Source organism: Aquimarina sp. Aq107 (assembly GCF_943733665.1).
Taxonomy (GTDB): domain Bacteria; phylum Bacteroidota; class Bacteroidia; order Flavobacteriales; family Flavobacteriaceae; genus Aquimarina.
Map to the genome: position 1 here is coordinate 3,113,871 of NZ_OX030782.1, position 115,343 is coordinate 3,229,213.

Consider the following 115,343-nt stretch of genomic DNA (forward strand, 5'->3'; position numbering starts at 1 on the left):
AACACGAATGGATTGGATTAGAAAAAATAAAAGCATCTAAATCTATATAAAAAGCGGTTTATAGCTGTCTCGAAATAACTTATAAACAACATACCACAATAAAGTATAAAACAATGTTTAATCAGAATAGTTCGATTACTAAAATCTACTACTATTTTTAAGCCAATCCGTTGTATAATTAAAGAAAACCAAAAAGTATACGTATTTCGAAATTCCGTATAAGATTCCAACACATCATTGTACTGATCTTTGCTCTATTATTTTAAATAAAAAAAGATCAACATGAGTATCAAAAACCAATTTGGAAAAAAGGGATGGACCCCTGATAGAATCGGATCACTTAAAGATAAGACATTTGTTATCACAGGTACTACAAGTGGTACAGGATATGAAGCAGCAAAAATATTGTTATCCAAAGGAGCAAAAGTAGTAATGCTTAATCGTAATCCAAAAAAATCAGAGGACACTATCGCAACATTAAAACAAGAACTTAGTGATAATATAGATGTATCCAATATACGTATGGATTTGGCAGAACAAGCTTCGGTAAAAAAAGCAGCAGAAGAAGTTCTTAAGACAGTTCCGCGAATCGATGCGTTAATGTGCAACGCGGCCATTGCTCAAGTACCAAAACAAACCTTAACCGTTGATGGTTTTGAAAGTCAGTTAGGTGTAAACCACTATGGTAACTTTTTACTACAAGCGTTACTTTATCCAAGAATTGAAGAATCTAAAGGACGTATTGTGACTGTAGGTAGTATGGGATATAACTTAGGAATTAAAACCATACAATTCGACGATATGAATTGGGATAAAAATTACAGTCCTAATGGAGTATATAGCCAAAGTAAATTGGCGCAAATTATGTGCGTCTACGAATTACAAGATCGATTGAAAAAAGCAGGCAAGACCGATGTTAAAGCGTATGCTTGTCATCCAGGAGCTTCCAGAACATCATTGATCAAAACTAGTGGTAGTCTAGTTACTAGATTCGTGTGGCAAATAATGAAGTTGACTCCAATGGTGCAATCTGCAGAAAAAGGTTCGTATCCCGAATTGATGTGCGCCACAGAAGATGATTTAGATCAAAAAGGATTTTACGGACCTACAGGAAGAGGTTATTTTAAAGGTCCTGTTGGCGAATGTTCGTTAGAACCACACGCAAAAGATAAAACTGTAGCAAAAAAGTTATGGGAAGTGTCTGAAAAAGCGATAGGGTTAAAATGGAATTTATAAACTATATAATTGAAAAAAAATTAAAACATGGATATTCTAAAAGCATCAACAGACTGGGCAAAAGCTGAACTTTTTTCGACACCATTTTTCATTCTTTTCGGAGTGTTATTTATAGCTGCAAGCTTAGGTTTTTGGCAATTGGGAAAAACCGACATAGCAAGAGCTTACATTATTCCAACATTGGTAGCTGGCTCATTATTGGTAATTATTGGGTTAGGGTTATTTTTTACTAATAAATCAAGAATTACAGAATTTAAAAAAGCCTACAATAGCGATACTACAACTTTTGTTACTTCAGAACTCCAACGTACCAAAAGCACTTTAAAAGAATATAAAAACGTTGTTTTTACTGCTGTCCCCATAATTATTACGGCTTGTGCCCTCTTCATTTTATTTATCAATACACCTATTTGGCGTGCTAGTATGATTACCACCATCGCCATGTTAGTTGTTATTTTATTGATTGACGGCACTGCCCATGCGAGAATTGATGTTTACCAAAAACAACTGTTAACGGTAGAAAAAGAATTGAAAAAATAAGATGAAACATTTTAAAACATTATCAGCTTATCTAGAATATCTGGAACTGCCTAGACCAGAACATCCCATGCTAAGCGTTTTTTCTTCTATTAGAAATAATTTTTTGCCGTGCCCTAAGAAGAGTTCTCCTCCTATTACCAATGATTGTTATTCTATTAGTTTAAAAAAAATTATAAAAGGAAGTTTAACATATGGACGTACCAAATATGATTTCAACAATGGTGCTCTATTTTTCATCTCACCAAGACAAGTATTACAATGGGATAACAACATGATTTTTGAACAAAAAGGATTTTCCATCAACTTTCATGAAGATTTTCTGAAAAGAACTGAATTAGCAAATCAGATCAAAAAATATGGATTCTTTTCGTACTCAGTCAATGAAGCACTACACCTATCACCCAAAGAGGAAAAATTGATTGAAGGGATTGTAGAAAGTATTGATATAGAATACCAAAATAATCAAGATAGATTTAGTAAGGACATCATCATTTCCCAACTAAGTACTCTTTTTAAATATACCAATCGCTTTTACGAGCGACAATTTATCAATCGAAAAGATTTTTCTAACGATCTCCTAGAACAATTTAATCAGCAACTGGAAAGCTATTTTGATTCAGAACAATTGCAAAAAATTGGAATCCCTAGCATTTTACAAATTGCTAATAAACTCTCAGTTTCGCAGAGATATCTAAGTGATACGTTAAAAAAAGAAACAGGAAAAACTTCTACCGAACATTTACACTTATACTTAATTAATGAAGCTAAAAATATTTTATTAAACCCTAGCAAAAGTATCTCAGAAGTAGCCTATGAATTGGGGTTCGAATACCCTCCCTATTTTTCACGACTATTCAAAAATAAAGAAGGTATCAGCCCTAGCGAATACAGAAAAAAGTATAAAATGAATTAAATCAGCCAATGCAACTTAAAGTATAGAAATCAATTAGAATTAGTAGACATACCAGAAAAAGTTTAAATTGTACATCAAGTTTTATATACAATTCGTTGTATAACCCAAAACCTTGAAAAGAAATAAATTACTAATTAATCTTTGAGCATATTATGAAATCATCTATTTTGAAAAAAATAATTTTCTCTTTCTCCTGTATAATAATATGTAGTATATCAATTGCACAAGATAATGACTGCAATTACTTTGGTTTATCCAAACCCAAAACAATTCCGCAAGATTTTAATCCTGAAATATTAAATTTAAAAGGAAGCTTTAAATTTAACGTTGAAATTAAAAAATGTGATGAGATCTATTTCACCACTATTGATTCAAAAGAAAACATCTACATATCAAACAAAAATAATGGAAAATGGAGTGAACCAAAAATTGCATCTTTTTCGGATCCAAAGTATAGTGACGCTGATCCTTTTTTGACTAAAAAAGGGGATAGAATATATTTTATTTCTGAAAGACCAACCAGCCAAAATGATGAAAACACGGATTGGAATATCTGGTATGCTAATAATGAAAATGGTATGTGGGGAAAACCCAAGCCACTTCCTGAACCTATAAATTCAAAAGAATTTGATGAATATTTCTTCTCGATTTCAGATAAAGGAAATGCTTTTTTCTCATCTAACAGAGCTGATGGTCAAGGTTCTTTTGATATCTACACTGTAAAAGTATTAGATAATAATACGTTTTCGGAACCAAAGAATGTAGGACGACCATTAAGTACCGAAAAATATGAATTTGACCCTTATATTTCAAACGATGAAAGTTTTATAATTTTCTCAATCAACGAAAATGGTAATAGCAGTCTTTACTATAGTTATAGAAATAAAAAAAATAATTGGACAGAGCCTCAAAATTTGGGAGATCAAATTAACATCACAAATCAGGATTTTGCGCCATCACTTTCTAAAGACGGAAAATTTATTTTTTATTCAAATAATGGAAAATTAAAATGGGTTAGTTCTGAAATAATAAGGATCCCTAACTAGAATATCTCACAATACTACTTACACATCATTATGGTTTTGTGTCATTTTTAAATAAAAGCTTGATTTAATAATATATGAAGATTGTAAAAAAAATATTTAAATGGCTTTTATTTATTTTACTAATTCCAATTTCCTATTTAATAATATCATTGATTCTATCTGCTATAACAATCAACTCAAAAACAAGTAATAACGATTTAAGTAAATCTGTTTACTTAAGTACAAACGGAGTTCATTTAGATATTATATTACCAAAAAAAGATATAGATAGCATGCTCTTATCAGGCATCAAATATGAAAATATCGAAAAATACATATCATTCGGTTGGGGAGATGAAAACTTTTATATTAATACACCAACTTGGGGAGATTTGACTTTTAACAATGCATTCAAAGCAATGTTTTTGAAAAGTTCGACATTAATTCATATAACTCGATATAAACAAAAACATTCAGATTGGGTCGAAATAAAAGTAAATGAGATTGAATTGCGAAAATTGAATATTTATTTATTAAATACTTTTGAGAAAGATGAAAAAGGAATGAAAATTCTATTAAAAAATAAAGGGTATTTTTCTATGGATGATTTTTATAAGTCTAAAGGAAGTTACTCTTGTTTTAAGACTTGTAATAGCTGGGTAAATACTGGATTTAAAGAAAGTGGGTTAAAATCTTCTCTTTGGACGCCATTTGATTTTGGGCTTTTAAATAAATACCAATAAAAACAAGTTAACCCTAAACTCCGAAGATAATACTCTAGAAATTAAGCTAAATGATCAGTATGCTTTTTATTTGATGTATAGTTTGTGAAACTAAAATCAATACTATACAATCATGATAACCATATTATAAGAGACATTGTAAATCAATTAAAAAACGTAGTCATAAATTGTAAGTGAAATGTAAGACAATCTGTTATTAAACGAAAAATAGCGCAACTTATCGAAAACAAGGAATAATATAGAAAAAATAGAGTTAATTAGGTAACAATAATACTCGCAAAAGCACTAATCTATAGAACCTAAAAAGAATAATTGTCTATGGCACTTCAATCAAAATTAGATATCTACATCGGAGATACGCCTATTACTTCATTTAAGAAATTTTCTCTTCGACAAAAAATTACAGAACACCACGATTTTGAATTGATATGTAGGACAGATGTTTTAGAACAACTATCTGGTGAGATGGTATCTCAAACTAAGAACTTTTTAGGAGAATCCTTTGTAGTACAAATAAAACCATTAGGGTTTATAGGTGGTTATAAAGAATTAGCATTTAAAGGTATTGTAACTTCTGTAAATAGCACCAAGGGATTTCAAAACAGTACCGGCGACAGCGTTGTAATTTCTGGTAAAAGTAGTTCTATTATAGCAGATGATGGCCCACATTATGCATCGCATAACGATGTTCCTCTATCTGATATTTTACAGAAAACATTTCAGGGATATGACATTTCTATGTTAGCCCTTTCTTTTGATCCTACTAAAACAGATGCTTTACATTATAGCGTACAGCAAAATGAAAGCTCTTATGAATATGCAACTCGTCTTGCTGCCCAATATAGCGAATGGTTCTATTATAACGGGAATACATTAGTTTTTGGAAAGACTAAGTATGATACCGTTCCTTTATCTTATGGAATTGATTTACAAGAATTTTCTCTTGAATTGGCTCCAAAACCTAATAAGTATAAATACTTTACTAATGATTACTTAACTGATGAACAACACGAGAAATCAACAGCAGAAGTGGATACTGGTGTTAATGGATATAATCAGTTTACTAATGATAAAAGTGAAAGTATATTTTCTAAAGAAACTGCTGTTTATATTAACTCCTACGATGATGCTAAATTAAAGCAACGTCTCGATACACATGTAATACAACAGAAAAAAGCTACCATAGTAAATCAAGTAATCGTAAAGGGAAAAAGTGATAATCCTGGTGTTAACTTAGGAGATGTAGTTACGATACAAGACGATATGACAGGATATGGTTCATTTAGAATCATCAAAGTTACTCATACTGCCTCAGAAAATGGTAAATACTATAATGAATTCGAAGGAATTACAGCAGAGTTAGATGTATATCCCAATACAGATATGATGGCATTTCCTAAAAGTGAAACTCAGGTAGCTACTGTAATGGAAAATGTTGATCCAGATGGATTGAGTAGAATTCGTGTTCAGTTCCCTTGGCAAAAACCCTATGGAGAACTAACACCTTGGCTACGAGTCGTTTCTCCACATGCAGGTGGCGAAAAAGGATTTCATTTTATTCCTGAAAAAGGAGAAGAAGTTCTTATTGGTTTCGAAGGAGGAAATGCAGAACGACCATATGTAATGGGTAGTATGTATACTGGTACCGCACAACCGGGAGCTTTTCAGAGTGATGCAAATGATATCAAAGCAATTCAATCCAGAAGCGGCACGAAATTAGTATTAGATGACAAAGAAGGTTCTACAACCATAACGGATCAAGGAACTGCTGGTATAAAACTAGATGGGAACGGACTTTTAATATCACAAGCTAATGAAAAATTTGAAGTTAATGTTGGTGAGGAGTCTAGTACGCTTGTCATGGATAAAGACGGAAAAATTGACATTGTAGCAAAAGAAATATTCCAAGTCGTTGTTGGTGAAAGTTCTTTGATCTTAAAAAAAGATGGAACAATAGAACTTAAAGGTAAAAATATCACTGTAATCGGAGACACTATAGGATTATCAGGTAACGATAACATAAGTGTAATTTCTAAGAATAGTCAGGTTTATCTGGATGGAAATGCAAAGATTATTGGTTCTAATGTTGATATTAATTAAAAAATAATCTTAAGGAATGTCTAAGAAAAAAAGACTGAGTTTTTTATTGGATGAAGAAGATACAACTTCGGGAAATGTGCAAGTTGATGATGATTCTTTTTTCAATCCGGTAAACAAAACAAATAAAATACGTTATCGTTGCGAACAAACAAATAGTACACACAGTGATAAATCAATAATTTTCCACGCAAACATAAAAAAAGAATATCTAGTAGAGTTTCTGAAAAAAGAAAAAAACATCGTGTTTAATTCTGTTCTAGAAGATTATGTTTATAGTTCAGAACCCAAGCACTTTGAAATTGCAATGGATGCATTTCGAGATTTAGAATATTGGAAAGAAAATATTTCGTTGCAATTAAACGAGAATGGAAAAATAAAACAAATTCTTAATCTAAATAACTTATCAGATTCTTGGATCAAGTTTAAAACCAAAGTATTGCCTGACACCGATTTTTTTCAAGAATTAAAAAAAGCTAATAAAAATGCCGCAAAGGATATTATTGACAATGGAGATATTGAATTTAAAAACGAAAAAAACCTCATAAAAACATTAGATAAAAATGTCTTCTATAACATTTTACTTGATTCTTATCTAATAGACTTAGATCATAAAACAAAAATAACTACTTTGACATTTATATCACAGATATTCCAAAAAGTAAAAGTTAAATTGGAGATCTCAGAGACTACAATTAAAGAGGATAATGATTTTATTTATAAAAGAAAAGTTGGAACATTAATTAGAGATACATTAGACAATGAGGAGCTCATAAGACAGTATAATTTGTTTTACAAACCAATGATACAGTATAACTTTACAGAATATAACTACATATATAGACAATCTTATCGTATAGATAAGAAAACAGGCTATATAACTGAAGGAAAAGCTGTTTTTTCTGAACAAATTAAGAATAACTATGAATTTATAACAGAGTTTAATCTTAAACAGGTAAAGATATGAGTGCAAAATATATTCCTAATAAAACACCCGTTGTTTGTACATATCAAACTAGCCCAGCTCCTAGTGAACTAATAGTAACTAGAAGTGCCGTTACTGTAATGTATAAAAGTAAGAAAGAACCATTATTAACTATAGCGGATAAAAATATACAAGTAGCTTTTGCTTGCAAAATCCCTATGAATTTAGCAGGTTCGCTTTTTGCTTTTGGAGCTGGCTTATTATTGGGAGCTGCTTTGATTTTATCAGGACCAATAGGTTGGGCTGTCATAGCCGTTGGAGCTGCCGTTATGGCTGCTGGTGCAGTAACGTATGTCGTTGCAAAGGTATCACATACTTGTACTCCCAATCTAGAAGCTGGAGCCTGGTCTTTGCAACATAGTACTGTAAAATTAGACCAAAGTCCGGCAGTTACCCAAATGTCCATTATGACTTGTGGAAAATCAGGGATTTTAAAACCAATTCTTGATCCAGGTCTAGCTCAGAAAGCAGCCGAAGAAATTGCCTTTGGAAACTCTGTTGAGGTTGGTGCTAATATGGCAATTTCATTTTTGTTTGGTTTTGGTTTAGTTTCAGCTGGTGCTGCAGGATGGGGTGCAGTAGGTAAAATGTTTTTAACCACTGCTATAGGTACACCATTGATATCACTAGCAACAACAGCAGAAAAAGATATCATTAGATCTAATTCTTTAGAAGATAACAAAAGCTATGAAAATCTAAATGAAGTAGAAGGTCTTAGTTATGTGCCTGAATGGATAAGTGATACAGGAACTATAGATCCTAGTGACCCCGAAAACATTGGGGATGTATTAAGTTTTCAGAATTGGGAAGAGGCAAGAAGAATTTTAACAGAACGTGGAGTTGCAAAAGAGAACCTTCCTGTATATGAAAGATTATATAGAATGCCTCGTTCCCAAAGAAGAGCAGCACTTAGAAGTCTCAAAAAAACAAATCCTGAAATAGCAAGAGCAATAGAAAAACATGGAAGAACAAGCCTTACTAAAGATCAAGTACAAATAGAAAGAGCTAGTAATTCTGAAACAGTAAGAACAGGAAACAGACTAGCCGCAGCAAAAAAAATTGAATCATTTTCGGTAGTCGCTCTTATTCTCCCATTTGTTTCTACCTGGTTTACTGAAAGTGCTAGGAAAGAATTGGCAATTGCTGCTTCTATGGATTTAATAAGCGGACAAGGAACAATATCAGCACAATCACCTATTTAATGTTTAGAAAAAATAATCTAAATTTACTTATAAAGATAGGATACGGTTGTAGTATTCTAATAGGAAGTTTAATATTAATACTTGTGCTTATATCTATCTTTTCTAACAGCCTTAACTTTAGCTTTAAACTGCTTTATCTTATAATACCGATGATATTATATATGATATACCTAAAGGCTATCGTCGAAAAACATTATATCAAATTGGTGAGTAAAGAAATCTCTAGTTGGCAAGAAATCTCCTTAAAAATAGATAAAGTAATAACCTCAGAAGTTCTTAAAAAGGTTTTTAACTATTATGGCATGGGTGCAAATGTTTATGAATACTATATCACTTTTTTCAACGAAGAACTTGCCAAACACATAACAATTAGCTCTATAGGCTACAAACCTACATATGACATCATATCCAATTGGAAAAACAGAATGATTACCGTTTTTATGAACACCGAAAATATACATAAGAAATATAATTATAATGAAAAGAAGAAAATAAGCAATGTAAAAATTTTCAGGTTCGTAAAAGACCGCCATAACTTAGAAACAACATATAAACAAAGTGTTCACGAGTTTGTTGCTAATAAAAGACAATTAGAAGGGCTTTTGATAATTTTTATACCGCTGTTTATAAGTTTTTTTCTGTATTTATTTAATAATTCAATTATGAAAACTACACAATTACTTTTTTTAGGTTTGGCTTTTTTTATTATCAGTTGCTCAGAATCCATTACTACTACCGTAGCTAAGCAAGCCTGTCAATGTATTGAGAATGATACCGCTAAAGACACTAGAGTTTGTACTAATAAAGCTATTATTGATAACAAAGAGGTTTTAGAAAATGAGTATAAAGAACAAGGCATTTCTTTACTAGATGAAAACAATGAGGTAAATCCATTTTATTTTCAATTAATATACATGACAATGTTACAAAGTGAATGTCCTGAATTAACTACTGGTAAATAGATTGGAATGATAAATTAAAAATGTGACTTTGATTCTCATTTATTCTTTATTTGATAGAATTATTAATGATGCTGAATTAACCATTATAGAGGATGTAGAACATAACATTCAGAGTACGTGTAAATATAGTGTAAGAAAGTTGTAGATGAAAAAAGGGATGCTAGTATTAGGTGTTTTATTGATCATATTTTTTATTAGCAAAGATTTATTGTTTATTGTTAAGCCATATAAAAAGTATTCAATTTCGTCACTTTTAAAGGATAAAATAATAAAAGACTCTCTTTCATATGAATTTACAACTGTAACAATTAATTCTGTAAGTGAAATATATGGATTTAAGAGTCAACCAAACAAGGTAGTCTTTGGCGTAAAATACTTCAACACAGATAAGTCCTGTTGGGTTAAAACTTTAGTGGATGCACCTTATCTTTTATTTATAGGAACCACAAAAAAGGAAGGTGAAGTTATTGAAATCCTTTATGATAAAAGTGCGGATTGTAATACTAATAAAAATGCTATTTACTCACCGAGTCAAAAAGATACCAGAGAAGTAAAGTATATTAAATTGATAAAAATAGGTGTATTATCATTATTTATTATTTTTTTAATTCGAGATATTTTTTTAAAGCAAAAATAGAACAGAAAAATAATACTATAACGTATTATGAATAGGTTATTTATCTAAAATATATTGAAAGAAAAAAGGTATTTAAAAAATTAGTAGTAGGGATAAAAATCAGGAAGGTATTTTTAGTGATTTTACCGAATAATATTTATCTTTTTTTGATATAGATTCTAATTCTTTAAGTAAGTAAATAAGGAGATTAATAAATTAATATATAATCATTAGTTTTTCAGAATTCAACTACAATGAGTAGTTATTTACCATAAAAGCAGCTGCAGATTTTGCCGAGGAAGATATTGCCAATGGTAGTTCTATATCTTCAACCACTCATTAGATATGTAAATATTTAATTTGATGCCTATTTAATGTTTAGAAAAAATAATCTAAATTTACTTGTTAAGATAGGATATGGCTGTAGTATTCTAATAGGAAGTTTATTATTAATACTTGTGCTTATATCCATCTTTTCTAACAGCCTTAACTTTAGCTTTAAACTGCTTTATCTTATAATCCTGATCATATTATATACGGTACATCTAAAGGTTATCGTCGAAAAATATTATATCGAATTTTGTAAATAAAGAAATCTCTTTAAAAATAGATAAAGTGATAACTACAGAAATACTTAAAAAAGTTTTTAACTATAATGGTATGGGTGCTAATGTTTATAGAGACTATATCACTTTTTTTAACAAAGAACTTCTACACATAAAACAATTAGCTCTATACTATAGGCTACAAACCTACATATCATATCCAATTGGAAAAACAGAATGATTACTATTTTCAGTTGGTATATATGACAAGACTACAAGACGAGTGCCCTGAACTAACTACTAGTAAATAAAAACTGATCCTAAATATTATAAGATATTAAAGGCTAATAATAAGGATAGTCAGACAAAACCTAGATAAAAATATCTCATATAAAATCTATAAGGAAAAACTTAAACCAATATCTCAGTAAATCAAAAGAATAATTATTCGAAAAACTATAAATAGTCTATTTATAAAACAATACAATAAAGGAACAATAATATAATCTTATAAATTTGTCAAACTAGATTAGATGAATATCGTGTACTACAGTCTAGCTAAAAAACACTCGTAACTATTTATTCTACTTTTATATATTCTTTAATAGATATAGGTTTACCATCATCTGTAAATCCTTCAATACATATTTCAAAATCACCGACAACATCTGAAGTAAAAAACTTCAGAATAGTATTATCTTCTTTTGTGGTATTGTTTGGTTTCCACAATAATTGATTTCTATAATCAGGAATGTGTGCATAAGTAGTATCATTTTGATCATATTGTTGTGTAAAATATTTTTTTGTTGCTTGTGGTCTTGATAAAGTAGTCTGTAATAGATAACCTTTATTTAAACCTTCTACATAATCTCCTTTTAAAGTTTCAAAAATTAATATTCCTTCAAAAATTTTAGTCCCCAAAAAATACCGATCTCTTACAAAACTAATACGCTGAATCTTTCTAGCATCATATTCCAAAATATACTCATGATCTTGTTCTACAATGCCATCTACAATAACAAGTGGTGGAAAATTATAATCCTCTTGAGTGGGATTATTTCCTCTAATAACGAATACCTTTTCTCCCTTTTTATTTGTTCTAGTCCATACATTATTTACAACTTCTATAATCGTTTCTTTTACGGTAGGAAACCTTGTGTATTCATCTAGATTGAATGTTTCGTCAGGACTACCATAGAAAGGAACAGAACTTTCATATTTCTGTATGGTATCTGGTTTTACATTAAAATAACTATTTTCAATCTGATTATAAACACTCTGTTGGATAATATCATCTTCTAGCTCCTCTGTAATCCGAAATTTATAAAAATCAAAGTTAGGATAACTAAATGCAGGGGTTAGACTAAGTTCAATTTTATAATCATTCTTATTCTCTCCTAGAATCTGAATTATAAAGTTATTTTCCTCATAATTTTTATCTAGATTAAAAATAAAGCTTCCGTTTTCGTCAGTAGCTATAATTTTCACATCATCTGTTCTTCCCGGAACTGACAATGCCACATCAATATCTATAATTGGTAAAGTAGGTTCTTGAGGTATAATTCTACCATAAATCAATTCTCCACGCATTTCGGGAAAAAAGACTGAAGACTTTATGGATTTTGACTGATTTTTGACAGATTTAGTATCCAATATCAAAAAGTCATCTGATGAGAGCGGTTCTGAAGAAACAAAATGTTTTTTTTTTCTAACAGAGACAGAATAATTACCTTTTTTCATGCCAGAAAACGCTTCACTTATTGTTAATACAACCAAATTTCTTTTATTCAAAATCTGCTTATCAATATTAACGTTTAGCTTTTTGTTATTTTTCCTTTCAATCCGTTTTAATGGTATTGAAGTTACAATAGAATCATCTGATTCATTTTCTGCAAGAATGGCTTTTTGATTTACTTGATATGGGTTTATTATACTTAGATCTCCCTGAAACAAAAGATTTTTTTTAGCATTTAGCATCCACTGTGTATATCCTATCAATTTATAATTCCCTGAAGGAACAGATACAGGAAGAAAAAAATCTCCTTGTCCTAAGCCATTTTCAAGTTTGACTTTATGCTTAAAAACAGCTTTATTACTTTCGTCAATAAGTTCTACATATGCAACTTTGCTAATATCACTTAAATGATCATTATGAACATTCAAACAATATAAACTATAATACAAATATTCTCCTGCTAATAACACTGTAGCATTGTAATGTATAAAAACCTTTTCCTGAGATACTTTATCATACCCCGCCAAATCTTCTACTGTTTTTAAAATAGATTGGCGTTGTGCCTGAAGACTAGACCAGAATAAAAGCATACTATATAAAAGAAATCTTATATCCACAGAAATAATTTTACATTAAACATTTATTATTTATAACCACTTTAACCAGGTTTAATCTATCCAAAAATCTGGAACAATACTTTGTCCAAATTCAGTACAGTCACCACATCCACGTCTTACAAAGGCAAAGAATCCGTCTATTGGATTAGAATTGCGATATTCTTCAAAAAACCTGAATTCTTCTGCTTGTATAAAACCTAGTAATCGTATATTATAATTTTCAATAGTTTCTTCTTCTCTGAGCACTGGTATTATCCGATCACAGCCTGGAGAAAATTGAGGAAGATCTGATATAAGGTCGCTTCTATCAAAAAAAATACGTTTTGACGATACAGAAGAAACATCAAAAAACCCCAATACATTCTCACCAGTATTACTTTCTGAAATGATGTTTCCTGCAATGAATCCAGATTGAACCTGAGAGAATAAGCTTTCGGATTGAGAAAATCTATTTAATGTTTCATAGAATTGATTCGCTTCTCTTGATTGTACATATTGTCTAACCAGAATACTATAACGATCAGCAACACTTATATCTTCAGCATTTATAAACTTTACAGGAAATTCTGTAACTCGGTCTTCAGTAAATGTGGTAGTATTCGTTATAATAATCTCATTAGATACCCTTGTATTATAACACACTCTTTCTTCTATAGGCCTGGGAGTATATTCTATAGTCTCAATCATTAAAGTTTCACTACCAATCAAAACATCTCTCAAATCTCTGGGAACCCATAACGAAGCTACAATCCTATATGTCTCTTCATACTCGTAACGATAGTAAACTGAATTACCAGTGGGGTCGAAACTATCAATTAATATACCCACACCTTCCACATCATCATCATTAAACATTCGTTTTGGATATAGATTATCAATAACTGATTCTTGTGGTAATGTAGCGACAGCTGAAATATATGATTTTCCATTTTCTGTCTTAATTGATAGTCTATATTCTTTTCCTAATTCTGCATTAAACGCTTCTATAGAAGTATATATTCCGGGAGAAGTTTCATTAAAGAGGTATTCATTATCATGATCATCCAGTATCTTAACTTCTGCATTCTGCTCCTTAAGTGGACCGTCTTCCTCAAATCTATAAGTCCTTGATAATACAAGTTGTTGATTTTTTAATTCATTAGTTATAGTAGCGTTAATAACCAGGATACTCTCAAAATCTTCGGTTTCAAAATCGAAAGGTTCTACACAATTAGATAGTACCATACAAGAAAGAAAGAAAAATAATACGCTCTTCATACGCATACTCATCATTATTTTTTCAAAGAGTTTCATCATCATTAAAATTTAAAATTATAAGTAATAGAAGGTACAGGAACAGAAAATATTGAACTTTTTAATCCTTTAACCTCTCCATTTTCTGTTACAAAGAATACTGAAAATGGATTGTCACGTCCTAATACATTATAAACTGATATCGTCCAGAAACTGTGAGCCAGTTTCTTTCGTTTATGATTTCCTTCAATATTAATTCCAATATCTAATCTATAAAAATCAGGTATTCTAAATTTATTTCTATCGCTAAACACTGGATATTCTGCTCCATTAAAAACAAAGTTGCCTACAGGAAAGGTCACTGGTCTACCTGTCTGGTATACTAAATTAGTTGATAGACTAAATCGCTTCGTTAATTTATAATTAGCAACAAGGCTAAAATCATGTGGTTTATCAAAATTTGATGGAAAGAAATCTCCATTATTAACCTGTTCTTCTCTAAATGGGCTGTCCAATTGAATAAAAGACCTCGAATACGTGTACCCTAACCACCCATTAAATCTTCCACTTTGTTTTTTAAACAAAAACTCAACTCCATAAGCCTTTCCTTTTCCTTGTAAAATAACAGTTTCGATATTTTCATTGAGAAGTACCTCTGCTCCTGTTTTAAAATCTATACTATTATTAGATCTCTTATAGAACCCTTCTAGGCTGATCTCATAAGCAGCATTATCAAAATTTTTATAGACCCCTAATGAGTATTGTTGAGAACTTTGAGGTTTTATATTGAGATCAGAAAGTTTCCAGGTATCAATTGGAGATGCTATCGTATTATTAGATAAAGTATGTATATATTGATATGTTTTATTATATGCAGCTTTTACAGACAAATCTTCGTCTAACAAATACCTCCCTGATATTCTAAATTCTGGTCCTCCATACGTTTCAATCACTTCATTTTTGTCAAAATTTAATGTCTCTATAACTGTACCTTCACCTCTAGGTGCTCCATCCTCATAAACATTTTGACTTCCTTCTCCCAAGGCATTAAACATAGAATATCTAATTCCGGCATCTAAGGTTATTTTATCTGTAAGCGCTATATTTCCTGAAAGAAAAACAGCAGATTCCAGTCCTCTTTCTTTTTGTATTTCCACCGGATCTATTATAGACTCAGGTCCTTTTGGTTTTATACTCCCTGGATTTACAACATATAATTTACCAGACAAACCGTAATCAAACTTGATATGCTTGTTATAAAGATGCTTAAACTGAAACTTTAATTCTGTTTCATCTATACTATATCCAAGGTCAAAGTCATTATTTGTTTCTCCATCAAACTCTATATCAAAATCGTATCGGCTGTTAGTAAAAACGAACTTACCAGTATTCTTATCATTAAATCGATGGTGCCATCGCAATGATAATGCTCTATTACCATATACATACAAAGAATCTGAAGTGATCCTAAAATCATCTCTGCTCCAATATCCCATTGCTTCGATTTTAGAGTTATCATTGATTTGATGATTATATTTAGCAATTACATCATAAAAAGAAGCTTCGCTATCCTTTAGAGATTCTTCATCTAATGACTTCAACACCCAATTTGCATATACACCTCTTCCTCCTAGCATTAGTCCGGATTTTTCTTTAAGAATAGGAGTTTCTATAAGTAGGTTTCCTGTTATGGGTCCAATAGAACCTTCTCCTCTAAATTTATCTACGCTGGCATTTTTTGTGGTTAGATCAAAAACAGAAGATAGCCTTCCTCCATATTCGGCAGGAATACCATTTTTATATATACTTACATCTCCTAATGCAAAAGGATTTAGTGCCGAAAAAATTCCAAAAAAGTGTTGAGGATTATATATCACAGCATCATCTAGCAAAATTAAATTTTGATCTGACTTTCCTCCTCTTACATTGTAACCGGAAGCTCCTTCTCCAGCAGTGGTTATACCTGGAAGTGTAGTAGCAACTTTTAGGACATCACGTTCTCCTAATGCTAAGGGAATATTCTTGGACGTTTGGACATTAATCTCTGTTTTAGTTACTACTTCTTCTACATTTTTGTTCACTTCTGCCTCTAGAATCACTTCATCCAATTGTTCTACACTTTCATTAAGTGAGAAATTTAATCTACCATTGTTATATAGTATTACTCGCTTCTTAACGTTTTCCATTCCCATAGCATTAACTTCTATAAGATTAGATCCTTTAGTCAATTCTACTTCATAAAATCCATTATTATCGGTTTCTACACCTACGTCTTTTCCGTTTACAACAATAATAGAATTCGATATGGGTTTGTTGCTTTGTCTGTTTATAATATGCCCCAATAACTTAAACTTCTTATTAGAATTATTCCTGATAGCTTTCCCAATCCTTACAGTTTCAATTCTTGCTGTCGAAGATTTAGGAACAGCTGTAAAAACCGCAGAGATATTTTCATCATTAGGCATTTCGGAAGAAAAGTTATTTACTCCTTTTTTTCCAAAAAAACCATCTGGCAAAGTATCATGAATTACATTGTTTAAAGTAAGAACAATATCACTTTCATTAATAATATAAAAATTAACAATCGTATTCTTGAAGATATCATTAAGTACTACCTCTACCGGCACATCTTCATAATCCCCCGATATTTTTTTGTATTCTTCAAGCCAAGAATCTTGAAAATAAAAATTATAATTTGTTCGCTCTTCTATTTGAAGTAAAACAGTTTTTAAGTTAGTGTTTTCAAAGGAAATAGTTATCAACGAATCGTTACCCTGAGCTACCACACCTTGAAAATTTAACAAAATAATAAGTAGTAAACATTTCTTCATAACCTTAAAAACCGTGTTTTGATAAAAATGGGGAATGAGCAATTTGTTGGAATAACTTCTTCATGAAGGCATCATAATCCGATTCTTTTAAGACATTATAATCATCGTAAAATGATTTGATTTCTTTTCTATAGAATGGAAAGGATTTAATAACATCTCCTTTTGACTTAATATTTCTACAGCTTGAATCTATACAAAATAAATATTTGGATTTGTCTAAAAACTTATAGTACAATCGTTGTCCTTTTATGTGTTCTCTTCTTCTTTTCTTGTGCTGTTTTAATAATGAAAAAGAAGAATTCTCAAATAATACTTCAACAAAACTTGAGGTAGTTACCCCATCAATTAATAAATCTTCTATTTTTATAAAATGAGAATCTTCAATAGTAAATTCTTCAATTTTATCGTAAATCAATTGTAAGATAGATGCACCTGACCCTGATTTTAGTTCGATTAAAAAGTTCTGAGTTTCTAAATTGTATTTTATTCCAACATTATAATAGGTCTGAGAATCGTATGTAACGGAACCTTTTAATACTTCGTCTGAACTAAAAAAAGCATGTTTGTTGTCTAATATTTTATTTCTATCAAAATCGATATACTGCTTTCCGTTATATAATCCTGTACGCTCATTTCCGATTACTTTATCAAACCACTCATAACTGCGATTTTTATCTTGCATCTGCCCAAAAACAAATACGTTTAGAAACAAAAAAACAATCATACTATTTATTTTATTTACTTTATCCATATTTCTCGTTACTGTATCTTTTGAATACTATCACCTTTTAAGCACTATTCTTGAAATTGACAATAAAATGGTCTTTCGAGATTAACCTATTTAGAAAGCACACTTTTTTAAAATGTAACTGATCGTTTGAACAATTAGCAAAATGTAGTACTGCAATAAATACTCAATGATCTCCAAGAAAAACATTTAACCTGTAGTCAAGTATTTCTTATCGAAATATATCTCTATTCATAAACGACATAGGTAACCCCTATCAAAATTTACCAATGCCGAACAACGCTTACTAGTAATCAGAAAAAGAACCTATAAATAAGATTTTCATAACGAATACTTTAAATATGCAGAATTCATAAATCATAGTATTTCAAATAAAAAGGGTGTAATGAAATAACAGAATAAGATTGATGATATTCGTTCATCTTATAAATTTGTTAAGGAGCAGTAGTCAATGATCCCTTTTACTTAAATTAGGCGATCAAATTAACACAAATGAAGACATTTTTTACTACATCACTCTTTTTATTTTCCATTATTGTAACCGCACAAACCGATCAACGAATATATGATATTATAGATGCTGTTTCTTCGGAAAGAATCGAAACAGACATAAAAAAATTAGCTGGATTTGGTACAAGACATACCTTAAGCGATACGGTATCCGATACAAGAGGAATTGGTGCTGCTAGAAGATGGATCAAATCAGAGTTTGATGATATCTCTAAAAGTTGTAACAATTGCTTAGAGGTATTTTATCAAAAAAATTTGGTGAAAAAAGGAGCTAACCAACGTATTGTTAAAGATGTGATGGTAGTAAATGTTGTTGCCATACAGCGAGGCACAAAATATCCAAATCGATTTATTATGATGAGTGGGGATATAGACTCGCGGATCACTGATCCCACCAATTTTACTGACGATGCTCCTGGTGCTAATGATAATGCAACCGGAATGGCAGGAGCTATAGAAGCGGCCAGAGTTTTATCAAAATATAAATTTGAAAATAGTATTATCTATGTTGGATTGTCTGGCGAAGAGCAAGGACTTTTTGGAGGAAAAGGATTAGCAAACTATGCTAAAACAAAAAATTGGGAAATCATTGGAGTAATGAACAATGATATGATCGGAAATATCAAAGGAGTAGATGGTGTTATCGACAATAGAACATTTAGGATCTTCTCAGAGCCTACAAATCTCACTGATGATCCAAAAACAGTAGAAAGAAGACGTTTTTATGGAGGTGAAGTAGATGGGATATCCCGCCAATTAGCTCGATATATTCATAAAACTACTAAAACATATATGCCAGAGATGAATCCTATGATGGTATATCGCTTAGATCGTTTTGGAAGAGGTGGCCATCATCGTCCATTTAATGATGCAGGGTTTGCTGGAATCCGTATTATGGAAGCGCACGAAAATTATACGCAACAACATCAAGACATTAGAGAAGAAGGTGGTATTAAATATGGAGATGTAGTTGAACACGTCAATTTTGAATATGCCGCAAAACTAACAGCCGTAAATGCAATCAATATGGCGAGTATTGCTTGGGCACCTCCTGCTCCTACTGAAGTTAAAATTGGAGGAATTGTAGAACCATCGGTTAAATTTAAATGGAAGAAATCAAATACTCCTAATATCAAAGGATATAAGATTTACTGGAGAGATACTACTTCTCCAACTTGGGATCATAGTCGATTTGTTGGTAATGTGGACAGCTTTACTCTAAATGGTATTGTTATTGACAATTACTTTTTTGGCATATCTACAGTAGGAAAAAATGGTCATGAGAGTCCAGTAGTGTTTCCTTCTGGAATATTTAGAAAATAAATTATTTCTAAGTATATTAACCATGATAATCTAACCACACAGTTCATGAAAGCCTTAAACATTATAGTTCTTTTTGCACTTCTTTGTATAATTTCTTGCAAACAAAAATCTTTCAAAGAGAAAACAGTCGTATCCAATGATATCGCTTCATTATTCCCTTCAGAAATAAAAGGAAAAGTTGTAATACATGAAAATTTTAAATCAAAACACGTAATCCCAAGAAATGTAGAAGTATTTCTTCCGGATGGATATGATCCTAATTCAAAAAAGAAATACAATGTATTATATATGCATGATGGACAAAATGTTTTTAACTCGAAAACATCATACACAGGCATTGATTGGGGTGTGGATGAAGCTGTTGATAGTTTGATCAAGATTTCAAAGATTAAAAATACGATCGTGGTCGCTCCTTGGAATACTGTAAAAAAACGTTTTTCTGAATATATGCCTAAAGCTCCTGCTGAAGCAACCAGTAGTGCAGAAGTGAAAGCTGCTTTAAAACAAAATACAGGTTTTGATGATTTATATTCTGATCAATATCTGAAATTTCTAGTAGAAGAATTAAAGCCTTTTATCGACAAAACATATAATGTATATACTAAGATGGAAAACACTAGTATAATGGGATCATCTATGGGAGGATTAATTTCATTGTATGCGATATGTAAATATCCCGAAGTCTTTGGCGCAGCAGGATGTGTATCAACGCATTGGCCGGTTCCTGTTTTAGGAGAAGCATATATAAAAACCCTACCTTCTACCCTTCCAGATCCTAAAACTCATAAAATATATTTTGATTTTGGAACAGAAACGTTAGATGCCCAGTATGAACCCTATCAAAAACAGGTAGATCAAATGATGATAGATAAGGGGTATACCAAAGGTAAAAATTGGGTTACTAAAAAATTTGAAGGTGCAGCGCATGATGAAAAGAGTTGGAATAACAGAATACATATTCCACTAGAATTTTTATTACAATAAATTAAACAAAATGAATAAGTTTTTCTGTACGGTCTGTATTGTTTGCGGACTATCACCAATATTTGCACAAACCTCACTTTTTGATGAGCATCAAAAATTCACAAGACAAGATTCTTTAAGAGGTTCTATTACTCCAGAACGTGCTTGGTGGGACCTTACCTATTATCATTTGGACATATCAGTGGATCCTGATAAAAAATTAATAAAAGGAAAAAACACAATTCATTATAAAGTATTAGAAAATCACAATGTACTGCAAGTAGATCTTCAACCACCGTTAGTTATAGAAAAGGTAATACAGGATGGGAAAGAACTAAAGGTAACCTCTGAAGAGAATGCTCATTTCGTTACGCTTACCAAAAAACAAAAAAAAGGAAGTGTCAATTCAATAGAAGTATACTATAGCGGTAATCCAAGAGAAGCTGTTCGAGCACCTTGGGATGGAGGAATTTCATGGAAAAAAGATGGTAACGGAAAACACTTTGTGGCTTCCTCTTGTCAAGGATTAGGAGCAAGTGTCTGGTGGCCTAATAAAGATCACATGTATGATGAAGTTGATAGTATGTTAGTGAGTGTTACCGTTCCAAAAGGTTTAATGAATGTGGGTAATGGAAGGCTTCGTAAAGTAGAAGAACGTACGCCTAGTACTAAAACATTTCATTGGTTTGTGCAGAATCCAATCAATAATTATGGTGTAAATATCAATATTGGTGATTACGTGCATTTTGGAGAACAATATGACGGAGAAAAAGGCAATCTTGATATGGATTACTATGTATTAAGGGACAATCTTGAAGCTGCAAAAAAACAATTTAAAGATGCTCCAAAAATGATGAAATCTTTTGAGCATTGGTTTGGACCATACCCTTTTTATGAAGATAGTTTTAAATTAGTAGAAGCTCCATATTTAGGCATGGAACATCAGAGTTCTGTAACCTACGGAAATAAGTACGTAAATGGCTATTTAGGTAATGATTTATCTGGTACTGGTTGGGGATTAAAATTTGATTTCATTATTATCCACGAATCCGGTCATGAATGGTTTGCTAATAATATTACCTATAAAGATATTGCTGACATGTGGATTCATGAAAGTTTTACTGCGTATTCAGAAAACCTATTTTTGGATTATCACTATGGAAAAGAAGCTTCTTCTGAATATGTAATAGGAACACGTCAAGGAATTAGAAATGACAAACCAATTATTGGACAATATCACGTAAATAACGAAGGATCTAGTGATATGTATTATAAAGGAGCTAATATGTTGCACACCTTACGTCAACTAATAGAAGATGATGAAAAATGGAGAACTATTTTAAGAGGATTAAATAAAGATTTTTATCATCAAACCGTTACTACAAAACAAATTGAAGATTATTTAAGTAAAAAAACCAACATTGACCTAACAGCTTTTTTTAATCAATATTTAAGAGATACAAGAATACCTACTTTAGAGTATAGTTTTGATAATAACGGATTAAAATACCGATATATTGATGTTGTCAAAGATTTTGATATGCCCGTGCGTTTAAAAATAAACGGAAAAGATCAATGGGTACAGCCAAATACAAAGTGGCAAACACTAAAAGTAAAAACGAATGAAATCGTAATCGATCCTAATTTTTATATAAATACCAAGTCTATATAATGAAAATTTATTTTCCTCAATGGCAAGGATCTGGAACAGGTAAAAACATAGAGGATGGTGCTAAAACCATCTTGGACTATCTTAATGATCCGGAATTTGTTCATATCCCATTATCAAAAATAGCAGCTGGAAAAAATGGAGAAAGAAAACATCATATTAATAATTATGATGCAATCACGGATCAATTGACTTATTTAAAAACACGAATTGATCAAACACAACCTAAAACAATCAAAACTATTGGTGGGGATTGTGGGTTAGAAATTGTTCCCGTCTCTTATCTTAATCAAAAATATCCTAATCTGGGTGTTATCTGGTTTGATGCGCATGCTGATATAAATAAACCTTGTGACTCCCCTAGCTGTAATTTTCACGGTATGCCGTTAAGAACATTGTTAGGAGAAGGATCCTATCACATGAATCCTCTTTTATTCTCTACAATTAAAGCTTCGCAAATACATTATGTTGGCTTAAGAGATATTGATGATACTGAACAAAGTAGAATTGATGAAGGAGAAATTTATGCTCCAAAAAATATAAATATTACAAATTTGGTCGAAACTCTGCGATCAAAAAATATTACAAATCTATATCTACACTTTGATTTTGATTGTCTAGAACCAAATGATTATAACAAAACATATTATCGGGTAGCTGATGGTATTACCATTTTAGAATCTGAAACTTGTATAAGAGCATTACAAGAAAACTTCACTATCGTTGGTAGTAGTGTTCTAGAATCAATTACTACAGATATTTCTGAATTACGTCCTATTGAAAAAATTATTAATTTATTAATGAATACCTAAATAAATATTATTAAAAACTATGTCAGGAGGTAATTGGAAAGATATGCTATTAGCATCGCAAACTGGTGATCTAGAATTGGTAAAGTACTACGTCAAAACAGGTATTGATATTAATTACCAACATCCTGAAGCTATGACAACACCACTTATTGAAAGTCTTAGGTTTGGACATCTTGATATTGCTGAGTTTTTATTAGAAAATAACGCAGATGTATTTGCTAAGGAAGGATTTAGCGGAGATACTGCACTGTCAGTGGCAACCGAAAAGCAAAATCAAAAAGCTATAAACTTGTTACAGTCTTATCTAAAATCATAAATTAAAACTTAAAATTTAAAGAACAATAAATGACTGCATATATTATATCATTTATAGCTGCCATTATACTCGGAATGTCTAAATCTGGATTAAAAGGAATGGGAGTTCTCATTGTTACCTTAATGGTATTAGTCCATGGTGCTAAAGCCTCTACAGGTATTGTATTACCCCTCTTAATTTTTGCGGATATACTTGCTGTTATATATTACAACAGACACGCTCAATGGAAATACCTCATCAAATTTCTTCCTTGGATGATCGCAGGAGTATTGGTTGCCGTTTTTGTTGGAAAAGATCTTAGCGAAGATGTTTTTAAAAAGGGAATGGCAATCATCATAATTATAAGTGTAATTATTATGTTTCTTTGGGAACGTTACGAAAAGAAAAATATCCCAACTGCTATTTGGTTTGCTGGATCAACTGGTTTCTTAGCTGGATTTACTACAATGATTGGAAATTTGGCAGGTGCGTTTGCTAACATATTTTTTCTTGCCATGCGTATCCCAAAAAATGAATTTATCGGAACTGCTGCTTGGTTATTCTTTATAATCAATTTAATTAAGTTACCTTTTCATATTTTTAGTTGGAAAACAGTTACCTACCAATCAATAATTACGGATTTATATTTAATCCCAGGGGTCATACTAGGATTTATAATAGGGCTAAAAGTGGTCAAACTTTTTAAAGATCATCAGTATCGAAAGTTTATTTTAATCATGACAGCTATTGGAGGAATCGTAATTTTATTCAGATAATTTAAATCCTATATTCATGTTATTTATGATAACTTTCTCATATGTTTAAAGCCTTATGTATTACCTTTATAAGAAAAGGTTAGCTATGTTTACATTATTTAAGAAAAAATCAGAGAAAGAACAACTTCAAAAAAAGTATCGCTTGTTAATGGAAGAATCCTATAAGCTCTCACATACAAACCGTAAAGCAAGTGATAATAAACAGGCTGAAGCCGAGGAAATTTTAAAACGAATAGAACAACTTTCTGAATAAAGTAAGAGTTTTAAAATAAAATGATCAATCATATAACATCATATATATTTACTCTTTTAATGACATATCCCTTAGTTATTTTTGATTTTAATAAAAATAGCAATTTATCAAATTGGACCATAGTGAATGATGTCGTTATGGGCGGTGTATCTAATAGTAGTCTAGAAATTAATCCTGATGGAAATGCTGTTTTTTCTGGCACTGTTTCTTTAGAAAACAATGGTGGATTCTCATTAGTTCGATATCGTTTTGAAACTTTAAAAGTAAGAGGGTATACTAAGGCTATAATAAAACTAAAAGGAGATCCAACTACCTATCAATTTAGAGCTAAAACTAATTATAATGATCGATATTCTTATATAGCAATTTTTAAGACTACTGGAGAATGGCAAACTATTGAAATCTCATTATCCGAAATGTATCCGGCATTTAGAGGAAGAAAATTAGATCTTCCTAATTATCAAGCTGAACAAATGCAAGAAATTGCATTTCTGATTGGAAACAAAAAAGAAGAAAAATTCGAACTAATAATTGATACAATAGAATTAAAATAAACAACCACTAACACCTCTATTCATTTCACTTTCAACAACTTCATCTGTAATGATATCACTTTTTACACGACTGATTAAGAAAAAAATATGAATAAAGGCTTTGGGATACTTTTTTTGAACATTCTATTTTTTTTTAGCTGTTCTACTGATGACCAAATTCTATATGACCCAAATGCCGAAAGAAATCCTCCAGTAATTGCGCACAATGGTATTTTCGCTGACTCTGATATATGTCAAGAAGCAAAGGATTTATATACTAGATTAATTTCTTCTACACAAAAAGGAATTGCTTTTGGAAGACAAGAAGCTTTCGGGACAGGCAATAACTTTCCCATGCCTGATAAACTTGATAATGATTTTTTTGAAGTTGCTAATGATCATCCAGCGATTGTTGGTTTTGACTTAGAACTTATATCGCTTCAAAACACCTTAGTGATTGACAATTTTATAGAAAAATTTACTAATGCGGTAGTAGAGGCACATGAAAATGGAAGTATTATAACAATGAGTTGGCACGCAGTAAATCCAAGTCATATCCAAGGTTTTGATCGAAGAGATACTGTAGTTCCGGACATGCTAGAAGGTGGAGAATTTAGAGACCTTTTTTTAGAGTCTTTAGGAAAAGTAGCTACTCTTTTTAAAAATTTAAAAGATTCAGAAGGAAAACCAATACCCATCTTATTTAGGCCTTGGCATGAAATGAATGGTGATTTCTTTTATTGGGGCGAAGGCTTTAGAACTACCCAAGAGTATATTCAACTATTTAGAGATACAGTTACCATTCTGTCAGAAGATTTAGATGTTCATAATTTGATTTATATATACTCTCCCAATTGGGTCTCAGATGCTTCAGAATATATGAGAAATTATCCTGGTGATGCCTATGTAGATATGTTTGGTGTTGACGTATATGACTTTATGAATGGGAGATTTTTACAAAATGCACTAAATAATTTACAAATAGTAGAAAGTATTGCAACCGACAAAAATCGTCTTTTTGCACTTACGGAAACCGGATTGACTAATGTAACTCAAAATACTTGGTGGACAGAAAGTCTTTATAAAGCAATTCGCAGTAGTAGTATTTCGTATGCTATGGTATGGCGTAATGATACGCCTTCCTTTTTTCACGTTCCTTTTTTAACGCACCCCTCAGTTAATAATTTTAGAGATTTTGTAGAAAAAGAGTCCATCTTATTAAGTAGTGAAACGCAATAAAAAGATATCATTTTATATTCATTCTAAAAAGTTATGCTTTTAAATCTATTTCTTTTAAACTCTCCATTCTATTTCTTTCCAAGAAAGCATCAATAGTCTCGAAATGTTCAATTACTCTTTTATTTTTAAATTCAAACACCTTATTAGATAATCCTCTTAAAAAATCTCGATCATGCGATACCAATATCAATGTCCCATCAAAATTTAACAGTGCTTCCTTAAGAACATCTTTGGATCGTATATCTAAATGATTAGTTGGCTCATCTAAAATAAGAACATTTACAGGTTCTAAAAGTAATTTAACCATTGCCAATCTAGTTCTTTCTCCTCCAGAGAGTACACTCACCTTTTTATCAATATGATCGCCGCTAAACATAAACTGACCTAATATATTCTTAATTTGTGTCCTTACATCTCCTTTAGCAACTTCATCTACAGTCTGAAAAACGGTAAGATTTGGATCCAATAATGATGCTTGGTTCTGAGCAAAATATCCCACTTTAGCATTATGTCCAAGATCACACTGACCTTCAAAATCAATTTCTCCCATAATTGCTTTTATCATAGTAGACTTTCCTTCGCCATTTCTACCTACAAAAGAAACTTTTTCTCCTCTTGCAATAGACATACTAGCATCTTTAAAAACAACATGATCATCATATTTCTTGGATAATTCTTTAGCTATAACAGGATAGTCCCCAGAGCGTGCTGAAGGCGGAAATCTTAGTTTCAATGAAGAAGTATCTATTTCATCTATTTCTATAATATCAAGTTTCTCTAACATACGTTCTCTAGAATTTACCTGATTTGTTTTAGAATATGTTCCTTTAAACCTTTCTATAAATTGTTTTGTATCGGCTATAAATTTTTGTTGTTCTTGATATGCCTTTAATTGGTGAGAACGTCTTTCTTCTCTTAACTGAAGATAATGCGTATAATTAGCCTTATAATCATAGATTCTTCCCATAGTAACCTCTATTGTTCTATTGGTTATATTATCTATAAATGCCTTATCATGAGAAATCACAATAACTGCCTTCGCCTTATTAAGTAAGAAATCTTCTAACCATATCACAGATTCTATATCCACATGATTCGTAGGCTCATCTAATAATATAAGATCTGGTTTTTGCAATAATATTTTAGCAAGCTCAATTCGCATTCTCCATCCCCCGCTAAATTCACTAGTTGGTCTTGTAAAATCTTCTCTCCTAAAACCTAATCCCTGTAATGCCTTTTCTACTTCCGCATCATAATTTACCTCTTCTATTGCATAAAATTTTTCTCCAAGATCTGTAACCTTTTGGATGATTCCCATATATTCATCCGAATCATAATCTGTACGAGTTTCTAATTCTTTGTTCAATCGATCCATTTCATGTTGCATATCATGAATTTGACCAAAAGCTTTTGACGCCTCTTCAAAAACTGTACAATCATCATCCGTTAACAAATGCTGCGGTAAATAGGCTATCACAGCTTCTTTGGGACAACGTACATTTCCTCTGGTAGCTTTTTGTACACCTGCAATAATCTTCATCATAGTAGATTTACCCGCTCCATTTTTACCCATTAAGGCAATCTTATCATTTTCATTTATCACAAAAGAAACATTACTAAATAATGTCTCACCACTAAACTCTACAGCAATTCCATCAACAGAAATCATATTATCATATTTTAAAGGTGCAAAACTATAAAAAAGCAGATCACTACAAAGGAATTATATGAATATCAATTACTACAACCATCTTTATTATAAATTGAAAAAAAGGATAGAATTATAGAAATCCATATAATCCTAATAGCTAGACATATTAATTAACACTAATGGAAATTTAATTACAAACTACCATCCAATAAGGGAAAATAACCCTAAAAACATCGGTGTAACAACTAATCACAAACCGTCATTTACTCGTTGTATAACAACGACTTACACAGTAAGTTTGCTTTCAGAAAGATAATTCCGGAAGCCTTTCACTAATTAAATACTTTTAAAACCGATAATTATGAAAAAATCAATTTTTAAAACACTTGCCATTGCATGTACCTTTGGTATTGTGTTTGTAGCTTGTGAAAACAAAGAAGATGAGTTACAAGATGAACAATTACAGGAGTTACAGGAAACTCCTACCAAAAATGCTAAATACTTAGATGAATTAAGTCAAACTTCTTATGAAGTAGCAAAAATTCAAAAAGATGGGCACGAATATCATTTTATTGCATTAGGTGATGAAGATGAAATGATTGTAGCAGAGACATTATACGGAAATGCTTCTAAAAATGCTGAAGAAAGTCTTCATAGTATAGAACAATCTCCTTTTAATCTTTTTATTGCATTGACATCTAATTCTGTCTCAGTACCAGAACGCGTAGCAAAAACAGCGAAAGGTTTAGAACTACAACAATCTGGTAGAAATATTGAAAAAAGTGGTGCTTTATTAGAGATCAAAGATCCAAATTACGTAGAAGCTATAGATCAAAAAGCTTGCTATGATATCGGAGCTACAGATTTTAGAAACATTTATTGTGGCGGAGTTCCTGTTGTATCAACACCAACGGATATACGTTTCTGCGATAATGGACTATGGACTTCATTAACACGTAATTCATATTATGGTGGCGATTGGAAAGAACTAGACGATACGTATACGCGAACTAACGTAGTTTGTGGTTTGACCAGATTACAGTTTTATGCTTGGGAAAACACAGCTTCTTGGCCTTTTAGCGATTGGAAATGGGTACTAAAATATCAAGTAGACTTACCGAATGGATACTGGTACTATTATTACTATACTTCTACAAATACTGAAAGACAAGTAAAGAGAACACGACCAACTAGTAGTGGATCTTTTAGAGCCTACACTAGATTCTATTAGAAGAACATATTACACAAAATAATGAGACCCATTATACATTAACATAAATGTATAATGGGTTTTTTATTTAGTGAAAATTAGTAACTTTCCTTGTGAAATATACAACTAAAATAATACCACTTTCATGATTACAAAACCAGAACTATACTTTAAAAATGACAAAGAATGGCGCGGATGGCTTCATGAAAATCATACAAGTTCTGAAGGAATATATTTGATTTTTTATAAAGTAGAAAGCAAACAACCTAGTATGCGTTGGGAAGAAGCTGTAAAAGTAGCTCTTTGCTATGGATGGATTGATTCTACAGTAAAAAAAATTGATAATGAAAAAAGAAGGCAGTATTTCTGCCCTAGAAAACCTAAAAGTGTTTGGAGTAAAGTGAATAAAACATATATCATTGAATTGATCAAAAACAATTTAATGCAGGATAGTGGTCTAAAATCTATAAGTATTGCAAAAGAAAATGGATCTTGGACAGCGTTAGATAATGTAGAAAATGGAATTATCCCAGAGGATTTACAAAAAGCATTTAATACAAATAAAATAGCATACACCAACTATTCAAACTTCGCCCAAAGTTATCGAAAAAGTTACCTGTACTGGCTTAATCAAGCCAAACGTCAAGAAACTAGGGATAGAAGAATTTTAGAAATTATCAAACTTTGCAAAGCTAATATCAAAACAAGAGATGGTGGCAGATAAACCAAATACTAAGAAATACTACTTTTGATCTCATAATCCCCTATATTCCATTAACAACACTTTAAGACATTTTGTTGTCTAATTCATTATTTTCGATTCAGATAAATCAAATACCATGCACAAACACATTATAACTACCCTATTCCTAGGGCTGTTTCTAGTATTTAATACCCAAGCACAAAAAGACAAAAAAGAGGATAAATGGGATGTTTCTAATCCTAATGGTCAGTTTAATTATAAAGATCACAGTTTTACGACTGATGAGGGTACTTGGATGAATCTAGATGTAAGTCCAGATGGAAAAACTATTGTTTTTGATCTTATGGGAGATATTTACAGCATTCCCATAACAGGAGGAAAAGCTAAAACCTTGCGTACCGGTATTCCTTTTGAAGTACAACCCCGTTTTAGTCCAGATGGATCAAAAATATCTTTTACTAGTGATGCAGGTGGTGGAGATAATATTTGGACAATGAATTCGGATGGAAGTAATCCTAAACAAATAACTAAGGAAAAATTCAGATTATTAAACAATGCCTATTGGATGCCAGATGGTAATTATATCGTTGCCAGAAAACACTTTACATCTCAACGATCTTTAGGAGCTGGAGAAATGTGGCAATATCATATTACAGGAGGATCTGGAATACAATTGACCAAAAGAAAGAATGATCAACAAGATGTAAACGAACCATGTATTTCTCCTGATGGAAAATATTTATATTATAGTGAGGATATGTATCCAGGTGGTTTTTTTCAATATAATAAAGATCCTAACAAACAAATTTATGTAATCAAACGTTACGATTTTGAAACAGGAAAAACCACAAGGATAACTGGTGGTCCTGGAGGAGCTGCAAGACCTCAGATTTCAAGAGATGGGAAAAAATTAGCATTTGTAAAACGAGTACGAACCAAGACAGTATTATATATTCATGATTTAGAAACTGGTGAAGAATGGCCCATTTATGATAAATTAAATAAAGATCAACAAGAAGCTTGGGCAATTTTTGGGATATACCCCAATTTTAGTTGGATGCCAAATAACCAAGAGATTATATTTTGGTCAGCAGGAAAAATTCACAAAATAAATGTGGAGAACTCTAACGTAACTAATATCCCTTTTACAGTAGATGCTACTCTAAAAATAGCCGAAACTGTACATTTTAATGCCCCAGTATCTCCGAAAGAATTTACTGCTAAAGTTATTCGTCATGCTGTTACCTCTCCTGATAAAAAAACATTAGTATTTAGTGCTTTGGGACATTTATGGAGTAAAAAATTACCAAAAGGTAAACCTCAACGATTAACAACCCAAAATGCTGATTTTGAATTCGAGCCAAGTTTCTCTCCTGATGGTAAAAACATAGTATTTGTGACCTGGAATGATGAGACATTAGGTTCTATTTGCAAAATTCCAATTACTGGAGGAACTCCTATCAAACTAACATCCGAAAAAGGCATCTACAGAACTCCTTCATATAACCCTTCTGGTAGCTTAATCGCATACAGAAAAGAAGGAGGAAATAATGACCAAGGAAGAAGTTTTAGTAAAAAAACCGGAATCTATACGATGTCTTCTTCAGGAAGCAATCCGAAATTAGTTTTAAAAGAAGGAGAATATCCAACTTTTACTAAAGACGGAAAACGCCTTTTTTATCAAAAAGGAGGAATCTACTTTGGTAGTTTAATAAAAGAATTGAACTCAGTAAACCTAAACGGACAAGATAAAAAATCACATATAAAATCAAAATATGCCAACCGATTAGTTCCGAGTCCCGATAATAAATGGATCGCATTTACACATTTGCATAAAGCCTATATAGCTCCTTTAATTATTAATGGAAAAACAATTGACTTAGACAATAAATCAACTTTAGTACCCGTATCACAAATTTCTAAAGACGCTGGTATCAATTTACATTGGTCTAAAGACAGTAAACAAATATTCTGGACACTTGGGGATGAATATTTTTCAAATAATATTAAGGATAGGTTTATCTTCTTACCAAACTCTCCAGAAAAAGTAGGAGAAATAACTAACAATGGAAGTCCTATTGGTTTAGTTACAAAAACAGATGCTCCAACCGGAAAAATTGTCTTCACTAATGCCCGTATCATCACCATGGAGAATGATACCGTTATTGAACAAGGAACAATTATTATAAACGGAAATATTATTGAAAGGATAGGGCAAAGCAGCGAGGTTACCATACCAGAAAATGCTAAAATATTTGATATTAAAGGAAAAACAATAATGCCTGGTATTGTAGACGCACATGCTCATGTAGGGGCATTTAGATATGGACTAACTACACAAAAACATTGGCAGCTATATGCAAACTTAGCATTTGGAGTTACAACGGCACATGATCCATCTGCCAATACAGAAACTGTATTTAGTATTTCGGAATTAATTAAAAGCGGGAAAATGGTAGGACCTCGTCTCTACTCTACTGGTTTTATATTATATGGTGCTGATGGAGATTTTAAAGCAGTAGTAAATAATTTAGAAGATGCAAGATCTTCGATAAGACGAACAAAAGCCTTTGGGGCCAAATCCGTGAAAAGTTATAATCAACCTCGTAGAGAACAAAGGCAACAAGTAATGCAAGCAGCTCGCGAATTAGGAATCAATGTGGTTCCAGAAGGAGGTTCTACTTTTTATCACAATATGAGCATGATTATGGATGGCCATACAGGTGTGGAACACAATATACCAGTTGCTCCCGTATATAAAGATGTATATGAATTATGGAAAACTAGTGAAACCGGATATACTCCTACTCTAATTGTAAATTATGGAGGAATGAACGGAGAATATTTCTTCTATCAAAAAGATAATGTTTGGGAAAATGAAAAATTACTAAAATATACTCCTAGATCTATTGTAGATGCTAGATCGCGTCATAGAACTATGGTACCAGATGAAGAATATGAAAATGGTCACATCTTGGTTTCTAAAACAGCGACAAAACTAACTAATGAAGGAGTAAAAGTAAATTTAGGTGCACACGGACAATTACAAGGTCTTGGAGCGCATTGGGAGCTCTGGATGCTTCAGCAAGGTGGTATGACCAATATGCAAGCATTACAAGCAGCAACTATAAATGGTGCTAAATATATCGGTGCGGGTAATGATATAGGATCACTTAAAGAAGGTAAACTAGCGGATTTAATCGTTCTGGATAAAAATCCTTTAGAAAATATTCGAAATACAGAAACAGTAAAATATACTATGGTAAATGGCAGGTTGTATGACACCGAAACTATGAATGAAATTGGAAATACTACAAAAGAAAGAACGAAGTTTTGGTGGGAAAATTCCAAATCCAACAAAGCTTTTCCATGGCACGAAGCATCTCAAAGTTTTATGAAACCAGGTTGTGGATGCCATTTGGGACATAATTAGAAAGTGATTATAATATTTAAAAACTAAGATCATGCAATTAGCACAAGTAAACATCGCCGAAATGTTGGCTCCTATCAATGATCCAATTATGGCAGATTTTGTAAATAATTTAGATCGCATAAATGAATTAGCCGAACAAAGTGATGGTTTTGTATGGAGGTTAAAAGGCGAAGAAGGAAACGCAACTGCTTTAACTGTTTTTGATAATCTTTTTTTGATAATTAATATGTCTGTATGGGAAAGCTTGGATGCACTATTCAACTTTACGTATAAATCAGATCATGTGGCAATATTAAAAAGAAAAAAAGAATGGTTTCATAAAATGCCTAGAATGCATATAGCATTTTGGTACATAGAAAATGGTCATGAGCCTTCTCCAGAAGAAGCTAAAGAAAGATTATACTATTTACAAGAGCACGGAGAAACTCCTTACGCATTCTCATTTAAAAGTAAATTCACAAAAGATGAAGCTATCAATTATCAAAAATTATAAAATAGCTATATTTATAATTACGCTTCTCTTCATGTTTAGTTGTGCTAAAAAGGGGAAAAAACAATATGATATTGTAGTTTCTGATGTAAATCTAGTTGAAATCGAGAATGGAAATATAACGACAAAAACAGTATATATCACTGATGGAAAAATAGTAAAAATAGAGTCATTAGATAGTGTTGGCATTTATGAGACAAAAAACAAAATAGACGGAACTAACAAATACCTTCTGCCAGGATTTTGGGATAATCATATACATCTTAGAGGAGGAGATTCTTTGGTACAAGAAAACAGGAACTTACTTCCTTTATTTATAGCTAATGGGATTACTTCTGTCAGAGATGCTGGAGGAGATCTTACTTCGGAGATTTTAACTTGGAGAAAAGAAATTAAAAACAATGAATTAATTGGTCCTACTATCTACACTTCTGGTCCTAAACTAGATGGAGCTAATGCCACTTGGGCAGGTTCGTTGCCTATCGAATCTGTCGAAGATATTACCAAAGCACTAGATTCTTTAGAAAAAATACCATCTGATTTTGTAAAAATATATGATAGTAAAATTTCTAGAGAGAATTATTTAGAAATATTAAAACAAGCTTCAGCTAGAGGTATCATATCTTCAGGTCACATGCCATTTACGGTAGAACTTAATGAAGCTGTAAATTCTGGTATCGGAGCAATTGAACATTTATATTATATTTTAAAAGGATGCTCTTCTCAAGAATCCGAAATCACTCAGGCCATTATTCGTAAAGAGTTAAGTTTTTGGGGTGCTATGGATGATCTAATCAAAAGTTATAATGATTCAATCGCTCAACAAACATTTAAAGATCTAAAGGAAGCGAACACTTATGTTGTTCCGACATTACACATCGGAGACATCCTAAGTTATCTGGATGAAGTAGATCATAGTAATGATCCTTATCTAAAAATTATAGGGAAAGGAATTATTAAAACCTATGAAGGTAGAATCAAACGTGCATTAACAGCATCTAACGAATCTAAAAAATCAAGAAATGAATTAAACACCTTTTTTAAAGGTTTAACTAAATCTCTCCAAGATGCTGATGTAAAACTTTTGGCCGGATCGGATAGTGGCGCTTTTAACTCCTACATCTATTCTGGGATTTCATTACACAAAGAATTAGAAGCAATGGTATCTGCTGGGTTAACTCCATTACAGGCCATACAAACATCAGCATATCATGGGTCTCAATATCTTAAGAAAGATAAAGTTTGTGGAACCATTAAAATAGGAAAAGTTTCTGATTTAGTGATTCTTAATAGTAACCCAATACAAAATATTAAGAATACTCAAGATATTTATAAGGTTATCAAAGGAAAAAAAATCTATGATCCTAAAAACTTGTAACTTGATTAACTCATAATAAAATTATCAGAACTATTTTTTGATCTAAAAAACAATTATTTATGGATGCAATAAAAAAAGTAAAACCATTAGGATTTACCTGGGAAACTCCAGATCCATTTTTGTTCTGTGCCTATCACGAAGATCAATACCCTAAAGGAAATGAAGAATTAGGTCCTGATGCATCTCTTGAAGGAAGAAATATTGGGCAAGATTTCATTCTCAAAGATGGCTGGAGAATGTACCATGGTAATAAAGTACCAGGCTTTCCTGCGCACCCGCATCGCGGATTTGAAACTATAACAATTGTACAAAAAGGACTCGTTGACCACTCTGATTCTTTAGGAGCTGCTGGCCGTTTCGGTAATGGAGATGTACAATGGATGACTGCCGGTAAAGGTGTACAACATTCCGAAATGTTCCCGCTTTTGAATTCAAAAGAAGAGAACCCCTTTTTATTATTTCAGATTTGGCTTAATCTTCCTAAAAGTAAAAAAATGGTCGAACCACATTTTAAAATGCTTTGGAATGAAGAAATACCCATATTAAATATAACTGATGAGTATGAAAGAACAACAGAAATAACCTTAATTTCTGGAAAAATAGAAAATCAAAATGCGGTAGATCCAGCTCCGAATTCTTGGGCATCCAATTCAGAAAACGAAGTTTTAATAGCTACTATAAAAATGGCACCGAATGCCCAATACACATTTAAGAAGGCATCAAAGGGAATAAATCGTTCTATTTTCTTTTTTAAAGGAAGTAAAATTGAAAGTGATGGATATAAAATCCCAGTAAATCATGAACTTGTTACCATAGCTAATAAAGAACTAACAATAAAAAATGGTGATAAAGAATCTCATTTCTTACTTCTTCAAGGAAAACCAATTAACGAAACGGTTGTTAAACAAGGACCTTTCGTAATGAATAGTCAACAAGAAATCAGAGAAGCCATTATAGAATACCAACAAACTCAATTTGGTAAATGGCCCTGGCCTAGCTATGATCACGTGCATAATAGGTCAAAAGGACGTTTTGCCTTGTATCCCGATGGAAGTCAAATTATTAAAGACTCTTAAGTACTCAAAAGCAATACTTTACATATTTATAACTATAGTTTTAAAAGTAGTATCCTTTTAAAACTACTATTAAAATACTATCTTTATTAAAGGGAAGAAAAAAGTTAAGTATTTAAACTGTGAATTCATATGCTAAAAAAAGTACTATATTTCTTCCCGATCTTCCTTTTATTTTTATCTACATTATCATGTTCAAAAGAAATAGTAATCAACGACTTAGAAAAGAAATGGTTAGAGAAAAATGATAGTATTACTGTTGCCATATATCCATATTACCCGCCGTATCAGTTTGTAAATGACCAAAATGAAATTGATGGTATTTTCATCGATTATTTAAAATTGATTGAACAGAAAATTGGTTATAAATTTCAAAAAAAACGCTATGATCACTGGCCCGAATTAATACACGATGTAAAAAACAATACCGTTCAATGTATATTAGAAATCCAAGAAACTAAAGAACGAAAATCATATTTAAACTTTTATGCCCCATTATTTAAGTCCCCTCACGTAATTGTTACTAGAAAGGATGCTAATTTTGGAATTAATATTAATAGTTTAACTGATAAAACTATTGTATTACCAGAAGATTACGCCATTACAGAAATTTTAAAACGTACTTATCCGAATTTTAATATTGTAACTGAAAAAGATGAACAAACCTGTTTAATTAAATTAAACTCTGGAGTCTATGATGCTTACATAGGGCCTAAAGCTTTAGTTAATTATTATATAAGGATAAAGAAATTAAATGATATCGAAATAACTTCAGATACTACCTTAAATTATGAACCAGGTTTTGCCGTTAATAGAACAAACACAACTCTACATAATATTTTTTCTAAAGTACTATCCAGTATAACAAAAGAAGAAAAAGAATCAATCTTAAATAATTGGTACTATAGTAATGTTACCCCTTTCTATCAAACTCCGACTTTCTGGATAATGGTATTCCTAATTACATTATTATTTTTCATTTTAGGAGCGTCTTTCAATGCCTATTTGAAATATAAAATCAAACAGAAAACTGAAGAATTAATAATTGCAAAAGACATTGCTGAAGAAAGTAATCGCTTAAAAACAAACTTTATTTATAATATTCCACAAGAAATAAGAACTCCGATGAATGGAATCATAGGGCTTTCGGAATTTTTAAATGATAACAATCTAAGTGTAGAAGAACGAAAAAAATATACTCAAATGATTATTGGAAATAGTAAAGAACTACTATCCATTATCGATAACATTTTAGAAATTTCACAACTACAGACCAAAAGATTTACCTTAAGACTGATCGAAATCGATCTTCGAGATGTATTTCGCACAATAACTTCACAATATCAAGTAAAAGCAGAAGAAAAAAACATTAGAATTAACATTAAAAGCGAACTTACAAATTCAGAAAATTTAGTTCTAATGGATCGTCCTAAACTAAATAAGATCCTAAATGTTTTTATGGACAATGCTATAAAATATACGGATAACGGAACTATCAATATTTCATATTCTATAGTAGATAGCTTTTTATCTATTTCTATTAAGGATTCTGGAATTGGAATAGAAGAAAAAAAGAAAAACAAAATAATTAATAGCTTAGACCCAATAAACAACCTAATAAATCCTATAGAAAAAAATAATGGGTTAGGATTAGGTCTTACCATTGCCAAAAAAAATGCTGATTTTATTGGTGGTCAAATTACAGTAATAAGTGAGGAAAATGAGGGAACTACTTTTTCATTAAAAGTTCCATATAATCAAGTAAAAAAGAATAATTCTAATACAAAAAACATTACTGGTAAAAATCCTTTAAAAACAGAAAAGAATATCATATTAATTGCAGAAGATGGGGAAACTAACTTTTTGTTTCTTAAGACAATTCTTACCAAAATGAACGATTATGATTTCACAATATATAGAGCAAAAAACGGTCAAGAGGCGGTAACCATTTGTGAAGAAAATGAGAATATTGATTTAGTTCTTATGGATATTAAAATGCCGATTATGAATGGATATGATGCTACCTCCTATATCAAAAAAATGAGACCCAATCTACCTATCATAGCCCAAACTGCTTATTCTATAGAAGAAGATGTACAAAAAGCCTTAGATGCCGGATGTGATGATTTTGTTTCTAAACCTGTAGACAAAAAGATTTTAAAACCGATGCTAAATAAGTATTTCCCATTATTTAAAAATAGAAATAAGACTTCTAACACACACTAGTATATGCTAAAAAAGATAACTCATATTTTTGTTTTCTTATACCTAATAATAGGAATAACATCTTGTTCTGATCAAGATATTCTCGACAAAAAAGAAAGAGATTGGTTAGTAAAACAGGATACCATTTCTGTAGCAGTATATGCATACTATCCTCCTTATCAATTTATAAATAAAAAAGATAGTATCGATGGGATTTTAGTAGATCATTTTGGTCTTATTGAAAATAAAATTGATTATCGTTTTCAAAAAAAGTATTATACCAATTGGTCCAATTTAATCGAAGATGCTCAAAACAAAAAAATCGATATTGTATTAGAAATGCAGGAAACTGCAGGGCGAGAAAAATATCTAAATTTTTACACTAAATTTTTTGAAACCCCTTTCGTTTTAGTAGTTAGAGAAGAAGTCGATAGTACATTAAAATTTAATGATTTTTTGGATAAAAGGATTACAGTTCCTAAAGGATACTCTATAGACGACTATCTTAAAGAAAATTACTCCAACTTAAACATTAAAAATTTTCCTGACGATATCACCTGTCTACTTAAATTACAATCTGGAGAAGCAGATGCATATATTGGTGGAAAAGCAATGGTTAATTATTTAATTAAGTCAGAAGGCATCACCGGTTTAAAAGTAATAACAGAAATTGATTACAGCTATATCCCAAGTATTGCTGTTAATAAAGAAAATAAGATATTAAACGAAATAATAACCAAAGCTACACGTAATATCACCGATGAAGAAAAGCAAGAAATACTCGACAATTGGCTTTTTGATGTTGTAAAACCATTTTACAAAAAACCGAAGTTTTGGATTATTTCATCAATTATATTTTTCACAGCTTTAGCAAGTATTATTTTAGTACACTTTTACTTAAAATTTAAAATCAGACAAAAAACTAAAGAACTTCGAATTGCTAAGGATAAAGCTGAAGAAAGTAATAGGATAAAAACCAATTTTATTCAGAATATCTCGCATGAAATTCGGACTCCTATGAATGGAATTATGGGATTCTCAGAATTATTGAAATCCTCTGCGATAACAGAAGAAGAAAGGCAAGAGTATACTAAAATTATTATTGAGAGTGGTAAAGATTTAATTAACTCTGTTGACAATATTTTAGAAATTTCGGTATTAGAAACAAAACAAAGTAAAATTCGATTTGCGCCAACAAACTTAGAAGAATTGTTCTTAGAATTAATTTCAGAATATTCAACTAAGGCAGATGAAAAAAACCTAAAAATTCAGTTGAACAACGAAATTCCCGAAGAAAAAAACATAATTATTACAGATCATCCTAAACTTTATAAAATACTTGATAGCTTGATTGATAATGGTATTAAATTCACTAATACTGGTTCAATAATAATCTTTTCTTATCTTGTAGAAGATTATGTTGCTATATCCATAAAAGATACTGGGATAGGAATTAAACAAAAAGATCAAGATATTATTTTTAAGAGTTTCTCTCAATCCGAAAAAGAAATCTCTAAAAATTTTGGAGGTCTTGGTTTAGGTCTAGCAATCGCTAAAGAATATACCGACTTAATCGGAGGAAATATTTCCTTTATAAGTAAAGAAAACGAAGGAAGTTCCTTCTTATTAAAAATTCCATATACCCCAATGCAAAATAACGCAGAACTAGCTACTAAAAAAAAGGGAGAAATAATTCCAGAAAAACATGTTGTACTTATTGCTGAAGATGGAGAAATCAACTTCTTATTTTTAAAAACGGTGTTAACCAAAATGATTGATTTCGAATTTATCATTTACCGCGCTAAAAATGGGAAAGAAGCTGTAGAGATATGCGAAGGAAACGAAAAGATTGATTTAGTTTTAATGGATATCAAAATGCCTATTATGGATGGTTATGATGCAACTAAACGTATAAAAAAAATGCGGCCAGATCTTCCAGTTGTTGCTCAGACAGCATATTCTACCGAAGAAGATATAGAAAAAGCCTTAGCAGCGGGATGTGATGACTTTCTTGCTAAACCCGTAGATCGAAAAATATTACGCCCAATATTAGATAAGTACATTTCTATATTTAGAAATAAACAATAGAATCAATAATGTCTTTTGAACATCAGTACGCTGGTTTTTTAAACAGTAAACTATTGTGGAAAAACGCAAGTCTTTTTGAACTTCTTCAATTCGATTTAGTAAACTCAAATAGTAATCTCTCCAAAGAGTATTCTATTAATATTGCACCTAATGAAGTGCTAGGAAAAAGAATTGAACATTTTTTTGAACACTACATACATAGTACAAGTGATTATAAATTGATACTAAAAGGTCTTCAAATATTCAAAAACAAAATAACTATTGGAGAATTAGATTTTATAGTAGAAGATTTGCGTAAAAAAAATATTTTACACATTGAGTTAGTTTATAAATTCTACCTCTATAATCCTAAAAAAAGTACTACTTCGTTAGAAAGATGGATAGGCCCTAATCAAAAAGATAGTTTATTAGAAAAAATAACCAAATTAAAAGAAAAACAATTACCACTACTCTATCGTCCTGAAACTGCATTAAAGCTTAGAGAACTAAATATTGATCCAAACAAGGTACTACAAAAAGTGTGTTTTTATGGAAATTTATTTGTCCCTCTATCCTATAAAAACAAGAAACTTCCGGATCTAAATAATAGTTGTATACAAGGGTTTTGGATACACGAAAAAGATTTTACATCAGATAAGTATGGCTCTCGACAGTATTTCATCCCAGAGAAGAAAGATTGGGTCACACAACCAAAACACAATAGAGTTTGGTACTCTTATATGGCAATACTAGAAGAGCTTCGAATACAACTGATCAAAAAAAAATCTCCATTACTTTGGATAAAAAGTAATGAAGATTCTTTTACCAAGTGTTTTATTGTTTGGTGGTAATAATTTTATGATTATAAGTCATTTATATAACTACCATATAAATCTTTAAACCTAAAACCTTCAGACAATCGATATTTGCTTAATTTTTTATGTTCCACTAATCCCCATAACAAGAATTCTTTCATAAAATAACTATCTTTTTCATCTATATCATCTTGATATTTTTTAATTAGATTATTTAACGGAACAATTTCATCTAATTTTTTCTTGTAGTCTTCTTCAGAAATTTCATCCAAAAGTTCAAAACCGCTTTGTTCAAAAAACCAATCTATTAGCTCTTGATAGGGACTTCTTTCGCTTTCTCTTTCTAACTTCTCAATTTTTGGAAAAAAATCAGAGAATAATGTTTTAATAGAATCAGAAATTAAGGTATGAGCTACAGATGCCGCTCCTTCTTGCTCACCTTCATATACTAACTCAACTTTACCCGTTATTGCCGGAACTACGCCCATAAAATCACTAAGTCTTAATAAAGTCTGTTCATCTCCTGATTTAAGTGCTCTATACTCTGCAGTACTTAATAAATTCTCATACGCAGTAATACTCATTCTAGCACTTACACCACTTTTAGCATCGATGAATTCACTTTCTCTAGCCTGAAAACTAATTTGCTCTAATAAATCCTTTGCTAAATCAGGCACATAAACTAATGTACTTTGTCTAGAATCTAACTTTGCTTCTTGCTGGGTAATTGTTTTGGCAATCTCTATACTTTCGGGATAATGTGTTAGTATCTGAGAGCCAATTCTATCTTTTAGAGGAGTTACAATACTACCTCTATTGGTATAATCCTCTGGATTTGCAGTAAATACAAACTGCATATCTAACGGCAATCTAAGTTTAAATCCTCTTATTTGAATATCTCCTTCTTGCAAAATATTAAACAATGCCACCTGAATACGAGCTTGTAAATCTGGTAACTCATTAATTACAAAAATACAACGATTGGCTCTTGGGATCATCCCAAAATGAATAACTCTATCATCTGCGTAACTTAACTTTAGATTCGCAGCTTTTATTGGATCTACATCACCAATAATATCAGCTACAGTAACATCAGGAGTAGCTAATTTTTCAGCAAACCGATCATTTCTATGCATCCAAGAAATAGGGGTATCATCACCTTTTTCTTCAATCAACGTAACCGCATATCTTGATATCGGGTTAAACGGATCATCATTAATCTCAGATCCAGTTACCACTGGAATCCATTCATCTAATAAATTAATCATTTGTCTTGCTAAACGAGTCTTTGCTTGACCTCGCAAACCTAATAAATTAATATTGTGCCTGGATAATATTGCTCGTTCTAACTCAGGAATAACAGTGTTTTCATATCCATGAATTCCTGTAAAAGTATCCTCGTTATTACCAATCTTAGTTCTTAAATTTTCTCTAAGTTCATCTTTTATACTTCTACTATTATATCCCGATGCTTTTAGTTCTCCGAATGTTTTTATATTCTTAAAATCCATATTTTCTTTTCCGAAATATTCTTTATTTATAATCTTTTTTATCCTTTAATTCTTTTTTTTCTATTCGCTTCGTAATCTTCAAAAATCATCTCACCGAGTCCTTTTAAACCAGTATAAAAAGCTTTACCTTGATTCGCGTGGGTAAACTCTCTAACAAACTGCATTAAATAAGGATCTTGCGCAATCATAAACGTAGTAATAGGTATATGTAATTTTCTAGCTTGCTGTGCCATCATATAACACTTATTCACAATATTCCGATCTAACCCATTACTATTTTTATAATACTGTCCATCTGGCATTCTTAAACAACTAGGTTTCCCATCGGTAATCATAAAAATTTGCTTATTTGTATTACGCTTTCTTCTTAACATATCCATAGCCAACTGTAATCCTGCAACAGTATTCGTATGATAAGGTCCAACTTGTAAATATGGTAAATCTTTAATCGCAATTGGCCAAGCATCATTTCCAAACACCAAAATATCTAAGGTATCTTTCGGGTATCTTGTAGTAATAAGTTCTGCTAATGCCATTGCCACCTTTTTAGCGGGAGTAATTCTATCCTCGCCATACAATATCATACTATGACTGATATCAATCATTAATACAGTACTCATCTGCGCCTTATACTGTGTTTCTTCTACAACAAGGTCATCCTCAGTAAGATGTAAATCTCCGATACCATGGTTAATCTGAGCATTTTTTAAACTTTCTGTAATTGATATTCTTTCTAATCCATCACCATATTGATAATTCCTATATTCTCCTGCATGTTCATCTCCTCTTCCTGTATATTTAGTTCTATGGTTTCCTGATCCACTACGCTTTAAATTACCAAAAATTTGATCTAATGCCCTTTTACGAATTGCTCTTTCTGTCTTAGCTGTAATAGACATTCCGCCTTTTCCATCAGGTTTGATTTCCTCTCGGATATATCCTTTTTTCTTTAAATCCTCAATAAAATCATCTAATGTGTATTCTTCTGTGGTAAGTTTGTACTCTTTATCCAATTCTCTCATCCAATCCAAAGCCTCATCTAGGTCGCCAGAAGTGTGAGTAATAATCTCCTGAAAAATATCAAAAAGCTTATCAAATGGAGATTGCTCAGGTGCTTCATAGTTTTTAAAAGCGAACCCTTTTTTTAAAAATCCCTTTTTCTCTTTCATTATATAAATTTAGCATATTTTGTAAAAGATATATACTGAACTCAATGCTAATAATAGATAATTAACAAATGTTTTGGAATTGTTCTGGCTTAAAGACACTTTTATCTAAAAACAATAAACACTATACAATTCTTATCTTTGAGACATCAAGTATATTTTTAAGAATATATTCTTATAATAATCAAAAATCATCTTACTCAGTTTATGAAGAATTCATTCCTATTATTACTCTTTCTTTTTCCATTTATAAATTATGGCCAAAATGATATCGAAAAAGTAAAAACTACAATTTCAAAAAGTGAAATTGAAGGGCACATTTATTTTTTGGCATCTGATGAACTAAAAGGTAGACAAACTGGAACTGCTGAGAATAAAATAGCCGCTCAATATTTAGCTAATATGCTACGTTCTTATGGAGTAAAACCCGTTACAGAAGATAAAAGTTATCTTCAGAAAGTCGTACTTAAAACAGTATCTCAATTTGATAAAGCAGAACTGAAAATAAAAAGTTTTAGTACTTCAAAAATCGTAACAATTAATAAAATGAATACATCTTATTCTGGTTCATTGGCATTTGTTAATTATGGTTTCGAAAAAGACTATGCTAATGTAGATGTAAAGGGTAAAATAGTTATTTCATATTCTGGAACAAAAGAAAATAATAATCTAAGATTTGCCTTTTCTAAAACACAAGAGAAAATCAAAATTGCAAAAGAAAAAGGTGCCATTGGTATTATTGAGGTTAATAATATAGATGATAGAACTTGGTCTCAATTGGATCATAGTTTTAATGGAGAAAAAATGTATGTTTCTGAAGAAGACACATCTAATAATTTCGCTTATTTATGGGTAAATGACCAAAAAGAAGAAATTAGTAAATTCTTTACGGACAAAAATGAGGTGAATGGATCAATTAATATTCAAGGTATCAAGAAAGGTAACATAACTACTCAAAATGTTGTTGGAATGGTTGAAGGAACGGATCCAAAACTTAAGGATGAATACATTATTTATTCTGCTCATTATGATCATGTGGGTATAGGGAAAGCTGTCGATAATGACTCTATTTATAACGGAGCAAGAGATAATGCAGTTGGAACTGTTACAGTATTGTCTGCAGCAGAAAATATTGCTAAGTATCCAACTAAAAGGTCGGCTTTATTTATATTGTTTACCGGAGAAGAAAAAGGATTACTAGGTAGTAAATGGTATGTAGAAAACCCCTTGATTCCTTTAAATAAAATGGTATACTGTTTTAATAGTGATAATGGTGGATATAATGATACTAGTATAGCCACAATTGTTGGTCTAGAACGAACTACTGCGTCGGATGATATAAAGAAGGCTGCAACTCCTTTTGGACTCAAAGCAATTGATGATCCAGCTCCTGAACAAGGGCTATTCGATAGATCAGATAATGTACATTTTGCTGCTAAAGGAATTCCTGCTCCAACATTTAGTATGGGGTTTACAGCTTTTGACGAAGAAATAACAAAATATTATCATCAGGTAACCGACAATCCCGACACCTTGGATTATGATTATCTTTTAAAATTCTTCCAATCCTATGTGTTGGCGTGCCGAAATATTGCTAATAACCCTAAAACACCTTTCTGGGTAGAAGGTGATAAATACTATGATGCTGGTATAAAATTATATAACAAAAAATAGATTATCATTTTATAATCAGTCCATATGAAATCAATTGTTTTAATTAGCTTTATAAGTTTACTTATGATATCATGTAGTCAACAAGATCCTTTAGAAAAGATCTTAAACTCTGATATACCACAAATAGTAAACGTAAGTAAGAATATTGAGAAATACGAAGTTCAGATTTTATATAGTCAGATCAATCGAAATAAAAAAGGACAAACAACATTTACTGATTATGAATTTAATGTTTCGGATAGCATGTATTTTTATCCGGCAAGCTCGGTTAAATTCCCAATTGCTGTACTTGCATTAGAAAAATTAAACGAGTTACAAAAAAATAATATCCCGATTTCTAAAGAAACTAGTTTTATTACAGAACAAGATTCCTCATACTCTTCTGTAGAAAAAGAAATTACTAAGATTTTTGCGGTAAGTGATAATCAAGCATATAATCGATTATTTGAATTTCTTGGACAAGATTATATCAATCAAAAGTTAAACTCTAAAAACATCAATAGTAGAATATCTCATAGGTTATCGACTAATAATGCTTCTAATACTAAATCTCAATCATTAATTTTTAAAAACAAAATCCAGGATAGTATTGCACTATATGAACAAAAAGGTATAGAAAATTCACCTAACCTGAAACTAGCGTTAAAAAAAGTTCAAAAAGGTAAAGGCTATATTCTTAATGATTCTTTAATAAGAACTCCAAAAGATTTTTCACAGAAAAATTATCTTCCGTTAAGATCTTTACATGGGCTAATGAAACGTATTCAATTTCCTGATACATTTATTCCAAAAGAACGTTTTAATATCTCAGAAAGGGATCTTGAATTTATAATTAAAGCAATGAAGACAATTCCTTATGAAGCTGGCTACGATAAAAAAGAATACTACGATGGATATGTTAAGTTTTTTATGTTTGGTGATACAAAAAAAGACATTCCCAAACATATAGAAATCTACAATAAAGTAGGATATGCTTATGGTTATCTTACCGATTGCGCATATATTAAAGACACAAAAAACAATGTAGAATTTATATTATCGGCTACAATACACGTAAACGAAAATGAAATCTATAACGATGACAATTATGAATATGATGAAATCGGAATTCCATTTCTAGCGCAATTAGGAAGAATGATCTACGACTTAGAAAAACAAAAAAGTAAATAATTTCGTTTCTATAACGACTTTTTTTAACAATTTCTCAAAATAAACGCTAAATCACTCGATAAAACCTCAAACTTTAAGAAATATTAATCTTTTTTTAACAAAATTATATATTCAAAAGACATCTAATGAACTAATTTTATAATCCCTTAGTTTTAAGAACGTTTAAGTTTAGTACAAATAACAACAAAATATGGTTACACATTTTATAATTAAGTAACTATATACAATACAACAAGTATAGTATATAGTTTTAAAAACAAGAACATATGAAACAATATATACTATTCTTATTATTATTTACCTTTGGCGTATTATACCCTAACAATCTATTTATAACATCAAATTCTTCAATGACAATTCAAAATCAGATAGATAGAAAACTATCTGAGGATGAAGAAAAAAAACGTGGATTAGATTTATTAGCTACAGAAATTATTGAACAGATTGATGAAATTGACCTAAGGAAGATGGCTCGATCTGCAATTTTTGAAACTTCATATGGATTTAGGTGGAAAATGGTTAACCTCCATACTGGGAACATTATTATTATAAAAGTCGATAAGAATTTCAAACTAATTTCGGCTAGAAATAGTAAGAAAAAAAAAATAATGATTCCTTAAAATAAAAACTATTAGGATAGCATTGTCTTTAGATTATCGTATTCTTCCAAGTATTCCCAATAGATAATCCTATCGAAAGCGTATTTTATTAAAATATACTTCTCGCTTATAGACAATATTCGATCTACCGAAACCAGTTTTTTAGAAGGAGATTTCACCTCAACTTTCTCTATTATCTCTTGATTTCTTGCATCAAATCCATGCACGATAGTATGATTATGCAAAGTAAGTTCTATAAATTTCATATTATTAGTATTTAACCTCTTCAAATGTAGCTATTTTCTAACTTAACACCCCTTTAAGAGTTTCGCATTTTCATTTTCTTAACTTTAGCTTTTTAATTAGATAATCAATCAAAAATGTTAAAAAGATTTTTCCTTTTAACTCTTGTAATTTTTAGTGTTTCTGGTTTTTCTCAAAAAAAAATATCGATCATCTATACAGGGAATATGGGTGTTTATATTTCTAATGGAGAATCTTCTGTATTAATAGATGGATTACATTCTAAATATGGAGATGATTATCTTTTTCCTCCAACCTCTTTGATTACTAAAATACATACAGATTTACAACCAGATGTTGTACTATTTACACATCATCATGGAGATCATTTTAGTGCATTACTTTCTAATGATTATTTAAATTTTAATAAAAAAGCTGTTCTATTTGGGCCTAATCAAATAACAAAAAAAATAACTCCTTTTAATAATCGATTATTTACAATTGCAACCTCCGATTATAAAAAACAAACCATAAAAATCAAAACACTTGATATCACAGGTGTAAAAATCAATCATGCAGGAAAAAGACATCTAAGTGTAGAAAATGTCGGTTACATTATTGATTTTAAATCAAAAAAAGTTCTACACGTCGGTGATACTAATTGGATGGATGATATTGATTTGTTTAACCAATTAAAATTGGTAAATGACAACATTGACATTGTAATTCTTCCTTATTGGATGTTATTAAATAATAATGCAAGTCAACTTATTAAAAATCGCATTAATGCAAAGCAAATTATTGCTACACATATTTCACCTAAAATAAAAAAACAAGAATTACAGGATTTAAAGAAAAAATATCCTGAAGTACATTTTTTAACAACATTAGAAGAACAAATTCAATTATAATTAACTCACTCTATAAAAATGAAAAGATTACTATTTCTATTATCTCTCATCCTCATATCCTCCATTTCTGCACAAGAATTTTCCATGGATCATGTAAAAAAAATACATCCACGTAATATTGGTCCAGGCGGAATGAGTGGACGTGTTACTTCTATTGATGTTGTTACGTCTGATCCAGACATTATGTATGCAGGAACGGCTTCTGGAGGGTTATGGAAGTCTACATCAGGTGGAATAAAATGGAAACCTATTTTTGACAAAGAAGTTACAAGTTCAATTGGCGCAGTTGCTATTCAGCAATCCAATCCATCTGTGATTTGGGCTGGAACGGGAGAAGGTAACCCGAGAAATAGTCTTAATGGAGGTTATGGAATATATAAGTCTTTAGACGGAGGTAAAAACTGGAAATTGATGGGGTTAGAAAAAACTCGTCATATTCATAGAATCGTAATAGATCCTACAAACCCTAACATTGTGTATGTTGCGGCAATTGGATCTCCTTGGGGAATACATCCAGAAAGAGGGATCTTCAAAACAATAGACGGAGGAGAAACTTGGAACAAAGTGCTTTTTGCTAACAATAAAACAGGAGCTGCAGATCTAGTAATGGATCCTACTAATCCGAATAAACTGATTGCAGCCTTATGGGAACATAAACGTGATCCTTGGTTTTTTAAATCAGGTGGAGAAGGCTCTGGATTATACATTACACATGATGGAGGAAAAACTTGGCAAGAAAGAACCGACAAAGATGGATTACCGAAAGGTGATCTGGGAAGAATCGGGATCGCTATAGCTAGAAATAAACCCAATATTATCTACGCATTAATTGAAGCTAAAAAAAATGCTTTATATAAATCCGAAGATGGTGGGTTTAAATGGAAAAAAATAAATGACAAAAACGACATTGGTAATCGCCCGTTCTACTATTCAGAAATATATGTTGATCCTCAGAATGAGAATAGAGTATATTCTGTATTTACCTATGTAAATGTATCTGAAGACGGTGGAAAAAATTTCAAGCAGTTAATGCCAGCCTATGGAGTTGATAATGGTGTACATCCTGATCATCATGCTTGGTGGATACATCCACAAGATGGTAATTTTATGATTGATGGAAATGACGGAGGTTTAAACATTACCAGAGATGGAGGAAAAACTTGGAGATTTATAGGTAATCTGCCTGTCGCACAGTTTTACCATATTAATGTAGATAATGAATATCCATATAATGTATATGGAGGTATGCAGGATAATGGTAGTTGGAGAGGTCCAGCATATGTATGGAAGGCTCAAGGAATTAGAAATTCTTACTGGCAGGAAATATCTTTTGGAGATGGATTTGATGTAGTACCTGATAAAGATGATTCTAGATATGGATGGTCTATGAGTCAACAAGGTTTTGTTAGCCGTTATGACTGGATGACCGGTAATAATTATACAGTTAAACCTACGCATCCAGATCCTAAAGTAAAGCTACGTTTTAATTGGAATGCTGCAATCAATATTGATCCTTTTGATAATAGTACATTATATTTTGGAAGTCAATTTGTACACAAAAGTAAAGACAAAGGATTGACTTGGGAGGTAATTTCTCCTGATCTATCTACAAATGATCCAGAAAAATTAAAACAAGCAGAAAGTGGTGGTTTAACTATGGATGCTACAGGAGCAGAAAATCATTGTACAATTTTAGTAATAGAACCTTCTCCTCTAGAACAAAATATGCTGTGGGCTGCAACTGATGATGGACGTGTTCATATCACTCAGAATGGTGGTGCAAATTGGACTGACATTTCTAAAAATATTAAAGGATTACCTAGTGGCAGTTGGATAGTTCAGATTAAAGCTTCTAACAAGAAAAAAGGAGAAGCTCTTTTAGTAGCTAATGATTATAGAAGGTTTAATTACACTCCTTATGCATACAGAACTTTAGACTATGGAAAAACTTGGGAACGCATCGTAGATGATAATGATGTACAAAGTTATGCTTTAAGCATTGTAGAGGACCCTATTGAGAAAAATTTACTTTTCTTAGGAACAGACGATGGCTTATATATTTCTTTAAATGCAGGTAATACATGGACAAAATGGACTTCTGGTTTTCCTACAGTTTCAGTAAAAGATTTAATAATACAACCTAGAGAACACGATCTAGTTATAGGAACTTTTGGTAGAGCTGCCTGGGTACTGGACGATATTAGACCTTTACGCGCATTAGCTAAAAATAAAAGTATTCTTAATCAAAAATTACAATTATTTAATCCTCCAACTGCGTATCAAGCTGCATATCAACAACCAACAGGAAGTCGTTTTGGTGCTGATGCCGTATACAATGGTGAGAATCGTGATTTTGGTGCACATATTTGCTTTTTTGTAACCGTAGAACAAAAAGAGGCGTCTAAAAAAGAGAAAGATAAAAAAGATGAAAAAGAAAACAATGAAGAGGAAAACAATGAAGAGGAAGAAAAAAAGGTGAAGTGGGATTCTATACATCTAAAAATATATGATGGCGATCGACTCATCAGAACGTTAAAACAAAAAACTCCTGATTCTACAGGAATTCATAGAATGAGCTGGTTTATGGATGAAAAAGGTGTAGACCGACCATCAAGAAAAATTCAAAAATCAAAAAGAGAACCTGGTGGAGTTAGTGTTAAACCAGGAACTTATAAGTTGATAATGGAATATGGTGATCAAAAATCTGAATCTAACATAGAAGTTAAATCTGATCCAAGATTGCAAGTTTCTCAACAAAATATAAACGAAATATACGATGCTTCTAAAAATCTTGAATCTATGAGGCAAACAGTCGCAGATGTAGTTAAACAATTGGTAGAAAGCAAAGAAGTAGCTTCTAAATACCAAAAAGAGCTTAAGAAACTAGATAAAAAGAAGTTTAAAGATCAAATTAAATCTTCTAAGGATATTATCAAAAAAATTGATTCTACCATAGCAATTTATTTAGGTAAAGAAGATAAAAGACAAGGTATTACTCGTAATCCAGAAGTAACTGTGATGCAACGTTTAGGAACTGCGGGTTGGTACACCGGAAGTAGGCAAAATGGTTTAACAGTTACAGAAAAAACCTTAATCAAACACGCAAATGACGCATTAAAAGAAGCTTTAGATAAAACGAATTCTTTCTTCAGAGAAGATTGGAAACCTTATCAAGAAGCAATAGAAAAATTAGAAACGTCTCCGTTTAAAGAGATAAAAACTTTCACAATCAAATAAAAATTCTTAATCATGAAAAAACTCCTTATTATAGGACTTGGGGTACTACTACTCTACTCCTGCAAAAAAGAAAAAAAAGAAGAAGTTGTTGCTCCTCCTATTGCAATTGAAGAATATTCAATTGAACAATTTATGGACAATGAAAATGCATTTTCTAATGGCTTTTCTAACGATAAGTCCAAAGTTCTTATGACTAGTAATCGTTCTGGTATTTATAATATGTATACCACATCTGTTAAAGGTGGAGAATTAATTCCGATTACAAAATCTGATAGCTCTTCTGTTTTTGGAATTTCTTATTTCCCAGAAGATGATAGAATACTATTTAGAATGGATGGCAATGGAGATGAAATATATAAAATATTTCTTAAAGACAGTTCTGGTATTACGCGACTAACTCCCGAAAAAAATGTGAGAGCTTTATTTAGAGGTTGGTCAAAAGATGGAAAAAGTTTCTTTTATGGAAGTAATGAAAGAGATCCTAAATATATGGATCATTATGAAATGAATATTGCCGATTTCACTTCTAAAATGATTTATCAAAATAACGATGGAATGGATTTTGGCGGTATGTCTGAAGATAGAAGGTACATTGCACTTACTAAGGCAGTGACTACAAACGATGTCGATTTGTATTTAATGAATACAGAAACCAAAGAAAAAACTAAAATCAATGAGAATATTAGCGGTAATCAACCTCAAGATTTTTCTCCAGACAACACTTCATTCTATTATACCACAGATGATAATGCAGAATTTAGTTATTTAATGAAATATAATCTTGCAGATGGTACAAAAGAAAAAGTAGCAGAAAAAAATTGGGATATTAATTCTTTTTATTTTACCAGAAATGGAAAATATCAAGTAATGTTTACTAATGAGGATGCTAAAACTGTAATGGATGTAAAAGAAGTGGCTACTGGCACAGATGTGGCATTTCCTTCATTTGAAAATAAAGAAATTTCAAGTGCAAGTTTTTCTAGAGATGAGTCCATGGCATTTTTAAATGTTTCAGGTTCAAGTACTCCTAGAAACGTTTATTCTTACGATATGGCATCTAAAGAATATTATCAATTAACAGATGTATTAAACAAAGATATTAACGAAGACCATTTAGTAGCATCAGAAGTTGTTCGTTTTAAATCTTTTGATGGTTTAGAAATTCCAGCGATATATTATAAGCCAAAACAAGCTACTGCGGACAATAAAGTTCCAGCATTGGTGTGGGTACATGGTGGTCCTGGAGGGCAATCTAGACAAGGTTTTAGTTCACAAATCCAATATTATGTAAATCACGGGTATGCAATTCTTGCCGTAAATAATAGAGGAAGTAGTGGTTATGGTAAAACGTTCTATAAAATGGATGATCAAAATCACGGAGATAAAGATCTAAAAGATTGTGTAGCCGGAAAAGATTGGTTGGCACAACAAGATATTATTGATGCCAATAAAATAGGAATTATTGGAGGTTCTTATGGAGGTTATATGACTATGGCGGCTCTTACCTATACTCCTGAAGATTTTAAAGTAGGAGTTAATATATTCGGAGTTACCAACTGGCTAAGAACATTAAAAAGTATTCCGCCATGGTGGGAATCTTTTAAAGATGCTTTATATACTGAGATGGGAGATCCGAATACAGCTGATTCTGTAAGGTTACGACAAATCTCACCATTATTTCACACAGAAAAAGTGACTAAACCTTTAATTGTGTTACAAGGAGCTAAGGATCCTAGAGTTCTAAAAGTAGAATCGGATGAAATAGTCGCTGGAGTTAAGAAAAATGGTGTTCCTGTAGAATATGTATTGTTTGAAGATGAAGGACATGGTTTTGTAAAAAAAGAGAATCAGATCGAAGCATACGGAAGAATCCTAAAATTCTTAGATAAATATCTAAAAGAACCAGGATCAGAAATCATTAATGACGGAAAATCTGAAACTAAAACTGTAGAATCAGAATCCTAGTATTATATCATTACTAAATATATTTATGAGAAAAACAATTGTATTCCTTACTATACTAATGAGTATTACCTATACTAGCGCTCAAGAAACTGGAGAAGATGACTTAGGCGCTTGGTATATGTATTTTGGAACGAATCGAATAACAGATAAGCTAAGCATTCACTCTGAAGCTCAATTTCGTTTCTACGAAGTAGCTAATACTTTTAATCAATTATTACTTCGAACTGGTTTAAATTATCATCTTACGGAAAATGCAATCGCAACTATTGGATATGGTTATATCAATACAGATGGTACTTTTGCAGATATTCCTGGTGAAGAAAATAGTAATGAACATCGAATTTTTGAGCAATTTATTCTTAAAAATGAAGTCGGAAAAGTAAAGTTCGAACATCGATATCGATTAGAACAAAGGTTTATTAGTACACAAGCTGATGATTTTACTGAACATCGAGCTAGGTATAGATTACAACTAACCTATCCTTTTAACGAGAAATGGTTCATAAATGTTTATGATGAAGTTTTCATTAATTTACAAGAGCCTATTTTTGGACAAAATCGTTTATATGGTGCAATTGGTTATAATGTAAAATCAAACTTTAGTATTCAGTTTGGGTACTTAAAAAATCATTTTACTGGTATCAACTTTGATCGATTGCAGTTAGGTATCATCTATAATACCGACTTCAGAAAGAAAGAATAAAAAAACATTGATGTCTAATTGAGCCTCTGGTCACTTTTATCTTATTAAAAGATTAAAATTTCCAAAGGCTCAATTAAACAATAAAAACTTCATTTTTTTAAAGCTCTTTAAAAAGAAAACTATGGTACTTACAAAAAAAGATAATCCAGCATTACTTCTTATTGATGTACAAAAAGGAATCAACAATCCGGGATATTATGGTACGGAACGTAATAACCCTAACGCTGAAAAAAACATTGAAGTTTTACTAAAAAAATGGAGATCAGAAGGTTTACCAATCTATCACGTAAAACATTGTTCTTCTAACCCAGATTCTCCATTAGCCAAAGGGAAAACTGGTAACGAATTTCAAGATTTTATTGTACCACAACAAAATGAACCAATTATTGAAAAAGATGTAAACAGTGCATTTATAGGTACAGACCTTAGAACACAGTTAGAAGATGCAAATATTAAAAATGTAGTTATTGTAGGATTAACCACAGAACATTGTGTATCTACCAGTACCAGAATGGCTTCAAATTATGGGTTTAATACGTTTTTAATAGAAGACGCTGTAGCAGCTTTTGATAAAATTAGTTTTAGTGGTAAAAGATATAGTGCTCAAATGGTACACGACATTGAAATTGCTAATCTTAAAGATGAATTCGCTACGGTTGTGCTAGCAGAAGAAATAATTAAACTTTCTTAATTCGATTATTATTTAAATAAAAGATCTTCTATTCTTATTTTGTTTAACCCCATATAATTACACCATTAACCTTATACATTCAATTTACGATTTCTACAATCACAGCTAATCGATTAAGAGCATTTTTTAACATTGAAAAAATGTATTACATTTAGTAAAAACAAATAAACAAATGTTATTACATCGTAAATATTTGTTTTTAATCGATATTAAATGTATTTTTACGGTAAAACCACATGTAAAAATAAACGTAATTTTCCCCATTTTAATTATCGATAATTCTAATACTATAGCCCTAATATGAAAAAAACATATTTAATACTAGCAATAATATTATTATCAAGTTCTATATCAAATCTAAAAGCACAAAAGAAACATATCGATCATATGGTATGGGATCAACTTCTATTACTAAATGTTTCAAATGATGGTAAGGTAGATTACAAGGGGTTTATTAGAGATAAATTTTTATTTGACAAATACTTTACATCTTTATCCACTAATTATCCTTCAGAAAACTCTGAAAATAACGAGAAACTTGCTTATTGGGTAAATCTATATAATGCTATAGTAATGAAAATGATTATAGATCACTATCCTATTAAATCAATAAATGATCTTAAAAATCCTTGGAAGAAAAAATCAATAACTATTAATAATGTACAATATAGTCTAGATGATATAGAGCACACTATATTAAGAAAAATGAATGAACCTAGAATACATTTTCTACTTAACTGTGCTGCTACCTCATCTCCAAAACTGTGGAACAGAGCATATACCAATAGAAATATAACACAGGCATTAGAAGAGAGTACATCAAACTATATCAACGATCCTACTAAAAATCTTATCACCAAAGATAAAGTGATGATATCCAAGGTATTCGAGTGGTATGCTAAAGACTTTGATAACGGAGATATAAAAAGTTATATTAATAGATATGCTAAAGAAAAAATTACCAATGCCTCTACAATAAAATACTTAGAATATGACTGGAGTCTAAATGAAAAGGAATAATACTTCTAAACTATATATTACAAAAGCCCTTTGTTTAAAAACAAAGGGCTTTTATAATTTCTAAGGATCTATGATATTTTAGAACTAAGGAGTTCCTACAAAATCCGTAACTATCCAGCTAGACCCATTAAATATTAGACTTATACTTTCGTTTTGATTTAAGACAGGGTTCCCCAAAGATGGGGGTAAAAGAACCAGACTTGGAAATATAGTAATAGTAGTAGTAGGATGAATATTAATCAAATGTACCTTTTGCCCAGTTACACCTCTGGTAAACCCAAAAACAGTAACATTAGAACCATTATTTAAAAGTACAATAGATTTATCTGTTAAATCATAAGTTGTAAAATTACCAACATTTGTTTCTGTAAATACAGAAGTTTGCACAGATCCATCTACAGAGAGATTTTGTGTAGTCAAATCAGTAAAATTGGCATCTCCGTTAATACTCAAAAGATTTGACACGTCTACGATTCCATTATTTATTGATCCATCATTTTCAATTCTTACTTTGGTATTTTGTTCTATTTCAAAAATAATACTACCATTGGTATCTGCATCATTATCCGCTCCAACAGTAGTACTTCCTGTATTAGATGTAGTTGCTGTCCCTAATCCAACAAGATTAGTAAAGTTAGCTCCACTACCTACAAAAGAAGTTGCTACAACACTACCATCTACTTCCATTTTTTCGGCAGAAATCAGGTTACCAATATTGATATTCCCATTAGCATTAACCTCTAGAGATTTATCTGGAGCTCCAGCCATTACTCTAAATGGAACTCTATTAGCTGTAGTATCTAAAACAGCAAAATAATTTTCTCCATTATCAGAAACATCATTGATTTTTATCACCCAATCATTAGTTGGAAAGCTTGAACTAACACTCGTATCCCTAAACCAAATACCAATAGTATCATCTGATAAAACCATATCGTTTTCTCCAAATTCCATTCCTGTGGTAACATCACTTCCTATAGCTACTCGATTTTTAATAATAGATTCTTCTAAAAACAAGTTGTTTCTGGTATTAAAAGTAATATCTCCTGTTCCTAAAGACCTTAATGTTGCGGTATTGTCATAATAAAACATAAATCCTTTAGCACTTCCTTCATAAAAAAGAGAACCAGGAGTTGGCTGCGCTACTTCATCATTTGTATTGCTTAAGATCATTCCATCTTTAACTCCTAAAACAGCATTACCAAAAGTAGTTGCATCCGTAAAACCGATACCAACTTTTGCCGTATCATAGTACGCATGATCTCCTATTTTAGACCAAATAATATCGAATGCTGTTCCTGTAGTAGTTCCAAATCCCGGAAACGAAGTTTTAGCTGTATTATCAGATACTTCGGTTGAAATCTGATTTAAATCTGCAGCAGATGTAATACTTAGAAAGTTTACCTTATCACTTTGTTCTGTCGTTATCGTGGCAGGTGAATTAGTTAAATTATTATAATCTACACTTAGGGCTCTATCTGTATTCACACTAATTAATCCAAAAGACGTACTTAATAATTGAGCTGTACCTACAATATCGTAATTAGTTCCTCCAGTAGGATCGGTTTCAGTTTTAATATAATAAGAATCACTTCCCCAATCAATTCCACTTAATGATCCGGAAACAACTGTTCCATCCCCTATTAACAAACTCACAACTCCTGTAAAATTAGTCATAGGATTATGAACTTCACTATATACTGTAGTTCCAGTTGCACTGCCTTGCACTATACTAATTTGTACAGATATGCTAGCATTAATAACCAATGCGTCGGAGGCATCCCGTATAATAGCTTGATAACTTAACTTTTCTGGTGCCTGTGCATATATACTTGTCGTAATTATTAGCAAACATAGGCTTATAAATAACTTTTTCATCTTCTTATTAGTTGTTAAGTCCTACACAATACCAATTAGTTCCATCATAGATAAATGTGGCACTACTATTAGCCGTCAATAAAATATTCGCATTTCCTGCCAACTGAAAATTCTGTGCGGTAGTTCCTGCATTATGTTCGAATGTTACATCAGAAGTCAAAACGGCAACTATTACAGATTGTCCTGTGATACCGCCCGAAAATGCCTGAATTGAAGAAGCTGCTTGACCATCAAACGTAACAAAACTCTTATCTGTTACATCATAAGTTGCAGGAAAAGTTGTAGCTGATATTTCTGCATTAGGTGTAATCGCAATCCCTTGAACCGCAACATTACCATTAAGTGTCATATTATCTACTTTGGCATCCCCAACTACTTCTAAAGCTACCGAGGGAGTTGTTGTTCCAATACCAATAAATCCAGTATTACTAATTGTCATTCTGGTTGTATTTTGGGTTTGAAAAGCAATTTCTCCAACAGTATCTGCATCATTATCTGCCGCAATAGTAGTATCTCCTGCATTAGTAATACCACCAGTACCTGAAGCTATTCCTGTTATTCCAGAGCCATCTCCTACAAAAGAATCTGCTTTAATTGCTCCTACAATTTCTAATTTATTGGTTGGTAAATTTGTTCCTATTCCAACATTACCATTAGCTGCGACAAACAAAGAATGTTCAGCCGCTCCAGCCATAATTTTAAAAGGCGTTGTTGCTCCTGTAACATCTACAATCGCAAAATGATTTGTACCTCCATTCGAAGATTCATTGATTTCTATTTGCCAATCATTAGCTGGTAATGTCCCAGAGATATCATCACTATCATCAAATAATATTCTTAGATTATTTTCTGTAAGAAGAAGTGTATTAAATCCAAAGTCAACACCAGATGTTGCATCTACACCCACTCCTAAACTATTCTGAATAATTACATCAGTACTAATAGTAGCGTCTCCATTCTCTATACTCCATAATCCACCAGTATATGTAACAGCTCCTGTATTGATAGTTACATCTGTATTGGTATTGTCTATATAATGAAAGCTTCCATTACCTGTATTGTCATAATAAAAACTTCCAGGAACAGTTCCCGCCGGAGTACCATCAAACAAAATTGGGCCTCCTACATGTAATTTTGAACCACTAAAACTGCTCGATTCATCCACACCGACACCAACATTCCCTGTATTATAAAAGATATCGTCAGTTACAGATTTTGTCCATATCACATTATCTCCTTCTAAAGCGGTACCAGGAACAGTTCCAAATCCAGGAAATGTAACTTTGGCATTGTTAGCTGTTACGTCCGTTTGTAATTGATCTAAATTTACAGCCGATGTAACAGTGATAAAATCGACCTTTGCAGCTTGCCCTGAAGTTATTATTGTCGGTAGATTTGTTAATGAATTATAATCTGCAGTTGCTGCAACATCTGCACTAGCTGAATGCAAAGCATAGGGAACACTTAAAAGTTGATTAACTGTCGACAATGTATAACTCGTTCCTCCTGTTGGATCTATTTCTACGTTTATGAAATAGGGTCCAACAGACCAATCAATAGAATCAAAACCAGCAGCATTTCCAATCACTAAATTGGCCAGTCCATTAATATTGGTCGTAACATTCTGATTCTCCGAATAAACAGAAGTACCAGAAGCGGATGTCTGCAGAATATTAATTTGTACTCCTACATTTGTATTCCCTACAACCATATTATCTGCATCTCTAATTACAGTTTGATAGTTAATTCTATATGAATTTTGTGCCGTAATACTTATTGTACACGCAAAAATTAAAAAAGTAATTATTTTATTCATCGGTTTATTTTTTTATGATTTTGAAAGTCTTTAAAGAGGTGTTTTGCTTCTTCACTTTTAAAATATACGCTCCAGAAGCATAGGAACTCATTTCTATTACATTAGTATTACTATCAATAGCTTTACTAATAATTAATCGCCCATGAATATCATGGATTTCGAAACTTGTATTCTCTAAATCAATCTCATCGATGGAAAGAAATAATCTGTCCGTGGTAGGATTCGGATATGTACTAACATTAAGTTGTACTGATTCGAACTCTGGATTGCTCAACGTTTCGATTTCAAAAGCCTGTTGAACTCCTTCCGATAATGATCCACTTGCATTCTGGGTGGTTGTATAAAAGGTTTGTCCAACAGAAAAACTTGATGTTCCACTTGTTCCTGAAGCATTTCCGCTACCAGAAACAGTATTCTCTTGTGCGATCATCAAGGTGATCCCAAAAGAAAAAAACATCAAAACCATAAGGGGTATGTAATTATGTTTCATATATAAATGTTTTAATATCTTAAAACTACGTAAATTAAATCCCAATTAGACCAAAAAGAATCATTAGTTACCTAGGTATTTATACCTGTTTTTTTATTTAATCATCTTAAAAAAAGTATTTTTCCCCGATATTATTACCAAAAAAATCTGTTCTTAACTTTATATAATGGCTGCTTCTTTTTATTATATTAGACCCCTATGAATACTATTGATATTAGGACAGTAGATGTGGTACAATATATACAACCACTGCGCGAAGGTGGTTCTCTGCCTGCAATCGTAAAAGCAGATGATGAGTTTCTGTATGTATTAAAGTTTAGAGGAGCTGGCCAAGGTAAAAAAGTTCTTGTTTCGGAACTAATAGGTGGTGAACTAGCAAGATCTATTGGATTAAAAGTTCCGGAATTAGTGTTTATGAATCTAGATGATTCTTTCAGTAAAACTGAACCAGATGAAGAAATTCAAGATTTACTAAAATTTAGTGTTGGTCTTAACTTAGGGTTGCACTTTTTATCAGAGGCTATCATGTATGATCCACTAGTTTCTATTGCAGATGGAATGACTGCTTCAAAAGTGGTGTTATTGGATAGTATCATTAGTAACATTGATAGAACCGCAAAAAACACCAATTTACTTAACTGGAAAAAAGAATTATGGTTAATAGATCATGGTGCTAGTTTTTACTTTCATCATAATTGGAAACAGTGGAGAAATCATCTGGACAGAACATTTCCAGCTATAAAAGATCATGTATTGTTAGAACGAGCTACTGACCTAGAACAAGCAGCTAAAGAGATTAAAACATATATGACATCAGAAAAAATTAATCAAATAGTATCAAAAATACCAGAAGATTGGTTAACAGATGAATCTGAAGAACTCACTTCAGAAGATATGAGAGCCGCCTATATAGAGTTTATTCAGAGTAGACTTTCTAAAATTGATGTACTAGTTAAAGAAGCTGAAGATGCAAAATAGATGTACATTTGAATTTGCGATCATAAGATTCGTTCCTAAAGTAGAACGCGAAGAATTCTTTAATATAGGAGTGATCGTGTTCTCTAAAAGAAAAAAGTTTCTTAAGGTTAAGTATCATATTGATCAACATAAATTAAAAGCTTTTTCTAGTGACATAACTATAGAACATTTAGAAGAATATCTTAAATCCTGGGAATTAATTAGTATTGGGGCTCCTTCTGGTGGAGCAATCGGAAAATTAGAACTATCAGATAGATTCCGCTGGTTAACCGCTTGTAGAAGTACAATTATACAAAGTTCTAAAACCCATCCAGGAATATGTCACGATCCTCAAAAAGAACTAGATCACCTTTTTGACAACTATGTTTTATAGCTTTCATCTTCTACCAATCTATCTTTTTTAGAAATATTAGTAAAAAAAATACAGTAACGAAATCGTCATTTTTAATACTTATATACTATAAAATCATTATCGTATATGAAAAAAGTAATACTATATATTCTTCTATTAGGTATTGTAGCCGTAATTGGATTTTTCGTTTGGTTCTTTGCATTTTATTTACAAGTTCCTGCATTAAACATTCCTAAAGATGCTAGTCCAACAGAAAGAGTGACGCAGATAGATAACTGGTTAGAACAACTTCATACCGAAAGAAAATTTAATGGAGGTGTTTTAATTACAAAAGAAGGCATACCACTATTAGCAAAAACTTATGGATTCACAAATGCGTCGAGAAACATCCAATTAACGAATAAATCTGCATTTAGATTAGCATCGGTATCTAAACAATTTACCGCTAGTGGTATCATGTTATTAAAAGAGAGAAACCAATTAGATTATGATGATCTAGTAAGTATTTATATACCAGAATTTCCTTATAAAAAAGTTACTATTAGACATCTATTAAATCAAACTTCGGGTGTTCCGGATGCATATATGAGTCTTGCAGATAAAAATAAAGACAGTATAAATATTCTTACAAATCGAATAGCTGTGGATCTATTAATTGAAAATCACCCAAAAATTGATTTTATTCCAAATGAGAAATATCAATATTCTAATACAAACTATATTTTACTAGCTAGGATTATAGAAACTATTTCTAATCAATCTTTTGAAGATTTTATGAGTGAACAAATTTTTACTCCGTTAGGAATGAAAACTACTAGAGTTTGGAATTTACTGTCTAAAGACAAGACATTTAAAGACAAGACTGATGGTTTTGAAGACATGGCTGGAGAGGTTAGAGAGATCAAACCTAACTTTATTGATGGAGTTGCTGGAGATGGTGCTGTTTTTAGTAGTATAGAAGATTTTGTGATTTGGGACCAATTCTGGTATCAAAATGATCTTATCAGCCCTGAGAATCTTAAAGAAGCCTTTAAAAAGCCTATTTTAAATAATGGTCAAAAATCAAACTATGGATTTGGTTGGGTGATTCTAAATGAAGATACTGTAATGCACAATGGAGTTTGGTTAGCTGCTAACTCCTATTTCGTAAGAAACACTAAAAAGAAAACAAGTTTTGTTTTGTTGGATAATTCTTCAAATTTATTCTTCAATAAAATTATTAAAAATTTAGAATAAACCTTTCAAGTATAAAGGGCTACAAAACCATACACAATCAACTGACTAACAGATAATAACTTTCTTTTTACAATAAAAACACATTTCAAAAAACGGGGAAAAAACAACTTTTATTAGTGTTTTTAAGGAAGCATGTTTTATTCTTTAATTTAATAAAATACTTATGAAAACATTGTTAGAAAATTTTAATGATTTTAGAACATTATCCCGAGAAGAACTCATCCAAATTGGTGGTGGACAGAGAGATCAATGCACTCCGGAGCAGGTTAACAGTTGTACTTTTGTTCAATATTACCCAGAAGGATCAGCAATGATGGATTGTGGGTCTTCTATAGATACTGATGGAGATGAAGTTTGGATTCCTTGTGAGGCGCATCTAGCCTAAATGAAAAAAAATCATACTGATATATTTTTTTATCAGTATGATGATTTTCTTTCCTAAAACATTAATAGGCTACTAAACAAATTCTTATTTGATATCTTTAAACTAAAAACGTTAACACATTTTTAACCTCTTCAAAAAGTTAGAAAAGCTCAAAAAAAACGACATTTAGTAAAAACAACAATCACATGAGCCTTTCTAAAATTTCTTTTACTAACGCAGAAGGACAAATACTTTCTGGTCGTTTAGAATTACCTGCGGATCAACACCCTCATAACTTTGCTCTATTTGCACATTGTTTTACCTGTAATAAAAATTTAGGAGCAGTGCGAAATATTAGTAGAGCATTAACCTCTCAAGGGTTTGGTGTACTGCGTTTTGATTTTACGGGTTTAGGAGAAAGTGAAGGAGATTTTGCAGATACCAACTTCTCTGGAAATGTAGAAGACCTTATCGCAGCAGCTGATTTTTTAGCAAAGGAGTACCAAGCTCCTTCGCTACTAATAGGACATTCTCTTGGTGGTGCTGCAGCAATTTTTGCAGCGACAAAAATTAATTCTATTAATGCTGTAGCCACAGTAGGGGCTCCATCTGACCCCACACACGTACAGCATTTACTGAAAAGTGGATTACCTGAAATTGAAGCAAATGGTAAAGCCGTGGTAAACCTTAGCGGTAGAGATTTTACGATAAAAAAACAGTTTTTAGAAGATTTAGAAAACAAATCATTGCCTCTAGTAGCTAAAAATTTGAATAAAGCATTGCTCGTTTTACATTCTCCTCAAGATACTACCGTTGGTATCAAAAATGCTGAAGAAATATATCACGCTGCCAAACATCCAAAAAGTTTTGTAACCTTAGATGGAGCGGATCATTTACTCATGAGAAAAGAAGATTCTTTATACGTTGGAAAAGTGATAGCAGGATGGTCCTCTAGATATGTTGATATCCCAGAAGAACCTAAACTAAAAAGCCAACACCACGTAGTAGCTAGTCTCGGAAACGATGAGGGATACACTACCCAAATGAAGGTAGGAAATCATTATATGGTTGCTGATGAACCAGAAAGTGTAGGAGGTCGTGACTTTGGACCTTCTCCATACGAATTGGTTTCTGCTGGACTATCTGCTTGTACCGCTATGACTATAAAAATGTACGTTACCAGAAAAGGTTGGGATCTTCGAAATGTAGAAGTACATACAACTTATGATAAAAAACATGTAGAAGATTGCGAAAATTGTGAAGATCCAACAGCTAAAATAGACACTTTTGATAGAGAAATTAAACTAGAAGGTAATCTAGACGAAAAACAAATTACTAGAATTCTACAAATTGCAGATAAATGTCCAGTTCATAAAACATTACATTCCGACACGCAAGTGATCACTAAATTGATTTAAATTCTAAGTATTTTTGAAAACATTGTAAGTTTCGAAGTACTCTTGCGACGAAAAATTGTTGAATTTTTTATCTGTATACTTATGAAGTTTTCACGTTTAATTGTCTTAGTGCTATTAGTCTTCTTTATTGGTTTAATGAGCAGTTGTTCTAGTAATGACGATAATGAAACAGAAATTGTTAGTGAAGAAGATTCCCCAGTGGATGATGATGATGATGATCAAAGTTCTGAATTAGAAGCTAGATTTATGTTTGATAACAATATAGTCATTGAACATAGTTATAATACTGGAGGTTGCGAAAGCCCTCCTTGCGATACTATTGATAACAATCTTGTCGGAATTTTTGTAAATGCTGTACCAGATGATCCTTATTTCTATTTAGCCGAGGATGAGTCTGAACTGTTTTTAGAATGTCAACTAGATAAAGGTAGAAGAGCTGAGTTTAAACAAATTTCTAGAGGACCTCTTACATCCTTTGCCAAGATTGAATTAGAAGCTATTTATTATGATATTCCTGATAATGGTGTCACCATTGCTCAAGTTCATAATAGAGGAGGTAGTTCTAATAAGCCTTTTTTTAGACTGGTATTACATAAAGACGGATTAGAAACAGTAATTCGAAAAGATCCAGAAGTAGACTCTGGGGATACTTCTTTCCAAAAAGAAGATTTTTCTTTTGTTGGAGGAATAGATTATGATTTATCAAGTCTAAAAATAATTGTTGCTAAGGGCAATGGTTTTGCACATATAACAGTAGAACAAAATGGAACCGTTATAGTGAACGAATCATATGAACCGGGTAATACCACTGATTGGGTAAACGATAGCGGTATAGCTAATGGTTTTTATCTTAAAGCTGGTCTATATAATGATGATGGACCACACACTAAAAATCTTGTTGTAGGTTACTCATCAGTTATATTCGAATCTGATGATCAGTAATTGTAATTATACAAGCTAAGTAAAAAACTTATCACTTAATTCATATAAATAAAAAAGGGAAGCTATACAGGACTCACGCTTCCCTTTTTTCCATTATGAAAGTATAAAAATTTTTGATCTTTATTATTCCGACCAATATTTTAATGTTACTTCAATCCATCCTTCTGGAGTTTCATTTTCTGAACTCACATCGACAATGGCCGAGGATGCACCATCGAAATAACCATCACGAGCATCGAACCTATATGTTCCAATTGGAAGACTTTCGAAAAGCCCTACTTCGTATCTAGAATCAAAATAAATATCTCCAGTTTCTAAATTAGTAGCTCCGTATCCAGGTAAAGTTCCAGCGGGAATTTCCTGACCGGTCCATTCATCTACTAATTTGATAATTACATCAAACTTTACTTCACTTTTTTCTTCAATTGCCGACGTTGTTTCTTCTATACTATTTGTTTCCTTTTCACAAGAAGAAAAGAAACATACTACAATCAAAAATGACATCACTTTGATCAATCTCATAATAATATGGGTTTAAGAGTTAGAGTTTAAATTTCTAAATAAAAATCAAATATTCGTTTACCTAATGATTATCAAAATGTTATCTAACATTTTCTTAAATTGGTATTATTCATTACTTCACAAAAAACACTAATCCATAATCTCGGATTAGTGTTTTTTGATCAATTTTTATTTTCTAATCAATCGTTTTGTTTTAATAATCTTACCATTACTATCTTCTATAGACAATAAGTATATTCCTGATTTCTGGGTTCCAGACAATAAAATAGTAGTTTTATCAGCACTAGATTCTACGATTTTATCATATACAATCTTACCTTGTAAATTGTAAATCATAACTTTATAATTCTCTTTCGACCTTCTAGAAATAGTAATATTCAATTGATCAGTAAAAGGGTTAGGATATATATCAAAAGTCATATCATTCTCTAACTCCTCTAGTGGTGGAGATTGTACTTTAGAAACATCTGTATTAACTCTTACTATTCCACAAGCTCCCAAATTAGTCCAACTAGACGATGTTCTTTCATACAGATAACCTTGATATGTTACTTTATCTCCAATAGCATAACTAACGCCACTCTGCCAAGGAGAAATCCCTAAACAAATATCTACAGGATCTGTATCCGAATCTGTAGTATAAGCAACAACTAAACGTGCTGCTTTATCAGAACCTCCTTCATAAGAATCCGCTACTCTTTTTGCCGAAGTGCTAGTTAAACTAACACCTTTTCCTCTTATAATAAAAGAAGCACTGTTACCAGAGGTCCAGCTACTTTTATTTACAAGAAGTTGAACCATATTTTTAAGTTCAGGAGTTCGTTGTCCTGAACCGTTCTGACCACTTGACCAAGAATTAGGATTCCAAATTACTTTGTTAGAAAATACTAATCTGTTAGAAACATTATAATCGCTTGTACTAAACGCAGAAGAATTGCTACTATCCTGTAAAGCTATTTCTAATTCTGCATCAGCACTATTACTTTCATCAGCCGTAAACTGAATATATGCGTTAGTGATTGTTGCGTCTTTAGGTAAAGCCAGAGACTGAAATCTAAGTCCAATTATTTGATTTCCTGCATCACTATAACTATCATATACTAATTCTAAATCACTACTATTAGTATACACATCTCCATTTTCTCTTTCTTCTACATCATCATTACCGTTGCTAATAGCTACTTCGATTGTCCCACTATCTGGATTAGGATCTACTGTTTCTTTATTAATAGTAACTACACTTCCGTTAGAAGGATTCCATATATCTAAATTCGAAGGAATTTGAAATACATTGTTGTTAGATACAGAACCTACTTGCAAAGCATTATCTACTCTTATAGTTCTAGTTTCAATCTTATTTTCATCCACAAAAATCCATTTAAACTGATTAAATCTTGCAGAATTTCTTGTCCAATTTTTATTATCATCATTAGAACGCAGAGGAGCTCCCCAACATCCTTCTCCAGCATATACTGTTCCATTCTGATCATCTCTTATAAAACCTTCATCACTTCCTGAACCTGTAGATGGTCTTACGGGCCAAGTAGTTTTTACAGTATGTGCATCACATTCTATTACTAATTTCACACCTTTATCATAGAACAATTGAGACCAATTGCTATACTGACTATTTCCTTCTGATTTATAAGATACGTGTGGACGCATTGGTTTATGATATTGTGCCATTTTCCAAATAACGTTAGTATTTGAATTCAAATCATTACGCAACCACGTTGTTTGATTACCTGAAATAGAAATTTCCGTATTTAACGTATATGTTCTAACGAGATTATCACCAAAAGTTAGCGCATAATAAACACTAGAAGATGGTGTGTCGAATAAATTATAAACGCTATTATTACTATCTTCATGATTCCCTCTTGTTGCCACAATTGGAAACATTCTTCCATCGGATGCAGTTGTTAACTGCCAATCACTAAACCAAGTTTGCCATTGACTATTAGTATCATCATCTGTCATATCGCCTCCAAACAATACAGCATGAGGCTTTAATTTAGCAACCAAACGATTTGCATTTTGTCTTGGTGTTCTATTATTTCTAGAATCACCCCCTGCGATAAAGGATAACCTACTTTTATCCGCTGGAGCTGTTTTAAACCAGAAACGCTCACTTGTACCTTGACTATCTCTAATTACAAAATAGTACGCGGTATTAGGCTGCAATCCTGTAAGTCTGGCAAAATTATTATTCATTCCTTTATATGAAACTATTCTATCTGGTGATTTAGAATTTGGGTAATTACTATAATTAGTTCCATAATCAATAGTTCCAAAATAAACAGTAGGATTGCTACCAGATGTTTGATTCCATCCTACAACTATTGAAGTAGAAGGGTTACCTCTTAGGGTCAGTCGATACTTATCATTAGATGCTTGTAAATGAAGCCCTAATAGTATTAATATTAGTGTAATGAATTGTTTCATTTATTATGAAGATTAAGTTAGTTTTCTCAAATTTAAGGTATCCAATAATTAAAAAAATCTAATTCTAAATTCTTAATTAATACTTAATTTTAATAGTTTAAGATTACAAAAAGTATAACCTTGAATTTACAATCTATTAACATCCTACTATGTTACTTTGTGCAATGAAAAGCAATCGAATAGAATTACTTCTTAAAATTAGTGTCTTCTTAATTTTTTTAGGCAGATCGCTGCAACATCTTTTTTGGGATGCACCGTATCGCACTTTTTTCTGGGACGAATCTATATTACAACCTGTTGTAGAAGGAGTTTTTAATACTCCTTGGCAAGAATATGCTACTAATCACAAAACAGATAGCGCTATACAAAATGGTATAAAAATTAATGGCCTCTTATATCTTATCGGAGCAATATCTTCTCTTTTAATTAAAAAAATAAACATGAAATGGTTTCGAATTCCTATTATATTTGGTGGAATTAGTTTGCTATTACTAACATTATTAATAACCAAGGAAAAGTTCTATCATTTCGCTCAATTTTTTGAACACAGTATTCAATTTGGACTACCTTTTGTTTTATTATACTATTATTCGAAAAAGAAGAATACTATCCGATTAATTTTAATCTTTAATATTCTAATTGCTCTTACATTTTTCTCTCACGGATTATATGCCTTCGGATTTTATCCAGTTCCAGGAAAGTTTGTTGATATGGTTATACAAATTTTCGGTTTTTCTGAAGAAACAGCTATTACCTTTTTATACATTGCTGGAATTTTAGATTTTATAATTGCTATTCTAATTTTTGTTCCTAAACTAAGGTTTTACGCACTATGCTATGCTTTTTTATGGGGATTACTTACTGCTTTTGCTAGGATAACAGCTAATTTTTATTGGGATTTCCCTATTCAATCGATTCATCAAAACTTACATCAAGTACTGTATAGAATTCCACATGGATTTACTCCTCTTTTAGTAATCTTAATAATTAAAAAATACTATTATGAAATAAAGAAGACCGCCTTTTCAGACGGCCTTCTTAAAAAAACTTAAGATTTAAATTAAATCTATTTTATTATAAATCGTTTAGTTTCTCCTTGAACTTTTAGTAAGTACATACCAGTTTCAAGATTACCAACACTTATAGTTTTACTACTACTTAAAGTACCTTGCCCAACAATTTGTCCAACCATATTCATAATAGAATATGTATTATTAGTACTCTTAGTATCCTTCATTGCAATCTGTAATACTCCACCTCTTTGTAGTGGATTTGGTGCAATTGTGAAAGTAGAAATTCCTTCTTCATCTTCGGTTCCTATAATTGGAGTTGTTGGTCCGAAATCTGCTACTAAAGCAGCCGATCCATCACAAGATCCTTCATAGATCTTAACATTAGAGAAGATTGAATTATTTCCTGATCCTGCGTCATTATCATTAATGAATACCAATCTATCCATACTTCCTGTATAGAAATTACCTACTGGAATTACGTATGTTGTTGTACCACTAGAATAATTATCAAAATTAGTTACCCCGTAATTCTGAGTACCGTGAACTTTAAAGTATCTAGTAGAAGTTAATGTATTATCATCTTCAAAACCAACACCATGAATCTCTCCTTGAGAAGTACTGCTAAAATCAAACTCTATAACCGTATTAGCAGTTACCGTATAACTTAGAGGAATATACTTCCAAGTATTATTAGACATTGATAATCCTGCTCCGCCATTTACAATAGAGAAATCACCAGCTGCATCTTGATTAGAGAAAGGAGTAATTGAGAAGTCATTGAAATTAATTGACTCACAAGTTGGTCCTGGATCAACAGTACCATTAGTAATACTTAAATCATCTATGGTAACATCACCTTGCCAGCTAGATCCTGTAACTGTATTAAGACGTAATTGTACACTAGCATTTCCTGCATATGCAGAAAGATCAACACTTGCAGTGTTCCAATCTGTTCCTTGAGCACCAGATCTACTAAATACACTGGTCCAGTCTCCTGTATTATCTGTTCTTGCTTCAACGTCAAAAGTTCCTATTGCACTACCAACCATATGGTACTGGAAACTTAATGTTGGAGAAGTCAATCCACTAAAGTCTAAACAAGGTGAATTTAAAATTGCTCTCTTATTAGGATATCCTGTTCCATTTCCTGAAGCTTCTACATAAATATAAGAAGTACCATCAACCGCACCGCTTGGTCCTGTTCCATTAGATGGAGTTCCGTTAGAATCAACAGTCCAATCTAAATCATCTCCAGTAACTTGGGACCAATCTCCAATATTTCCTTCGAAACTTTCACTATATGGGAATGATGCTATATCACCTGTACACTCATCGCCTCCAGGTCCAGGTCCACCACCATCACAAGGATTAACAAAGGATACTATCTGATCAGAATTTGTATTGGTACCTCCGTTACTATTTTCATTTGCATCCTGACCAACACCTCTATCAGCAAATGCTTTCCAGATAATACATTCATATTGTCCTCCATATAAATCTTGATCAGCCTGAAGAATACCATCTCTACCAGAAACGAATCCTGGATTATTAGCTGTATTTTTTAATCCTTCAGTTACTAAAGCTAATGCGATATTATTACCACCTGTTCCGTTATAAAAATCAGGATCAAATCCTTCTGCATCAATTAGACCCCAAGTCATATCCCATAATACAGTAGCAAAAGCATATCCCACTCCATGAGGAACTGCTAATCCACTTATATCTGCATAATCGGTATTATTTACTGATCTATCTATAGAATATGGAGTTGGACGAATACCACCTCCTGTTGTTGGTTGATTTAACGCATATGTTCCTATTCCTCTAGCATCTGTACCAGAATCACCAGCTTTCATAGTAAGCATTAACCCAAACCAGTCGGACCATCCTTCACCCATTTGCTCAGAACCTCCAAGACCATTAGAAGCTGGTCCACCTACTAATCTTATAGAAATACCATGACCATATTCGTGTGCAATAATTCCATTATCTAAATCTCCATCTCTATCAGGATTTGGACTTGTCCAAAGGAACATTTGCATTCTAGGATTCCCTCCATCTCCAGGAGTTGAGAAATTTGCATTATTACTTCCACTACCGTCTTGCGCATCGGCATTTACAGAATCGCTTCCTGCACCACCATTACCATAGTTGTTTTCTTGGAAGTTTCCACTAGCTTCATCAAAACCATATTGATAAAACACATCGTGCATAATATTATTCCAGTAGAAAAGATTTGTTATTGCTGCATCATCATATGCTGTAGGTGCTTGGTTAAGATCAATAGGAAAGTTAAAATCTAAACTAGCCCCTCCATCAGGAGAAAAACCTGTACCATTGTTCCCATTTCTATCTTCCTGAGCCCATACATTATTACCTCTAGTAATTGTAAATTCTGCTCCAGCACTACCATTCGTATCATGCCATCCAAATGGAGAAGCATTAAGATCAGCTGGATCAGTTACTATAGAACGATTACCATGACTAGGACTTTCTACAGGCATTGCATATACATTATAAGAGTCAGGCGCAAACGCTGCTGACGCTTCTGACTTAGTTTTAGCTGTAGGAGCAGGAACAATTGGCGTTTCTTTTTCAAATAAAACAGACTCTCCGTGATTGTGATTTTCATGATCAGGAGTACCAAAATTACAAGTTATTACCCAATCCTCCGTATATAAAATTTCACCAGTAGTGGCATCTACATTAGCATTCCACCAATGTTGACCGTCTTTTTGGTATAAACTAACACGCCAAGTTAATATCAATTGATTATTTTGCTTGATATAAACTTGTTTTGCCTCTATAGGTTCTAAAGTAATTCCAGAATTTTCATAAACTAATGATCCATCAGATTTACTTTTTGATCTCACCAACTGAGGAGATTGTAAATTGTGAGCTCTAGCAACATTCATAATTGCCGTCTCTGCTGGAAGAGAGGCTTTTGCAGAAGTAACTTTGGACTTAAGATCCGATATAAATTGATTTATCTTCCAAGTTACTTCATTATTCTTTACAGTAAGTTTATATGTAGCATACTGTATTGGAATTCCCTGATAACGCTGTTGTACATATACGTGCTGTATATCGGGATTTAAAGAAGGAACCACATCGGTTACTTCCCACTCTGACACATCGTCTGATGTTAGTGCTGATTTAGCTGTTGTGCTGTTCAGATGGTTTTTAACTATACCATCCATGATGTTTTGTGCAAACATTGCCTGGCCTATCAACATAGTTAATAAGACAAACGAGTACATTTTTCTCATATGTATAAAATTTGAATTTGTGTTAACTAAAATTAACAAAATCAAAAACATCTTAGACACAAATCTAATATCACTGAATAAAGTTTAACAATTTCACATTTTCACTGAATTTTCCCTAAAACAAAAATTCAGGTAGTTATTTAAACTACCAATTGTTAGTTAACCTACATAAATACTAGACTTTTTATTTTTTTTTAACATATCGCCACACATATACTGATAATCAGAATAATAACTATACCTTTTTTTAATTACGGGATACCTGTAGATTTTTTTTTTACTTTTTTTATTAAAACAGCACTTTATAAGTTATTTTAGATCGATTTGATTAACGAAACAAAAAAAACATTAAACAACTTATTCTAATACATAAATATTTTGACTTAAAACATTTATATGTTTTTGGTTAAAACAAAAACATATTACTATAACTTTTCAGATAAAAAAAACTATTTGGATAACTGTATTATAGAAGAAAACATACATATATAAATGAAAAGCCCAGTTTTTATTACTTCCTTACAATCATCACATAGTGTATTGATTCCTTTGGAGATTGCTAAACCATTTATTACTCTTAATCAAAAAAGAGTAATTGTCGAAATAAGTTTTGAGGATACTCATATTAAATTTCACGCAGCTTTATTAAAAAGAAAAGAACAATTTTATGTTATGTTTAGTCAGAAAAAACAGAAACAACTTGGTGTTCTACCTAATGATTATTTTAATATACAATTACTAGAAGATAGTTCTAAATATGGAGTAGAAATGCCCGAAGAACTAGAAGCTGTACTACAAAGTGATCCTGAAGCATCTAACATATTCGAATCACTTACTGCCGGTATGAAAAGGAGTTTAATTTATTATGTACTACAGTTTAAAAACTCTCAGACCAAAATAGACAAGTCTCTGATAATTACCGAGAACCTAAAACTTGGTATAAGAGACAAAAAACAACTTATCAAAAAGCTATAATGGAAAATAATTATGCCAAAAAAAGAAAATTAAGTTCTTTTAATTGACGCAACCTTTCTAAATATTTTCATCTTTTAATCAAACAATCAAAAGATGAAAGAAACGAAATTAATCATTGTAGGCTTACTATTTATATGCCTACAAAGTTGCTGCCCTTTTCTGGTAGATTGCGAAAACAACGATGATGATTTTCCAATAGAACCAACATTTTCACAATACGAACCTATTTTATTGGATCGAAATGATTTCGAAAATTCAGTTTCTTTAAAAGATCCAATTTCGATTAATACTTCGGGTAAAATTTACAGTAAGGATAATCTACTTTTTATCAATGAAGTCCATAAAGGTTTTCATATTTATGATAACACAGATCCGACATCTCCTACCCCGTTAAAATTTCTTGAAGCTCCAGGATCAACTGATTTGGCGATTCGTGATAATATGATATACATCAATCAAGCAACTGATTTAATTGCGGTAGAATACAATAACGCTGACGGTATTACACTTACTAAAAGAGTTATCAATGTATTTCCAGAAATGCGCTCACCAGATGGTTTTTTGCCTTTCGATATACCAGAAAACAACGTCGTAATTGGATGGACATTAATCAACTAACACCAAATATTATGAAAAAATGCATACTTATGATACTCACTTCCTTTATTATTTTTAGTTGCGATTCCGATTCTTCAAACGATTCTTTTTCCCCTATAACTAATGATGGAATTGGTGGATCTTTAGCAACCTTTACCTTAAAAGGAGATTACTTATACACTGTAGATAATACGGATCTTACGGTGTTTAATATTACTGATATCAAAGATCCTGTACAAGTTAACACCATACCGATTGGTTTTAATATTGAAACACTCTTTAGTTATAAAGACTATTTATATATTGGATCAAGAAACGGAATGTTTATATATGGATTAACAAATCCAGAATTTCCCGAAAAACTTTCGCAAGTAGAACATTTTACTGCTTGCGACCCTGTTATTGCAAATGACACACATGCATTCGTTACTTTACACTCCGATACATTTTGTGGAAATAATCTTAATGTCTTACAAATATATGATGTTACCACTATCACAGAACCCATTCTGATCAATTCCAGAAACCTGGCTTTCCCAAGGGGGTTAAGTCTTTATAACGATTTTTTAATTGTTTGTGATGACGAAATTAAAGTCTTTGATGTTTCTGATCCATCAGAATCAAATCTCGTTACTTCGATTAACAACAATGCTTTTGATGTCATTATATCTGGGGATTTATTAATCGCAATTGGTGAAACAGGCTTATATCAATATAGACTTACTCCAGATGTAAATTTAGGTATAAGTATTACTGAATTAAGTACAATTAATATTTAACAAAATCTAAAAACCTCTTAAATCCTTTGCTATAAGCTAAAACAGTCCTATATTAGTTTACTCTAAACGTAACAATTCATTAAATTATGAAAACTCTAAATCTAGTAGTAATTGCTTTTCTTACTATTGTTATTCTTGGCTGTAAGGGAGATAAGAAGGAAGGAAAGGAATATGACAAAAAAGTAAACGAAGAAATTACAGAAGAAACTACTGAAGAAAAAGAAGATAAGAGCGAGATAAAAACATTAGCTATTTCTTTAACACCAAAAAGTGATAGTAATGTATCTGGCAATATTACTTTTACCGAAGAAAGTGGTATGGTTACTATGGTTGCTTATTTAAATGGTTTGTCAGAAGGAGAACATGCAATTCATATTCACGAAAAAGCAGACTGTTCTTCTGAAGATGGTAAATCTACTGGAGGCCATTGGAATCCTACTATGGAGCCTCATGGAAAATGGGGAGCTTCTGAAGGCTATCACAAAGGAGATATTGGTAACTTTAATGCTGCTACAGATGGTAAAGGCTCTATCACATTCGCTACTAATGAATGGTGTATCGGTTGCGAAGACAAGAAAAAAGATATTGTAGGTAAAGCTATAATAGTACATCAAGGAACTGATGATTACACTTCTCAACCTTCTGGGGCAGCCGGAAGCAGAGTTAGTTGTGGTGGAATCATAGAATAAGAAATAAAATTTTATATAGTAATTAAATAAGAAAAGAGTATATCAGCTAGATGTGCTCTTTTTCTTTTTTAAAGAAAAACAGTACTTTAGTAATATACGAACGGACTTTGCATGCAGCCCAGAGAATTAATAATTCAGTTACAACAAAAAAACGAAAAGGCGTTTCAACGTATTTATGAAATGTATTCCGAAAATGTACTCGGTATTATTTATAGTATTCTAAAAGATGAGGCTTTATCTGAAGAAGTATTACAGGATGTATTCATAAAAGTTTGGAATAAAGCGGATACGTATTCCGAAAAAAAAGGACGTTTTTTTACTTGGATACTTAATATTGCGAGAAATGCTGCTATTGACAAAACAAGATCTTTAGGGTTTAAAAATTCTCAACAAAACCAAACTGCTGATTATTTCGTAGATATATTAGAAGATAAAAATAGTTTCTCAAGTAAAGTTGACGCTATAGGTATAAAAAAGTATATAGAAATACTTGAACCTATTTGTAAAAAAGTTATTGATTTATTGTTTTTTAAAGGGTTCACACAAAAAGAGGCTTCAGAAGAATTAAACATTCCAATTGGAACGATTAAAACTCGGAACAGAATTTGCATTAATAAATTAAGAGAAGTCTTGGCTGTATAATTATGGATATAGAACAATACATATCATCTGGAATATTAGAGCTTTATGTATACGGCGCATTATCCGAAAAAGAAAATGCCGAAGTATACAAAGCTTTAAAAGAACATCCAGAAATTGAACAAGAAGTAAAAGAGATTGAAAAATCTCTTATGCAACTTTCTGTATCAGCAGCTCCTTATAACCCAGAATCTGTTTTTAATCGTATTAAGGAAAAACTAAATCTTACAGATAAAGAAACAGATGTGATCCATATTACTCCTAAGCGAACAAATTGGACTACCTATATTGGTTGGGCTGCTTCTATAGCTTTGTTAATTGGGTTATTCATTCAGTTTAACAAAAATAAAACACTACGCCAACAAGTTGTTCAATCACAAATTGAGCAACAGCTGCTCAAAGGAAAAATTAATGTCGCAGAAGAAGACCTATCTAAAGTCAAATCACTTTTAAGTGTATTACGTAATAAAGATGTATTACAGATTCCTTTACAAGCCCAACAAGTTGACCCTACAGCATACGCAGCTGTTTATTGGGATAAAGAAAAACAAACTACTTACATAGATGTTGCTGGATTACCTACTCCACCACCAGGTAAAGTATATCAAGTGTGGTCTCTAAAATTGGATCCACTTACTCCAACTAGTTTAGGTATTTTAGACAAGTTCGCAGAAGATGGAATCAAAATATTCTCTCTTACAAACACTAATGATTCAGAAGCTTTTGGTATCACTCTCGAACCAGAAGGCGGAAGTGAATCCCCTACTATGGAACAACTATACACTCTGGGTACCGTAGAATCATAACATTTATCATTTTCTCAATTACGGGAAACTTATAATTAGCTACTAAAGGTGCTTTTAGCTTTTTCTTATTGCTTTTTTTTGAAGTATTTTTTACTAAAAAACACGTATAAATACGCTATTACAGTTATTTTTTTTGGGGTAATTTTAGTCTATTCGATTATAATATTTTGCCTAAGCAAATACTAACTAAATAACTAACAAATGAAAAAATCATCTTTTAGCAATGTAGTACTACTACTTATAATGGTAGCTATAATTATTTCTTGTAATAAAAAAGAAAAAAAAGAATATACTACAGACTCACCAAATGAAAATACCGAGACATTGATCGCAGCAGTAACTCCAGTAAACTCTAAACTTCCCTCTGATGTTTTACAATCTTGTGTAGTAGATGCTTCTAGTTTTGAATCTTGGTTTAAAACTAATAGTGTTTCCAAAAACGGTATTGTAACGCCTGCCAATAGTGTAACCTTTAAACACCTAAACAATTGCGATTTTTATAAATGGTCTGAACGAATGTTTCTTTGGATGACATCTCCAGTAAAACAAGGTGATTATAGCAATGGTACTGTAATAGAAACACCTGCTTTTTATACAGTTTCTCCAGTTGTAGATAAAGAAAGAACATTAATTCCTCATGTACCAGGACAATTGATTAGTGCAGTTGCAAACACTCAAAAAAATGATCCTTTAATTGATACTGAAGAAGGCCAAGCCACCGATGATGTATTATTAGCACAAAATGGATCCTTATTATATTATATTACTATGGTTAATGATGTATATGCTCAATTTTTGACAGGTGCCAAAACAGGAAAACTTTATGATAATGAGTTTCCTACAACCCAAGCTACCTTAGATAGTATTACGGCATTTGCTAAAAGTCAAGGAGTAACATTAAAAGATCCTGAAACTCTAGCAATCGAAATCAAAACATCATGGGTAGAGGCTGATAGTATTTCTAAATCAGATATTGGTACGTATATCACAATGGATGCTATCATCCCAACATATACTAAAACAGATACAAAATGGACACCAAATGGAACTAAAACAGCAAAACTAGCTCTTGTAGGAATACACATTGTAGGTAGTACAGCAGGGCATCCAGAAATGGTTTGGGCAACTTTTGAGCATGTTAACAATGCACCAAACCTAACCTATAAATACGTAAACAATACTACTCCATCAGATACTATTACCGTTGCTGCCGATACTGGAAATAATTGGTTATTAAATAATGATAGTTCTAGTAGCATCTATAACAAATCTCATATGACCTATGATAACGGTGATATCATAGCAAATACAAAGACAAGTCCAAAGCAGACCATTACTCCTAGTAATACAAAAATGACAAAACCTTGGGGAGTTGCTGATGCCGGCATACCAAACCCTGAAAACACATCAGTTGCCGCCTCTAATAGTCAAATTATATCTACTAACAATAGTGTTCTTGGACAATTAGCAAGTGGAGATATGCGTAAAAATTACATCTTTATAGGTGCTACTTGGACAAACGATGGTGCCGCCCCAACTGGAAAAAGTTATTCTAAAACTTTAACAACTAATGGAGTAGCGATAGGAACAAGTCAATTAGCTAATAGCACAATGGAAACCTATGCACAAAACGGAGCTGGATATAGTGAATATGGTAGTTGTTTTTCATGTCATTCTAATTCTAAAACACCGGGATTAAAACCAACAGACCTTAGTCACGTATACCAAGCTATACAGGCCTTAAATGAAACTAAAACAGTAAATACACCTTAAAAATTTAATAACATACTATATCCTATAATTCTCAGTATGAATCATAGGGTATAGTATATATTCTATGATTTCATCTCCTATAAGTTAAGTTTTAATCATCAAAATCTCCACCTCCACCCGTAGGAAGCGTGTTTAGAAACTCATCAAAATCCGAAATTTCATCAAAATCTCCAGATGGTATAGAAATATCTATATTTGATAATGCTCTAACAGAAAACTCTGAAACATCTGTAGTTATATGAATGTTCAGATCTACTCCTTTTTTAAGAATTTGTAGTCCCATATTGAGCCATTTATTTTTAGATAATTTTTCTAAATCTGTTTCTTTTTTAATTGTAGAATCTTTTTTACGCAATATATTTCTTGCTAATTGATCAATGGCTTTCGTTTGTTTTCCTTTTATGATCGAATCATTACTAATTTCAGAAAAGGTGGTTTTTACATCTGATTTTAAAGGGAAATTAATCTCATCAGGAAGGTTTAAAAAAACCATATCTAATAATTCGCGTTTTACCTTTATTTCTTTAGAATCAAATATATCCTGTTTTAGAAAATCTGTATCATCGTGATATCGCGTAAAATCACAACTAAACTCCTTAATTATCGTAGAATCTTTTATTTGCTCAATCAATCTGTAAGTCGGTAATAGTTTAAAAGTATGATCTACAGGAGATGGAATACCACTTGGAATCACTTTATTTTTTAGTTGCAATTTATAATCTTTAATACTAAGTGTATGTTTATTTCTTTTGTCACTGAATTTATCAGCATAATACATTACTACACTGTCTTTTTTTAAATCAATAATGATACCTGCATAATTATCCAATACACTATAAACACCTCCCCATCTTTGCTCTCTTTTTATTTTATACTCTGATATAAAATAAGTAGTATGCACTTTTGTTAAATCGCCATAAAGTCCTCTAGATTCTGATAATTTAATTTCACCTTCAAAATAAGGTCTATTATCTTCTTCCGCACTATCTATGTCCCTGGTGGAATTACCTTCATTATTACTACCTAAAAAATTACACGAATTAAGTGCCAAGGATAAAAAGATAAAACTATAAATAATTATTGTAAGTCTCTTCATTAGATAGTTTTGATTGTCTGATTTATGGAGATATTAAAATCAAAGGTATGCTTAATTGTAAACCCACTTTTCATTATCAGTAAATTAATTACATAAGGCCTAAATATCTCATTCCTAAGATCATCTCTTAATTTATTTTTTTTGTCCATTCAGCTTTTTTGATATTATACCAATTATGAGGTACCCCTTCATAATCAAATCTGTCAATAAATTTTAAACCGATTTTCTCTAATATATTATTTGATGCCAGATGATTTATATCTGCGGCAGCACCAATCTCTTTTAAGTTAAGTTTTTCGAATCCATATTTAAGAGATTCTATTGCCGTTTCTGTTGCAATTCCTTTTCCCCAATACTTTTGTCTAAGTCTGTAACCTAGATCATAGTAATTAAATTCTTTTCGTAGACCTTGTTCATATTTTAATCCAGTCCAACCAATAAAATCCTCCGTTTGTTTATCGATTACTGCCCAGCGCCCAATTCCATTTTCTTTATATTGAGTTCTTATCTGTTTTATTATTTGTTTTGCTTCTTCAAGTGTTTTTATAGGTTTTTTTCCTAAAAACTCATGGACTTCAGGATCAGAATCAAGTTCAAAAATTCCTTGTACATCATATTCCTCTAAATCCCTTATAATTAATCGTTCAGTTTCTATATGTACTTTCATTATTTTATCTATTTTTAATAACCACTTCTATTTTATATTAGTAATATTAAACATATTATATTTAAAAATATTCGTATAACAAAGAAAAAGCCTGTTTGCCCTTACAAACAAGCCTTTCCTAACAACATCAAAAAACAAAACCAATTAACTTAATTGTCATTATGATATTTTACTTGTTTATCATCATACTCTAAAATCTATAGGTTATTCCAGCTTTTGCAAAAAATGGAGTGCCTGGTGTAAAATGAATCTCTTCTTCTGATTGAGTTTCATCTACTAACCTTGATTCTGTAGCAAATTGTGTTTCGTTCCATTCTGTATCAAATAGATTTTCAACACTTAAAGAAAAATCAAATTGCTTCCATCTATAATTCAATGACATATCAATCACTATATATCCTTTTGCTTGGATATTATTATCTTCTGTTGCTGGGCGATCTCCTAAATACCTGTAACGTATCCCTCCTGAAAAATCATGTAAGTTCTCTACAGTGATTCCTCCTGCTGCAGTAAATTCTGGTGCTAAAGGAATATAATCATTACCATCTTTTTCTTCTATACTTCTGGCATAGGTATATGTGGCATCAGTGTCTAAAAACAGCCAATCATTTAGCTGGTATCTTCCGCTAATATCAATTCCGGTTCTTCTAGTTTTTCCACTAGGTTCCACTACCCCTTCATCACCTACATAAACAAACTCTTGTTCCAATCCTAAATACCAAAATGTAGCATTAAAAAATGCCTTGGAGAAAGGTTTCCAGTTCAAGCCTAAATCAATACCATACGATTTAGGTAAAATTTCTTCTCCATTTTGAGCAGTAACTACCCGAGTATCATTACCGTGAAATCCAATTCCTGATTTTGCAAAAAAATGTAAGTTATCACTTGGATCATAAGAAATTCTCAATTTAGGTGATATAATAGATTTTGTCTCAGATAGAACAGTAAAAGGAGCCAATAATGCATCCTCGTAGACATATTTAAAATAATCCAAACGAACAGCAGGTGTTATTTTTAGCTTCCCGAAATCAAAAGTAACATCTGCAAAAGCATATGCATTTGTTTCATTTACATTTCCAAAACTTACACGTTCGAGTGTTTGATTTCTATTAGCTGTTCTAGATAATTCGTTATTATCAATTGCATCATTTCGCAATCCGATTCCACCAATTAATTCTAACTCTACCTGATCCCAATATTTTCTAGAACTAAAAACACTATTAAAACCAAACAATTTTCTACTTTCTTTTTGTCTAATTTGATCTCCATTTATGGGATCATTAAGGAAAAAAGTGAAATTAGAATACAATTCGAAATCATACATTGTATAAAACACGTTAGTTCTAAATGTCGAGTTTTCTGCTATAAACGTATCGTATGCCAGATTAAAGTTTGTTCTAGATGTGATTCCACCTTCTGTATCATCAATAGCTCCAAATCTCGAGATAACACCTTGCGCTACTGCCCTATTTGGTATTTGTCCAGAAGCATCCCAACGACTTGTAAAATGTGAAGCTGTGGCTGATATTTTTTTATTATCTGATAACTCCTTAGTATATTTTCCAACTACATTAATTCTATTAAAATTCTGAGGCGAATCAAAAGGACCATCACTCTCTAGATATTCTAATGCTAACGTAGCATTTTCTTTAGCAGAAGCATCTAAAAGATTAAATAAGCCTACTGTACGTAATGTATTAAAATCTCCTGCTTCTACTTTAATTTTATTATTAGTAAAACTTTCTTTTGTTTTAAATGCGACATATCCAGCTGTATTAAAATTTCCCTGATCAGCCGTGTAAGACCCTTTTCCAAAACGTATTTTATTGATAGTTTCGGGAATAATAAAATGTAAATCTGCATATCCTTGTCCATGTGCATGAGATACCATATTTACTGGCATACCATCTACAGAAATTGAGACGTCTGTCCCGTGATCAACATCAAATCCTCTTAGAAAAATCTGTTCTGCCTTACCTCCGCCTGCATGCTGACCTATAAATAAGCCTGGAACTTTTTGTAACAATTCTTGAGAAGAATTAACAGGATTCACTTTCATATCTATTTTATTAATCAGCTGTAATGGATTAATCTCTTGTTTTAAAACCAACTCATCCAACTGAAAAATTTTACTTTCTAACATTATTTCAATCCCGTTATCAAAATCGACTTGTTTAATAATTAAGTTTTTCGTTTCAAAACCTAATAAGCGTATGGTTAATGTATCATCAATTGCTACTTTAGGAAGTAAAAAAGTTCCGTTTTCTAAAGTGTGGGTATGGCTCTCAGCTTGATTATTATATACATAAGCTTCGGAGAGAGCCGTATCAAATGCATCAACAACTTTTCCTTTTAAAGTTTGATTTTGAGCGTACCCGTTTATGCCGAATATCAGCAAAAGTGTAACCAGTATATTTTTCATGGTATTTTTTAATAATTTAAAAGAAAGTAATTTTCACAGATTCATTAATTCCTTAGAAATAACAGGCCCTAACTCATAACTACTATCCATCAATTCTTCAATTATTGGACTTACTTTTTCTGATAAATTATTTGCTTTATAAATTTGAGCAATATGAAGATTCGCTAGAGGTTCAAATGTCTTATGAACTATATAATTTTCGGCAATTGTCAATGCTTCTTTATGATCTCCTTTTAGATTTAATATATATGCTTTTAAATCATAAGATTGTGGTGTTGGACGATTCTGTATTTCTTCTTCAGCTATAACTAATGCTTTATCATATTCACCATATTCCTCTGCAAGTAACAATGCAGTATGTGTATTATACATAATGCCGTATCTATTATCTTTAACTGAATTATAATATTTTATTAGGTTAATTTTTTTGACAGTATCATTTTTTTGAAACCCCGCTATCTCAGCTTTTAATAAAAAATAGTCAGGGCTTTGATAATCAGACATAACAGCATCGAGAATTTTTAATGCTTCTTCTGGTTTATATTCATAAGAATATACAATCCACGCAATCCCTTTTTTTGCATAAGCATTAGAAGGGTCAATTGCTAAAGCTTTTAAATAATGATCATAAGATTCTTCTATTCTACCAGCATGACCATAATAATCTGCTAAATTGGTGTAGGACCATAATTGCAATCCTTTCTTTTTACCATTTTCCGCAATTTTCAATGCCTTTTCCATATTCCTAATAGTAGCATCCAGATTACCTTTATAATCATTCCATTTGGCTAAACGAATTAGAAAATTATAATCACTTTGATTCGCTATTTTTTGTAAGTACTTCTCCGCATTTTCATATTCTCCTAATTCCATAGATATGTCAAACAGGACCATTTCTGTCTCCTCACTATTTGTTTTTAAAAGATAAGCACCTTGCGCTGCTTCTTTTGCTTCAATGAATCTATGCTGAGATATATAATTATGTGCTAATGCTAAGAGATATCCTGATTTTCCAATTGCTGCTACATCTACAGATTTTGTTAATGCTTTCTCAGCTAATTTAAGATAAGCTATATCTCCTGTAGAATGAAATAGTTCTGTATATGCAGTTGCAGCTGGTGCTAAAGCTGTAATCTGAAGACTATCTGCTTTTATCCTAGAATTCCAAAATTGAAGTTTTTCTTTAGCTTCTTTTCTTGTTTGATTGTTATGCTTAGTAAGATATACGGCATAATCTTCTGGATTCGTAATGGTTGTTTCTTCTTTATTACAGGAAACAACAAACATTCCTATTAAGAGAACTATGATACTATTTGATATTTTCATTTGTTTTGTTTTTTGAGTTTACACCATCATTCTGAGCCTACCATATCGACCTTTATTAAGGCATACCAAATCATTCGAGGGCTGATTTAACCGATGATAGACTCAGCTTGACAGTAAAGAATATGGTCTTACTTACGAACCGTGTGGAGACTCTAAGTATGGGAATGTATCTGAAGGTGTCTCCCCAGAATTACTAACTCCATCTGTAACAAGTATTGGTAAATCTGGAGTTCCATCATTATCTAAATCTTGTCCATTAAATCGATCTCCTGTTTGTCCACCAAATAATAAAATTAACGATACATCGATTACATCATCGGTTAATGTTCTTCCTGTTAGCACATTGGTGCCATCAAAATAAGTTGTTGGTACTCCTGGCGCTACTTGTAATACATCTGATGCTAAAACTGTAGTTAAGGTTGTAATATCTAATCCTAAGATATTATTCTCATAAGTTGCTCCAAATGCATTATGCAGCCCGGCTAATTGAGTTTCGAATAATGATTGAAAATTTGCTCCTTGTTCGGAAGGAATCGTTACATTAAAACTATTCTCTATATCAGGTGTCGCACTAAAAACAGTATTAATACCAGGACGTCCCATTTGATCTTCTTGCGCAAAGGTTCCAGAGAAATCTAAAACTATAGGCGGATTAACTACAATTACATCATCATCATTACTACAACTTGCTAGTCCAACTAGTACGATTAAAGCAACCGATATATTTTTTAATTTATTTAGTTTCATAATATCTATTATTTAAAAATTCTTGATTATTGTTTTCTTTTTGCTTCTGCCCAAGTATTAAATACCTCAACACCCGTTCCTGCCGGGTGGCTAAATGTTCCTCCTAAAAGTGAATTAGGCACTTCTACAACTATTGATAATACATTGGTACCATCAAAATCATCATTACCAGGATTATTAAATCCTCCAGAAGCCATTCCGCCAATAATGGCATTAAACTGATTGGAGTCAAAAAAGAAAGGATCTTCTCTTAAACCTGCGAAATAAGAAATTCCGTTTGCTTCTGATGTGGTAGCATTAGATCCTGTACTAATTGCAACTTGACCTAAGTATTGCGTGTCATCATCAATAGTGCTATTCAAACCGGTTTGTGAAGGTTGATAAGGACCAAAAAAATACATCACACCATCTCTAGGTATAGCCTGTATCACTAGATCTTCTACTAGATCACCATCATTATCAATATTAACTTCTACTAGTACGTTTTCATCAAAAGTTGCCGAGCTTCCTGGAGCTAACAACCCTTGAACATTTGCTACAAATACCGTGTTATCTGGATTTGCTCCTTCAAAAGCATACAGATCAGTAATGTCAGCGGTACTTCCTACAACTGCTGGAGCATCTATATGATCTGCTGCCATAAAAACTGCTCCTAGGCTAAAGAGACCAGCTAGAATAAATAAATTTGTTTTTCTAATCTTGTTCATTTTATTTAATTTTAAATGTTTACGCTATTACATACGAGGATAAAAAGAACACGGTTTTCTGAAGTGTGTTAAAGATTTGTTAACTGTTATTTTATAGATCTAGATTATTGTTGAATGCCGTTAGATGAAAAATAAATTTACCTTTGTGATAAACCTACAAACCTATGAACCCATCAACTGCTGGTTGGATAGATAAATTTCTGAGAGATTTTGATATAGATTCTCTTTCTTTATCATCACTAGATGAATTGTATCCAGAACTAAGGAAGGTAGGTTTTATATATGGTACTTCTGTAGAAATAGCTTTATCATATGATTCGGAAATCACATACTCCGAAGAAGAGAAAACTAAGATAAATCTTTTTACTGCCTTGGTAGTTACGTATTATGATACTATCGATAATGGAGATTCTAAAGACTGCATTAAAGCTTTAATAGAGTTTTATGAATACCTAGATACCAAAAAATCTTTTTTTTCCTTTGTCAATGCGTTGACAAATAGTAAAAGTGAGAAACTAGAAAAAATAATTAATACGCGGATTCAGACGAATGAATCTATTTTCAAAAAGAATTTTAGTCATTTACTAACAAATGCCTTATTGTTTATTGATGTTCTAGCTTTTGAGCATTTTTTGATTCACGATATAAACCCCATTGAGTACGCTGCTTCTCTAGAAGAAACGTTAACAAATATTGTTTTTCTTGCTCTAAATTCGAAAATAGAAAAAGATGATTACTATGAGTTACTAGTTAAGCTTTTTGCTTCTTCTGTAAGATACACCAAGGTAAATACTGATGAAGATGCTAGTTTTGATCAAATAGATTTAGATACGTATACTGATGAATTAGAGAAAAGATATATTCTAGATCTAACAAGTTTGGCTGTTTGGAATGATAAAGAAATTGATTTAGGAGAACAAGATTTTATGCGTGCATTAGGAGCAGAACTTATATTGCCAAATCAATGGGTTAAAGAATCCCTACATTCCGTGCAATCATTTGTAAAAGACTATAAAGAGGAAATATCTTTTTTTAATTATTCTAATCCTGCTCACCACTTCTATAAACAAACCTCGAGAACTGTAAGTATCTTAATACTTAGAAATAAGAAAAGATTAATTAAGGAAATTTCTGAAAGTAAAGACTTAATGATTTTATTAGGACAATCGGCGGTTAGAGATTTATCCAAAGAGGAAAAACAACAAATGAAACAGCAATTACTAGATGTTTGCAAAACAATTCCTTCTCTTGCTATTTTTATTCTTCCAGGCGGTAGTTTATTATTACCCTTATTGATAAAATTTATTCCTCAATTATTGCCCTCTGCATTCAACGAAAACAAATAAAAAATCCTGATTAAATCAGGATTTTTTATTTGTTGTTTATACTTCTAATTTCTGAAGTTCTTTATAATTCTTTTTTAACTTTCTAGTTAGTATGCCATAAATCAATCGATATAACAGTGCTAAGAGCCCTATAAAAATGGCCAATACTATTACAGAAGTAACTATAATAAGATACATTGGAACTTCTTGATCTGTTGATTTACTAGTATAAGCATCTGTATAAAATGCCATATATGTGATTACAACCAATGTCGTTATCGCAAGAAAACTTATATTAATCCATACGTATTGCTTTACTGTTTTTCTAGTATTTAGAATGTTTTTCATCAAAACAGCGGCCGAATCTGTTGTCTGGATATTTTTATAATTTAGATAAAACCTGACCATAAAGTATATTAATATCCCATAAGATAATATCGTAGTGATTATTGAAAAACCTTCTAAACCAAGAACCTCTAATTCTTCGTATTGACCAGTTAATCTAACTATAATATCTATTGATGACCATAAAATAAATTCTAAAACACTTATGATAAAAATCCATTTTACCATTGAAGATGATTTTTTCAATATCATCTTGTAGATTTCATTATATGATAACTTCGGAAGCGCTTCATCTTGATTCTTCCAGTCTTTTTTTAATAATTCTAATTCATCCATGCTTATGGGTTTAATATTTTTTTCAACTTCGTTTTCACCCTATTCATTTTCACTCTTGCATTTACTTCAGAGATTCCCATAGTCTCTGCAATTTCTTTATATGATTTGTCTTCCAGATATAAAAAAACTAACGCTTTTTCAATATCATTTAATTGTTTTACCGCTGCGTACATTAACTTAAGCTGTTGTTCTATTTCATCGTCATATTCTTCAGCCTTAATTTTGAAATCCATGGTATCAAAATCAGAAGTCTTAATACTTCTTTTTGATTTACGATATAACGTAATGGCCGTATTCAAAGAAACTCTATACATCCAAGTACTGAATTTAGAATCTCCTCTAAATTTCGGATACGCCTTCCATAACTGGATAGTAATCTCCTGAAACAAATCATTGTGTGATTCTGCATCATTCGTATATATCCTACAAACCTTGTGCACAATATTTTGATTTTGCTCAAGATTAGTTACAAAACTATGTTCTAATTCTTTATTCACTTCAGTTAGTTACACCTAATAAGTAGGTAATAAAACAAATACGTTACACATTAAAAACTAAAATTTACATATATTATAAATATCCTTTAATAAAAACAAACAATAAAAAACTAATAATCAGATAGTTTATCACATAAAAACAACAAAAATAAATATTCTGTAGGGTATATGATATTATCATTTTATCTTTGTAGAACAACACTTTATTTATGAACATTCCTTATACTAATTTACCAAGATTAGTGATTATCGGAGGTGGTTTTGCAGGAGTTGCATTGGCCAGAAAAATGGTCAAAGAAGATGTACAACTCGTACTATTAGATAGACACAATTATCACACATTTCAGCCTTTATTATATCAAGTTTCTACCTCATCTTTAGAACCTGATTCTATTGCGTATCCTTTAAGAAAAATTGTAAAACGTGGAAAAAACACGTTTTTTAGAATGACTGAGGTAAGCTCTATAGATCCTAACGAAAAAAAAGTAAATACAAACATAGGTAGTATTACTTATGATTATTTAGTTATTGCCACTGGAGCGCGAACTAATTTCTTTGGCAATGAAACTATCGAAAAAAATGCGATGCGAATGAAAAATCTTCCGCAGGCATTGAATTTACGAAGCTTATTGTTAGAAAATCTAGAACAGGCAGTTATTACTACAGATCCAGAAAAGAGAAAAGAATTATTACGTTTTGTATTAGCCGGTGCAGGACCTACTGGTGTAGAATTAGCAGGAGGAATTGCAGAATTACAGCTCAATGTACTTCCGCGTGATTACCCTGATATGGATTTTAGTGAAATGGAAATTCATTTAATAGAAGGAGCAGATCGCGTTTTACCACCTATGAGCACAAATGCTTCAGAAAAAGCCTCTAAATTTCTCACAAAAATGGGGGTTCGTATTCATACCAATACTCAGGTAACTAATTATGAATCAAACTTAGTTTCTACCAATACAGACCTGTCTTTAAAAACCGCGACTTTTATATGGTCTGCAGGAGTTACTGGTGCGCCTGTAGAAGGTTTGCAAGCAGATACTCTTATACCAAGAGCTAATAGATATAAGGTAAATAAATATAATCAAATTGAAGGTTATAATGATGTATATGCTATTGGGGATATTGCTTTAATGCAAACGGATGAATATCCAAAAGGACATCCTATGGTAGCCCAACCAGCAATACAACAAGGAAATCATCTCGTAAAGAACCTTAAAAGGCAATTAAAAGGAATGCCAATGATTCCTTTTAAGTATTTTGATAAGGGATCTATGGCTACTATTGGTCGTAATAAAGCTGTTGTAGATTTAGGCAAATTCCGTTTTGGAGGATTTTTCGCTTGGTTTGTTTGGATGTTTATACACTTATGGTTTTTAGTCGGTTTTAGAAATCGTTTTGTTACGTTTTTTAATTGGACGTATAACTATATTAATTATGATAAAGCTGCAAGACTTATAGTAAGACCTTTTAAGAATAAAAAAGAAAATGAAGTAGAACGAGTGTAATTATATCTAAAAATCTTACTCTAATACTGATTAAATAGCTTAGAAGGTAAATTTTTAAGTTCTTCTCTAGTAATTTTTTCTCCTTCGGTTGGTGGTTTAATATCTATAGTATCCGAAGAAAGTAACTGAATTTTGTGAAAACGGACTGTTTTCTTTCCTTCTTTTAATTCTAGAATAAGTCCAGGTAATCCATAATATCCTTTTGGACCATGATTAGCTATAATCTCTTTAGTGTACCAAGCCTCTACCCTTTTATCTGAGTTGTTTAGTACAGCTTTATAACATACATATTGCTTAACTTTTTTTGTCTCTTTCGTTAATGTCCAACGTAAATCTATTAGCTTTTCCTCTATCAAAAACTTTCTACCTCTTTGATCAAATTCATAAATCTTTAACGAACTGATTTTTTGATCTTTCTTATGATTTATATAAATAATTTCCGAATTATTATAATTAACCCGTTCATCTACAAATTCGCGGCCTGTTTTATTTGTTCTGGTATAGGATACAGTATCATTACTAACTTTATCTTGTGGATAGTACAATGAATTTTCATTCTTGATTTTTAAAACAGTAACGAAATCATATGCTGGAATATCCAAAGATTTCTTCTTAGTTTCTTTAAAAATTTTCATAGAGTGAGCAGACATTTTATCTGCTTGTTCCTGTATCATTTGACGAAATATATCGGTAGAATCTTTATCCTTGTCAGCAATACTAGCAGCTTTGATTCTTTTTATTTCATCCATATAAACTTTAAAGTGTTCTGTATCCATCGGTGCATGACGCCTCGAAATCTGAGCAGGTTTTCTTTTCTCTTTATAAAACACAGTAATCTCCTGACTTTTTCCTGAAAAGGAAATAAAGAAAACGATTATGAGTAGTTTAGTTTTCATCAGTTTCTAATTTATATTATAAACTATAGTATATATCTAAGTGTTATATTCTTTAAAAATGTTACCCTTTAATACTTATAAATTACCTGTAACATCTATTTTATATTCAAAAAAATCAATCAATGTTCATTAAAAAGTAACATTGGAATATCTTCTAATTCTTCTCTAGTAATTTTTTCTCCTGTATTCGGTGGTTTTACTTTAAAGCCGTCTAGTGTATAAAGTATTCTATCTATAACGATAATTGCATCGTCCTCCACCACTTTTACTATTAATCCCGGTAAGCCCCAATATCCAGCTGGACCAAATGAACTATCTATATCTTCTGTATACCATACTTCTACAGGTTTTTGGTTTTTAGTAGTATATACCCCGTAAGATCCGGTAAATTCTTTTTTTAACGATTTAAACAATAATGCTTTTTTACAAGTATACCCAAACATTTTTTTGGTTTCATTGGTTTTTTTCCAATTTAATTTAGATAACTTTTCTTCAATTAAATATTCTTTTCCATACGCATATTCAACACTTGATTTTTTCTTTTTACGCTTGTTGACATACACAACTTTATACTCTTTTTCTGATGTTTCTCTACTTATAAAAACTCGCTTACCTCCTTTCCCATAAGTAACTGAATTATTTATTGTGTCATTATATTGTCGTTGTATAGGATAATAGATTGACTTACTACCATCTATTCTCAGTACACTATTATATTGATAACTTTTCAATTCATTACTATGGTCTTTGGCTTTATCTCTTATCAAGGACATATCATCCTCTGTTCTTGGAATAATATCTAACATAGAAGATCTTAACTGACGATAATTTGCTTTTCTTGCTTCGTTATAAAAAACAGTAAATTCTTGCGCATAATTCCCCATACACGCAAATAGAAGAATTGATAATAAAAGGATAGTTTTCATAAAGAGATTTGTAAACAAAAAACAAAACTAAGAAATTAGTTGAATCATTCAACTAATTTCTTAGTTTATTTTTCAGTGTCATTTTTCTCATAAATAACATTCCATCCTCTTATTTCGACAGTTGGGTTATATTCAATTTTATCATCTGATTTTTTGATTCAATTTTGGTGTATCAATTAAAAACAACAAAAGAACAGATGAGATCATTATTAACCGTAATTTTATTACTTGCCGTATCATTTTCACACGCGCAAACTACTATTTCAGGAACCGTTACAGAACCATCTGGTGTTCCTATTCCTGGAGCAAATATTTATTTAGACGGTACCTACGACGGGGCATCAACAACAGATGATGGCACATTCACTTTTACAACCTCCGAAACGGGAGAACAAATGTTGATTGTATCTTTTCTTTCTTTCGAAACTTATGTATTCAGTGCCTCTGTAAACAAAATGAAAGATCTAAAAATAGTACTAAAAGAAGATGTAAATTCTTTAGGAAGCGTTATTCTTAACGCAGGTACTTTTTCTGCAGGAGACAATAGTAAAGCATCAGTATTGACTCCCTTGGATATTGTTACTACCGCAGGAGCAGCCGGAGATTATATTGGCGCCTTTCAAACCTTACCAGGAACTTCTACAGTGGCAGAGGATGGTCGACTATTTGTAAGAGGTGGTGATGCTAATGAAGCTAATGTTTACATTGATGGTTTAAGAGTCTTTCAACCTTTTTCAGCAACAGCTAATAATATTCCTACTCGTGGTCGCTTCTCTCCTTTTCTATTTAAAGGTACCAATTTTTCTACTGGTGGGTATTCTGCAGAATATGGAGATGCTTTATCTAGTGTATTACTTTTAAATACCATTAATGAACCCGAACAAGAAAAAACAGATTTATCTTTTATAACTGTAGGTCTTGGTGTAGGAAACACACAAAAATGGGAGAAAAACTCCTTAAGTATCAACGCATTTTATCTTAATCTAAAACCATATCAGGAAATCATTTCTCAACGTGTAGATTGGATTAAACCTTTCGAGTCACTGTCAGGTGAAGCTGTTTATAGACATCAATTTAATAATGGTTTATTCAAATTATACGGAGGCATAAATTACGCTGATTTCCAATTAATTCAGGAAGATATTAACAGACCTGAAGGAATAAACTTTGGACTTACTAATAGAAATCTATATCTAAATGCCTCTTATAAAGGTGATCTAAGAAATGATTGGACATTAGCTACTGGAGCAAGTTTTGCCAATGATCACAATGACATAAAAATTGAAGAAACTAATGTTGATAATGATGACAATAGTGCACATCTCAAAATAAAACTAAGAAAAAGATTTAGCAACCGATTTAAACTAAGTTTTGGAGCAGAACAATTCTTAGGTAATTTTAAAGAAGAAGTAAATGCTCAATCCTTTGGAAATTTTCAGAGTAGTTTTAAAAATAACAGTACTGCTGCTTTTTCTGAAGCTAATGTGTTTTTCAACAAAAAATTAGCAATGCAGGTCGGATTACGGGCTACTCACAATGCTTTACTTGATGTTACGAAGATATCCCCTAGGGCTTCTTTAGCATATAAAATTGCAGATAAATCTCAAATTTCTTTAGCATATGGAGATTTTTACCAAACGCCTCAGCAAGATGTCCTTAAATATAATAGTTCATTAGACCCAGAAAAGTCATCACATTATATTCTTAACTACTTGTACCAAAATGATGGAAGAACCTTACGAGCAGAAGGGTATTATAAAAGTTATAACAGTTTAGTCAAATTCGATACTGATTTACCAGAATTTGATAGTTTTTACAACAACAATGGAGATGGATACGCGGCTGGATTGGACCTTTATTGGAGAGACAATAAATCTATTAAGAATTTCGAATATTGGGCGAGTTACTCCTATTTGGATACAAAGAGAAATTATAGAAATTACCCAGAACGTGCTACTCCAAATTTTGCCGCAAAACATAATCTATCGGTAGTTGGAAAATATTGGGCTAAAGATTGGAAATCTTTAATCAGTGCGACCTATAATTTTGCTTCTGGACGTCCATACACGGATCCAAATACAATTAACTTTTTAGGCGAAAAGACAAAGACATTTAATTCTTTAAATATGAGTTGGGCTTATCTAATTAGTCAACAAAAGATTTTATTTGTATCAGTATCTAATGTGCTAGGTTTTGACAATATATTTAACTATCAATATGCCAATACTCCTAACATTAATGGTGACTTTGCTAGACGTGCTATTAGACCAACTGCTGATCGTTTCTTTATAGTCGGTTTCTTTTGGACAATCAGTGATAATAAAAACGATAATCAATTAGATAATCTGTAATACAATTCATCACAAAAAAACTACAGTTCGGTATTATTTAATTCCAAAACACACCCTATTAAAGGATCTTTACAATGTAAAACAAAACAACCAATACTATGAAAACATTAATTATTATACTTAGCATTTTTACAATTACAACTACCACTGCTCAATCGGCCTATGAAAAAGGAATGGGAAAAGCTTTTGAACTTTGGGGAAACCAAAAAAATGATGAAGCTGCCAATTTATTCGAAAGAATTGGTAAAGCAGAAAAAGACAACTGGCTACCATTTTATTATGCTGCTCAGATCCATATCGTAAAAACGTTTGGAACTAAAAATGCAGAAGAAGTAGAGTCTCGTCTTACAAAAGCCCAAGATTACCTTAATCAAGCCAAAACTTTTTCTAAGAATAACGCAGAAATCCTAATTATGGAAGCAATGTTAAATACTGCATACGTAGTATATGATGGAGCAAAATATGGAATGACACATTCTGCCAAAGTTGAGGAGTTATATCAAAAAGCAAAGATTATTGAACCTGAAAACCCAAGAGCAATATTATATCACGCAGAATGGCAAATGGGAGCAGCAAAATTCTGGGGTAAAGACCCAAAAGCCTTTTGTCCTGAAGTAGAAAAAGCTATCTTGTACTTTGAAACGGCGTCTTCTGCGATACCTTTTTATCCAAGTTGGGGAAAAGATCAGATAGCAAGAATACAAGAAAATTGTAAATCATAAATAAAACAATATTTAGCATATATGAATACCCTAAAAGACATAAAGTTTGTTGTAATTGTTTCTCTAGTAATTTCATTAGTAGTTGCTGTATTAAATTTATTAACTAATGGTTTTAAATTCGAAGAGGTTTTTACAATCTCATGGTTTGGGATCAACTTTATGTATAGTTTCTTTTTATGCTATATAAACACTGTATATTTTAGATTTATCAACTATAAATTCGAATGGAAAAACAAAGGAGTTAAAAGAATTGTAATTGGTGCAGGAGGTTCTATTATCGTTACTATGATAGGATTTGCAATTTGCGAATTTGTAGCAACGGTTATTATTCTAGAAAGACAAACCATAGAGGAGTTTTTAGCTGATCAATCGTTTAGAGATTATATTTTTCCTTTATTATTTACCACAGTAATTTCCTTATTCTTTCATGCAATGTATTTCTACAAAGCACTACAAGAGAAAAAGGTAACTGAACAAAAAATAATCGCAGGAACAGCATCAGCAAAGTTTGATGCGCTAAAAAATCAGCTTGATCCACATTTTTTATTTAATAGTTTAAATGTGCTAACATCATTGATTGATGAAAACCCAAGAATGGCTCAGAAGTTTACCACCTCATTATCTAAGGTGTATCGATATGTTTTAGAACAAAAAGATAAAGAATTAGTAACTGTAGATGAAGAATTAAAATTTGCAAAAACATATATGACCTTACTAAAATTAAGGTTTGAGGATAGTATCATTTTTGAAATGCCAGAATCTGCCGGTAATTCTGAAGCAAAGGTAGTACCACTATCATTACAGATTTTATTAGAAAATACGATCAAACATAATGTAGTTATGCCAGATAGGCCTCTGCATATAAAAATTTATGAGGACGATGGTTTTCTAATTGTAGAAAACAACTTACAACCTAAAGAAGTTATAAAGCAAAGTAGCGGTGTAGGTTTAGGAAATGTGCAACAACGATACGGATTACTAACTAAAAGAGAGTTTTCGGTATTCAAGACAGAAACAGCTTTCATTGCAAAGCTTCCAATATTAACAAAAAAAATAACATCAATCGATATGACAGCATCACAGAATATAGAAATCGTTAAAGATTTAAAATATAAAAGAGCGAAAGACAGAGTTAAAAAAATGAAAGAATTCTACGGAAGTCTAACAGCATATTGCATCGTAATTCCTTTTTTAATATTTATAAATTATAGAACTACAGGTTTTGGCCTTCCTTGGTTTATTTTTCCGATGGCCGGATGGGGATTAGGATTACTTTTCCATTATGCAGAGGCTTTTGACCATCATCCAATATTTGGTAAAGATTGGGAGAAGAAAAAAATTAGAAAATATATGGACGAATCTAATCGAAGAAATTATGAATGATAATGATAAAAGAAAAGCATATAACAGTGCTAAAAAAAGAGTCAAGGAGGAACGAAGTTTTTTTTCACACGTCGCAGTGTATGTGGTAATGAATATAATAATCATAATTTTTAAAATAAAAATTGGAGATTATGTAAATAGTGAAAATTATGACAATTACCTGCCATGGAATCTATTTAGTGCTCCGATATTATGGGGAATTGGTTTACTGGCTCACGGATTATGGACATTCAGAGGAAAAAATGGATTAGGAAAATTATTTAGTAAATCCATCTTTGGTAAAGAATGGGAAGAACAAAAGATTGAAGAATTTATGAACAAGAAGAATGACATCTAAACAAATGGAAAATTCTGAATTACATAAAAGATATTCTAAAGCAAAAAAGAGAGTTCAAGACGAACGATCTTTCTTTACACACCTTGCCTTGTATATAGTAATTAATATGGTGATTACTTATATAATTTTACAACTAAAACACCATATATATGACGGATATTTATTTTTAAACCTAATTAGTTCTCCTGTCATTTGGGGAATATTCTTACTTGGACACGGGCTATGGGTTTTTGGAAATAAAGATGTATTAAGAAAAGCATCAAAACCATCTTTTTTAAGCAAGAAATGGGAAGAAAAAAAGATTGAAGAACTGATGCAAGAAAATAACTAATTCAAAAAAATATAACATGGAAAACTTAGAACGACAAACAAAATATAGAAGAGCAAAAAAGAGAGTCCAAGAAGAAAAAGGTTTTTATAGCCATTTTACAGCTTATGTAATTGTAAATGTTTTTCTACTTCTGATCAACTCAGATTTCATAGATGAAGGATTTAATAATTGGCTAAATTGGAATTTATACATTACTCCATTTTTCTGGGGAATTGGTTTATTCTTTCACTGGGTGAAGGTTTTTAATCCTAACATAATTTTCAGTAAACAATGGGAAGAGCGAAAAATCAAAGAGATTATCAGAAAAGATAATACTACAGATTATTTCTAAAAACTAATAAACTTAAGGCTATTCATCATGCTAAATTCTGAAGAAAATAAACGATATGAAAGTGCTAAAAAAAGAGTAGATGATGAGCGAGGGTTTTATACACATCTAACCTTCTATATTGTAATTAATATAGTGATATTAATAATCAATACCAATTTTGCTAGTCAAGGGTTTAAAAACTGGTTGCAGTGGCACTTATATATTACCCCAATACTTTGGGGAATAGGATTATTGTTTCATGGATTAAAGGTTTTTAAACATAATTTCATTTTTGGAAAGAACTGGGAAGAACGAAAAATCAAGGAACTAATGGACGAAGAAGATACACCAGATGTATCATAACATCAATCAAAACTAACACTAAAAACTAATCATAATGAAAGATTTCGAAGAACAAAAAAGATACGAACGCGCAAAAGAACGAGTAGACGAACTAAAGAAATTTTATAACAATCTCTTTACTTACATTATCATTATTGGACTTCTTGCAGGGATAAATTATTACACTAATGAATGGCGTTATGCCTGGTTCTTATGGGCTGCATTTGGTTGGGGAATAGGTTTGGCTTTTCATGCTGTTAAAGCATATAGAATTAATCCTATGTTTGATAAAGATTGGGAGGAACGTAGAATCAGAAAATATATGGATGAAGAAGATAAAGAAAAACAACTTTGGGAATAATTGATTTTTTAGATCGTGTTTCCCATAATTACAAAAGGATTTAATACAATAAGAATTCTAATAATCTTTTTAAAGATCAATCAAAATGAAAACACTTATTCATCTAATTATATTATTCTTTATCAGCTTACTTAGTAATGCTCAAGAATCTTTTATCATTAAAGATGTAACCATTTTTGATGGTGAGAAAGTGATCCCAAAAACATCCATCCTTATAGAAAACGGAGCTATTTCCAAAATTGCTAAATCAATAAATCGCAACGCTACAGTTATTAATGGAAATGGTAAATTCTTAATGCCTGCAATGACTAATTGCCATGTACATGCTTGGGGAATTCCTATTTTACAACAAGCTGTAGAAGCTGGTGTATTTAATCTATTAGATATGCATGGTGTTGAACCTTACCAAGGGATGATGAAAACATATAGAGATTCTACAAATTATGCTCGTTTCTTTGTAGCCGGATATGCTGCCACCGCGCCAGATGGACACGGAACGCAATATGGTTTTCCTGTTCCTACCCTCACTAAACCTGAGGATGCAATTAAATATATAGCAGATAGAGTAAAAGCGGGTGTAGACCACATTAAAATAATTGTAGAACCATGGAAACCTACATTATCCCACGAAACCGTTAAATCGATTATTGATGAAGGTCATAAGAACAAAAAAAAGGTGGTAGTACATGTTTCTAAAATGAATGACGGATATCAAGTTCTAAATAATAATGCCGATGGATTAGTCCATATCTGGAGAGATACTCCAATGCCAGAAGATCAGTTACAACAATTAGTAAAAGAAAAAGATTTTTTTGTAATCCCTACACTTCTGGTTTCCATAGAAGTTCAAAAGAAACGAAAAAATAAAACTGCTGAAGAAACTGCAAAAATGGAAGTGTTTTTGAAAAAAGAAGTAAAACGATTACACGATGCAGGAGTCCCTATTTTAGCAGGAACTGATCCTCCAAATGTGGATATTAACTATGGAACCGATCTTTATAAAGAATTAATTTTAATGTCTGAAGCAGGTATACCAAATGAAGAAGTCTTAAAAGGAGCTACCTCATTACCAGCAGATAAATTTAAACTAGGAAAAATAGGATATATAAAAGAAGGGTATATTGCTGATCTTTTATTATTAGATAAAAACCCAATAGAAGATATTACACATATAAATACGATGGTATCTATGTGGAAAGCTGGAAAAAAAGTACAAACAAAAAAGTAATTTTAATTAAACTATGAACGTAATAATAATCGAAGACGAAAAACCTGCTGCTAGAAGACTAGGACGTATGCTAGATGATCTAGGTATTAAGATCAATACAATGCTTCATTCTGTTAGTGAATCTATTGAATGGTTTAGTAATAATGAACATCCTGATTTGATATTTTTAGATATCCAATTAAGTGATGGGTTATCGTTCGAGATTTTTGATGCAATTGCAATCAAAAGTTCAATTATTTTTACAACTGCCTATGATGAATACGCATTAAAAGCCTTTAAATTAAACAGCATTGATTATCTACTAAAACCAATTGATGACGAGGAATTAGAAACAGCTGTAAAAAAATATAAAGATCAAGCATCACCAAATCAATCAATTCAAGTAGATTTTGAAGATATCAAAAAACTGTTGGTCAATCCAATAGATAGAGTCTATAAAAAGCGTTTTACTGCGCGTGTGGGTCAGCATCTTAAAATATTTTCTGTAGAAGATATCGAATGCTTTTATTCAGAAAACAAAGGAACATACCTTCATACAAAAGAAAATAGAAATTATCTTATTGACACTACTTTAGAATCTCTAGAAGACGAATTAAATCCACAGCAATTTTATAGAGTGAATCGCAAATTCTATGTAAATATAAATGCGATAAAAGACATCATCTCGTATACCAATTCTAGATTACAAATCAAACTAAACCATTTTAATGAACAAGAAATCATTGTCGCCAGAGAACGTGTTAAAGATTTTAAAGATTGGTTGGAGTAGACAAAAAAAGCCTTAAGATTTAAAAATCTTAAGGCTTTTGGGAAAATAATAATAAATAAAACTACAATTATTCTTCTATATCGCTACAATTCCTTGTGTATTTGTATCTGGAAGATTACCTGACTCTTCACCTATTGGGCTAAGTGTTTGTCCATTAACTCCAAAGATTCCAATAGTACCATCTAATCCATATAACTGGTATAAGAAAGCTCCATCATCAGAAATCCACATATCAATCCATCCTTCTGTAGTTCCAAATGCAGCACCAGGATCTGTAGTATTACCTGTAGCTCCTACACCTTGAGCAGCTGTTTGATCTAACAAGGTTACGACACCGTTATTAAAGCTAAAGGATGCCAGACCAGCTTCTATAGCATTTGATACGAAAAACGTATTTCCATCTGATGTAAAATCTAACCAGCAAGCCGTTCTTCCTGTGTTTCCTTCTCCCGATCGAACATCTAAGTTAACATCTACTAATTGATCTCCATCAATTCTCCATGTAGAAACCGAACCATCTTGTAATGCTGGAAATGCTGGTGGTGCTCCATTATATTGAAATTCTCTAGCCTCAGTAACAACCGCATATAATTCTCCATCTGTTCCTCTAACAATCTGAGATCCAATTGCTGAAGGAAGATTTCTTTGTTCTGTATTTCCTCTTAAAGTAGAAGTAGTGCCATCTAATCTAGTAAGTGAACCTCCATTAATACCAAATAAAACCACCTCATCTTGATTACCCACTGCAGTACTCCCAGTTCCTAAATTATCTGTAGCGCCTACATCTAAACCTGCAGCTCCCGCATTAATAGAAGCAACAATCGCATACTCTCCACCAGGAGCAATATATACACAAGACGGTCTGTTATCTAGATTAACAGAAGCTCCAGCAGATTGAAAAGTTCCATCATCTAATAACCAAAAAGAATCTAAAGTACCTCTATGCATTGGCTCTCCACCATCTAAAAACTCTGAACGAGTAATGTTCGTTACTAGAACCAAGCTATTTACTCCTGTCATACTTTCTGGTGCTGGATAAGAATCTATACTATTAGGACCTTCGGCAGAAGTTGTCTGAAGAACCGGACTTCCTAAGGAGAAATCATCATTTACTGGCAATGCAGAAATTGTGTTACTACCTGCATTTACCGCTAAAATAAATGAGTTATCTCTCGTTTTGGTTATTGCATAAGCAGAAATTAATGGATCTAATCCTTCTCCACCATCAAAATCACCACCATTACCTCCTGTAGCAACAGGTCCTATTGGAGTTAGTGTTCCATCTACATTTCTACCATAAGTTACAATAGTATTAGGTCCTTGCTCTACTCCATCTACCTGTCCTTCACCATTTGTCATTGCGTACACCGCTCCTACAAAATTATTAGGTTCTTCTCCCCCATCCGGAACGAAATTATCATCATCGTTACACGAAGTAAATATTAATGTTGAGGCCAATAGTATATATAAGCTAAATTTTAGATTTTTCATTTTGTTTCTTTTTTTGAGTTTTAGGTTTATGTTTACGTCAAACTTTGCACATTATCTTTTCTTAAAAACAAGACAATGATCAATTTCATTCACATACTATTATTCGGCCGAATACAATGCAAAAATCAAGAAATGAAGTACTTTAATTTTTAAGTTTCTTGACTGATATTTGGTACGCTTTATACTTTCCGTACTTACAAGTCTAAAAAAATCTATCGAACACAAAAAGAAATTAAAAATACATCAATAAGTTAAATAAAACACTGAAAATCAATATTTTAAATAAAAACAAAGTACTTACACAGGAGTTATGGAATCTAGAGTTTTTAGAATAACATTAACATTTATATTAGATAGCTTTAACAAATAAGTGTTCTTAGTAATGTTAGCTAGCTAACATAAGTCACTATCAATTCACCTTCAAGACATACTTAACACTAGAGTAAAAAAGATTTGAATACAATCAGGCATAGGCAACCCTCTTTAAATACTAAAGTTCTAAGTAGTTCTATAATTTTGCGCAACCATTTCAATTTTTTACATCTTATAAAAAAGCAAAAGACAATGAACAAACCATTCAAATTAATCGTTATCGTACTATCTTTATTATTAACGAATATACAGATGTCTTGTGATGATACAGATAATTGCGAAGATGCTATCTGTACGCTAGTACTGATTAGAATTTCGGTATCAATAACTGATCAGGACCAAAATCCTATTGCGTTAGACTCCTATGAAGTGATTAATCTAGAGAATGGAGAAAATATTACAGTTTCATTGCCCCCAGCAGAACAGGAGCAAGAATTACAACGAGGACAATACCTATTAATCGAGGATGATGTTCTTGGAGTAAATCAAGTACAACAAATACAGTTTAGAGGATTTATTAATAATCAAGAAGTTATTAGTAGTGACTACACAGTAAGTACCGATTGTTGTCACGTAAACTTAGTGTCAGGAAACTTAGAGCTTACTATTTAATAAAATACAAAAAAGCTAGAGTATCAAGCAATTTTGGAGCTTGAGTTATTGATTTTTGAACATTTAATAAATGGGAAATATAAAATACAGAATCCGATATTTTAATATTCCCATTGTCTTTTCTTGTTCAATTCTTCTTCTGCATCTAACTCTTCCTGAGGAATTACTTTAAGAAAAGAAGAATGTTGTTCAATAGCAAATTCCAATTTACTAACGATATCATCTACAGTATCATTTTCATAATCAAATTGTAGTGGTTCTTTAATAACCATTGACTGAAGAATTCCTCTTTTTTTGATTCTAATACCTTTTTTATCAAATGATCTTCTAAAACCATCAATTACTATTGGAATTACTATTGGCTTATATTGTCTAATAATATGCGCAGTCCCTTTACGAATTGGTTTAAATGGTTTAGTAGTTCCCTGCGGAAATGTAATCACCCACCCATCTTCTAGGGCTCTTTTGATATTAGTAATATCACTCATCTTTACCTGGCGATTGACATCCTGACCTTTTTCTCTCCAAGTTCTTTCTACAGTAATTGCGCCTGCATATGCTAATATCCTTGCAAGTAAACCGGCATTCATGGTTTCTTTAGCGGCTACATAATAAAGATTAAGTTTAGGTTTCCATAAATATCCAATGTTTTTAATTGAATCTGTACGACCACTTAAACTGGCATTAAAAACATGAAACATGGCAACCACATCAGCGAAATAAGTCTGATGATTAGAAACAAATAATACATTATTATCAGGAAGTTCTTTAAAAATTTCACTTCCTTCTATTTGTAACTCATTAAAGCCTCTATAACGACGATGCGTCATAGATCCCATAATTCTAATAAGCCATTTTTTCAGGAATAATATATGTCCAAAAGGATTTCTTTTAAATAATCCCATAAATAATTTTGATTTATCAGCATCTATTATTTTAAAGCAGCAAAATTTACTACACTTGATTATTAGCTAGTTATACTTAAAACTAAACACAATTAATTAAATAATAGATAACAATTCAGTTAAATTCTTCTAAATATTAAGAAGAAAATGGGAGCCAAATATACAAAATCATACCTCTAACGCAGATTTTATAAAGATTTTAAGTTCACTAAGCATCATTGCTGTTGCTCCCCAAACAACGTAACCATTTAATTCAAAGGAAGGTACTTCAATATTTTCTGCATAAGAAGTAGATAATTTTTTAGCAATTACATTGCTTTCATCTAACAATTGGGATAAAGGTACTTCTATTATCTCAGCTACTTCTTCTTCTTGTTTTACGAAATTTGGTAATCCATTGGAAACTCCTAAGAACGGATGTACCCAAAAATTAGATGGAGGTATGTACACTTTTGTTAATTGTTTCAATACTTCGATTAAATCAGAATTCACGCCTATTTCTTCTCTAGTTTCACGTAATGCAGCTTCTTCATAGTTCTTATCGAATTGCTCCACCTTGCCACCAGGTAATGCTACCTGTCCGGAATGCACTCCTTCATACGTTGGGCGTAAAATTAATGCTAAATGTGTAATATTTCCCTTAGGATAAAAAAGCATCATAACAGCTGCATTTCTGGGATTCTTCTCCGCTATCTTAATTTTATAAAGCTCCTGTTTTCTTATTTCTGGAGCCATAATAAAATGAGAAGATTCTCCAGGCACCGACATTTTCTGTATTTTTGGAATTAATTTTTTAAATGTTTCGAATGTCATTAACCCGATTGATTTTAGTATTAGGTTTCGTTAGTGTTTTTGTATTCTATAGTTGTGAAGATACACAATCTAAAAAAACTAAACAGCCAGTTGTAGAAAATGAAAAAGACAATTCTGGGCAAAGTACTATGACTCAGAAAGATTCGCTAAAAACTACCAAAAAAGAAAAGAACAATATTTCTAAAACTACGGATAAAGAGCCATTTAAATTGGCCAATGCTAACATGAAAGAGTTTTTATTACAATATGGTAAAGAAAACCCAGAAACTTTAGTTCGTATTAGCACCAAATTTGGAGATATTGATATTAAACTTTATAAAGAATCTCCTATACATCGAGCTAACTTTATTTATCTAGTTAAACAAAAATATTTTGATGAGACTTTCTTTTATCGTGTTGCCAAAGGTTTTGTTATTCAAGGTGGAAATAGTGATCGTACTCAAATGGCTCAAAAGCGTCACGATATTGGAGATTATACATTACCCCAAGAACCAATAAAAGGTCTTAAACACAACAGAGGATCAGTGGCCTTATCAAAGCAATGGGTTAATAATCCTTCTAATCGTTCTACTCCATATGAGTTTTTTATTGTGATTGCCAAAGAAGGAGCTCCTCATCTGAATGGAGAACATACAATCTTTGGGAAGGTTGTAAAAGGTATGAGTGTGGCTGATAAAATCTCTAACGTTCCTGTAGATGGTAGCGAATGGCCTAAAGAAAATATATTTATAAAAGCAGAAGTAATTCAATAAATAGCTGTCTAAAAAATTATAATCTTCTAGACAGCCATCATCAAGAGCTTAGCAAGGATCAGCTATTGTTTCACACTGACAGGTATTACGAGTACCTACGGCATGCTTTACACGCTCTTTATATGGGCCCATAGGATGTGCCAATCCTCCCTTTAGCTTAGAAATAGTTTCTTTTCGCAATGCTAAGTGTTTAAAACTCTTTGCTTTCATGATATTTGATTTTATGATTTATATCAATATATCAATCATCATAAAAAATTGTTACCCTAAAAAATAGATTGATACTCCAATTCTATTTCTGTGTATAATAATTATAATCTTCTAATACTTTAGATAGAAACTGTATTGGTTTTTCTTGTGGAGTGATCTGCATAATACTACTTACTTTGTTAGATAGTTGCAAAATAACATTATGATTTCCATTTCTTTTTGCATCCTGGTAGATACCTTTAATTTTACGCATCTCACTATCGTCAAACACCGTCACTTGAGGATAAACGGGTTTATAATCATCTGGAATATCGACTAAAATAGTTTGATTGAATCTTACTTTTTGTTTTTCACTAATCACTGTTGTTCCTGCTGCCATATCTCCTAGTCTTTGGCCAGTTCCCTTAAATAATATTGCAACTACCGCAATTCCTCCTGACGCTAGTGTGATATCAATCAACCTAAGTAACCATCTTATTAAATACCCTGAAAAGGCAGGTCTAGATCCATCTAATCGAACAACACGTATCTTCATAGTTGCTTTTCCGGGAGTTCTACCATCCCAAAAAGTTTCCCATAATAAAAAGTAAAGAAAAGGAGGTAAACCTACTACCATCCAGAATGCCCACTCATCCGCCATTCCTAAATCCAAAGCAGCTACAATTAAGATTACAACAATAAAATAGGCGATGATTATCAACAAGTCTACTAAATATGCCAAGATTCGTTCCCCTATTCCAGCAGTATTTTGCTGTATACTCACATTTTGAGCTGTTTCTATTTGAAAATTATCCATTAATTATGTTTCTTTGAAGCTCCTAATTTTTGATCCATGCGTGAGGCGGCTTTTGTGAAGCAAAATAAAGATAAATGGTTAAAATTTGAAAGTGTTCTGCTTAATAATGCGCAAATTACTCCAGATGAACTCTCTAGTTTATATATTGAGATCACCGATCACTTGAGTTACGCAAGAACCTTTTACCCTAGTAGTCAAACATTTAACTATCTAAATGGGTTAGCTTCTAACGCTCATCAAAAAATATATAAAACTAAAAAAGAAAAAAAGAATCGATTTTATTCTTTTTGGGTTAAAGAATTCCCTCTGGAATTTTATAAGTACCAACGGCAACTCCTCATTGCCTTTTTAATTTCGGTACTTTTTACTGCTATTGGAGCTTATTCTTCGGCAACTGAGGGAGCATTTGTAAGGTCAATCTTAGGTGATGGTTATGTAAATATGACCCTAGAAAATATTGAAAATGGCGATCCAATGGCTGTCTATAAGAAAATGGAAGAGACCGATATGTTCCTAGGTATCACCATAAATAATATAAGAGTAGCTCTAAACTGTTTTATACTTGGTATTCTTTTGGGAATTGGAACGATCTACATGTTAATGCAAAACTTTATTATGTTAGGCTCGTTTCAATACTTTTTCTACGAAAAAGGACTTCTTTGGGAGAGTGCTCGAACTATTTGGATACACGGGACTATTGAGATTTCTGTTATTATTATAGCAGGATGTGCAGGATTAGTGGTTGGTAATTCGATTTTATTTCCAAAAACCTATACCAGGTTAACCTCTTTTGTAAGAGGTATTAAAGCAGGATTAAAAATTGTAATTAGCACGGTCCCCTTTTTTATTATTGCAGGTTTTTTAGAAGGTTTTGTAACTCGACATACCGAAATGCCAGATTGGTTGGCGATTTTTATTATTGCTTCATCTTTATCATTAATTTTATTCTATTACGTAATATACCCAAGACAATTATATAAAAAATCAATTTCTACAGATGAATAATAATTACATTGAATTTAAAAAGAAAAGAGAATTAGGCGATATTCTTACAGATGTTTTTGTGTTTTTAAGAACTAATTTTAAACCTTTATTTACGGTTTTATTTAAGACAACTGGAATCGTTTTGATTATCCTACTTTTATCTATTGCATATTATACTCATGCTACTTCTAATTTCATGGATCCTTTTGCTCTTGGTGGAGGCGCTGGTAATTTAAATATGTTTAATTCTGGCTCTTTTTTAATATCAGCATTTGTGATGATAATAAGTATTTTAATTTTTTATGGATTAGTTTTTGGCACCGTTCTACATTACATAAAAGAATACTCAGATAATCAGGGTGTAGTATTACAACAATCAGTTATCAATGGAGTAAAAAAAGATTTAGGAAGTATCATAGGACTTTCAATTCTTTCTAGTATTATGCTAGTAGTAGGATTTATGCTATGTGTTATTCCAGGAATATACTTGTATGTACCTTTAAGTCTTATTTTTCCTATTTTGGTTTTTAGAAAATCACCAGTTTTTGATGCGATTAGCGAAAGTTTCGAATTGGTAAAAAATGAATGGTGGATAACATTTGCAACACTTCTTGTTATTGGATTATTATCTTATGTGATAAGTATGGTATTTTCAATTCCAGCAATTATTTATACATTTTTTAAAACATTTACTGCTGCATCAGAAGGTAGTTTTTCTGATCCCTCTAGTATGTTTGACTGGGTTTTTATCCTACTAAATACTATAGCTTCTGTTCTTCAGTATATTATTATCTATCTCTTTACAGCAATTTCTACTGCTTTCATTTATTTCAACCTAAATGAAAGAAAACATCATACAGGAACATTAGAACAAATTGATTCTTTAGGTAAAACCGAATAATTTGAAACAACTAAGCTACTTTCTTTTTTTAATTATACCATTTTCAATTTCTGCTAAGATACAGGACAGTATATCTGTAAAACAATCTGAAGAAATCGTTTATGATTTAGATTCTAATAAAGAAATTAGAGAATTTAGTTCTGATAAAATTAATGAGTTTCGCAATGAGGAAGATTTTAATTATACCGAATATGAGGAACCAGATAATATTTGGACACAATTTAAACGATGGATTGGACAATTATGGAGTCGATTTCTTCAATGGATATTTGGCGTAGGAGAAGTAACAGGTTTCTGGGCAATCCTATTTAAACTCTTACCCTATTTAGTTATCATTGGTGTATTATTTTTGTTAGGTTGGTTATTTATGAGAGTAAATCCAAGAGATATGCTTTTTGAAAAACAAGAAGCCCCCCAAATCATACTTACAGAAGATGAGGATATTATCCAAAACCAAAATATAGAACAATTAATACAGCAAGCACTAAAAGCTAATAACTACAGATTAGCTATCCGCTATTATTACCTATCTGTACTTAAACAATTATCAGAAAACGAATTCATAAACTGGGAATCTCAAAAAACAAATACGGATTATTTAAAAGAATTAACTGATAATTCACTAAAAAATAAGTTTCAAAATATCACGAGGTTATATGACTTTATCTGGTATGGGAGTTTTGAAATTAATCAAACATCGTTTGAACAAGCTGAACAAAAATTTAAATCGATTACTAATAGTATAAGATCCTAATTTGTTAACTAAAAAGACTAAAATATTCATTATTGTAATTATTACCTTAATAGGTCTACTTACCTTTTTAGAAGCAAGTGAACCAGAGCCTATAAATTGGTTCCCTAGCTATGCTAAAACAGATAAAATTCCTTTAGGCACTTTCGTTTCTTACAATATGATCAAAGAAACTTTTAATAAGAGTACATTAAAAGATATTAATAAACCACCATATGAATTCTTATTAGATAATGATACGATTAGTGGAACATACTTTTTTGTCAACGGTTCTGTAGATTTTGATAGCGCCGAACTGGATCGTATATTAAACTGGGTAGAAAAAGGAAATACGCTATTTGTATCTTCAAAATCTATTAGTAGTAAATTATTAGATACCTTATCTATTGAATTAGATAATCTAGTATCCTTAGATGATATATCTACACAACCGATGGTCGAATTAGTAAACAAAAAACTAAAAGTAGAAAAACCATATCATTATGATCGTGATACCTACAATCCATATTTTAGTGAAATAGATACTACAAATGCCACAGTTCTTGGACTTACCCAATTATACAATGACACATTGCAAATTAAGGATCCTAAGCTAAACTACATCAAACAACCTTTTGGCCAAGGTGAAATACTACTCCACTCTTTTCCAGAAGCTTTTGGTAACTACTTTATGTTATCCGATAATAATTATCAATACACCCAAAATCTATTGAGTTATATTGACTTTACAAAAGATATTCTTTGGGACAATCACTACAAATCTGGAAAAACATTTTACAGCTCTCCTTTATTTTTCTTATTACAAAACAGGTATCTAAAATGGGCATATTACATAATGCTCTTAGGGGTTTTACTCTTTGTAATTTTCGAAGGAAAAAGAAAACAAAGGAGTATCCCAATAATAGAACCTCTTAAAAATCAAACTTTGGCTTTTACTAGAACAATCAGTGCCATGTATTTTGAAAAAGAAAAGCATAAAGAAATAGTCGAAAAACAAAACCTTCTTTTTTTAGATTACGTTCATCACGACCTTAGAATACCCACAAATACTCTAGATGAAAAAACCTTACTAGATATTTCTGCAAGAAGTAACAATGATTTTGAAGATACCAAAGCATTGTTTACATATTTTGAGGAACTTAGTAGAAAAAGAATAATAACTAAAGAAGAATTAATTCGACTATATAATATGATTAGCGAATTTAAAAACAAATCATAACGGAAACGATATAAAACATACTCTTAAAAAGAGAAAAAACTAAATCATATGGAAAACGAAGAGTTACAAAATGATGCTCAAAAAGCTCCCGATAACACTACTCCTTCTGAGGCTACTCAAGAAAGTACTATTCCTACAGAAAAAACTTCAGAAAATATAAGTTTTGAGAATCGTATTGATCTTAGCGAATTACAACAAGCAGTAGAAAGACTAAAATCAGAACTAGCTAAAGTTATTATCGGACAGCAGGATTTTATTGAATTACTAATTGTATCTCTATTATCCAATGGGCACGTTCTTATAGAAGGGGTACCTGGAATTGCAAAAACAGTAACAGCTAAGTTGTTTGCAAAAACCTTAGAAACTAACTTTAATAGAATTCAATTTACTCCAGATTTAATGCCAAGTGATGTATTAGGGACTTCTGTTTTAAACATGAAAACTAGTGATTTCGAATTCAAAAAAGGACCAATATTTTCTAACATGGTTTTAATTGATGAGATCAACCGTGCTCCAGCAAAAACTCAGGCAGCTCTATTTGAAGTAATGGAAGAACGACAAGTTACTATAGATGGTATCAGATATGTAATGGAACCTCCCTTTATGGTACTAGCAACACAGAATCCAATCGAGCAAGAAGGAACGTATGCTTTACCAGAAGCGCAACTAGATCGTTTTTTGTTTAAAATCAAAGTGGATTATCCATCGTTAGAGGAAGAAGTAAATATTCTAAAAACGCATCATGAAAGAAAAACATTAAAGCCATTAGAACTAGTAAACTCCGTAATGACGCCTGAAAAACTTGTAGAATACAAGAAAAAAACTCAAGAAGTTATTATCGAAGAAAAAATTATAGGATATATCGCAGAAATTGTTACCAAGACTAGAACACATCCTCATCTATACCTTGGAGGTTCGCCACGTGCTTCTATAGCGGTAATGAATGCTTCAAAAGCTTTTGCAGCTATTAATGGTAGAGATTTTGTAACTCCAGAGGATATTAAAAAATCATTATATCCAGTTTTACGACACCGTATTATTTTATCTCCAGAACGTGAAATGGAGGGAATGACTACAGAAGATGTTATTGAAATGATTATCCAATCTGTAGAAATACCTCGTTAACTGTGATCAAATTTTATAAATCTCTATACCTAAGCCCACGCGTATTTTATATACTCGCTATCTTATCTGTGCTATTTTTAGTATCCTATTGGTTCCAAGCACTATATCCGATAGCCTGGTTATTATTATGGGGATTAGTAGTTACCTTTTTATTTGATATTGTTATTTTATTTAATACAAAAAAAGGTATTGAAGCTATTAGATTGTTACCAGAAAAATTTTCTAATAGTGATCTTAATGTAATTCCTATAAGAATTAAAAGCAACTATACATTTACAACCTTCGCAGAAATAATAGATGAAATCCCAGTCCAGTTTCAAAAACGTGATTTTCTAAAAACTGGAATAATACATCCAAAATCAACTTTTGATTTTGAATATTCATTAAGACCTGTAAAAAGAGGAGAATATATTTTTGGTCACCTACACGTGTATACTATGACCAAAATCAATTTGGTCAAGAAAAGATATAGTTTTGATAAATCAGCTATGGTAAAGGTATATCCATCCTTTATCCAAATGAAGAAATATGACTTTTTAGCTATTGATAATAAATTAACTCAATTTGGGCTTAAAAAAATAAGACGTATTGGCCATACAATGGAGTTTGAACAGATTAAAGAATACGTGATTGGTGATGATGTACGAACAATCAACTGGAAGGCAACTGCCAAACATGGAAATCTAATGATCAATCAATTTCAGGATGAAAAATCACAACCAATATATTCTATAATTGATGAAAGTCGTGTAATGAAAATGCCATTTAAGGAGTTAAGTTTATTAGATTATGCTGTAAATAGCACATTAGCTTTTTCTAATATCGCTCTCAAAAAGAATGATAAAGTAGGAATGCTTACTTTCTCTAATTCTGTCAATAATTTTTTACCTGCCAGCAGAAAGAAAACCTACATAAATAATGTATCAGAAACATTATACAACGTTAAAACCCAGTTTTTAGATTCGGATTTTGGATTGTTATACACCCATGTAAAAAGACAAATTAATCATCGTAGCTTACTTTTATTATACACTAACTTTGAGCATATCTCTGCGTTAAAAAGACAACTTCCTTATTTACAAGCATTAGCTAAGAAACATTTATTAGTAGTTATATTCTTTGAGAACACAGAATTACATCAATTGACACATCAGAATGCAGAAGATCTCCAAGCTATCTATGATCAAACTATTGCACAACAATTTGCCTACGATAAAAAAATCATGGTAAAAGAGCTACAAAGACATGGTATACAAACGGTTCTAACATCCCCAGAAGACTTAACGGTAAACACCATCAATAAATATTTAGAAATAAAAGCTAGAGGGCTTTTATAATTTCCCGATCAAACACTATCTACATTTCATCCATTAAATTCTACAATTGGGTGATATACTTTATAAGAGTATCCAAGTTTTATAGACTTTTGAATCATCAAAACGAAATAATAAAAATCAAAAAACTAAACTCTTATGAAAACTCTAGTATTATTTTTAGCAATGACAGCCATAAACTTTGTAACTCATGCACAAGATACCAAAGGTATTACTATCACAGTAACGGTACCTAATGTATCTAGTTCTGATGGTGCTGTTCTTTTTGGATTATATGATGAAGCTACCTTTATGAAAGCTGCTCCTATTAAATCAACAAAAGGAGAAATAAAAAATGGTATCGCTAAAATAACTTTTACAAATGTTCCTGCAGGCGAATATGGAATCTCTTGTGTACACGACGCTAATAACAATCAAAGAATGGATTTTGAAGAAAACGGAATGCCTAAAGAAAGTTATGGAGTATCTAATAATAATATGAGCTACGGACCACCAATGTGGAGTGATGCAAAATTTGAAGTAGGTAATGAAGATCTAGAATTAGAAATTAGATTCTAATAATCAAAATAACATATTCATCAATCAAAAAATAAGGGTTTTGCTAATATCATAAAACAAAACCCTTTCTATAGTAACTACTAAATACTAATTTTCACAATCCGTTTCGCTAGCATCGCGCAATGCTTCTTCTAAATCAGCATCTTCAATAAGTGGACAATCATCTAATGCACTTAAATATGCTATCGATGCAGCTTTTAAAGATTCACAATTTTCTACACTAGGATCATTTCCATATCGATCTAATGCTGCACTATAATTTTCAATTGCATTAATAGCTATACAACCTCCCGTAAGATCTTCCAAAATTTCCTCTTCTGAACAAGAAGTTAATAACGCACCAATACTTAATCCCAATATCACTAAAGATTTACTTACTATTTTCATTTGTTAAATTTTTAATTATTATAAGTTTTATTGTTTAGTGTGATTAAATGGAGAGAGGTCAACATTATCTTAAAAAAATCTCAATAGAAAAAACAAATTTTTAGTATATCATTAATAAGTTTTATCAATAGCTTTCCTATTTTTGTCATCCAAAATTAACAACATGACCATTACACAGCTACGATATGTATTAGCAGTTGCTGAGCATCAAAATTTCACAAAGGCAGCAGAAAAAACATTTGTTACTCAACCTACATTGAGTATGCAAATTCAAAAATTAGAAGAAGAATTAGCTATCCTAATATTTGACCGAAGTAAAAAACCAATCGAGCTTACAGAAGTGGGTAAAAAACTAGTACAACAAGCTAGAAATATAGTTAATGAAAGTGAGCGAATACAAGATATAGTTGATCAACAAAAAGGGTTTATTGGCGGAGAATTTAAATTAGGAGTTATACCAACGGTAATGCCTACTTTATTACCTATGTTCTTACATAATTTCATAAAAAAATACCCAAAAGTAAAACTAAAGATTGAAGAACTAACAACTGAGGCTATTATGGAGCGCTTGCAAGATGGACATCTTGATGCTGCAATTGCCGCTACTCCTTTACAGAATGAAAGTATTAAGGAGCGTGTATTGTATTATGAACCTTTTGTTGGCTATATACCTCCTAGTCATCGATTAAATAAAAAAAATAAAATAGATATATCTGATTTAGATATAGATGATATGTTATTATTAGAAGATGGACATTGTTTTAGAGATGGGATTGTTAACCTATGCAAAACTCAAAAGAGTTACGATGAAGATCATTTTCAACTAGAAAGTGGAAGTTTCGAAACACTAGTTAAACTATCCAATGAGGGATTAGGAATGACACTACTACCTTATCTTCACACATTGGATATTAACGAAAAAGAAAAAGGAAATCTACATTTCTTTAATGAACCATCACCTGCTAGAGAAGTAAGTCTTATTTTTCACAAGAGTGAATTAAAAATGCAAATTATAGAAGCATTACATAACACAATAGCTGGAGTAGTAAAAGGAGCTATTACTTTTCAAAATGTTCAGATTATAAGTCCGATATCAAAAATAAAAAGCGACTAAAAAGTCGCTTTTATATTTTTATGATTTTAAATAAATTAAACAAGGTTCTAACTCTGGTTTGTTAAGTGCCAAAGATTGAATCCAAAGTTTTAATTCTTCAATCTCGTGCGGTAGTAATCTGTTTAGTGCTTTAATTACTTCCTTTGTAAATAGATTTACGTCAAAACTAACCTTTTTCAGTACAGTCTTGGTATAATCAAACATTGCTCTCGCCATAAATTAATAGGGGTTTAAATGTTAGGTTTAATACAAGTAATTGTAGGATAATACTTACAGTTTTTAAAGTTGTTAGAACTAATATAGTCAAATAAAACTAAAAAACCGCCTTTTAACCCTTATTTAACTTTACTAAAAATTATTATCGCCATCTAAAAGATCACCTAAACCACCTAAAATACTACCTTCTCCTCTACTTTTACCTCCTCCTCTAGGAGCTAATGCTAACACTCTATTTGCTAACCTACTAAATGGTAAAGATTGTATATAAACCACTCCTGGACCAGTTAAGTTTGCAAAAAACAATCCTTCGCCTCCAAAAATCGTATTCTTAATACCCTTTACCATTTCTATATCGTAATTAACGCCTTTAGAAAAACCTATAATACAGCCAGTGTCTATTTTCAATGTTTCTCCTATTTGTAATTCTTTTCTAGCAGTAGTTCCTCCTGCGTGTACAAAAGCCATTCCATCTCCTTCTAACTTTTGCATAATAAACCCTTCTCCTCCAAATAAGCCTCTTCCTAATTTTCTTGAAAATTCGATCCCAACAGAAACTCCCTTAGCTGCACAA

Annotated in this window: 105 protein-coding genes (1 of these 105 only partly in view); 73 read left to right on the forward strand and 32 right to left on the reverse strand. The window is 31.6% G+C overall.

Going from position 1 to position 115,343, the window contains the following annotated elements:
• The first annotated feature begins 282 nt into the window (after positions 1-282).
• The 10 genes from NMK29_RS13370 to NMK29_RS13415 all read left to right on the forward strand — a co-directional run bounded on the left by NMK29_RS13370 (position 283) and on the right by NMK29_RS13415 (position 10,340).
• Positions 283-1,236, forward strand: a complete 954-nt coding sequence (locus NMK29_RS13370; protein ID WP_108803742.1) for an SDR family oxidoreductase — start codon at positions 283-285, stop codon at positions 1,234-1,236.
• Positions 1,237-1,263: 27 nt separating this feature from the next.
• Positions 1,264-1,776: a hypothetical protein gene (locus NMK29_RS13375; RefSeq protein WP_108803741.1), complete on the forward strand. Its 513-nt coding sequence runs from the start codon at positions 1,264-1,266 to the stop codon at positions 1,774-1,776.
• Position 1,777: 1 nt separating this feature from the next.
• The gene (locus NMK29_RS13380; RefSeq protein WP_108803740.1) at positions 1,778-2,689 is read left to right on the forward strand and encodes an AraC family transcriptional regulator; all 912 of its coding nucleotides are present in this window, start codon (positions 1,778-1,780) and stop codon (positions 2,687-2,689) included.
• Between the two features lie 167 nt (positions 2,690-2,856).
• Positions 2,857-3,735, forward strand: coding sequence for a sialidase family protein (locus NMK29_RS13385; protein ID WP_159092240.1), 879 nt, complete (start codon positions 2,857-2,859; stop codon positions 3,733-3,735).
• A gap of 74 nt (positions 3,736-3,809) precedes the next feature.
• Positions 3,810-4,457: a DUF2459 domain-containing protein gene (locus tag NMK29_RS13390; RefSeq protein WP_108803738.1), complete on the forward strand. Its 648-nt coding sequence runs from the start codon at positions 3,810-3,812 to the stop codon at positions 4,455-4,457.
• Between the two features lie 318 nt (positions 4,458-4,775).
• The gene (locus tag NMK29_RS13395) at positions 4,776-6,557 is read left to right on the forward strand and encodes a type VI secretion system Vgr family protein (RefSeq protein ID WP_108803737.1); all 1,782 of its coding nucleotides are present in this window, start codon (positions 4,776-4,778) and stop codon (positions 6,555-6,557) included.
• 16 nt (positions 6,558-6,573) lie between these two features.
• Entirely contained in the window at positions 6,574-7,521 is a 948-nt protein-coding gene (locus tag NMK29_RS13400) for a hypothetical protein (RefSeq protein WP_108803736.1), read from the forward strand.
• Positions 7,518-8,741 carry a PAAR-like protein gene (locus NMK29_RS13405; protein WP_108803735.1) on the forward strand — a complete coding sequence of 408 codons (1,224 nt, stop codon included), beginning with the start codon at positions 7,518-7,520 and terminating at the stop codon, positions 8,739-8,741. The genes NMK29_RS13400 and NMK29_RS13405 overlap by 4 nt, the downstream gene beginning before the upstream one ends.
• Before the next feature lie 206 nt (positions 8,742-8,947).
• The gene (locus tag NMK29_RS13410; RefSeq protein WP_254097223.1) at positions 8,948-9,703 is read left to right on the forward strand and encodes a hypothetical protein; all 756 of its coding nucleotides are present in this window, start codon (positions 8,948-8,950) and stop codon (positions 9,701-9,703) included.
• A 145-nt stretch (positions 9,704-9,848) separates the two neighbouring features.
• Entirely contained in the window at positions 9,849-10,340 is a 492-nt protein-coding gene (locus NMK29_RS13415; RefSeq protein ID WP_108803732.1) for a hypothetical protein, read from the forward strand.
• A gap of 1,103 nt (positions 10,341-11,443) precedes the next feature.
• Here the strand turns inward: NMK29_RS13415 and NMK29_RS13420 are convergent.
• From NMK29_RS13420 to NMK29_RS13435, 4 genes are read right to left on the reverse strand one after another with little or no spacing between them, the layout of a single operon-like run.
• A complete protein-coding gene (locus NMK29_RS13420; protein ID WP_159092239.1) occupies positions 11,444-13,216 on the reverse strand; it encodes a hypothetical protein in 1,773 nt (590 codons plus the stop codon).
• 51 nt (positions 13,217-13,267) lie between these two features.
• Entirely contained in the window at positions 13,268-14,509 is a 1,242-nt protein-coding gene (locus NMK29_RS13425; RefSeq protein WP_159092238.1) for a DUF4249 domain-containing protein, read from the reverse strand.
• Between the two features lie 5 nt (positions 14,510-14,514).
• Positions 14,515-17,280, reverse strand: coding sequence for a carboxypeptidase-like regulatory domain-containing protein (locus tag NMK29_RS13430; RefSeq protein ID WP_108803729.1), 2,766 nt, complete (start codon positions 17,278-17,280; stop codon positions 14,515-14,517).
• A gap of 4 nt (positions 17,281-17,284) precedes the next feature.
• Positions 17,285-18,004, reverse strand: a complete 720-nt coding sequence (locus NMK29_RS13435) for a hypothetical protein (protein ID WP_159092237.1) — start codon at positions 18,002-18,004, stop codon at positions 17,285-17,287.
• Positions 18,005-18,520: 516 nt separating this feature from the next.
• Here NMK29_RS13435 and NMK29_RS13440 point away from each other — a divergent pair.
• From NMK29_RS13440 to NMK29_RS13480, 9 genes are all read left to right on the forward strand, one after another.
• The gene (locus NMK29_RS13440; RefSeq protein ID WP_108803727.1) at positions 18,521-19,861 is read left to right on the forward strand and encodes a M28 family peptidase; all 1,341 of its coding nucleotides are present in this window, start codon (positions 18,521-18,523) and stop codon (positions 19,859-19,861) included.
• A 45-nt stretch (positions 19,862-19,906) separates the two neighbouring features.
• Positions 19,907-20,845 (forward strand): alpha/beta hydrolase, encoded by a 939-nt coding sequence (locus tag NMK29_RS13445; protein WP_108803726.1) that lies wholly within the window; start codon positions 19,907-19,909, stop codon positions 20,843-20,845.
• 10 nt (positions 20,846-20,855) lie between these two features.
• On the forward strand, positions 20,856-22,496 hold the full coding sequence (locus NMK29_RS13450) for a M1 family metallopeptidase (protein WP_108803725.1): 1,641 nt from the start codon (positions 20,856-20,858) through the stop codon (positions 22,494-22,496).
• On the forward strand, positions 22,496-23,305 hold the full coding sequence (locus NMK29_RS13455; protein ID WP_108803724.1) for an arginase family protein: 810 nt from the start codon (positions 22,496-22,498) through the stop codon (positions 23,303-23,305). Before NMK29_RS13450 ends, NMK29_RS13455 begins: the two co-directional genes overlap by 1 nt.
• A 19-nt stretch (positions 23,306-23,324) precedes the next feature.
• The gene (locus tag NMK29_RS13460) at positions 23,325-23,621 is read left to right on the forward strand and encodes an ankyrin repeat domain-containing protein (RefSeq protein ID WP_108803723.1); all 297 of its coding nucleotides are present in this window, start codon (positions 23,325-23,327) and stop codon (positions 23,619-23,621) included.
• A gap of 29 nt (positions 23,622-23,650) precedes the next feature.
• Positions 23,651-24,376 carry a sulfite exporter TauE/SafE family protein gene (locus NMK29_RS13465; RefSeq protein WP_108803722.1) on the forward strand — a complete coding sequence of 242 codons (726 nt, stop codon included), beginning with the start codon at positions 23,651-23,653 and terminating at the stop codon, positions 24,374-24,376.
• 85 nt (positions 24,377-24,461) lie between these two features.
• Positions 24,462-24,629: a Lacal_2735 family protein gene (locus tag NMK29_RS13470; protein WP_035084574.1), complete on the forward strand. Its 168-nt coding sequence runs from the start codon at positions 24,462-24,464 to the stop codon at positions 24,627-24,629.
• Positions 24,630-24,649: 20 nt separating this feature from the next.
• Positions 24,650-25,183 (forward strand): CIA30 family protein, encoded by a 534-nt coding sequence (locus NMK29_RS13475; RefSeq protein WP_234424277.1) that lies wholly within the window; start codon positions 24,650-24,652, stop codon positions 25,181-25,183.
• Positions 25,184-25,270: 87 nt separating this feature from the next.
• Positions 25,271-26,401 (forward strand): glycoside hydrolase family 26 protein, encoded by a 1,131-nt coding sequence (locus NMK29_RS13480; RefSeq protein ID WP_108803720.1) that lies wholly within the window; start codon positions 25,271-25,273, stop codon positions 26,399-26,401.
• Positions 26,402-26,432: 31 nt separating this feature from the next.
• Here the strand turns inward: NMK29_RS13480 and NMK29_RS13485 are convergent, their stop codons facing one another.
• Positions 26,433-28,070 (reverse strand): ABC-F family ATP-binding cassette domain-containing protein, encoded by a 1,638-nt coding sequence (locus NMK29_RS13485; RefSeq protein WP_108803719.1) that lies wholly within the window; start codon positions 28,068-28,070, stop codon positions 26,433-26,435.
• 343 nt (positions 28,071-28,413) lie between these two features.
• Here NMK29_RS13485 and NMK29_RS13490 point away from each other — a divergent pair, with 343 nt between their 5' ends.
• From NMK29_RS13490 to NMK29_RS13530, 9 genes are all read left to right on the forward strand, one after another.
• On the forward strand, positions 28,414-29,283 hold the full coding sequence (locus tag NMK29_RS13490; protein WP_108803718.1) for a hypothetical protein: 870 nt from the start codon (positions 28,414-28,416) through the stop codon (positions 29,281-29,283).
• A 124-nt stretch (positions 29,284-29,407) separates the two neighbouring features.
• Positions 29,408-29,986 (forward strand): YdeI family protein, encoded by a 579-nt coding sequence (locus tag NMK29_RS13495; RefSeq protein ID WP_108803717.1) that lies wholly within the window; start codon positions 29,408-29,410, stop codon positions 29,984-29,986.
• 115 nt (positions 29,987-30,101) lie between these two features.
• Positions 30,102-33,398 (forward strand): amidohydrolase family protein, encoded by a 3,297-nt coding sequence (locus NMK29_RS13500; RefSeq protein ID WP_108803716.1) that lies wholly within the window; start codon positions 30,102-30,104, stop codon positions 33,396-33,398.
• Between the two features lie 31 nt (positions 33,399-33,429).
• Positions 33,430-33,891, forward strand: a complete 462-nt coding sequence (locus NMK29_RS13505) for a DUF3291 domain-containing protein (RefSeq protein ID WP_108803715.1) — start codon at positions 33,430-33,432, stop codon at positions 33,889-33,891.
• Complete coding sequence (locus NMK29_RS13510; protein WP_108803714.1) at positions 33,863-35,266, forward strand: amidohydrolase family protein; 1,404 nt, start codon at positions 33,863-33,865, stop codon at positions 35,264-35,266. Before NMK29_RS13505 ends, NMK29_RS13510 begins: the two co-directional genes overlap by 29 nt.
• 59 nt (positions 35,267-35,325) lie before the next feature.
• A complete protein-coding gene (locus NMK29_RS13515) occupies positions 35,326-36,342 on the forward strand; it encodes a pirin family protein (protein WP_108803713.1) in 1,017 nt (338 codons plus the stop codon).
• Positions 36,343-36,471: 129 nt separating this feature from the next.
• Positions 36,472-38,565, forward strand: coding sequence for a response regulator (locus tag NMK29_RS13520; protein WP_108803712.1), 2,094 nt, complete (start codon positions 36,472-36,474; stop codon positions 38,563-38,565).
• A 3-nt stretch (positions 38,566-38,568) separates the two neighbouring features.
• Complete coding sequence (locus tag NMK29_RS13525; protein WP_108803711.1) at positions 38,569-40,632, forward strand: response regulator; 2,064 nt, start codon at positions 38,569-38,571, stop codon at positions 40,630-40,632.
• Between the two features lie 8 nt (positions 40,633-40,640).
• On the forward strand, positions 40,641-41,462 hold the full coding sequence (locus NMK29_RS13530; RefSeq protein WP_108803710.1) for a DUF1853 family protein: 822 nt from the start codon (positions 40,641-40,643) through the stop codon (positions 41,460-41,462).
• A gap of 11 nt (positions 41,463-41,473) precedes the next feature.
• On the opposite strand, the gene NMK29_RS13535 is transcribed toward NMK29_RS13530, so the two are convergent.
• Both NMK29_RS13535 and NMK29_RS13540 read right to left on the reverse strand, forming a co-directional pair.
• Entirely contained in the window at positions 41,474-42,937 is a 1,464-nt protein-coding gene (locus tag NMK29_RS13535) for a magnesium chelatase (protein ID WP_108803709.1), read from the reverse strand.
• 38 nt (positions 42,938-42,975) lie between these two features.
• Positions 42,976-44,106 carry a VWA domain-containing protein gene (locus NMK29_RS13540; protein WP_027392128.1) on the reverse strand — a complete coding sequence of 377 codons (1,131 nt, stop codon included), beginning with the start codon at positions 44,104-44,106 and terminating at the stop codon, positions 42,976-42,978.
• A gap of 204 nt (positions 44,107-44,310) precedes the next feature.
• Here NMK29_RS13540 and NMK29_RS13545 point away from each other — a divergent pair, with 204 nt between their 5' ends.
• From NMK29_RS13545 to NMK29_RS13555, 3 genes are all read left to right on the forward strand, one after another.
• Positions 44,311-45,777, forward strand: a complete 1,467-nt coding sequence (locus tag NMK29_RS13545; RefSeq protein WP_108803708.1) for a M28 family peptidase — start codon at positions 44,311-44,313, stop codon at positions 45,775-45,777.
• Positions 45,778-45,801: 24 nt separating this feature from the next.
• Positions 45,802-46,947 (forward strand): serine hydrolase, encoded by a 1,146-nt coding sequence (locus NMK29_RS13550; RefSeq protein ID WP_108803707.1) that lies wholly within the window; start codon positions 45,802-45,804, stop codon positions 46,945-46,947.
• A 266-nt stretch (positions 46,948-47,213) separates the two neighbouring features.
• Positions 47,214-47,567, forward strand: a complete 354-nt coding sequence (locus NMK29_RS13555; RefSeq protein ID WP_159092236.1) for a hypothetical protein — start codon at positions 47,214-47,216, stop codon at positions 47,565-47,567.
• A gap of 11 nt (positions 47,568-47,578) precedes the next feature.
• Here the strand turns inward: NMK29_RS13555 and NMK29_RS13560 are convergent, their stop codons facing one another.
• Complete coding sequence (locus NMK29_RS13560) at positions 47,579-47,812, reverse strand: hypothetical protein (RefSeq protein WP_108803705.1); 234 nt, start codon at positions 47,810-47,812, stop codon at positions 47,579-47,581.
• A gap of 114 nt (positions 47,813-47,926) precedes the next feature.
• On the opposite strand from NMK29_RS13560, the gene NMK29_RS13565 reads away from it, so the two are divergent.
• From NMK29_RS13565 to NMK29_RS13590, 6 genes are all read left to right on the forward strand, one after another.
• Positions 47,927-48,700 carry an MBL fold metallo-hydrolase gene (locus tag NMK29_RS13565; RefSeq protein ID WP_108803704.1) on the forward strand — a complete coding sequence of 258 codons (774 nt, stop codon included), beginning with the start codon at positions 47,927-47,929 and terminating at the stop codon, positions 48,698-48,700.
• Between the two features lie 18 nt (positions 48,701-48,718).
• Positions 48,719-51,937 carry a hypothetical protein gene (locus tag NMK29_RS13570; protein ID WP_108803703.1) on the forward strand — a complete coding sequence of 1,073 codons (3,219 nt, stop codon included), beginning with the start codon at positions 48,719-48,721 and terminating at the stop codon, positions 51,935-51,937.
• 12 nt (positions 51,938-51,949) lie between these two features.
• The gene (locus NMK29_RS13575; RefSeq protein WP_108803702.1) at positions 51,950-53,902 is read left to right on the forward strand and encodes an alpha/beta fold hydrolase; all 1,953 of its coding nucleotides are present in this window, start codon (positions 51,950-51,952) and stop codon (positions 53,900-53,902) included.
• 25 nt (positions 53,903-53,927) lie between these two features.
• The gene (locus NMK29_RS13580) at positions 53,928-54,605 is read left to right on the forward strand and encodes a DUF2490 domain-containing protein (RefSeq protein ID WP_108803701.1); all 678 of its coding nucleotides are present in this window, start codon (positions 53,928-53,930) and stop codon (positions 54,603-54,605) included.
• 121 nt (positions 54,606-54,726) lie between these two features.
• Positions 54,727-55,296, forward strand: coding sequence for a cysteine hydrolase family protein (locus NMK29_RS13585; RefSeq protein ID WP_108803700.1), 570 nt, complete (start codon positions 54,727-54,729; stop codon positions 55,294-55,296).
• A gap of 300 nt (positions 55,297-55,596) precedes the next feature.
• Positions 55,597-56,316: a DUF547 domain-containing protein gene (locus tag NMK29_RS13590; RefSeq protein WP_108803699.1), complete on the forward strand. Its 720-nt coding sequence runs from the start codon at positions 55,597-55,599 to the stop codon at positions 56,314-56,316.
• A gap of 84 nt (positions 56,317-56,400) precedes the next feature.
• On the opposite strand, the gene NMK29_RS13595 is transcribed toward NMK29_RS13590, so the two are convergent.
• The 3 genes from NMK29_RS13595 to NMK29_RS13605 are packed head-to-tail and all read right to left on the reverse strand — an operon-like array spanning position 56,401 to position 60,500.
• Positions 56,401-58,194 (reverse strand): hypothetical protein, encoded by a 1,794-nt coding sequence (locus NMK29_RS13595; RefSeq protein WP_108803698.1) that lies wholly within the window; start codon positions 58,192-58,194, stop codon positions 56,401-56,403.
• Between the two features lie 7 nt (positions 58,195-58,201).
• A complete protein-coding gene (locus NMK29_RS13600) occupies positions 58,202-60,010 on the reverse strand; it encodes a hypothetical protein (RefSeq protein WP_108803697.1) in 1,809 nt (602 codons plus the stop codon).
• A 4-nt stretch (positions 60,011-60,014) separates the two neighbouring features.
• The gene (locus NMK29_RS13605; RefSeq protein ID WP_108803696.1) at positions 60,015-60,500 is read right to left on the reverse strand and encodes a T9SS type A sorting domain-containing protein; all 486 of its coding nucleotides are present in this window, start codon (positions 60,498-60,500) and stop codon (positions 60,015-60,017) included.
• A 198-nt stretch (positions 60,501-60,698) separates the two neighbouring features.
• Between NMK29_RS13605 and NMK29_RS13610 the strand changes: the two genes are divergently transcribed.
• The 6 genes from NMK29_RS13610 to NMK29_RS13635 all read left to right on the forward strand — a co-directional run bounded on the left by NMK29_RS13610 (position 60,699) and on the right by NMK29_RS13635 (position 65,790).
• Entirely contained in the window at positions 60,699-61,478 is a 780-nt protein-coding gene (locus NMK29_RS13610; RefSeq protein ID WP_108803695.1) for a HipA family kinase, read from the forward strand.
• A complete protein-coding gene (locus NMK29_RS13615) occupies positions 61,468-61,851 on the forward strand; it encodes a DUF3037 domain-containing protein (protein ID WP_108803694.1) in 384 nt (127 codons plus the stop codon). Before NMK29_RS13610 ends, NMK29_RS13615 begins: the two co-directional genes overlap by 11 nt.
• A gap of 105 nt (positions 61,852-61,956) precedes the next feature.
• Positions 61,957-63,066, forward strand: coding sequence for a serine hydrolase (locus tag NMK29_RS13620; protein WP_108803693.1), 1,110 nt, complete (start codon positions 61,957-61,959; stop codon positions 63,064-63,066).
• A gap of 163 nt (positions 63,067-63,229) precedes the next feature.
• Positions 63,230-63,451 carry a ComC/BlpC family leader-containing pheromone/bacteriocin gene (locus NMK29_RS13625; RefSeq protein WP_108803692.1) on the forward strand — a complete coding sequence of 74 codons (222 nt, stop codon included), beginning with the start codon at positions 63,230-63,232 and terminating at the stop codon, positions 63,449-63,451.
• 185 nt (positions 63,452-63,636) lie between these two features.
• The gene (locus NMK29_RS13630; protein ID WP_108803691.1) at positions 63,637-64,848 is read left to right on the forward strand and encodes a bifunctional alpha/beta hydrolase/OsmC family protein; all 1,212 of its coding nucleotides are present in this window, start codon (positions 63,637-63,639) and stop codon (positions 64,846-64,848) included.
• 81 nt (positions 64,849-64,929) lie between these two features.
• Positions 64,930-65,790: a polysaccharide lyase family 7 protein gene (locus NMK29_RS13635; protein ID WP_159092235.1), complete on the forward strand. Its 861-nt coding sequence runs from the start codon at positions 64,930-64,932 to the stop codon at positions 65,788-65,790.
• A 123-nt stretch (positions 65,791-65,913) separates the two neighbouring features.
• Here the strand turns inward: NMK29_RS13635 and NMK29_RS13640 are convergent, their stop codons facing one another.
• Both NMK29_RS13640 and NMK29_RS13645 read right to left on the reverse strand, forming a co-directional pair.
• Positions 65,914-66,312 (reverse strand): hypothetical protein, encoded by a 399-nt coding sequence (locus tag NMK29_RS13640; RefSeq protein ID WP_108803689.1) that lies wholly within the window; start codon positions 66,310-66,312, stop codon positions 65,914-65,916.
• Between the two features lie 168 nt (positions 66,313-66,480).
• Positions 66,481-68,757 (reverse strand): T9SS type A sorting domain-containing protein, encoded by a 2,277-nt coding sequence (locus NMK29_RS13645; protein ID WP_108803688.1) that lies wholly within the window; start codon positions 68,755-68,757, stop codon positions 66,481-66,483.
• A gap of 164 nt (positions 68,758-68,921) precedes the next feature.
• Here NMK29_RS13645 and NMK29_RS13650 point away from each other — a divergent pair, with 164 nt between their 5' ends.
• Positions 68,922-69,809, forward strand: a complete 888-nt coding sequence (locus NMK29_RS13650) for a DoxX-like family protein (protein ID WP_108803687.1) — start codon at positions 68,922-68,924, stop codon at positions 69,807-69,809.
• Between the two features lie 14 nt (positions 69,810-69,823).
• Here NMK29_RS13650 and NMK29_RS13655 read toward each other — a convergent pair whose 3' ends face one another.
• Complete coding sequence (locus tag NMK29_RS13655) at positions 69,824-73,039, reverse strand: M36 family metallopeptidase (protein ID WP_159092234.1); 3,216 nt, start codon at positions 73,037-73,039, stop codon at positions 69,824-69,826.
• 492 nt (positions 73,040-73,531) lie between these two features.
• Between NMK29_RS13655 and NMK29_RS13660 the strand changes: the two genes are divergently transcribed.
• From NMK29_RS13660 to NMK29_RS13690, 7 genes are all read left to right on the forward strand, one after another.
• On the forward strand, positions 73,532-74,014 hold the full coding sequence (locus NMK29_RS13660; protein WP_108803685.1) for a YdeI/OmpD-associated family protein: 483 nt from the start codon (positions 73,532-73,534) through the stop codon (positions 74,012-74,014).
• Positions 74,015-74,107: 93 nt separating this feature from the next.
• Complete coding sequence (locus NMK29_RS13665; RefSeq protein WP_108803684.1) at positions 74,108-74,632, forward strand: hypothetical protein; 525 nt, start codon at positions 74,108-74,110, stop codon at positions 74,630-74,632.
• Between the two features lie 11 nt (positions 74,633-74,643).
• Positions 74,644-75,390 carry an LVIVD repeat-containing protein gene (locus tag NMK29_RS13670; RefSeq protein ID WP_199915049.1) on the forward strand — a complete coding sequence of 249 codons (747 nt, stop codon included), beginning with the start codon at positions 74,644-74,646 and terminating at the stop codon, positions 75,388-75,390.
• Between the two features lie 86 nt (positions 75,391-75,476).
• Positions 75,477-76,079: a superoxide dismutase family protein gene (locus NMK29_RS13675; RefSeq protein ID WP_108803683.1), complete on the forward strand. Its 603-nt coding sequence runs from the start codon at positions 75,477-75,479 to the stop codon at positions 76,077-76,079.
• A gap of 111 nt (positions 76,080-76,190) precedes the next feature.
• The gene (locus NMK29_RS13680; RefSeq protein WP_108803682.1) at positions 76,191-76,721 is read left to right on the forward strand and encodes an RNA polymerase sigma factor; all 531 of its coding nucleotides are present in this window, start codon (positions 76,191-76,193) and stop codon (positions 76,719-76,721) included.
• A 2-nt stretch (positions 76,722-76,723) separates the two neighbouring features.
• Entirely contained in the window at positions 76,724-77,524 is an 801-nt protein-coding gene (locus tag NMK29_RS13685) for an anti-sigma factor domain-containing protein (protein WP_108803681.1), read from the forward strand.
• Positions 77,525-77,725: 201 nt separating this feature from the next.
• Complete coding sequence (locus NMK29_RS13690; protein ID WP_108803680.1) at positions 77,726-79,297, forward strand: hypothetical protein; 1,572 nt, start codon at positions 77,726-77,728, stop codon at positions 79,295-79,297.
• Positions 79,298-79,388: 91 nt separating this feature from the next.
• Here NMK29_RS13690 and NMK29_RS13695 read toward each other — a convergent pair whose 3' ends face one another.
• The 6 genes from NMK29_RS13695 to NMK29_RS13720 form a co-directional block, all read right to left on the reverse strand.
• Entirely contained in the window at positions 79,389-80,393 is a 1,005-nt protein-coding gene (locus NMK29_RS13695; protein WP_108803679.1) for a hypothetical protein, read from the reverse strand.
• Between the two features lie 127 nt (positions 80,394-80,520).
• Positions 80,521-81,060, reverse strand: coding sequence for a GNAT family N-acetyltransferase (locus NMK29_RS13700; protein WP_108803678.1), 540 nt, complete (start codon positions 81,058-81,060; stop codon positions 80,521-80,523).
• Positions 81,061-81,250: 190 nt separating this feature from the next.
• Complete coding sequence (locus NMK29_RS13705; protein WP_108803677.1) at positions 81,251-83,482, reverse strand: TonB-dependent receptor plug domain-containing protein; 2,232 nt, start codon at positions 83,480-83,482, stop codon at positions 81,251-81,253.
• A gap of 33 nt (positions 83,483-83,515) precedes the next feature.
• The gene (locus NMK29_RS13710; RefSeq protein WP_108803676.1) at positions 83,516-84,808 is read right to left on the reverse strand and encodes a tetratricopeptide repeat protein; all 1,293 of its coding nucleotides are present in this window, start codon (positions 84,806-84,808) and stop codon (positions 83,516-83,518) included.
• Between the two features lie 132 nt (positions 84,809-84,940).
• Positions 84,941-85,555, reverse strand: a complete 615-nt coding sequence (locus tag NMK29_RS13715; protein ID WP_108803675.1) for a DUF4331 family protein — start codon at positions 85,553-85,555, stop codon at positions 84,941-84,943.
• 26 nt (positions 85,556-85,581) lie between these two features.
• Positions 85,582-86,253, reverse strand: coding sequence for a DUF4331 family protein (locus tag NMK29_RS13720; RefSeq protein ID WP_108803955.1), 672 nt, complete (start codon positions 86,251-86,253; stop codon positions 85,582-85,584).
• A gap of 173 nt (positions 86,254-86,426) precedes the next feature.
• On the opposite strand from NMK29_RS13720, the gene NMK29_RS13725 reads away from it, so the two are divergent.
• Complete coding sequence (locus NMK29_RS13725; RefSeq protein ID WP_108803674.1) at positions 86,427-87,608, forward strand: LETM1-related biofilm-associated protein; 1,182 nt, start codon at positions 86,427-86,429, stop codon at positions 87,606-87,608.
• 36 nt (positions 87,609-87,644) lie between these two features.
• Here the strand turns inward: NMK29_RS13725 and NMK29_RS13730 are convergent, their stop codons facing one another.
• Positions 87,645-88,268 (reverse strand): hypothetical protein, encoded by a 624-nt coding sequence (locus NMK29_RS13730; protein WP_108803673.1) that lies wholly within the window; start codon positions 88,266-88,268, stop codon positions 87,645-87,647.
• A 2-nt stretch (positions 88,269-88,270) separates the two neighbouring features.
• On the reverse strand, positions 88,271-88,765 hold the full coding sequence (locus tag NMK29_RS13735) for an RNA polymerase sigma factor (protein WP_027392160.1): 495 nt from the start codon (positions 88,763-88,765) through the stop codon (positions 88,271-88,273).
• 209 nt (positions 88,766-88,974) lie between these two features.
• Here NMK29_RS13735 and NMK29_RS13740 point away from each other — a divergent pair, with 209 nt between their 5' ends.
• Complete coding sequence (locus tag NMK29_RS13740; protein ID WP_027392161.1) at positions 88,975-90,273, forward strand: NAD(P)/FAD-dependent oxidoreductase; 1,299 nt, start codon at positions 88,975-88,977, stop codon at positions 90,271-90,273.
• A gap of 20 nt (positions 90,274-90,293) precedes the next feature.
• On the opposite strand, the gene NMK29_RS13745 is transcribed toward NMK29_RS13740, so the two are convergent.
• Together NMK29_RS13745 and NMK29_RS13750 are read right to left on the reverse strand one after the other, a co-directional pair.
• Complete coding sequence (locus NMK29_RS13745) at positions 90,294-91,169, reverse strand: GLPGLI family protein (RefSeq protein ID WP_234424276.1); 876 nt, start codon at positions 91,167-91,169, stop codon at positions 90,294-90,296.
• Positions 91,170-91,288: 119 nt separating this feature from the next.
• The gene (locus tag NMK29_RS13750; RefSeq protein WP_108803672.1) at positions 91,289-92,095 is read right to left on the reverse strand and encodes a GLPGLI family protein; all 807 of its coding nucleotides are present in this window, start codon (positions 92,093-92,095) and stop codon (positions 91,289-91,291) included.
• A 197-nt stretch (positions 92,096-92,292) separates the two neighbouring features.
• On the opposite strand from NMK29_RS13750, the gene NMK29_RS13755 reads away from it, so the two are divergent.
• From NMK29_RS13755 to NMK29_RS13800, 10 genes are all read left to right on the forward strand, one after another.
• The gene (locus tag NMK29_RS13755) at positions 92,293-94,446 is read left to right on the forward strand and encodes a TonB-dependent receptor domain-containing protein (protein WP_108803671.1); all 2,154 of its coding nucleotides are present in this window, start codon (positions 92,293-92,295) and stop codon (positions 94,444-94,446) included.
• A 98-nt stretch (positions 94,447-94,544) separates the two neighbouring features.
• Positions 94,545-95,168, forward strand: a complete 624-nt coding sequence (locus tag NMK29_RS13760) for a hypothetical protein (RefSeq protein ID WP_108803670.1) — start codon at positions 94,545-94,547, stop codon at positions 95,166-95,168.
• Positions 95,169-95,189: 21 nt separating this feature from the next.
• Positions 95,190-96,551 (forward strand): 2TM domain-containing protein, encoded by a 1,362-nt coding sequence (locus NMK29_RS13765; RefSeq protein WP_108803669.1) that lies wholly within the window; start codon positions 95,190-95,192, stop codon positions 96,549-96,551.
• Entirely contained in the window at positions 96,544-96,888 is a 345-nt protein-coding gene (locus tag NMK29_RS13770; RefSeq protein ID WP_108803668.1) for a 2TM domain-containing protein, read from the forward strand. Before NMK29_RS13765 ends, NMK29_RS13770 begins: the two co-directional genes overlap by 8 nt.
• The gene (locus NMK29_RS13775; protein ID WP_108803667.1) at positions 96,878-97,219 is read left to right on the forward strand and encodes a 2TM domain-containing protein; all 342 of its coding nucleotides are present in this window, start codon (positions 96,878-96,880) and stop codon (positions 97,217-97,219) included. The genes NMK29_RS13770 and NMK29_RS13775 overlap by 11 nt, the downstream gene beginning before the upstream one ends.
• A gap of 16 nt (positions 97,220-97,235) precedes the next feature.
• Positions 97,236-97,550, forward strand: a complete 315-nt coding sequence (locus NMK29_RS13780; RefSeq protein WP_108803666.1) for a 2TM domain-containing protein — start codon at positions 97,236-97,238, stop codon at positions 97,548-97,550.
• Positions 97,551-97,577: 27 nt separating this feature from the next.
• Entirely contained in the window at positions 97,578-97,892 is a 315-nt protein-coding gene (locus NMK29_RS13785) for a 2TM domain-containing protein (RefSeq protein ID WP_108803665.1), read from the forward strand.
• 34 nt (positions 97,893-97,926) lie between these two features.
• Entirely contained in the window at positions 97,927-98,232 is a 306-nt protein-coding gene (locus NMK29_RS13790; RefSeq protein WP_108803664.1) for a 2TM domain-containing protein, read from the forward strand.
• 85 nt (positions 98,233-98,317) lie between these two features.
• Positions 98,318-99,460 (forward strand): amidohydrolase family protein, encoded by a 1,143-nt coding sequence (locus tag NMK29_RS13795; protein WP_108803663.1) that lies wholly within the window; start codon positions 98,318-98,320, stop codon positions 99,458-99,460.
• A gap of 13 nt (positions 99,461-99,473) precedes the next feature.
• Positions 99,474-100,229 (forward strand): LytTR family DNA-binding domain-containing protein, encoded by a 756-nt coding sequence (locus NMK29_RS13800; RefSeq protein WP_108803662.1) that lies wholly within the window; start codon positions 99,474-99,476, stop codon positions 100,227-100,229.
• A 75-nt stretch (positions 100,230-100,304) separates the two neighbouring features.
• Here NMK29_RS13800 and NMK29_RS13805 read toward each other — a convergent pair whose 3' ends face one another.
• Positions 100,305-101,720: a hypothetical protein gene (locus NMK29_RS13805; RefSeq protein WP_108803661.1), complete on the reverse strand. Its 1,416-nt coding sequence runs from the start codon at positions 101,718-101,720 to the stop codon at positions 100,305-100,307.
• A 564-nt stretch (positions 101,721-102,284) separates the two neighbouring features.
• Between NMK29_RS13805 and NMK29_RS13810 the strand changes: the two genes are divergently transcribed.
• Positions 102,285-102,704, forward strand: coding sequence for a hypothetical protein (locus NMK29_RS13810; RefSeq protein ID WP_234424275.1), 420 nt, complete (start codon positions 102,285-102,287; stop codon positions 102,702-102,704).
• Between the two features lie 101 nt (positions 102,705-102,805).
• Here NMK29_RS13810 and NMK29_RS13815 read toward each other — a convergent pair whose 3' ends face one another.
• Together NMK29_RS13815 and NMK29_RS13820 are read right to left on the reverse strand one after the other, a co-directional pair.
• Positions 102,806-103,609 (reverse strand): 1-acyl-sn-glycerol-3-phosphate acyltransferase, encoded by an 804-nt coding sequence (locus NMK29_RS13815; RefSeq protein ID WP_108803658.1) that lies wholly within the window; start codon positions 103,607-103,609, stop codon positions 102,806-102,808.
• Between the two features lie 168 nt (positions 103,610-103,777).
• On the reverse strand, positions 103,778-104,422 hold the full coding sequence (locus NMK29_RS13820) for a CoA pyrophosphatase (RefSeq protein WP_108803657.1): 645 nt from the start codon (positions 104,420-104,422) through the stop codon (positions 103,778-103,780).
• On the opposite strand from NMK29_RS13820, the gene NMK29_RS13825 reads away from it, so the two are divergent.
• Positions 104,416-105,174 carry a peptidylprolyl isomerase gene (locus NMK29_RS13825; protein ID WP_108803656.1) on the forward strand — a complete coding sequence of 253 codons (759 nt, stop codon included), beginning with the start codon at positions 104,416-104,418 and terminating at the stop codon, positions 105,172-105,174. The genes NMK29_RS13820 and NMK29_RS13825 overlap by 7 nt on opposite strands.
• Before the next feature lie 48 nt (positions 105,175-105,222).
• Here NMK29_RS13825 and NMK29_RS13830 read toward each other — a convergent pair whose 3' ends face one another.
• Positions 105,223-105,384: a hypothetical protein gene (locus tag NMK29_RS13830; RefSeq protein ID WP_159092233.1), complete on the reverse strand. Its 162-nt coding sequence runs from the start codon at positions 105,382-105,384 to the stop codon at positions 105,223-105,225.
• A gap of 82 nt (positions 105,385-105,466) precedes the next feature.
• The gene (locus NMK29_RS13835) at positions 105,467-106,180 is read right to left on the reverse strand and encodes an RDD family protein (protein WP_108803655.1); all 714 of its coding nucleotides are present in this window, start codon (positions 106,178-106,180) and stop codon (positions 105,467-105,469) included.
• A gap of 36 nt (positions 106,181-106,216) precedes the next feature.
• Between NMK29_RS13835 and NMK29_RS13840 the strand changes: the two genes are divergently transcribed.
• The 7 genes from NMK29_RS13840 to NMK29_RS13870 all read left to right on the forward strand — a co-directional run bounded on the left by NMK29_RS13840 (position 106,217) and on the right by NMK29_RS13870 (position 113,052).
• Positions 106,217-107,185, forward strand: a complete 969-nt coding sequence (locus NMK29_RS13840; RefSeq protein WP_108803654.1) for a stage II sporulation protein M — start codon at positions 106,217-106,219, stop codon at positions 107,183-107,185.
• Positions 107,178-108,065, forward strand: coding sequence for a hypothetical protein (locus tag NMK29_RS13845; protein WP_108803653.1), 888 nt, complete (start codon positions 107,178-107,180; stop codon positions 108,063-108,065). Before NMK29_RS13840 ends, NMK29_RS13845 begins: the two co-directional genes overlap by 8 nt.
• Position 108,066: 1 nt before the next feature.
• Positions 108,067-108,819 carry a DUF4129 domain-containing protein gene (locus NMK29_RS13850; protein WP_108803652.1) on the forward strand — a complete coding sequence of 251 codons (753 nt, stop codon included), beginning with the start codon at positions 108,067-108,069 and terminating at the stop codon, positions 108,817-108,819.
• A gap of 1 nt (position 108,820) precedes the next feature.
• Positions 108,821-110,035 (forward strand): DUF4350 domain-containing protein, encoded by a 1,215-nt coding sequence (locus tag NMK29_RS13855; protein WP_108803651.1) that lies wholly within the window; start codon positions 108,821-108,823, stop codon positions 110,033-110,035.
• A 48-nt stretch (positions 110,036-110,083) separates the two neighbouring features.
• A complete protein-coding gene (locus NMK29_RS13860) occupies positions 110,084-111,160 on the forward strand; it encodes a MoxR family ATPase (protein ID WP_108803650.1) in 1,077 nt (358 codons plus the stop codon).
• A gap of 5 nt (positions 111,161-111,165) precedes the next feature.
• Entirely contained in the window at positions 111,166-112,497 is a 1,332-nt protein-coding gene (locus NMK29_RS13865) for a DUF58 domain-containing protein (protein ID WP_108803953.1), read from the forward strand.
• Between the two features lie 135 nt (positions 112,498-112,632).
• Complete coding sequence (locus NMK29_RS13870) at positions 112,633-113,052, forward strand: DUF2141 domain-containing protein (RefSeq protein WP_108803649.1); 420 nt, start codon at positions 112,633-112,635, stop codon at positions 113,050-113,052.
• Between the two features lie 87 nt (positions 113,053-113,139).
• Here NMK29_RS13870 and NMK29_RS13875 read toward each other — a convergent pair whose 3' ends face one another.
• Positions 113,140-113,439 (reverse strand): hypothetical protein, encoded by a 300-nt coding sequence (locus NMK29_RS13875; protein ID WP_108803648.1) that lies wholly within the window; start codon positions 113,437-113,439, stop codon positions 113,140-113,142.
• Positions 113,440-113,602: 163 nt separating this feature from the next.
• Between NMK29_RS13875 and NMK29_RS13880 the strand changes: the two genes are divergently transcribed.
• Positions 113,603-114,553: a LysR family transcriptional regulator gene (locus NMK29_RS13880; protein ID WP_108803647.1), complete on the forward strand. Its 951-nt coding sequence runs from the start codon at positions 113,603-113,605 to the stop codon at positions 114,551-114,553.
• Positions 114,554-114,571: 18 nt separating this feature from the next.
• Here NMK29_RS13880 and NMK29_RS13885 read toward each other — a convergent pair whose 3' ends face one another.
• Together NMK29_RS13885 and NMK29_RS13890 are read right to left on the reverse strand one after the other, a co-directional pair.
• Complete coding sequence (locus NMK29_RS13885) at positions 114,572-114,769, reverse strand: hypothetical protein (protein ID WP_027392192.1); 198 nt, start codon at positions 114,767-114,769, stop codon at positions 114,572-114,574.
• A 132-nt stretch (positions 114,770-114,901) separates the two neighbouring features.
• Positions 114,902-115,343, reverse strand: partial view of a TIGR00266 family protein gene (locus NMK29_RS13890; protein ID WP_108803646.1) — the 3' portion only. 359 nt of this gene lie beyond the right edge of the window; the window shows 442 of its 801 coding nt (coding positions 360-801); its start codon lies off the right edge, out of view; its stop codon occupies positions 114,902-114,904.

What these genes read in the sequence shown, in the direction of transcription:
- NMK29_RS13445 (WP_108803726.1), top strand. Translation starts at nt 19,907, where the DNA reads ATGAAAGCCTTAAACATTATAGTTCTTTTTGCACTTCTTTGTATAATT.
- NMK29_RS13505 (WP_108803715.1), top strand. Translation starts at nt 33,430, where the DNA reads ATGCAATTAGCACAAGTAAACATCGCCGAAATGTTGGCTCCTATCAAT.
- NMK29_RS13640 (WP_108803689.1), bottom strand. Translation starts at nt 66,312, where the DNA reads ATGAGATTGATCAAAGTGATGTCATTTTTGATTGTAGTATGTTTCTTT.
- NMK29_RS13610 (WP_108803695.1), top strand. Translation starts at nt 60,699, where the DNA reads ATGAATACTATTGATATTAGGACAGTAGATGTGGTACAATATATACAA.
- NMK29_RS13520 (WP_108803712.1), top strand. Translation starts at nt 36,472, where the DNA reads ATGCTAAAAAAAGTACTATATTTCTTCCCGATCTTCCTTTTATTTTTA.
- NMK29_RS13455 (WP_108803724.1), top strand. Translation starts at nt 22,496, where the DNA reads ATGAAAATTTATTTTCCTCAATGGCAAGGATCTGGAACAGGTAAAAAC.
- NMK29_RS13630 (WP_108803691.1), top strand. Translation starts at nt 63,637, where the DNA reads ATGAGCCTTTCTAAAATTTCTTTTACTAACGCAGAAGGACAAATACTT.
- NMK29_RS13805 (WP_108803661.1), bottom strand. Translation starts at nt 101,720, where the DNA reads ATGAAAAATCTAAAATTTAGCTTATATATACTATTGGCCTCAACATTA.
- NMK29_RS13485 (WP_108803719.1), bottom strand. Translation starts at nt 28,070, where the DNA reads ATGATTTCTGTTGATGGAATTGCTGTAGAGTTTAGTGGTGAGACATTA.
- NMK29_RS13415 (WP_108803732.1), top strand. Translation starts at nt 9,849, where the DNA reads ATGAAAAAAGGGATGCTAGTATTAGGTGTTTTATTGATCATATTTTTT.
- NMK29_RS13595 (WP_108803698.1), bottom strand. Translation starts at nt 58,194, where the DNA reads ATGAAAAAGTTATTTATAAGCCTATGTTTGCTAATAATTACGACAAGT.
- NMK29_RS13680 (WP_108803682.1), top strand. Translation starts at nt 76,191, where the DNA reads ATGCAGCCCAGAGAATTAATAATTCAGTTACAACAAAAAAACGAAAAG.
- NMK29_RS13885 (WP_027392192.1), bottom strand. Translation starts at nt 114,769, where the DNA reads ATGGCGAGAGCAATGTTTGATTATACCAAGACTGTACTGAAAAAGGTT.
- NMK29_RS13620 (WP_108803693.1), top strand. Translation starts at nt 61,957, where the DNA reads ATGAAAAAAGTAATACTATATATTCTTCTATTAGGTATTGTAGCCGTA.
- NMK29_RS13540 (WP_027392128.1), bottom strand. Translation starts at nt 44,106, where the DNA reads ATGAAAGAGAAAAAGGGATTTTTAAAAAAAGGGTTCGCTTTTAAAAAC.
- NMK29_RS13465 (WP_108803722.1), top strand. Translation starts at nt 23,651, where the DNA reads ATGACTGCATATATTATATCATTTATAGCTGCCATTATACTCGGAATG.
- NMK29_RS13500 (WP_108803716.1), top strand. Translation starts at nt 30,102, where the DNA reads ATGCACAAACACATTATAACTACCCTATTCCTAGGGCTGTTTCTAGTA.
- NMK29_RS13425 (WP_159092238.1), bottom strand. Translation starts at nt 14,509, where the DNA reads ATGAAACTCTTTGAAAAAATAATGATGAGTATGCGTATGAAGAGCGTA.
- NMK29_RS13845 (WP_108803653.1), top strand. Translation starts at nt 107,178, where the DNA reads ATGAATAATAATTACATTGAATTTAAAAAGAAAAGAGAATTAGGCGAT.
- NMK29_RS13870 (WP_108803649.1), top strand. Translation starts at nt 112,633, where the DNA reads ATGAAAACTCTAGTATTATTTTTAGCAATGACAGCCATAAACTTTGTA.
- NMK29_RS13860 (WP_108803650.1), top strand. Translation starts at nt 110,084, where the DNA reads ATGGAAAACGAAGAGTTACAAAATGATGCTCAAAAAGCTCCCGATAAC.
- NMK29_RS13515 (WP_108803713.1), top strand. Translation starts at nt 35,326, where the DNA reads ATGGATGCAATAAAAAAAGTAAAACCATTAGGATTTACCTGGGAAACT.
- NMK29_RS13560 (WP_108803705.1), bottom strand. Translation starts at nt 47,812, where the DNA reads ATGAAATTTATAGAACTTACTTTGCATAATCATACTATCGTGCATGGA.
- NMK29_RS13390 (WP_108803738.1), top strand. Translation starts at nt 3,810, where the DNA reads ATGAAGATTGTAAAAAAAATATTTAAATGGCTTTTATTTATTTTACTA.
- NMK29_RS13875 (WP_108803648.1), bottom strand. Translation starts at nt 113,439, where the DNA reads ATGAAAATAGTAAGTAAATCTTTAGTGATATTGGGATTAAGTATTGGT.
- NMK29_RS13700 (WP_108803678.1), bottom strand. Translation starts at nt 81,060, where the DNA reads ATGAAAGTACATATAGAAACTGAACGATTAATTATAAGGGATTTAGAG.
- NMK29_RS13490 (WP_108803718.1), top strand. Translation starts at nt 28,414, where the DNA reads ATGAAAAAATCAATTTTTAAAACACTTGCCATTGCATGTACCTTTGGT.
- NMK29_RS13470 (WP_035084574.1), top strand. Translation starts at nt 24,462, where the DNA reads ATGTTTACATTATTTAAGAAAAAATCAGAGAAAGAACAACTTCAAAAA.
- NMK29_RS13775 (WP_108803667.1), top strand. Translation starts at nt 96,878, where the DNA reads ATGACATCTAAACAAATGGAAAATTCTGAATTACATAAAAGATATTCT.
- NMK29_RS13835 (WP_108803655.1), bottom strand. Translation starts at nt 106,180, where the DNA reads ATGGATAATTTTCAAATAGAAACAGCTCAAAATGTGAGTATACAGCAA.
- NMK29_RS13430 (WP_108803729.1), bottom strand. Translation starts at nt 17,280, where the DNA reads ATGAAGAAATGTTTACTACTTATTATTTTGTTAAATTTTCAAGGTGTG.
- NMK29_RS13535 (WP_108803709.1), bottom strand. Translation starts at nt 42,937, where the DNA reads ATGGATTTTAAGAATATAAAAACATTCGGAGAACTAAAAGCATCGGGA.
- NMK29_RS13690 (WP_108803680.1), top strand. Translation starts at nt 77,726, where the DNA reads ATGAAAAAATCATCTTTTAGCAATGTAGTACTACTACTTATAATGGTA.
- NMK29_RS13545 (WP_108803708.1), top strand. Translation starts at nt 44,311, where the DNA reads ATGAAGAATTCATTCCTATTATTACTCTTTCTTTTTCCATTTATAAAT.
- NMK29_RS13800 (WP_108803662.1), top strand. Translation starts at nt 99,474, where the DNA reads ATGAACGTAATAATAATCGAAGACGAAAAACCTGCTGCTAGAAGACTA.
- NMK29_RS13570 (WP_108803703.1), top strand. Translation starts at nt 48,719, where the DNA reads ATGAAAAGATTACTATTTCTATTATCTCTCATCCTCATATCCTCCATT.
- NMK29_RS13475 (WP_234424277.1), top strand. Translation starts at nt 24,650, where the DNA reads ATGATCAATCATATAACATCATATATATTTACTCTTTTAATGACATAT.
- NMK29_RS13585 (WP_108803700.1), top strand. Translation starts at nt 54,727, where the DNA reads ATGGTACTTACAAAAAAAGATAATCCAGCATTACTTCTTATTGATGTA.
- NMK29_RS13525 (WP_108803711.1), top strand. Translation starts at nt 38,569, where the DNA reads ATGCTAAAAAAGATAACTCATATTTTTGTTTTCTTATACCTAATAATA.
- NMK29_RS13635 (WP_159092235.1), top strand. Translation starts at nt 64,930, where the DNA reads ATGAAGTTTTCACGTTTAATTGTCTTAGTGCTATTAGTCTTCTTTATT.
- NMK29_RS13480 (WP_108803720.1), top strand. Translation starts at nt 25,271, where the DNA reads ATGAATAAAGGCTTTGGGATACTTTTTTTGAACATTCTATTTTTTTTT.
- NMK29_RS13660 (WP_108803685.1), top strand. Translation starts at nt 73,532, where the DNA reads ATGAAAAGCCCAGTTTTTATTACTTCCTTACAATCATCACATAGTGTA.
- NMK29_RS13575 (WP_108803702.1), top strand. Translation starts at nt 51,950, where the DNA reads ATGAAAAAACTCCTTATTATAGGACTTGGGGTACTACTACTCTACTCC.
- NMK29_RS13725 (WP_108803674.1), top strand. Translation starts at nt 86,427, where the DNA reads ATGAACCCATCAACTGCTGGTTGGATAGATAAATTTCTGAGAGATTTT.
- NMK29_RS13400 (WP_108803736.1), top strand. Translation starts at nt 6,574, where the DNA reads ATGTCTAAGAAAAAAAGACTGAGTTTTTTATTGGATGAAGAAGATACA.
- NMK29_RS13815 (WP_108803658.1), bottom strand. Translation starts at nt 103,609, where the DNA reads ATGGGATTATTTAAAAGAAATCCTTTTGGACATATATTATTCCTGAAA.
- NMK29_RS13730 (WP_108803673.1), bottom strand. Translation starts at nt 88,268, where the DNA reads ATGGATGAATTAGAATTATTAAAAAAAGACTGGAAGAATCAAGATGAA.
- NMK29_RS13615 (WP_108803694.1), top strand. Translation starts at nt 61,468, where the DNA reads ATGCAAAATAGATGTACATTTGAATTTGCGATCATAAGATTCGTTCCT.
- NMK29_RS13370 (WP_108803742.1), top strand. Translation starts at nt 283, where the DNA reads ATGAGTATCAAAAACCAATTTGGAAAAAAGGGATGGACCCCTGATAGA.
- NMK29_RS13760 (WP_108803670.1), top strand. Translation starts at nt 94,545, where the DNA reads ATGAAAACATTAATTATTATACTTAGCATTTTTACAATTACAACTACC.
- NMK29_RS13645 (WP_108803688.1), bottom strand. Translation starts at nt 68,757, where the DNA reads ATGAAACAATTCATTACACTAATATTAATACTATTAGGGCTTCATTTA.
- NMK29_RS13750 (WP_108803672.1), bottom strand. Translation starts at nt 92,095, where the DNA reads ATGAAAACTATCCTTTTATTATCAATTCTTCTATTTGCGTGTATGGGG.
- NMK29_RS13825 (WP_108803656.1), top strand. Translation starts at nt 104,416, where the DNA reads ATGTCATTAACCCGATTGATTTTAGTATTAGGTTTCGTTAGTGTTTTT.
- NMK29_RS13715 (WP_108803675.1), bottom strand. Translation starts at nt 85,555, where the DNA reads ATGAAACTAAATAAATTAAAAAATATATCGGTTGCTTTAATCGTACTA.
- NMK29_RS13580 (WP_108803701.1), top strand. Translation starts at nt 53,928, where the DNA reads ATGAGAAAAACAATTGTATTCCTTACTATACTAATGAGTATTACCTAT.
- NMK29_RS13820 (WP_108803657.1), bottom strand. Translation starts at nt 104,422, where the DNA reads ATGACATTCGAAACATTTAAAAAATTAATTCCAAAAATACAGAAAATG.
- NMK29_RS13565 (WP_108803704.1), top strand. Translation starts at nt 47,927, where the DNA reads ATGTTAAAAAGATTTTTCCTTTTAACTCTTGTAATTTTTAGTGTTTCT.
- NMK29_RS13655 (WP_159092234.1), bottom strand. Translation starts at nt 73,039, where the DNA reads ATGAGAAAAATGTACTCGTTTGTCTTATTAACTATGTTGATAGGCCAG.
- NMK29_RS13550 (WP_108803707.1), top strand. Translation starts at nt 45,802, where the DNA reads ATGAAATCAATTGTTTTAATTAGCTTTATAAGTTTACTTATGATATCA.
- NMK29_RS13710 (WP_108803676.1), bottom strand. Translation starts at nt 84,808, where the DNA reads ATGAAAATATCAAATAGTATCATAGTTCTCTTAATAGGAATGTTTGTT.
- NMK29_RS13785 (WP_108803665.1), top strand. Translation starts at nt 97,578, where the DNA reads ATGCTAAATTCTGAAGAAAATAAACGATATGAAAGTGCTAAAAAAAGA.
- NMK29_RS13830 (WP_159092233.1), bottom strand. Translation starts at nt 105,384, where the DNA reads ATGAAAGCAAAGAGTTTTAAACACTTAGCATTGCGAAAAGAAACTATT.
- NMK29_RS13705 (WP_108803677.1), bottom strand. Translation starts at nt 83,482, where the DNA reads ATGAAAAATATACTGGTTACACTTTTGCTGATATTCGGCATAAACGGG.
- NMK29_RS13600 (WP_108803697.1), bottom strand. Translation starts at nt 60,010, where the DNA reads ATGAATAAAATAATTACTTTTTTAATTTTTGCGTGTACAATAAGTATT.
- NMK29_RS13795 (WP_108803663.1), top strand. Translation starts at nt 98,318, where the DNA reads ATGAAAACACTTATTCATCTAATTATATTATTCTTTATCAGCTTACTT.
- NMK29_RS13670 (WP_199915049.1), top strand. Translation starts at nt 74,644, where the DNA reads ATGAAAAAATGCATACTTATGATACTCACTTCCTTTATTATTTTTAGT.
- NMK29_RS13675 (WP_108803683.1), top strand. Translation starts at nt 75,477, where the DNA reads ATGAAAACTCTAAATCTAGTAGTAATTGCTTTTCTTACTATTGTTATT.
- NMK29_RS13590 (WP_108803699.1), top strand. Translation starts at nt 55,597, where the DNA reads ATGAAAAAAACATATTTAATACTAGCAATAATATTATTATCAAGTTCT.
- NMK29_RS13625 (WP_108803692.1), top strand. Translation starts at nt 63,230, where the DNA reads ATGAAAACATTGTTAGAAAATTTTAATGATTTTAGAACATTATCCCGA.
- NMK29_RS13530 (WP_108803710.1), top strand. Translation starts at nt 40,641, where the DNA reads ATGTCTTTTGAACATCAGTACGCTGGTTTTTTAAACAGTAAACTATTG.
- NMK29_RS13510 (WP_108803714.1), top strand. Translation starts at nt 33,863, where the DNA reads ATGAAGCTATCAATTATCAAAAATTATAAAATAGCTATATTTATAATT.
- NMK29_RS13405 (WP_108803735.1), top strand. Translation starts at nt 7,518, where the DNA reads ATGAGTGCAAAATATATTCCTAATAAAACACCCGTTGTTTGTACATAT.
- NMK29_RS13665 (WP_108803684.1), top strand. Translation starts at nt 74,108, where the DNA reads ATGAAAGAAACGAAATTAATCATTGTAGGCTTACTATTTATATGCCTA.
- NMK29_RS13770 (WP_108803668.1), top strand. Translation starts at nt 96,544, where the DNA reads ATGAATGATAATGATAAAAGAAAAGCATATAACAGTGCTAAAAAAAGA.
- NMK29_RS13555 (WP_159092236.1), top strand. Translation starts at nt 47,214, where the DNA reads ATGAAACAATATATACTATTCTTATTATTATTTACCTTTGGCGTATTA.
- NMK29_RS13740 (WP_027392161.1), top strand. Translation starts at nt 88,975, where the DNA reads ATGAACATTCCTTATACTAATTTACCAAGATTAGTGATTATCGGAGGT.
- NMK29_RS13810 (WP_234424275.1), top strand. Translation starts at nt 102,285, where the DNA reads ATGAACAAACCATTCAAATTAATCGTTATCGTACTATCTTTATTATTA.
- NMK29_RS13695 (WP_108803679.1), bottom strand. Translation starts at nt 80,393, where the DNA reads ATGAAGAGACTTACAATAATTATTTATAGTTTTATCTTTTTATCCTTG.
- NMK29_RS13450 (WP_108803725.1), top strand. Translation starts at nt 20,856, where the DNA reads ATGAATAAGTTTTTCTGTACGGTCTGTATTGTTTGCGGACTATCACCA.
- NMK29_RS13650 (WP_108803687.1), top strand. Translation starts at nt 68,922, where the DNA reads ATGAAAAGCAATCGAATAGAATTACTTCTTAAAATTAGTGTCTTCTTA.
- NMK29_RS13440 (WP_108803727.1), top strand. Translation starts at nt 18,521, where the DNA reads ATGAAGACATTTTTTACTACATCACTCTTTTTATTTTCCATTATTGTA.
- NMK29_RS13745 (WP_234424276.1), bottom strand. Translation starts at nt 91,169, where the DNA reads ATGAAAACTAAACTACTCATAATCGTTTTCTTTATTTCCTTTTCAGGA.
- NMK29_RS13840 (WP_108803654.1), top strand. Translation starts at nt 106,217, where the DNA reads ATGCGTGAGGCGGCTTTTGTGAAGCAAAATAAAGATAAATGGTTAAAA.
- NMK29_RS13605 (WP_108803696.1), bottom strand. Translation starts at nt 60,500, where the DNA reads ATGAAACATAATTACATACCCCTTATGGTTTTGATGTTTTTTTCTTTT.
- NMK29_RS13460 (WP_108803723.1), top strand. Translation starts at nt 23,325, where the DNA reads ATGTCAGGAGGTAATTGGAAAGATATGCTATTAGCATCGCAAACTGGT.
- NMK29_RS13495 (WP_108803717.1), top strand. Translation starts at nt 29,408, where the DNA reads ATGATTACAAAACCAGAACTATACTTTAAAAATGACAAAGAATGGCGC.
- NMK29_RS13780 (WP_108803666.1), top strand. Translation starts at nt 97,236, where the DNA reads ATGGAAAACTTAGAACGACAAACAAAATATAGAAGAGCAAAAAAGAGA.
- NMK29_RS13380 (WP_108803740.1), top strand. Translation starts at nt 1,778, where the DNA reads ATGAAACATTTTAAAACATTATCAGCTTATCTAGAATATCTGGAACTG.
- NMK29_RS13395 (WP_108803737.1), top strand. Translation starts at nt 4,776, where the DNA reads ATGGCACTTCAATCAAAATTAGATATCTACATCGGAGATACGCCTATT.
- NMK29_RS13755 (WP_108803671.1), top strand. Translation starts at nt 92,293, where the DNA reads ATGAGATCATTATTAACCGTAATTTTATTACTTGCCGTATCATTTTCA.
- NMK29_RS13375 (WP_108803741.1), top strand. Translation starts at nt 1,264, where the DNA reads ATGGATATTCTAAAAGCATCAACAGACTGGGCAAAAGCTGAACTTTTT.
- NMK29_RS13765 (WP_108803669.1), top strand. Translation starts at nt 95,190, where the DNA reads ATGAATACCCTAAAAGACATAAAGTTTGTTGTAATTGTTTCTCTAGTA.
- NMK29_RS13880 (WP_108803647.1), top strand. Translation starts at nt 113,603, where the DNA reads ATGACCATTACACAGCTACGATATGTATTAGCAGTTGCTGAGCATCAA.
- NMK29_RS13685 (WP_108803681.1), top strand. Translation starts at nt 76,724, where the DNA reads ATGGATATAGAACAATACATATCATCTGGAATATTAGAGCTTTATGTA.
- NMK29_RS13435 (WP_159092237.1), bottom strand. Translation starts at nt 18,004, where the DNA reads ATGATTGTTTTTTTGTTTCTAAACGTATTTGTTTTTGGGCAGATGCAA.
- NMK29_RS13790 (WP_108803664.1), top strand. Translation starts at nt 97,927, where the DNA reads ATGAAAGATTTCGAAGAACAAAAAAGATACGAACGCGCAAAAGAACGA.